The following is a 115343-nucleotide window of genomic DNA, read 5'->3' as shown; positions in this document are numbered from 1 at the left end:
CCTCGGCGACGGCCTCCCAGACGGTCAGCCCGTAGAACGTGTCGACGTTGATCTCGAAGGCGAGCTCACCGGAGAACGAGATCCGGCAGATACGGGCGGGAATGCCGCTCGCCAGCGTCGTCTCACGGAAGCCCATGAACTCGAAGGCGTCGTTGGAGACGTCGAGGTTCGGGGCGACCTTCGCGATGACGTCGCGCGACCGGGGGCCGGCCACGGCGACGGTCGACCACTGTTCGGTCACCGAGGTGAAGACGACGTCGAGGTCCGGCCATTCGGTCTGATGCCATTCCTCGAGCCATTCGAGGACGGTCGCCGCTCCGCCGGTGGTCGTCGTCATGTAGTAGCGGTCCTCGGCCACGCGCAGGGTCACCCCGTCGTCGAAGATCATGCCGTCGGGCTTGCACATCAGCCCGTAGCGCCCCTTGCCCACCTTGAGCTTCTTGAAGCCGTTCGTGTAGATCCGGCCGAGGAACTCTCCGGCATCGGCCCCGCGGATCTCGATCTTGCCGAGCGTCGAGGCATCCTGGAAGCCGACGGATTCGCGCACGGCCTTGCCCTCGCGCAGCACCGCCGCCTCCATGTCCTCACCCGGCTTCGGGTAGTACCAGGGCCGCTTCCACTGACCGACGTCTTCGAACTCGGCGCCGTGGGCGACGTGCCAGGGGTGGATCGAGGTGACGCGGGCGGGATCGAAGAGTTCGCCCTTGCGCCGTCCGGCCAGTGCCGCGAAGGGCACCGGGGCGAAGGGGGCGCGGAAGGTCGTGTGCCCGACCTGACCGAGGTCGTCGGCCTCCCCCAGCACCGAGGCGATCGCGCCGATCGCGTTGACTGCGGAGGTCTTGCCCTGATCGTTCGCCGTCGAGATCGAGGTGTAGCGCTTGATGTGCTCGACCGAACGCATGCCCGCACCCATCGCCCGCTGCACATCGGCGACGGTCTGGTCACGCTGGAAGTCGATGAAATGCGTGGTCAGGTTCGGATCGTCCTGCGCCGAGGTGACCAGCCACAGCGGACGGGCCGGGGCATAGGCCATCGCCGAGGCTCCGGGCACGGCGAGCGCGGCCGGGAAGCCGGTGCGGTTCGCCGCTTGGTTCCCCGCCTCGGCGCCCTGCCGCAGTGCCGCCTCGAGGGAATAGTCCCCGGTCACTGCTCCGACCGTGAACTGGTCACGGACGGGCGTCGTCGGCACGAAGGCCGCGATGTCGACGTTCCAGTGGATTGCGCCCTTGCGCTGACCGTGCAGGTGGATGACCGGCGAATGTCCGCCGGAGACCGCGAGCAGGTCGACGGCGATGCTCTCACCGTTCTCGGCTGCGACGGCGTCGGCGTCGAGCTCGGCGACGGTGAGGGAGCTGATGCGTCCGGAGGGCCCATCACCGGCGGTGCCGGTGACGGCGGAACCGAGGATGAGCCGGGTGCCCGTCGCGGCGGTGACGGATTCTGCGATCGCCGAGGCGGTCGGACGGGAATCGATGACCGCGGGGACGGTGATGCCTGCCGCGTGGAGGTCGGTGACGAGGTCATAGGCGGAGTCGTTCGTCGTCGCCACGGCCACGTTCTGCCCTGCGGCGACCCCGTAGCGGCCAAGGTAGGTGCGCACGGCCGAGGCCAGCATGATGCCGGGGCGGTCGTTGTCGGCGAAGACGATCGGACGGTCGTGAGAGCCGGTGGCGAGCACGACCTGACCGGCGCGAATGTGCCAGACCTTCTGCCGCACTCCGTGGCCGCCGGCGGCGGCAACCGCGTCGGTGCGGTCTTCGAGGGCGACGAAGTAGTTCGAGTCGTAGCTGCCGAAGACCGTGGTGTTCGGGACATAGGTGAGTTCTTCGTGCTCGGCGAATCCGGCGACGGTGGACTCGACCCACTCCAGGGCGTCGACGTCGTCGATGGTCTCGGCCGTGGCCGGTCCCGCCGCCAGCAGCGAGCCGCCGGGCAGCGACTGGTCGTCGAGGAGCAGGGTACGGGCACCGGACTTGCCGGCCTCACGTGCGGCGGCGAGTCCGGCGGGGCCAGCGCCGACGATGAGGACGTCGGTGTGCACATGCTTGTGCTCGTAGGTCAGTTCGTCCTGGCCGGGGTCGAGGATGCCGAGCCCGGCGAGGTAGTCGGCCTCGAGCCCTTCGGCGATGGCGACGCGGGTGGCGGGCAGCATCGACTCGGAGACGTCTCCGGAGAACCGGGAGTGCACGCGCACGAGCGCATTGGACTCCTCGACGCCGGCGCCGAGGATGCCGCGGGCGCGTCCGAGGTAGGTCGAATTGCCGCAGTCGATGCGGCCGGAGGCGATCAGCGCGCTGGCGATCGTGTCACCGGCGAAGCCCGAGTAGGCCTGTCCGTCGACGGTGAAGTCGATCGGGCGGGTGGTGTCGATGCCGGTGGCAGAGGGCAGACGAGACGCGGAGTGCAGACGGGTGGTGTTCGTCATCGAACCTCTCCTTGTGTGTCGGGACGGGGCGAGCCGATCGGGTAGATCGCGGTGAAGTCGTAGGTGGCCGTGTCGCGGACGGCATTGAACCACTTCCGGCAGCCGGCGCTGTGGCTCCACATCTCGGCGAAGGCACCGCGGCTGTTCTCACGGTAGAAGAGGTACTCGGCCCATTCCCTGTCGGTCAGGGCGTACGGGTCGTCGGGGTAGGCAACGTGGGCCTGTCCGCCGTAGTGGAATTCGGTTTCGTCGCGTGGCCCGCAGTTCGGGCAGTGGATGAGCAGCATGTCGGTGTCTCTTTCCTTCCGCTCAGTGGGCCACGGCTGCGGCGCCGTGTTCGTCGATGAGGTGACCGGTTTCGAAGCGGTCGAGGGCGAATGGGGCGTTGAGCGGGTGGGGTTCGTCGTTCGCGATGGTGTGGGCGTAGGTGAAGCCCGCCGCCGGTGTTCCCTTGAAGCCGCCGGTGCCCCAGCCGCAGTTGGCGTAGAGTCCGTCGACCTCGGTCTTCGACACGATCGGTGAGGCGTCGAGGGTGACGTCGACGTTGCCGCCCCAGGTGCGCAGCACATGGGCGCGGGCGAAGATCGGGAAGAGCTCGACCGCGGCGGCCAGCTGTTCCTCGATGACGTGGAAGCCGCCTCGTTGGCCGTATCCGTTGTAGGAGTCGACGCCGGCGCCCATGACGAGTTCGCCCTTGTGCGCCTGGGAGACGTAGACGTGGACGTGGTTGGACATGACCACGGTCGGGTGCACGGGTTCGAAGAGTTCGGAGACCAGCGCCTGCAGCGGGTGGGTCTGGATCGGCAGGCGGATCCCGGCCATGTCGGCGAGCACCGAGGAGTCCCCGGCCACGGCCAACGCGACCTTCTCGGTGGCGATCGGTCCGCGGTTCGTCTGCACGCCGACGACCTGATCGCCGATGCGTTCGATGCCGGTGACCTCGCAGTTCTGGATGATGTCGACACCCATTTCGTCGGCCTTGCGGGCGAAGGCCCAGGCGACGTGATCGTGCTTGGCGATGCCGGCACGCGGCTGATAGGTGCCGCCCATCACGGGGTAGCGGAGGTCGTCGCCGATGTTGATGATCGGGCAGACTTCCTTGACTTGGCTTGCATCGAGCCATTCGGCGTCGACGCCGTTGAGCGTGTTCGCATTCACCCGTCGCTGGGATTCGCGGACATCCTGGAGGGTGTGGGCGAGGTTGAGCACACCGCGCTGGGAGAAGAGGAAGTCGTAGTCGAGCTCTTCGGGCAGCTGCTCCCAGAGCTTGAGGGACGTCTCGTAGATCGCGGCGGATTCGTCCCATAGGTAGTTCGAGCGGATGATCGTCGTGTTGCGGGCCATGTTGCCCCCGGCGAGCCAGCCGCGTTCGAGAATGGCGATGTTCGTCATTCCGTGGTTCTTCGCCAGGTAGTAGGCGGTGGCCAGGCCGTGTCCGCCGCCGCCGACGATGACGGCTTCATAGGACTTCTTCGGCTCCGGGTTGCGCCACAGGAAGTCGGGGTGTTCGGCAAGCTGGTCAGCCATCAGCGTGCTCCGATCTCGGTGAGGGTGGGGTACAGGGGGTGGTCGTTCGCCAGTCGGGTGACGCGTTCGCTCAGTTCGGCGATGATCTCCGGGCTTGCGCCGTTGTCGTCGGTGCCGGCCTTGAGCGCTTGCGCGATGATGTCGGCCGCCTCGGCGAATGCTTCGCTGCCGAAGCCGCGACTGGCCAGTGCCGGGGTGCCGATCCGCAGTCCGGAGGTGACCATCGGCGGTCGCGGGTCGTCGGGAACGGCATTGCGGTTGACGGTGATGCCGATCTGGGCGAGCAGGTCTTCGGCCTGGGCTCCGTCGAGGGTCGAGTTGCGCAGATCGACGAGGACGAGATGGACATCGGTGCCGCCGGTGAGGACGGAGATCCCGCGCTCGGCGACATCGCTTTCGGTCAGGCGTCGGGCGAGTTCAGAAGCCCCGGCCAGGGTCCGCTTCTGCTTGTCGACGAAGGTGTCGGTGGCGGCCAGGCCGAAGGCCACGGCCTTGCCGGCGATCACGTGTTCGAGGGGTCCGCCCTGCTGACCGGGGAAGACGGCGGAGTTGATCTTCTTTGCGATGTCCGCGTCATCGGTGAGGATGATGCCGCCTCGGGGGCCGCCGAGTGTCTTGTGCGTCGTCGAGGACACGACGTGGGCGTGCGGGACCGGTGAGGGGTGGAGGCCCGCGGCGACGATTCCGGCGAAGTGGGCCATGTCGACCATGAGGTAGGCACCGACGGAGTCGGCGATGCGGCGGAACTCGGCGAAGTCGAGCTGCCGGGTGTAGGCCGACCAACCGGCGACGATGAGCTTCGGCTGGTGTTCCTGAGCGAGGCGTTCGACTTCGGCCATGTCGACGCGTCCGGTGTCGTCGAGGCCGTAGGGGACGATCGAGTAGAGGCGGCCGGAGAAGTTGATCTTCATTCCGTGGGTGAGGTGGCCGCCGTGGGCGAGGTTGAGGCCGAGGACGGTGTCGCCGGGACGGATGAGGGCGTGCATGACCGAGGCGTTGGCCTGAGCACCGGAGTGCGGCTGGACGTTGGCGTATGCGGCGCCGAAGAGGGCCTTGACGCGGTCGATGGCGATGCGTTCGATCTCATCGACGTGTTCGCAGCCACCGTAGTAGCGGCGGCCCGGGTAGCCCTCGGCGTACTTGTTCGTGAGCACCGATCCTTGAGCCTCCATGACTGCCGCGGCGGTGTGGTTCTCCGAGGCGATCATCTCCAGTCCCTCGCGCTGCCGGGCCAGTTCGGCATCGATGAATCCGGCGATTGAGGGATCGAGTTCGGCGATCGGAGTGCTCAGTTCGACGGGTTCACGGCTGGGGAAGGTCTCAGCGGAAGCGCCCGCCGAGGCATCGAGAGTGGCGGTGTCATCGACGGCAGGGGCCGCGAGCTGCTCTGTCATGGATCTCCTTCGATCGGTGCCGATCAGCCGACCTCGTCTGATCAGCAACTAATATATCAGATGCGTTCCTGTAGTGTAGGCAGAGAGATCCAGCCGACGCAATACGTTGCCCGCAAAGAGTTCGAGGAGTCTTCTCATGAGCACATCCGCCGATGCGACGTCACCGACGACGTCCTTGGCGAATCACGCCTATGAGATCCTGCGGCACCGGCTCATCATGCTCGACATCGCCCCCGGCGATCCGATCAACGAGGCGGCCCTGAGTTCCGAGCTCGACGTCGGGCGAACCCCCATCCGAGAGGCCCTCAAACGCCTCGAGCGCGATCACCTCGTCGTGTCGTATCCGCGGCGCGGAACCTTCGCCACGAATGTCGACCTCACCGATCTGTCGACGATCTCGGAGATGCGCGAGGCTCTCGAGCCGATCGCCGCCAGGCGCGCGGCGCGCAACCTCACCCCGGAACGGCGCATGGACTTCACGGCCGCCATCGCCGACCTCAGGGCGCTCGAGGCGACCGACGAGCAGCGCACTCTCATGGAGCGCGACCTCGACGTCCATCGCCTCATCTACAGCTCCGTGGACAACCCGCACCTGTCGGAGACCCTCATCCGCCTCGACGATCTGGCCACCCGCATCTGGTGTCTGGTCATCCCGGGGATCCCGGATCTCGTCACCCACATCCGCGAGCACATCGATCTGCTCGAGGCGATCCTCGACGGCGATGAGGAGGCCGTCGCCGCCCGCGCCGCCGAGCACGTCCGCGAGTTCGACAAGACCGTCCGCTCCACCTTGCGCTGAGCGCCGGCAGTCACATCTCAGTGACCGCCGAGCCGCTGCGACACCCGTTTGGCAGCTTGGACGCAATGTTCGCCGAGTTCGGCGACTCGGTCGGCATCGGTGCGGAATTTCGGTGCGGCGATGAGGATCGCTGCGGTGACCTCTCCGCGATGATCGCGCACCGGCGCGGCGATGCCGACCTCGTGCGGTGAGGTCTCTGCATCGTTGAGGGCATAGGCGAAACCGTCGGCGTGTCCTGTTCCGGCCGCGGCGTTGAGGAACACCTTCACCGAGGCGCTGCCCTCCGTTCGGTACCTCGACCCCAGACTGGAGGTGTGCTTGACCGGCTGGGGACTCGGTATCTGCTCGACCGTGATCGCCTCCGCCCCGTCCCAGACCATCAGCGCACTCGTCTCCGTGGTCGTGCGCGTGAGCGTCTGCAGGATCGGGTAGGCGGCACGTCGGACGTCGAGGTCGGCCAGCAGCGGCCCGGCGATCGCAATGATCCCGAGGCCGAGGCGATACCGTTTGGACGGCACCTGCTCGACGATACCCTCCTGCTCGAGTGAGGCGAGGATGCGTGACACCGAACTCTTGTGCAACCCCACACGCGGTGCGATTTCAGTGACTCCGAGTTCCTGTCGATCGGGTGAGAAGCATCGGAGGATGGCCACGGTGTTCTCGATGACCGAGGCGCCGCGTCGTGACTGGTCGGAAGAGTGTGGGGACATGTGGTGATTATATTCGCAGGCGATCGCGCCGGCCGGTGCTACGAGACGATGTGCGCTCGCAGAACCGGCCGACGCCCAGGTTCTCGGTCGATTCGAACGGACTGCCGATCAGGCCGGAATGATGTTGTGTTCGGGGCCGAAGGGGAACTTCGTGATGTCCTCGGATTCGTCCTCCCCGACGACGACGATGTCGTGTTCGCGGTATCCGCCGGCGCCCGGCTGCCCCTCGGGAATGGTGATCATCGGTTCCATGGAGATGACCATGCCCGGCTCGATGACGGTGTCGATGTCCTCGCGCAGTTCGAGCCCGGCCTCGCGCCCGTAGTAGTGGCTGAGCACGCCGAAGGAATGCCCGTAGCCGAAAGTGCGGTTGGCGAAGAGCCCGTGCTCGAGATAGATCTCGTTGAGCTCGGCCGCGATGTCCTTGCACACGGCGCCCGGCTTGATGAGTTCGATGCCGCGCTTATGCACCTCGACGTTGACATTCCACAGCTCGAGCGAACGCTCATCGGGCTGACCGTAGAAGAGTGTGCGCTCCAGTGCCGTGTAGTAGCCGGTCGGCATCGGGAAGCAGTTGAGGCTGAGGATGTCACCCTTGCGGACCTTGCGCGTGGTCGCCCAGTTGTGGGCGCCGTCGGTGTTGATCCCCGACTGGAACCACACCCACGTGTCTCGAACCTCCTGGTCGGGGAAGGTCTTCGCGATCTCGTGAACCATCGCCTCGGTGCCGATGAGAGCGACCTCGTACTCGCTGATCCCTTCGGTGATCGCCTCTCTGATCGCCTCGCCGCCGAGGTCGCCGATTCTAGCGCTGTGCTTGATCACCTCGATCTCCTCGGCCGACTTGATCATCCGCTGGCGCATGGCCTCGTGGGAGACGTCGACGAGCGTTGCGTCCGGGAATGCACCCTGGAACCGATTGCGGTTCTCCAGCGGCAGATTGTCGTCCTCGACGCCGAGGCGGCGGGGATTGCCGATCCCACGTTGACGCAATCCCTCTTGGATCGCGAAGTAGTAGTTGTCCCGACGCCAATCGGTGTAGACGATGTTTTCGCCGTAGCTGGTCCGCCAGGGCATGCCGGCGTCGATGTTCGCGGTGATGGTGACCGTGTCGTCGGGCGTGACGACCATGGCATAGGACCTGCCGAAGTAGGTGAAGAGGAAGTCAGAGTAGTACTTGATGTTGTGGTACGAGGTGAGGATCACGGCGTCGAGCTCCTTCTCGGCCATGATCGAACGCAGTCCGGTCAGCCTGCGCTCCATCTCCGCGTCGGAGAACGTCAGTGGTGTCTTCGACCCGTTGTGCAGGACCTTGATTCGCTCCAGGTCGGCGACGGATGCGTTGTCGGCGAAGGTGGTCATCGTTTTCTCCTATTCGTTCGGCACGGCCGCGCGTCGGGCACAGCCGCGTGTGATTGACAGCTGCGCGTCCGGCGAGCTGCGAGAGTGGCGGCTGCGCTCGTCAGACTTCGCGCAGGGGTTTGTGGAAGGTCTCCTTGGCGCAGATGACAGCGCCCAAGCAGACGGCCGCGGCGGCCATGAGGTACCAGCCGGGAGCCAGGTTCGAGTTGGTCACCCCGATGAGCAGAGTGGCCATGAACGGCGCCGTACCGCCGAACAGCGCGTTGGAGACGTTGAAGCTCACGGCAAATCCGGTGTAGCGGATCCGGGTCGGGAACATCTCTGCGAGGAAGCTCGGCAGGGTACCGTCGTTGAGCGTGAGCATGGCCCCGAGGGCGATCTCAATGAGGACGACGACAGCGAAGCTTCCGGTATCGAGGAGCATGAAGGCAGGCACCGTGAGGACGATGAAGCAGATGGAGGCGATGGTGAGCATCCGTTTGCGCCCGAATCGGTCGGAGGCCAGACCGGTGAGCAGGATGAAGCCGATGTAGGTCACAAGAGCAATGGTCGTGGCGACGAATGATTCCGTCGCCCCGTAGCCGAGTTCCGTGGTGAGATACGTGGGCATGTAGGTGAGGACGACGTAGAAGCCGACAGCATTGAGCAGGACCGCGCACATCGCGATGAGCAGCGGACGCCAGTGATCACGGAACATCGCGAACACCGGGGCCTTGATGACCTCGTCCTGCTGCGCGAGCTCACGGAAGGCCGGGGTGTCCTCGAGCCGGGTGCAGATGTAACGGCCGATGAGTCCCATGGGCGCGGCGAGGAAGAACGGGAGCCTCCAACCCCAGGTCTCCAGCTGAACGTCGGTGAGGGCAGCGGACAGCACTGCGGCCAGCACGGAGCCCAGCAACAGGCCGGTCGCCGTGCTGGCGGGAAACCACTGCCGCGTACAGTCCGCGTCGCCGCGGTGGTGCGTATTCGACGAGGAACGCCGAGGCACCCGCATATTCGCCTGCCGCGGAGAATCCTTGGACGAGGCGGACGATGAGCAGCAGCACCGGTGCGAGGAAGCCGGCGACGGCGAAGCTCGGCAGCAGACCGATCGCAAAGGTCGAGACCGACATGATGAGGATCGACACGGACAGTGCTGAGCGGCGTCCGATCTTGTCCCCGATATGTCCCCAGATGAAGCCGCCGATGGGACGGACGACGAAGGACACGGCGAAGACCGCGAAGGTCGACAGGAGAGCGAGATTGCCTTCGGACCTGGGAAAGAAGACGAGCGAGATCGTGGTGGCGAAATAGCCGTATACCCCGTAGTCGAACCATTCGACGAAGCTGGGGGACGACACGTCGCAGCGTCCGCTTCTGTTCGAGTGTGGGGTGCTCGGACGATGACGGCCTCGTCTTCGCTGCGTCATTGTCCTCTGGAGCCAGGTCCGACTTCATTGTCTTCTCCGATGTGGTGGGCGGCTGAGATTCCCAGAGTTGCATTTATTGCAACTAGGTTGCATTCAACACTAAGGTCATCGCATTCCCCGGTCAAGAGATTTCTGTCGGGAATGCGAAAGGACAGCGATCAGGCCCTGCCGGATTCAATATCCGACAGGGCCTGATCGCCGTCCATCTCGGCCTGACCGGCCGAGTGATGAGTGTCTGTCCTACCTGCTCGAAACGCGTCCGAAGAGATTCGCGATCGGAGCCAGCAGCAACGGCCTGGCCGCGAACCACCCGGCCACGACCACGACCATCGCGACGAGGAACCAGATGAGCCCGGCCCAACCGAGCACATTCGTACCCGCGAACATGTACCCGAGATTCTGCCGCAGTCCGGTCGTGAACACGAGGAACACGTGGACGAGGATGAAGAACACGAAGAACAGCATCGTCGGGAAATGGATCGCACGAGCCAACGGCGCCGGGTAGAACTTGTTCAGCCTCGCAGCATCCTTCGGCCACCACTCGCTCATCCGCACACCCGTGATCGCCGCCAACGGAGCCGCGATGAACACGACGATGAAGTACATCAGCTGCTGGAGAGCGTTGTAGTTGACCCACGCCTCTTCCATCGGCCATTCCATCGTCGCGTACTGCAGCATCGCCGAGACCGCGTTCGGGAACACTTCCCAACTGGTCGGCACGATCCGCGCCCAATGCCCGGACACGAACAGCAGCACGACGAAGACCACACCATTGGCCAGCCACAGCAGATCGAGGCTCGTGTGCATCCAGAGGTTGATGCTGACCTTCTTCCCACCCTTCTTCGGGGTGTAGAACGCCGGCGGCTTCTGCTGGTGACGCACCTGCAGACCCGACCGGATGATGAGCACCATGAAGAAGAGGTTGAGGAAGTGCGTCCACCGCACCCAGCCCGGGAACCCGGGATCGACGAATTCCGGGATGTGATACTCGCCCGGGTAGCGCTCGAGGAACTCCGGCACACCCGGCAGGGTCGTGACACCGCGGGCGGCGAGGATGAGGATCCCGGCCGCGACGATGAGTCCGCCGAGTCCCAGTCCGACGAGCTTCGACCACTGTCCCAGCGACTTCGAACCGATCATGACCGGTTCCTTCGTCGCTGCAGGCTTCGCCGAGGCAGTACTGCCCGAACCCGACGATGTGGCCTTCGCAGCCGGTGCCGTCTTCGCGGCCGGCTTGTCCGCGGTGCGTGCCGCAGCCGTGTCGTCGGCCTTCGCGGCGGGCTTGGCCATCGGCTTTCGCTGGGCAGGCTTGTCCGTGGTCTTCGCCGCGGGCTTGCCCATCGGCTTGCGCTGAGCGGGCTTCTTCTCGGCTCCGTCGGTGGACTTGTCCGACGCCGAGGCGGCTCCCGCTGCCACAGCACCTGCACCGGCAGCGGCTCCCGCACCTGCGGCTGCCGCACCGGCACCGACACCACCGATTCCGGTGCGTCGACCCTGGGGCTTCTTCTCACCGGATCCGTCGGCTGCCGCCGGCGTCGCATCCTGCTTCGCCTCAGTCGTCGACTGTGCATCCTCGGCAGATTTGCCGGCCTCGGCAGATGCGGCATCGGTCGACGTGGTCTCAGCGGCCTTCTCTTCAGCCGGAGCCGAAGCGGCAGCCGAGCCTGCGGCAGGTTTAGCAGCGTGTGCGGGGGCGAGCCCTTCCGGTGGCCAGGGGTCTCCCCCGGCGGTGCGGGGAAGTCCACGGCGCAGGGGAACATCGGAGAGTTCTCCGGAGCCCGAGCCGCCAGCAGCAGCTGCGGCCACACCGGCACCGGCAGCACCGGCGCCAGCTGCGGCGGCAGCGGGAGCAGCGGACGACGATTCAGACGTGGAATCGACTGACGTATCAGCCAAGGCGGTTTCGGCAGAGTCGGCCTGAGCAGCGGATTCCTGCGCGGTGCTCTCGGCGGGCGCGGATACAGCCGCTGCCGGAGCAGCGTCGGCAGCCGAACCCCCAGCAGCCTTGACTCCGGCGGGCGCGAAGCCTTCCGGCGGCCAGGGGTCTCCGCCGGCGACGCGCGGCAGACCACGGCGCAACGGAACCTCGGCGGCGGGAGCAGATTCAGAGGCGGCAACGGCAGCGCCAGCCGCAGCTCCGGCACCGGCCGTTGCAGCGGCGGCAGCCGGGGCAGCCGACGACTGTTCGTCCGACTCGACGGACGCCGCGTCCTCGGTCGAATCCTCGACAGCGACATCCTCTTCGACTGCAGGCTCCTCGGAAGCAGGCACTTCGGCCGACGCAGCGGGAGCGGCCGAAGCACCGGTGGCCTTCACCCCGGCAGGAGCGAGACCTTCCGGCGGCCACGGCTCTCCACCTTCGACGCGCGGCAGACCGCGGCGCAGCGGAACCTCGGCCGCAGGAACGGCTTCAGCAGGAGCGGCATCGGCTGCATCATCGTCATCGCCCGCCGTCGCAGCAACGGCCGCACCGCCGGCAATTCCGGCAGCGCCGGTGCCCGCCGCAACAGCAACACCGGTCGACAAATCCTCGGCGTCGGTCACTTGCGCGTCGGCCGCCTCGGCGGGGGAACCTTCATCCAGTTCCTCCGTCTCGGCAGTCTCCGGCAGCCACGACGCGCCCTCTTCCAAGGGTTCGCCGATGGTGCCGTCCGGGGGCCAGGGGTCTCCGCCTTCGACCCGGGGCAGACCCGAGCGCAGCGAACTGGAATAGGTGGCCATATCAGGACTTGTTCTCGCTCAGTGATTCGATGGCCTGGGGAACGACCTTGAACAGGTCGCCGACAACACCGAAATCGGCGATGTCGAAGATCGGAGCTTCGGCGTCCTTGTTGACCGCGACGATGGTCTTCGAGGTCTGCATACCCGCCTTGTGCTGAATCGCACCGGAGATGCCGAGAGCCACATAGAGCTGCGGGGACACCGACACACCGGTCTGGCCGACCTGGTGGGACTGGGCGATGTAACCGGCATCGACGGCCGCACGGGAGGCACCGACGGCAGCACCGAGGGTATCGGCGAACTCGCCGACGAGCTCGAAGGACTCCTCCGAACCGACGCCGCGACCACCGGAGACGACCTTCTGCGCACCGCGCAGCTCGGGACGCGAGGAGGTTTCGACAACAGCTTCGAACGAATCGATCGCAGCCGAGCGCTTACCGGAATCGGCAACCTCGAGGGCCTGCGTGTTCGCGGACTGTGCCTCGGCGCGGGCTTCGATCGAACCCAGACGCACGGTGACGATGGGCGCACCGAAGGTCGGGGCCGAGGAGGCGGTGTAGCCGCCGCCGTACACGGAGTGGTTGGCCACGATGCCCTCGGAGTCGCGTTCGAGTCCGATGGCGTCGACGGACACGGCTGACCCGCTGCGCACGGCATAGCGGCCGGCGATGTCACGACCGTCGAGGGTATTGGGCACGAGTACGGCGTCGGGCGCGGTGAGCTCCGCAGCCGCGGCCACGGCATCGACGGCTGCGGTGCCGAGGTTGCCCTCGACGGCTGCGGCGGTCAGGGTCGCCACGGCACCGAGTTCGGCGGCCTTCTCGGCAGCGGCGTCGGCGCTGCCGGCGGCGAGCACGAGGGCGACGGGCGAGCCGATCTCAGCGGCACCGCCGAGCAGTTCGGCGGCCGGCTTCTCCAGCTGGCCTTCGGCATCGGCGGTGAGGACGACGAGAACGGAATCCTGCGGGAATTCTGACATGACGATTCTCCTTAGGCCAGACGGTTCTTGGTGAGGTATTCGGCGAGTTCGACTCCGCCATTGCCTTCGTCGACGACCTTCTCGCCGGCTTCGCGCGGCGGCTTCTCGGCGACGGTGACCATGATCGAACGCGCGGTCGACTGATCTTCGGCGTCGATGTCGAGATCGGCCAGGCTGATGACCTCGAAGGGCTTCTTCTTCGCTGCCATGATGCCCTTGAAGTTCGGGAATCGGGCCTCGGGAAGCGCCTCGGTGATGGAGATGACGGCGGGCAGTTCGGCCGAGACCTGCTGCTTGCCGCCTTCGATGGCGCGGCTGCCGGAGACCTTGCCGCCTTCCAGTTCGACGGTCGTCAGGCCGGTCACGTGCGGGTAGTCGAGATGCTCGGCGAGCATCGCCGGCATCATGCCGCCGTTGCCGTCGGTGGAGACGTTGCCGGTGACGACGAGGTCGTACTCACCGCGGCGCAGAGCAGCGGCGAGCACCTCGGCGGTCAGCCCGAGATCGGCACCGCCCAGCGACTCGTCGGCCACGTGCACGGCATTGTCGGCGCCCATGGCCAGACCCTTGCGGATCGTGGCGGTCGCGGTATCGGGCGCCATCGAGATGACGGTCACCTCGGTGTCGCCGTCGGAGTCCTTCTGCGTCAGCGCGACCTCGAGGGCACGCTCACCGATCTCGTCGAGGACGGCTTCCGAGGCGCCGCGATCGGCAAGCCCGGTTTCCAAGTTCAACTTGCGGTCGCCGTAGGTATCCGGGACCTCTTTGACCAACACCGCGATCTTCAAGGATGACTCCTTAGGTTCGTGAAGCAGTTCCAGCTGCGTGAGACTTTCGTCTCATAATCTACAGGTGGCTGATTTCCGTCCGTTGACCGGGTCCAGGTAAGAACCGGCCATGTCCATCACCCATGGTACGTGGTAGGCACCACAGATATCTCCGTTACTGTACGAACGATCGACAGAATTTGTCCAGCGCGTCGGACTCCGCAACCATGCGGACTTTCCTCGCCGAGGCGGTCCCCCTGTCGTCGACGACGGGACCTCGACGCAGGGTCATCCCCTCGCCGAGGCGGGGCCCTAGAATGGGAAGGAGACCGACCATTCCTCCCGGTGCCCATCGCCGCCTCTGCGCGCGAGTGCATCAGGGCAGGTTGAACGCAGAGGTCGCAGGCAAGACGCAGACATCAACGGTGAAGGAGCGCCCGTGGCATTCGACCTCGACGACATCGACCGCAGCATCATCGCCGCCCTCGTCGAGGACTCGCGCCTGAGCGTGCGCCAGCTGGCCGAACGCGTCCACATCTCCCGCTCTGCCGCGCACAAGCGCTTCACCACCCTCATCGAATCGGGGGCGATCAGGAAATTCACCGCCGAGGTGGACCGCGAGGCCCTCGGCATGACAGTCACCGCAGTTGTCGTCGTCAAGATCGGCGACCGCCCCTGGCCGCAGGTCCGCGAGGACTTGGCCGCTCTGCCCTTCGTCGAGAAGGTCCAAGCCGTCAGCGGTGACATCGACGCCCTGGTCACCGTGAACGCCCCGGACAACACGGCCCTGTCACAGGTGATCCTGCGCCGGATCCACGAAGTCCCGGGCGTCGCATCCTCCCGCTCACTCCTCATCCTCGACGAGGCGGAGGGACATCGCCCCGGCGCGGGGTGAGGGCCGCGATTTTCCCGCCCGACAGGGCACCTACTTCTGACAGCGCGAAGCCCCCGGCGCCGGAATTTGCGCCGAGGGCTTCATGACGTGAAACAGAGAGAATCGCGCACGCCGCATCCACCACTTCAAGCCAGCGTGTCAACCGCCTTAGGAAAGACCAGCGTTGCGTAATTCTCATAGGCTAGCCTAACCCGGGGATCGGGTGTGCACAACAGTCTGGTGCCGATTTCTCCGCCGTTGCACGGAATCGGCGCAGGCGCCGTCACAGTGGAATCGGGACGCCTGCCTCGTTCTAATCCCTCGGCCCCGCGAGCAGCATGAGCCCGGCGCCGGCGACGATGCGTCGGTACACCGGCTCCACGGAGATCGCGCCATCGGTCTTCGTGAGGAGTCCGAGCTCGGCGAGCTCCTGCAGCTCGTCAGCCAGCAATGCGGAGAGCCGCTCCGCACGCTCCTCGTCGATGTCGAGTTCGGGGCGTTCGGGCGCGGCGTCGGGAGTGATGATCTCGATGAGACGCTGGGCGATCGTGATCGCCGGGGCTGCGAAGTCTTCTCCGGGGACGAGGTTGACCACATCGAGGAGCCGTTCGTAGATGAACGCACCGATGACCGGCAGCGCTGTATCCGCGCTGACCTCGCCTGAGCGCCACTGGTCGGCAGCGCCGGCGGGGCGGACCTTCGTCCCGGTGATTTCGATGATCTCCGCACTCTGCATCACGGCCCACATCGCTTCGAGGACGGGCACCTCATCGGCGCTGCGCGCATAGTTCACGCCGTCTTCGTACCGGGCGTTCGAGGCCACACCGACGGCGTCGATGCCGAACTTTCCGGCCGCCTCGGCGATATCTGCGCGCTTCACCCGCCCTGTTCCGGTCACCTGTCGGAAGTCGCCGATCCATTCGAGCATGCTGGCCACACCTGTGACGAGGTTGTTGTTCGGCAAGGGCTGCGCGAGCTGCTCCTCGTTCAGGGCATTGGCTTCGACGGCGGCCATCAGGGCCGAGGGCAGCGGGTCTGTGCGCATGCTCGCGGCCTCGGCGCGGGCGCGGGCGGAGTTCCAGCGTTCGGGGGATTCGTCGGTGTCCATGCGGAAGCGGAGATAGTTGTCGAGAGCTTCGAGGCTGTCGAGGAAGATCACTGTCGAAGGCGATTCGCCATCGGTCTTCTCGGCTTCCTCCTGTCCGTCGACGGCGAAGCTTTCGAGGACGTCGAGGAGGTCGTCGATTCCCTCCGGCTCATCGATATCTGCGCGGGAGGACACGGCGATGCAGAACAGGAGGTGGGCGATGTCGAAGACCTCTGAGTCCTCGTCGACATCATCGTAGGTCTCGGCCAGCCAGTCGCGGAAGCGCTGGTAGAGCGGCATCTCGTAAACGGTCTTCTCGACCTCGTCCATTCGTTCATCGGCGCCCCGCCGGTCACCGTTGGGATTCGCCTGCGCAGTCGCCTCGGCACTCGATCCGCCGAGCCACTCCGGCAGCTCCTGTGCTGCGGCAGGGCCGTCCTGGGCTTCCTGGACATCGTGGTTCACGTGGCCGGTGGAGCCGTAGGTGCCGGCAACCGGTTCCGGATAGCCGTCGAGCGGCATGAGCTCGTCGACGACCTGTTCGGCTGAGACCTTGTCCCGCTTGGTCAGTCGTACGACCGCAGCGGCCACGGCGAGCATGGACCCTTCGAGGACCGGACGTCCGCTGTTGCTGGTGATGAGGCGGTCGAGACTGTCGACGACGCGTCCCTTATGCGCCAGGGCCAGGATGTCGCGGGCTGCGTTTCGGGACTTCTTCACCGGCCACTTCGGCGCCATCACTCCGCCGAGCTTCGGTCCGTGCACTTCGTCGGTGAACCATTCGTCGACCAGACCCATCGCCGCCCCGGTCACCTGTGCGACGCTCGGCTTGAAATCCTCGGGGTCGGAGGGCAGGGAGGCCACAACAGCCTCGGCGCGCATGATATCGCCGTCGGCGAAGGCAAGGGAGAAGGACCGCAGCGCCCCCAGAGCCAGTCCGCGGTGAGCACCGACCGGGTTGAACAGACGGCGGTTGTACTCCCCCTGCGCCTTCTCCATAGCTGCGTGGAATTCGGCTTCGGTGAAGTCCGCATTCGGATCGTCGATGTCGACGCCTTCGGCCTTGAGGAACGGCGCCAGTTCCCGCATCATCCGATCGCCCATGCCGGGGTCGTGGCTGATTTTGCCGCCCGCTGCCATACCGTGGAATTCGGGACCGTCGAAGAAAGTAGACACGCATTGCTCCTGCCGAGGATGAACTGAAGCAATAACGGTAACAAGTCAGACCTCGTCCGCCCCAGAACCGACCCGGCATGGCTCCGCGGCTTTATCGAGATCACACTTCGGGCCCAACCGACCCGGGATCCACTCAGCCAAACGTCCACTCGGCCGGCCGGAACCGGCCCCTTCGTCCCGAGTTCGCGACACGTTTGGCCGCCCGTCCTCACCTGCACCTAAGCCATGGAATCGTGACTCGCCTCACGCCACCATGGGGCCATGACCATTGACGTTCCCACCACAGGCCGCTCACTGCCCCAGCTGCAGCCGATCAGCTTCATCGGCGCAGATGGCCGGCTCACCGACACTCCGACCGAAGGGCTGCGGATCCCCAGCGATGCCACCCTCACCGGTCTCTACCGGCAGATGGTCCTCGTCCGCCGGTTCGAAGCGCAGGTCACGCACCTGACCCGACAGGGTCGACTCGCGACCTATCCCTCCGCGGCAGGTCAGGAAGCCGCCGAGGTGGGGGCCACCACCGCGCTGGCCCCGAACGATTGGCTGTTCCCCACCTACCGCGACTCGGCAGCGCTGCTGACCCGCGGAGTGCCCGTCGCCGAGATCCTCGCCGCCTTCCGCGGGGACTGGCACTGCGGTTTCGATCCGCACGAATATCACGCCTCACCTGCGGCGACACCGCTGGCGACGCAGACTCTGCACGCCACGGGATTCGCGATGGCCGCGAAGCTCAAGGGCGAGGACGCCGCGACCCTGACCTTCCTCGGCGACGGCGCCAGCAGTGAAGGCGATACCCACGAGGCCTTCAACTTCGCTTCCGTGTGGCAGACCCCGACGGTGTTCGTCCTGCAGAACAACCAGTACGCGATCTCCACTCCCCTGCGGGAGCAGACGAACGCGACGATGCTCGCCGACCGGGCCGCCGGCTACGGAATGCCCGGCCTGCGCGTCGACGGCAATGACATCGCCGCCGTGTTCGCCGCCGTCTCCGCGGCGCTGGCGCGCGGTCGGAACGGAGACGGTCCGACCCTCATCGAGTGCCTCACCTACCGGATGGAATCGCACACGAACTCCGACGATCCGACGAAGTATCGCGACTCCGAAGAGGTCGAACACTGGAAGCAGTTCGATCCCATCGACCGTCTCGAGAAGTATCTGCGACAGACCGGCGCCCTCGACGATGCCACGATCGAACAGATCGCCGAGGAGGCAGAGACCCTGGCTGCGTCCGTCCGCGATGCCATGAACCAAGAGGCCGAGATCGACCCGCGCGAGCTCTTCGCGCACGTCTACGCGACCCCGCGCACTGCCCTGGCCGAGCAGCAGCAGGTCCTCGAAGCCGAACTCGCAGCGGCGGGTCACGCATGAGCGTCGAAACGGGCACCGATCCGACCGTGGTGAACGGCGAAACGACCACAGCCGCCTCGGCGACAGCACCCACCCCGTCGTCGGTGACGATGACGAAGGCGCTCAATCAGGCGCTGCGCGATTCCCTGGCCGACGACGACACAGTGCTCGTCTTCGGCGAGGATGTCGGCCGCCTCGGCGGGGTTTTCCGGGTCACGGAAGGTCTGCGGGCCGAATTCGGGTCGAACCGAGTATGGGATTCGCCGCTCGCGGAGTCGGGCATCATCGGCACCGCGATCGGCATGGCGATGAACGGGATGCGGCCCGTGGTCGAGATGCAGTTCGACGCCTACGCCTACCCCGCGTTCGAACAGATCGTCTCCCATGTGGCGAAGATGCGGAACCGGACGAAAGGCCGGGTCAGCCTGCCGATCACGATCCGGATTCCCTACGCCGGCGACATCGGCGGCGTCGAGCATCACTCGGATTCCTCGGAAGTCTACTGGACGTCGACGCCGGGGCTGACCGTCGTCACGCCGTCGAATCCGGCCGATGCGTATTCGCTGCTGCGCGACTCGATCGCCTCCGCCGACCCGGTCGTGTTCATGGAGCCGAAGTCGCGGTATTGGATGAAGGAGACGCTGAGTCTGCCGGTGTCCACGGCGCCGATGAATCGGGCCGAGGTCATCCGCGAGGGCTCCGACGTCACCCTGCTCGCCTACGGTCCGACCGTGCGCACGGCACTCGATTCCGCCGAGGCCGGAGCCGAACACGGACTGTCCATCGAGGTCATCGACCTGCGTACGCTCTCACCGTTCGACGATGAGACGGTGTCCGCCTCGGTGCGCAAGACCTCGCGCGCGGCGATCATCCACGAGGCCGCGCAGTTCGGCGGATACGGCGCCGAGGTGGCCGCCCGCCTCACCGAACGCAACTTTACTTACCTGTCTGCCCCGATCCTGCGGGTCGCCGGGTTCGATGTGCCCTATCCGTCGCCGAAGCTCGAGGAGTTCTACTTGCCGACCGTCGAACGCGTACTCGATGCGCTCGAGTCCTGGGATTGGGAGCTGTGATGAGTGCTGACGTGAATACGGGTACGCGCGAGTTCATCCTTCCCGACCTCGGCGAAGGCCTCACCGAGGCGGAGCTGATCTCGTGGAAGGTCGAGATCGGAGACGAGGTCCACGTCGATCAGATGGTCGTCGAGGTCGAGTCCGCGAAGTCCGTCGTCGAGCTCCCCTGCCCGTACGCCGGGCAGGTCGTCAGCCTTCACGCAAACGCCGGGGACACCGTCAGCGCAGGCCAGGCCCTGCTCACCGTCGCCGAGGCGGGGGTCGAGGCAGGCGCGGGTCCTGGGGCAGGCACGGGTGCTGAGTCGGCGGACAGCGAATCGGGCGGCGCGAACCTCATCGGCTACGGCACTTCGGAACCGAAGACCCGTTCGGCGAAGAAGCGCTCGTTCGGCGGCAAGCACGCGGCCACACCGGTTGCGACATCTACCGCCGCACCGACTGCGGCGCCCGCTGTTCCGACCGTCATCCCGGATGCCCCGTCGCAGCCGCCGGCCGAAACCCCGGCTTCCCCCAGCAGCTCATCGACGACTGCGAACGACCGTGTCTCCCCCGTGTCCTCGCCACTGGTGCGCAAGCTCGCAAAGGATCACGGCATCAGTGCCAAGAGCCTGCCCGGCACGGGCCCCGGCGGGGTCGTGACCAGGGCTGATGTCATGGCCGCGATCGAGTCCGGGGCAGGTGCCGCTGCCCACGTCCCCGCGGGGACGTCACCGGCGAAGGCATCTTCGCCTGCTGCGAGCTCCGACCAGAGCGACCGCGATACCCGCACCCCGATCACGGGACTGCGCAAGGTCGTGTCCGAACGCCTGACGAAGTCGCGGCAGGAGATCCCCGAGGCCACAATCTGGCTCGACGTCGACGCCACCGAGCTGCTGGCGACGAAGAAGGCGCTCGAGGCCCGCACGGGTGAGAAGTATTCGCTGCTCTCGCTCGTCGCCCGCTTCGTCGTGGCCGGTCTGAAGAAGTACCCGATCATCAACTCGTCGATCGATACGGCTGCCGGTGAGATCGTCACCCACGGTGACATCAACCTCGGCCTGGCCGCGCAGACTCCGCGCGGGCTCATGGTCCCCGTCGTCCACGGGGCCGGCGAGCTGAGCCTGCGGCAGCTGCGCGACTCCGTGTCCGGAACCGTCGGGAAGGCCGCCTCGGGGAAGTTCGATCCGTCCGAGCTGACCGGCGGCACGTTCACCCTGAACAACTACGGGGTGTTCGGTGTCGACGGTTCGGCCCCGATCATCAACCTCCCCGAGGTGGCGATGCTCGGTCTCGGCCGGATCAAGGACCGCCCGTGGGTCGTCGACGGCGAGCTGACGGTGCGCAAGGTGATGTACCTGTCGTTCGTCTTCGACCACCGGGCGTGCGACGGTCAGGAGCCGAGCGAGTTCCTCACCTTCGTCGCCGACTGCATCGAGAACCCGATCTCACTGCTGCCCGAGCTCTGAGGCCATCCGGCGAGGGTCGCCTCGGTGTCGTTCAAGCGTCAGCGCACTTTTCGTGGGGTACACCTTTCGACAAGTGCGCTTCGCCTTGAACGAGCGGCGGACCGAACTCCCTACCCGTCGAGCAGCGCGGCCGCGTACATCGGACGGGCCGCATCCGCGCTCGGCGGGTGGAAGAGCCCGGCCGCAGCGTCGCGGAAGAGGCGGGAGAGTTCGTGCTTGTTGCCGAACCCGCTGCCGCTCGTGCACATCAGGGCCGTCTCCGCACAGTTTCGGGCCGCCTCGGCGGACTTGATCCTCGCCCCCACCAGACGCAGCGGCCAGCCGGCACCGTGGTCGATGAGGTCATCGAAGTCCCGGGCGTAGGCGTCGATCATCGCCGTCACGGGCATGAAGTCGAGGTGCGCATCGGCCAGGCGCGTCCGGGCCTCGGGCACCTCGGCGAAGGTGGTCCCGGCCTTCGCGGACTTCCGCTTGTGCAGTCCGGCGGCGCCCAGCTCGAGCGCCCGCGCCGCGACTCCGGCGTAGACGGCGGCGATGAGCAGCTGGAAGTTGCTCGTGATCGCGAAGGTGAGCAGGTCGGGGTGCTTGCCGGCAGGGATGACGCGTGAGACCCGTTCGGGCTTCATCGGCACGTGGTCGAGGATCGTCGCCCGCGACTGCGAGGCCCGCATTCCCAGCACATCCCACTCGTCGGAGACCGTGATGCCGGGCGCATCGCGTTCGATGAAGCCGTAGACGAGCCGCCCCTCGGCGGGCTCGTCCGCATCGGGACCGGCGATCCCGTCGTCGTCGGAGGCCACGGCACCGTGGACGATGAGCCTGGTCCACACGGGTGACAGCGAGGTGAAGATCTTCACTCCGCTCAGTTCGTATCCGCCGTCGGCCGTAGGCACCGCCTCGGTGTTCGATCCCTGCAGAACCCAGTCGTTCGACGGTTCCGAGATGCCGAAGGCGAAGATCTCACCGGCCATGACCTCGTCGAACACCCAGTTCAACGAGTCGTCACCGCGGTCGGCCAGCGCCTTGACCACTCCGGTGGTCATGAGGTGCATGTTGATTGCCAGAGCCGTTCCGGGCGCCGCCGCTGCCAGCCTCTGCTGGAGTCGGCTGACCTCGAACAGGCTCAGTCCCGGCCCGCCGTGGGACTCGGGTACAAAGAGGGTGAGGTAGCCGAGGTCCCCCAGTTCGGCGAGATCCTCGTCGAAGAATCGGTTCTCGCGGTCATAGACGTCGGCTCGTTCGCGGAATCGTTCGAGCACATCAGCAGGCAGGTATCGCGCGGCGAGCTCGCTCACACGTGTCTCACGGTCGGTCATCGTCTCTCCTTCGTCGAGGGGTCGGTCGCTTCTGCTGAGGGTGTCGCGGTCTGCGCGGTGCGGCGCAGGATGATCGCGCCGTTGTGCCCGCCGAAGCCGAACGACGTTGACAGCACAGTGTCGACGGCCGCCTCGGCGAGGTTCGGTTCACAGCCCACCTCACGGGCGTGACCTGAGACGATGTCCCAGTCGGGGAACTCGTTGTCGTCGAGGTTGAGCGTCGGCGGCAGCGTCTCGTCACGCATCGTCAGGGTCGCGATGATCGCCTCGACGACCCCCGATGCGCCGAGGAGGTGCCCCGTCGTCGATTTCGTGGCCGAGATCGGGATCGTCCGTCCGACCTCCCCCAGGACGGAGTCGAAGGCTGCGAGTTCGGCTCGGTCGCCGGCCGGTGTGCCCGTGGCGTGGGCGTTGATGTGGTCGATATCGCCGGGTTCCAGCCCTGCGTCGCTCAAGGCCTGGACGACCGCCGAGGCGGCTCCCCGTCCCTGCGGATGCGGATTCGTCGGGTGGTGGGCATCGCTGGCGGCGCCGAATCCGGCAAGCTCGGCCAGGAGCCTCGCCCCACGTGAGGCCGCCGAATCGGCGGATTCGAGGAGGATCGCGGCCGCGCCCTGACTCATGACGAAGCCGTTGCGGCCCTGGTCGAAGGGTCGGCTGGCGGCGGTCGGATCGCCTTCGAATCCGGCGGCGAGCGCGCGCATGTTCGTGTTCGAGGCGAGATTGACCGGGCCGAGGCAGTCTTCCATGCCGACGACGAGCACGGCATCGGCATAGCCGTGGCGGATGCGGCGCATCGCCTCGCCGAGGCCGATCACCCCGGAGGCGCAGGTCGCCGAGACTGAATGCCCGGGCCCGCGCAGATCGAAGCGTTGGCTGATCAGCGCGGCCGCGGAATCCGGTGCTCCGTGGATGGACAGGGTCAGCGGCACCGACCTGGGGCCGTCGGCGTCGAGGCGGCGCGTGGCCTCCTGCATGGCGTCGACGGGTCCGGAGCCGGTGGCGGCGATGACGGCCACACGGTCGCGGTCCCACGGCAGCTCCTCGGCCGGGGCGGGGACTCCCGCGTGGTCGAGCGCCTGGTCGGCGGCGGCGATGGCCCAGTGCTGGACGGGGCTGAGTCGGCGGGCGAGCGCCCGGGGCAGAACCGCCTCGGCGTCGAAGTCCTTGATCTGCCCGCCGATTCGCACGGCGAGGTCGTCGAACTGCTCACCTGCGAGGACGTCGATGGCGCTGGTGCCGCTGCGGACAGATCGCCAGAGGGTTTCGGGGTCCTGACCGCTTGGGGTGATGGCTCCGAGTCCAGTGATGACGACGCCCTGGGAAGCGTTCACAGTCGCTGTGCCTTTCCGCTCATGACCAGGTCAACGGTTTCGTGGCGTCGAATCTTCCCGCCGACGGTCCGCGGCAGCCGGTCGAGCAGGTAGAACCGCCGCGGCACGAACTGCGGGGCCAGCTTCGCCCGGGCGTGGTCGAGCAGTGTGGCTTTGTCGGGTGTGCCCGAATCGGGGGTCCCGCCCTCGGAGCCGTGGCCCGCGGAGTCCGGTTCGATGACGAGGGCGACGATGCTGCCGAGACCGTCGTCGGGCAACGCGACCGCGCAGACCTCGCCGTCGAATCCTTCGAAGGCGCGTTCGACCTCGGGCAGGGACACCTTGTGTCCCCCGGTGATCGCGATGTCACCGGCCCGTCCGGCGAGTTGGAGGAGTCCGTTGTCGATCCGCCCCTGGTCACCGACCGTGGCCCAACCGTCGGGACGTCGCAGCTGAGCGTCGGTGGTGCCGGTGACATAGCCGTCCGAGCAGGCGGCGGCACTGATCCAGACCGTGCCGATCTCTCCGTCCGGCAGCCGGGCACCGGATCCGTCACGGACCTCGACGCCGATGGTGTCGTAGATCGAGATCCAGGTGCCGTCGCCATCGCGGCTGTCGCCGATGAACCCGATCTCGGCGGCACCGTAGTAGCTGATCAGACGGGTGTCGGGGAGGACCTCGGCGAGTGCCGAACGGATGGATGCCGGCAGATTCGCTCCCCCGGTGACGACGAGGTCGAGACCGTGGAAGCGGGCCGGCGTTCGGCGGGCCGCCTCGGCGATGGCACGCACCACGGCGGGCACGGCGACGATTCGGGTGATGGCTTCGCCGGTGATGCGCGACCCCATGGTGAAGGGGTCGAAGTCGTCGGCGACGTGGACGCTGCCGCCGGTGGCGAGGCTTTCGACGACGGCGTAGAGGGTAAGGCTGTAGGACACGGGGCCAGGCGCCAGGGTGGCCACTCCGGCGAAGGGTTCGAGGTGGGCCGAGGACACAGCCACGTTGTCGCGGTACTGCTGGCGGGTCTTGATGAAGGCCTTCGGATTGCTCGTCGTGCCCGACGAGAAGAGCATGAGGAACGGCTCGGACGCTTCGCGGACGGTCGGCGGGGTCGTGTCGGCGGGATCGACGGCGGCCTCGCAGGAATGGAGGTCGGTCGCGGTGATGACGGTTCCGGTCCAGCCTGCGGCGGCGAGCGCCTCGGCGAGTGGGGTCGAGTCGGAGATGACGAGACCGATTCCCGTGGTCGAGATGACTCCGACCTGATGGTCGAGCGGCCAGCGGGGATCGATCGTGGCCGAGACCGCGCGGAAGCCGGCGAGGCCGGCGATGATGCGGGAAGTCTCGAACGCCGAGGTGAGACTCACCGCCGTGATCGGGATGCCGTGGGTTTCGGGAGCAGGATTCGGCGGGTCGGTCTGGGCTCCGTGGAGGGCGTCGACGGCGGCGAACAATGTAGCCGAGTCAGTGACGAGTTCGGCATACGTGAGGGAGCGCTGGGCGCGTGCGCGCTCGGCAGAGTCGGCGCTCTCATCTGGGGCAGGGCTGCCAGTGTGGCCGCCGACGATGGCCAACTGGTCCGGATCGGCGGCCGCAACCTCGAGGATCCTCGACGTGATAGGCAATTCCGTCCTCCTCGAATTCGTTCCTCACGGGCCCGATCCCGGGCCGGCATGTGCCCGATCCTCGACTGACATCACCAGGCCCCGGGCACCGATCCTCAGTATAGGAGCGACGCGGACGGCTGTGGTCTGCGGAGGGGGTCCGGGCCGTTTCCAGCCGGCCCGCTTCTGCCAGGCCAGTTCTCATACTTTGCGGTATTCAAATACATTCATGTATCTTGAACTTATGAACTCAGCACCGCAGCGCATGACTCGCAGGGAAAGTCAGGAAGCGACTCGCCAGCGACTCATCGAATCGGCGATCTCGCTCTTCGCCGACCACGGGGTCGCCGAAACCTCACTCGTCGCGGTGGCCGAGAACGCCGGGTTCAGTCGCGGCGCCGTCCACGGAAACTTCTCCGACAAGGAGGACCTGGCCGCAGCCGTCGTGCAGTCCATCGTCGGCGAACTCGGCCCCGAGCTCGGCCACGCACTGAATTCGACCAACAGCTCGAACGAACGGCTTGCGGAGTACATCTCGACGCATATCGCCTACTGCCGACGCCATCCCAGGCGAGCTGCCGCCATCATCGCCTCTGTCGGTCACCTCGCCAGGCGCGCACCGGGAGCAGCCGGCTATGGCGAGCGCGCCACCGAATCGGTCGCCGACCTCGTCGCGCTCTTCGAGGACGGACAGCGCCGAGGCGAGATGCGCAGCTTCGATCCCACGACGATGGCCCTGACCCTGCGCTCGGTCCTCGACACCGCGGTGCCCACCTACGGCGACATCGCTGCCGAAGAGATCGTCGCCATCTTCGATCACGCCACCCGTATCCAGGAGACCGCTCCATGACATGGAACTTTCGCATCACCGCCCGCGGCCGCTTTGCCGACCTCAACGACGAGCAGCGCCGCCGCCTCCGTGCGGCCCAGTCCGAGCACGACATGTTCGCCGCCCGCTTCACCCCCGAGGGGACCTTTCTCTACACGCCGGAGCTCGTGTTCTTCCAGCATCGGTTCCTCATCGACGTCGACGAGTCCGATCCCGATGACGCCGAGGTGCTGGCCACGCTCAGAGGCGAAGAGCTCGCCGCCACCGACCTCGACCGCCGCGGTTTCGCAGGCGCGGTCACCGAGGTCTCGGCAGTGTGCGTCGAGGACATCAAGACACGGTCGGGACGGCGGTCATGAACTCGGCACCCAACCTCGAGGCAGCGCTGACCGTCGCCTGGGCGAAGAGTGCGCTCGACACGGCAGTCGGCGCTGCCCTGGCACGCGTCGGCCTGTCGCTCGACGACCTGCGTCGACTGCGCATCATCGGGACACATCCGCAGGGGCTGACCAGGGAGGACCTCGCCGAGGCGATGGGCGAGACCCGATCGCAGACCATCCGCTCCAGCAGCCCACTCGTCAAGCTCGGTTGGCTCTCGCGCGCAGAGTCCGGTGAGTTCTCCCTCACCGACAGCGGACGTCGCCTGATCGATCAGGCCGAGGGCATCGCCGAGAAGGCGGCCGCCCGCTGGTTCACCAACTTCGGGCTCAGTCCGACAGCGGTGATCGCGAGCGTAAGTCCGAATCGTTCGGCTTCATCGAAGCAAGGGGCAGGACAGCGAGAAACGGGCTGAGCGTCGAGACACGCATGCGCACACGCGTGTCTCGACGCTCAGCCCGTTTCTCGGCGAGGGCCGCAGCCCAATCAGCCTCAGTCAGCCACGTAGTACATGCGCTTGTTGACGAATTCGTCCATGCCGTAGGGGCCGAGCTCGCGGCCGAAGCCCGAGCGCTTGGTGCCGCCGAACGGGATCTCCGCGCCTTCACCGGCAGGGGTGTTGACATTCGACATGCCGACGTCGAGGCGCTGAGCGAGCTTCGCGGCACGCTCGGAATCCTTGGCGAACACGGCGCCGCCGAGGCCGAAGCGCGAGTCATTGGCCAGAGCCAGTGCCTCGTCATCGCTGGTGACCTTGTACACGGTGGCCACGGGTCCGAAGAGCTCCTCGCGGTAGGCGTCCATCTCCGAGGTGACTCCGGTGAGCACGGCCGGCGAGACATAGGCCGAACCGTCGCTGGCGAGCTCGCCGCCGACGAGGGTCGCACCCTGCTCGACGGCGCGGTCGAGCTGCTTGCGCAGGTTCTCGGCGGCCGAGCGCGAGGACAGAGGCGAGTACTTGCCGTCGCCCGCCTCGGCGGGGGTGCCCTTCTCCCAGGACTGGGCACGCTCGGTCAGACCGGACACGAAGTCGTCGTAGATGTCGTCCATGACGATCATCCGCTTGTTCGCGTTGCAGACCTGGCCGGTGTTGTACAGGCGGGTGCCCCACGCGGTATCGACGGCCTCGTTCATGTCATCGGTGTCGAGGACGATGTAGGGGTCGGATCCGCCGAGCTCGAGCACGGCCTTCTTGAGGTACTTGCCCGCGGTCGCGGCCACGGCGGACCCGGCGCGCTCGGAACCGGTCAGGGACACACCTTCGACGCGGTCGTCGGCGATGATCGTCTCGATCTGCTCATGGGTGGCGTAGATGTTGGAGTACACGCCTTCGGGGATGCCGGCTTCCTTCATGATCTCGGCGATCTTCGCCGAGGAGCGGGGGCAGATCTCCGCGTGCTTGAGGATGATCGTGTTGCCGAGCACGAGGTTCGGTGCGGCGAAGCGGGCGACCTGGTAGTAGGGGAAGTTCCAGGGCATGATACCCAGCAGCGGGCCGACGGGGCGACGCTGGATGAAGGCCTTTCCGCCCGACATCGATTCGATCGGCTCATCGGCGGCGAACTTCGGTCCGTTGTTCGCATAGTAGTTGAAGATCTCTTCGCAGAACTCGGCCTCTTCCTCACCTTCGGCGGTGGGCTTGCCCATCTCCTCGGCGATGATCTCCGCGAGCTCGGCCTTGCGCTCTCCGAAGAGAGCGGCAACCTTGTTGACGATCGCGGCGCGTTCCTCGATCGTCTTCTCGCGCCAGCTCAGGTAGCCCTTGTGTGCGGATTCGAGGACCTGTTGGACCTCTTCGTCGGTGGCATTGTCGAACTTCTCGACGACCTCGCCCGTGGCCGGGTTCTCGACACGGTAACCGCCTGCAGCACTGCCTACGTTGCTCATTCCAGACTCCTTCGACTTCGGGCGCCTGTTGGCGCCGTTTAAGCAATCGCATACCTGTTCGCCGTCGGAATCGACGGATTGCGTATGCCTGTCTCACACGCTATCAACACGTGACCCGCGCAACAAGTGCCGGAACCTGGGGGAATCCTCAGTCCCGTATCGTCCCCGACCTCCACGCCGAGGCGATGCGGATTCCGAATCAACCACGACGAAATCCGAACCGTCCTCGACGTTGATCGAACAGCCGCCTCGGCACGCTCACGGATCAGCCGCCTCGGTGTGGGGATCGGCTCCGGTACGAGGTGCCGGACCCGGTCGACCACCCGCAGCAGACCTCACCAGGCGCCGGAGACCTCACCGCCCCACGAGGTCGAGCGCCGCAGAGACGATCGAGTCCGTGTCGATTCCGTGGATCGCATGTGCCTGACTCACCGAGGAGGCCTGACCGAATTCCGTGACGCCGAGGTTGCGGGTGCGATCCCCGCGCACTCCGGACAGGAAGGCCAGCGTGTGCGGGTGTCCGTCGAGGACGGTCACCAGGGGCGCGGGATGCGCGGCCGGGAACAGTTCGTCGGCGATGGCCGAACGGCGGCTCTGCCCCACCCGTCCCCGCTCCTGCACGGAGCGGAAGACCTTCGACGCCGAGCTGAGGCAGACGATTCCTGCCCGCACGCCCAGAGTTTCCAGTCGGGCCGCAGCCGCGATGACCTCGGTCATGATCGCGCCGGCGCCGACGAGCGTGACCTCGTCTTCGGCCGCCGGACGGGCCGAGAGCCGGTAGCCTCCGGCGATGACCTGTTCGCGGCGCCGTTCGCGCAGCAGCGGATCCTCGGGCACTGCGGCGAGCTCCTGGGCCACGGGCCTGGTGGTCAGGCGGAAGTACGCCGAATCCCCGTGCGGGTCGACGAGTTCGCGCAGCGCCTCGAGCAGGGTCCACTCGAGGTCCTGGGCGAAGGCCGGCTCCCAGCTCGTCAAGCCCGGGATCTCCAGAGTCACCGAGGGCGTGTTGAACGACTGGTGCGCCCCGCCCTCGGGCGCGAGCGTGACTCCCGACGGCGTGCCGACCATGATCGAGCGCCCACCGGCGTAGAGGCTGAACGTCCACGGTTCGAGGGCGCGGTTGATGAACGGATCGTAGATCGTCGCGATCGGCAGCAGCGGCTGTCCCCACCGGCTCCCGGTCGTCCCGAGCTCACCGGCCAGGGAGACGAGGTTGACCTCGGCGATGCCCATCTCGATGTGCTGACCGCGCGAGCCCTCCTGCCATTTGAGGACTCGTTCCCGGTCATCGGAGAACCAGTCCTCCCGCCCGGCCGGGGACCAGATCCCGGTCTTGTTGATCCACCCGCCGAGGTTGGTCGACGTGGCCACGTCCGGTGAGACGGTGACGACGCGGCGGGCCACCTCGGGGGCGACGTGCTTGAGGTCGGAGAGGAACCGACCCAGCGTGGCCTGGGTGGAGATCGTCGGCCGCGGGGAGAATCCCAGCTCAGCGGGCACCTCGGCGACGGTGTGGGTCTCATGGTCCTCGCGGCGCAGGCGCTCGGCGGTCTGGGCGCAGAGCCTCCCGGCCGGGGTGTCGGGGTCGAAGCGGACCCACGGATCGTCGAGGTCCATCGCCGAGTCGGCCGCGAGGTCGCGCATCTGCGCCTCGGTGAGCTGGGCGGCGTGGTTGCCCGGGTGGCCCTCGGTGGCGAGCCCCTTGCCCTTGATCGTGTACGCGAAGACGACGGTGGGTCGGTCGTCGTCGATGGCCTCGAAGGCCTCGACGAGCTGCCCGAGGTCGTGTCCGCCGAGGTCGCGGATGAGGGAGGCGATCTCATCGGGTGAGAACGGGTCGATGACCGCGCGCAGCGCCGTGGCCGCGGACTCGTCGAGGCCCGCGAGCAGCCGGTCGTGGATCTCGGACGGATGGGCGCGCAGCAGCCGCTGGTATTCGGGATTGGGCATCTGCACGAGCCGATTCTTGAGCGCCTCACCGCCGGGGGCCGCGAACACGGCTTCGAGTCGGCGCCCCCACGGGCAGGTGAGGACCTGCCAGCCGGCGGCGGCGAACATGCCGTGGAGGCGCTTGATCTGCACGTCGGGGATGACCCGGTCGAGGGACTGCCGGTTGAGGTCGACGATCCACACGATCTCGCCGAGGGTGCGCACCTCGGGGTCGATGATGGCCTCCCATACCGCACCTTCGTCCATCTCGGCATCCCCGAGCAGCGAATAGAAGCGCCCGGCCCGTGGGGTGTCGGGGAACCGGTCGGAGACGTAGCGGTGGGACAGTGCGGCCCAGATCGGGGCGGTCGCGCCGATGCCCACCGACCCCGTGGAGAAGTCGACGGTGTCGGGGTCCTTCGTCCGGGAGGGGTAGGGCTGGAGTCCTCCGCGGCTGCGCAGGGTGTCGAGGAATTCCTCGCCGAGGTCTCCGAGCAGATAGTTGATCGCGTGAAGGACGGGAGAGGCATGTGGTTTGACCGAGACGCGGTCGATGGCGCGCAGTCGGGTGAACCACAGCGCCGTCATGATCCCGGTCATCGAGGCCGACGAGGACTGATGGCCGCCGACCTTGACCCCGTCCGGGTTGACTCGGCCGCGGTTGGCGCGGTCGATGATCGAGGTCGCCAGCCTCAGCACGCGCTGGGCGATCTCGTCGAGGATCTCATCGTCTCCCGAGGTCGAGGCCCGCAGCGGACGGTCGTTCGTCCCGGGCGGGCTGACCTGCAGGGAGGTCTCGAATTGGTGGCGGTCCGTGTCCTGTGCGCTCGGTTCCTGTGCAGTGCTCATCATCAGAAGATCGAGGAGTAGGCGTTGAGTGCGAGCTGTCCGCCGAGGTGGGCGTAGAGAACGGTGGAATCCTGGCCGATCGTGCCGTCTCCGACGAGGTCGAGGAGCCCTGCCATCGACTTGCCCTCGTAGACGGGGTCGAGGATGACGCCTTCGAGCTGGGCGGTGGTGCGGATCGCGTTCACGGTCGTCTCGTCGGGGATGCCGTAGGCCGGGCCCTCCCAGCCGGTGCGGATATCGACGTCGTCGTCGGTGATCTCACGCCCGAGGCCGATGAGTTCGGCAGTGGTGTTCGCGATCCGCTGCACCTGGTCGCGGGTCTTCTCGATCGTGGCCGAGGCATCGATGCCGATGACCTTGCGGGGGCGGCCGCCTGCGGCTTCGAGGGCGGCGAAGCCGGCGATCATGCCGGCATGCGTCGACCCGGTCACGGTGCACACGACGATCGTGTCGAAGAAGACGCCGAGCTCCTTCTCCTGTGCGGCGACCTCATACGCCCAGTTCGCGAACCCGAGTCCGCCGAACTTGTGTTCCGAGGCTCCGGCGGGGATCGGGTAGGGCCTGCCGCCGGACTCTTCGACTTCGTGCAGTGCGTTCTCCCAACTCGAGCGGATGCCGATGTCGAATCCGGCCGAGTCGAGGCGGACGTCGGCTCCCATGATGCGCGAGAGCTCGATATTGCCGACCTTGTCGTTGACCGGGTCCTCCCAGTCGACCCAGCGTTCCTGCACGAGGCGCGCCTTCAGTCCCAGGTGAGCGGCGACAGCGGCGACCTGGCGGGTGTGGTTGGACTGGTAGCCGCCGATGGACACGAGGGTATCCGCACCCGAGGCGAAAACGTCGGGGACGATGTACTCGAGCTTGCGGGTCTTGTTGCCGCCGAAGGCGAGTCCTGAGTTGACGTCCTCTCGTTTGGCCCAGACACGGGCCCCGCCGAGGTGGTCGCTCAGTCGCGGGAGCTCGTGCACGGGGCTCGGCCCGAAGGTGAGTGGGTAGCGTTCGAAGTCGGTGATGGCCATGATGTCCTCTGTTCTCTGAAGCGTTCGCTTCGGGGCGATCGCTCCCTCGCGCGATGTGTCCTGGATCGCATCCAGTGAGATGCAATATATTGCATTCTGCTGATGGTTACAATGGGTCAGAGTTCGAGTCCCATCCCGCGGGACGAGACCACCCACTCAGAGACAAGGTGACCGAGCGTGCCGATCCCCACGGATTCCCCCGCCCCGCAGCGCAGCCTGCTGCGCGATGACGTCTATCGGTCGATCCGCGACGCCATCGTCCGCGGCCAGCTCGCCCCGGGGGAACAGCTGCGCGATCAGGAGCTCGGCGCCTGGCTGCAGGTGTCCAGAACGCCCGTGCGCGAGGCGCTTCAACGGTTGGCGCAGGCCGGACTCGTCGTGGCGGAGCCGGGCCGGATGACGCGCGTGGCACCGGAGGATCCGGTACTCATCCTCGCGGCCCGGCAGATCGCCGCCGAACTCCACGGTCTGGCGATCGACCTCGCCTTTCCCGCCCTCGACGAGGCGGCGCTGGGTGAGATGGAGCAGGCGAACGGCCGATTGAGTGCGGCCCTCGCGGTCGGCGATGCCAAGGCGGCGATCGCCGCCGATGACGACTTCCACGAGGTGGCCCTCACTCGATCCGGCAATCCCCTCATTCCCGATCACCTCGAGGTCGTCACCGCCACTCTGCGCCGCGCGGAGTTCCTGCACTTCGAATCGGTGAAGGGATCGGCCTCACCGGAGCAGCACACCGAGATCATCGCCGCCGTCCGTGCCGGTGAGCATGCGCATGCCGTCGCACTGACGAAGGCGAACTGGTCGACCATCGAAGGGGATGCGCCGAAGACGGCCTGAGTCGGACACCCGCGACAGCGCCAACGGCGATCAGGTTCGGGCGGCCCGAGCCTTCGTCCTGCCGAGCATCGACTACGGTCTCTCCCCGCATCACCGCTTCCTGCCCGGCACGATCAACATCGGCCCGCAGCTGTTCATCGATCTCGTCTCCTCGATCGTGCGCCAGCTCGCCGATGCCGGATTCGACAGGCTCCTCGTCATCACCGGGCACGGCGGCAACCTCGCCGCGCTCGGCGTGATCCAGCAGTCCCTGCTCGCCACCCATCCGGACTTCGTCTTCGCCTATGCTCCGGTCTCCGCCTTGGCCACCGAGGCGACTGCCCAGCTGCCACGCACCGAGGTCGGCGGCCACTGCGGAGTGTCCGACCTCACAGATGCTCGCCATCGACGAATCCCTCGTCGACTCGGGCCACCTCAACCCCGTCGCCACCCGGCGCGACGATCTCGACCCGCGCGCCCGACTCTCACGAACGAAGTCACCGTCAACTGCGGTGACATTCGACCGCTACGCCGACAACGGCGTCCTCGGCGATCCACGCACCGCCACGGCCGCGGCCGGGGAGGACATCCTCGGCGAGGTCATCGATCGACTCGTCGCCTACTGTCAGGAGCTGCAGAGACTGTGACACCCGCTTCTCACTGACCGGCCGCCCGGCCGTCACCCCACCACAGATCACCCGATTCCAGCGCCGGAATCACCGTGCCCTGGTGGACCCTGCCCGAAAATCCTGCCTGAACTCTCAGGAGCTCATGATGAAACCGACCCAGACCGCCGATACCCCGCAGACCGACCAGCAGGAGAAGCTGCCGCTGGTCATCCGCGCCCTCAACGTCATCGAAGTCGTCGGCAACAAGTTGCCGAACCCCTTCTGGCTGTTCTGGATCCTCGCGGCGATCCTCGCCGTACTCCGCTTCGTCCTCTCCCTCGCCGGCGCGGGAGTCGAGGATCCCTATCGGACCTTCCCACCACTCATCACGATCATGGTCGTCATCATGGGTGTAGCCCTGGCCGAGCGCGCCGGCCTGCTCTCGACGGCGATGAAGGTCTCGATCGCCCGCGTCCCGGCCGGACTCATCGTCTTCACGGTCGCATTCATGGGCACGATCTCGGCAACTGGTACTTCAACATCGCCAGCTCCATCCTCCTGGCCGTCGTCATCACCATCGTCACCGAGGGCGTGCTCATGAAGCGCGACAACCTCGACGCCGACGAGGATGCCGAACACGAAGACCTCGTCATCACCGACACGGAGCGGAAGGCTCTGCGCTGGTCGATGTTCGCCGTCATCGCTGCGATCATCGCCATCGTCGTCCTCGTCGTCCCCGAGGGAGCGCCCCTGCGCGGCGAGGGACCCTTCGGCGAGTCCCCGTTCCTCACCGGAATCGCGTTCCTCATCGCTCTGCTCTTCGGCATCGGCGGCATCGTCTACGGCTTCCGCGAAGGCACGATCGAGACCTGGTCGGACGTGCCGAAGCTCATGGGGCAGGGCCTGGCGTCGATCGCCGGGGTCCTCGTCCTCTTCTTCGCCATCGCCCAGTTCCTCGAGTACTTCGCATGGACGAACATCGGCATGCTCGTCTCGGTGTCCGTGTCCGAACTCTTCACCGGCCTCGGCCTGCCGACCTGGGTGGTGTTCATCCTCGTCCTGCTCGTGCTCTCCGTCGTCAACGTGCTCATCACCTCCGGCTCGGCGATGTGGGCGATCATGGCTCCGGTCACCGTGCCGCTGCTCATGCTGCTCGAGGTGCCGCCGGAGACCTCGGAGGCGATCTTCCGCATCACCGACTCGCGGTCGCCGGCCATCACCCCGATGAGTCCGTACTTCATCCTCGCGCTCGGCTTCATGCAGAAATATCAGAAGAACGCCGGCATCGGTACGCTCGCATCGCACACCCTGCCGTTGGCCGTGTGCATGACGATCAGCTGGAGCCTGCTGTTCTTCCTGTGGTGGGGTCTGGGCATTCCGCTCGGTCCCGATGCCCCGGTGCGCTGACCGCGTCCGCTCCGGTATCCCCCGCCGAGGTGTGAAAGCTGAGTTTTGAAAGTTTTGTTCACGCCCCGCCCCGCGGCGGTTCCCTTCATCCGGGTGCGCGTTTCAGCGCCATCGAGTGCGGGCTCGACCATCGCCTCAGACAATCAGAGCACATCGCCTGATCTGGGAAGATGCCAGTTCATCCGATCTGACAGGTCGGCTTTGCCCACTGGTGTGCGGTCACCCGAACCCTGCCCCGTGAGGATGCCGTCGGAAAAAGCTGTTGACGCTCAAACTTCACCCGCGATACTGTCCGGTAACACCCCGTAGTAACTTACATCACACGCTGATGCCGACCGTGCTGTCGGTGGTCAAGGAGGATCAATGAAGTTCCGCAATCCCAGCCTCATCCGCAGGCTCGTCTCATCTCACGCCGGTCGCATCGCCATGGTCGCGATTCCCACAGGCGTCGTCTCAGCGATGCTCATGGGCGGGGTGGCCCAGGGTGCAGTCCCGGTCTCATTCGCCGTCTCGGGTACACAGTTCAAGATCTCGTCGTCGCAGCTCGAGGGCACCGGCTTCTCCCAGTACAGCGGAGTCGCCAAGGACGCCGAGGGCGGCAAGCACGCCGTCGTCACCGCGAACATCAAGGATGCGACCCTGGAGAACCTCTGCCAGTCGGCCGTCCAGGAGACTCCTCTGGGCAAGGTCGGCGTCCTCATCAAGGCGGGCGGAAAGGGCACCCCCGCCTCGGCGAAGGATCTGCAGATCGGCATGACCGGCCTCAAGGGAGACGCGGAGTTCGAGAACATCCGCATCGGCGTCGATGCCTCCGACGTCAACACGAAGGCCAAGGGAAGCAAGGGCGACTTCGCCCAGGACTCCGACACCATCTCCATCAAGGACCTCAAGCAGGACTCCTGGTCGACCACGGCCTCGGTCTTCACGCTCAAGGACATGTCGCTGAAGCTCACCGACGGATCTGAGCAGTGCGACTGATGAGGAACTCAGCAGCCAACGGGCAGCCGACCGATGAACGGGAGGCCGCCGAACAGGAGGCAACCGTGCAGAAGACGAGCCTGCTTGCGCTGTCCCGTCGGAGCCGACGCGCCGAAGAGCACAGCGGCTCCTCCGATTCCGGCGTCGAGACGGCAGAATTCGCCGTCCCGACGCCGGAGGCGGGGGAGGCCGACCGAAGCGAGGAAGTGCAGATGACCGACGATGCCGCGAAGCGTCAGGGATTCAAGCACTGGCGTCGGCAGCGCCCCTTCATCGGAGGTGTGATGGCCGTCCTCGGCGGAATCGAACTGTTCTTCTCCGGCCAGCTGGACCTCGGCAACATGCAGATCCAATTCGGCATCGAGGGACTGCAGGCGACCGTCGTTCCGATCACCATCGTCGTGCTCGCTCTGCTATCGATCTTCCGACCCGCGCACCATGTGTTCTACGGGATCATCGCCCTCGTCCTCGCAGTCTATTCACTCATCGGAGTGAACCTCGGCGGGTTCATCATCGGCATGCTGCTGTCCACCATCGGGGCGATTCTCGTGGTCGCATGGATGGGACCGCGCGGGCCGAAGGAGTCCGAAGGAGTCCGAAGGAGTCCGAAGGAGTCCGAAGCCGCTGAGGGGGAGACTGCATGAGGGTATCCAGCCGCCGCACGGCCTCACTCCTGGCGGCAGCTGTCCTGATCCTCCCGACGACGCTCGGGGCGGGATCGGTTGCAGCCGCCCACTCGTCGCCGCTGTGCTCGCTCGTGGGCACCTGTGATGACGATGATTCCGCCAAGTCAGAGGACCAGGACCCCGCACCTGCGGGAAGCCTGTCGCCCGGAATGCCGGTGAAACCGAGCGATCCACCGACGGCGGACCCGTCGCTGCCCGCGCCGGGCCCCACGGATGAGCCGAGCGATGAACCGAGCGAGGAGCCGACGGAGGAACCCTCCGACGATCCCACGGACCCTGGTGGTCTGGGACTCGATGAGCCCAGCGACGACCCGACCGAGGATGAAGACTCGGAAGAGGGCAACGGCGAGTTCCCGTCCGATGCACAGATGGACACGAAGGCGCCGATCTTCACGAAGACTCCGGCTGCCATGGGCTCCGAGGGCCTGTCGTTCAAGGGGCTCAAGGGAATCTCGTTCGTCTCGGTGCCCACCGCTGACGGTGGGTCCATCGTCGTGCTGAAGATCCAAGCCGATGAGATCAAGATCACCGGCTTCTCACTCACGGTGAGGCCTCCCAAGGAGCACGAAGGGCTGGTGACGAAGGCCGACACGATGACGCTCAGTGGCGATGTCACTGTCTACATCGGGTCGATCACCGCCACGACGAAGGACGGAAAGTCGCTGACCATCGGGCCGGAGACCCCTCCGCCCATGGACGACGTCGAACCCGGACTGCTGCGCGTGACGATGGGGCTCGTCGGATCCACCGCCGATTCGATCGCCTACACGAACACCGATCAGAAGCTCAAGAAGGCCGAAGACTGACCTGCCCTCACCGAGGCGGTCCTCCTTCACCGTGGAGAGGGACCACCCGATGGGGTCGGGCTCAGCCCAGACGGAAAGGCCCGAAGGCCGCGGACTCAGTCCGCGGCCTTCTTGCGTTCCTGCTTCTTCCGACGCAGGGTGTCACGGACGTCGCGCAGCTTGTCGCGTTTGCGCCTGCGTCCCGCCTCGGCGGCCCTGATCTGCTCCGGTGTGGGTTCGTGATCGCCCATTCCGACTTGGAGTTCGACAGGGGTGATCTCCTTCATCACACCGGCGTCGATCTTCTTACGCAGCCGCAGGATCTCGAGGCGGAGGATGCGGGCAAGGAAGTAGATGCCGAGCAGGTTCGGGAAGGCCATGAGGAAGAAGATCGCGTCGGAGAAGGCGATGACCGAGTCCAGCGACATCGAGGCGCCGACGATGACGGCGAGGATCCAGAAGATCTGGTAGGCCTTGTCAGCGGCCTTCGAGTTCTTCGTCAGGTAACCCAGCGCCTGCTGCCCATAGTAGCCGTAGGCGAGGATCGTCGAGAAGGCGAAGAGCACGACGGCGATCGTGAGCAGATAGGGGAACCAGCTCGACACCTCACCGAAGGCCTGCGCGGTCAAGCCGATTCCGTCCTCGGTGCTTTCGGTGTAGAGACCGGTGGTGATGATGGCCAGCGAGGTCAGAGTGCAGATGATGACGGAGTCGATGAGCGGCTCCCACATCGCCACGAATCCTTCGGTGGCCGGCTTCGTCGTCTTCGAGGCGGCGTGGGCCATGCCTGCCGAGCCGATTCCGGCGGCGTTGGAGAACAGCGCACGCTGGATACCGACGATCGCCACACCCACGGCGCCACCGGCGACTCCGCTGGAGCTGAAGGCTCCGGTGAACATGAGTGCGAAGGCGTGTGGGATCTGCCCGGCGTTGAGGATGAGGATGACGATGATCGAGACGAAATAGAGGATCGCCATGAGCGGAGTCAGCCTCGACGTCCACTGTCCGATCTTCTTGATCCCGCCGAGGATGACCAGGGCGGTGAGCGCAGCGATGATCGCACCGATGAGCCAGAGTTTGTCAGCGAAGAAGCTGTCGTCGCTGCCGGTGGCCTGAACGATGATCGCGGCCGCCTGGTTCGCCTGGAACAGGTTGCCGGCGCCGATGACGCCGAGCACGGCAGTGAGAGCATAGAACCCGGCGAGGAACTTCCCGAGCTTGGGCCGACCGACCTCGGCCAGCCCGGCCCGCAGGTAGTACATGGGACCGCCGGAGACGGTGCCGTCCTCGTTGATCTGCCGGTATTTCACGCCGAGGGTCGCCTCGGCCATCTTCACGGTCATGGCGAAGAAGCCGAAGATGATGATCCACAGGGCGGCACCGGGGCCGCCGATGGTGATCGCCACGGCCACGCCTGCGATATTGCCCAACCCGACGGTGCCCGAGAGCTCGGTGGCGAGCGCTTGGAAGCTCGAGACCTGGCCCGGGTCGGTCTTGCGCGTGAAGCGACCGCGGATGATGCCGACGGAGTAGCGGAGTCCGGTGATCGGTTGGAAGCGGAGGTAGACGGTGAGGAAGACGGCCGCGGCCATGAGCCAGACGACGATGAGCGGGATGCCGATCGAGCCGATCTGGAGCTCGAAGAAGACGATGCTGCTGAAGGCCTGTGCCGCGGGACCGAGGAAGGATTCGATGGCCTCGTCGACGCCGGCGGCGGCAATGTCGACCCCGGTGGCGGCAATGTCGACCCCGGTGGCGGCCTGGGCGAGATGTTCGGTTAGTGAAGTCATATCTGCGGGCGCGAAGTTGCGTTTCGTCCGGAGGATTGGTCCGGGACCGGCACCCGTGATCAACGTAACAATCGCCGGACTGATTTTCAGCTTTCGCTCAGATAAAGCGCCTTGTTCACATGCTTCTCACATGCTGAAGGGCGCATCTGGCCTGGACGTCTCGGCCGCACGTCGGCCTTCGAGAAATGCGAGGAACGACCGAGCCAGCCGCTTCCCGTTGTCGACGAGAGCGGAATCGTGAGCCTCGACCTCGGCGATGATCGAGTCGTCGGTCTTGCCGGCCGGCAGGGCCAGGTCGTTGCCGTTCAGCCACCGGGAGATCTGCGTGGCATCGGTTTCCGGATGGAACTGGGTGCCCCACGCGAATTCGCCGAGACGGAAGGCCTGGACCGGGGCGTCGGAGCCGGTGATGAGGAGTTCGGCTCCGGTCGGCAGCGCCATCTCCTCCTGGTGGAAGAGCACGGACGGCAGCGACTCCCTTTCGGTCGACGCGGCACCCGCCGATCCGACACCGGCCAGTGCGCCGAAGACAGGGTCGGTCTCCCCCGCCGAGGTGGCACCCAGTTCGTAGATCCCGATCTGCGGGTGCGCCCGCCGGGTGATCGGAGCATCGCCTGCCACGGCAAGCATCTCCCCGCCGAGGCAGATGTTGAGGCTCGGGAACTCCCCGCCGATCGAGCGGCGAAGCAGGTCCCTGACCTGCGGGAACCAGGGGTTCTCGGCGTCCTCGGTGGGTCCCGCGGACCCGCCGAGGACGATGAGGGCGTCGAAAGCACCGAGCGCCGGGATCACCTCGCCGAGGTAGGGCCGGGCCACCACCACCTCGGCGCCGGCTTCTTCCAGCCACTGCCCGAACCGCTCGGGCCCGGTGCCGCGTTCGTGCTCGATGGCGAGGATGCGCACTCGGCCCTGGGAATCACTGCTCATGGCACCATTGTCACCCAACCGATCAGTCGGCCACGACCTTCGTCCGCAGGGCGAGGAAGAACAGGACAAGGCTGACGGACAGGGCGATGTGGCCGAGGCCGGCGATTCCGGCGATCATGGCATTCGAGTCTTCACCGAGGACGGTGAGCGAGCCGTGCCAGACCATCATTCCGGCCGTGAGGATCACGCCGACGTTGTAGAGCCAGAAGAACCACGAGAACAGCTTCGAGCCGGAGAGCCCGAACACCTTGTCGAGGGCGAGGATGATGAGGAGGACGATGAAGCCGAGTGCGAGCAGGTGCGTGTGGACGAGGCCGAGCTGCGTGAACTCACCGGAGGGGAAGTCGTTGGCCTTGGTGAACTCGCGGTAGAACAGTCCCGAGAGGACGCCGATGATCATGTACGTGAACGCTGCGTTGAATATCTTCTTCATGCTTCCACTTCATCAGCGCGCGGGCGCGGTTTCCTGACCCACAGGATTGAACTGCATCCCCAACTTTCGATTGATATTCCATCACACAGGGCCCTGAAGCCCCGAAAATCGGCTCCGGAGCCGACAATCCCGCTAGCCTGGTGGCATGGCCCTGGAGAACCTGCTTGCGAAGATCGACCGCCTCGCCGGCGGCAGGAAGGCCGGCATCATCGTGCCCGCAGACGGTCTCGAGCAACCGAAGACGAAACGCGCCTTCGCGTGGATCACATGGCTGCTCGTGTTCGAACTCGTGCTCGGCTTCGGTGCCGTGGTCTACGCAGTGCTCATCGCCAGGGCCGGCGAACCGGTGCCGTTCGCCGTGTGGATGCGCACCCTCGTCGTCCTCGGCATGACCGTGACTCTCTTCTACTTCTTCTGGCGCGCAACGAAGGGCTTCTACTGGGGGTACCAGCGCCTGCGCCTGTTCACGCAGATCTTCCCCGTCATCACCCTCGTCATGGCCGCGGTCCCCGGCCTCTACCCGGTCTGGATGATCACCGAGCAGATCGTGTTCAGCCTGGTCATGATCGGCGTCGGCGACTTCCTCACCGGCGACCACTTGCGCGAGGTGTTCCGCAAACCCGAGGACTGAGCTGCCGGCTGCCTTCCCGAGCCGCCCGGTTCGGATCGACACCGGCGCCGAGGTGGACGGCCAGCGGATCGCGCAGCCACAGTCGGTCTGTCGGAGGGTTCTCGCCGGACGGTGTGCCGGTTCCGCTGTCGGTCATCGTGTCGCCTCTCACTCTTGAACCGTGCGCGTCGAGCGCGCACTATCGGGTCGAGCGCGCACTATCGGTCAGTGGCGACAGAACTGGGGCCGACGCCACCAGCTCAGGTTTTCCGGCGTCTGCTGCTCCGCCGGTCGGTATCCCATCGGGATTCTTCGACTGTACCCACTGGTCGGCGAGACGGTAGGATGATCCAACACCGTCCAACTGAGCGAACGTTCAGTAGATCGTCGGGGGATGAGCACACGACTGCCGTGAACTCTGGCATGTGCCGTGGGTCACTAAAATGGCTTGCGGGCCGAATGGTACTCCTTTAGAGTTTTACGGTAGGCAAATTTCCTTTCGCATAACGGAATTATGCAACCGGTCCCTCGGTCGAATCGATACCCGCTCGCACGCTACACCGGCCACTGAGGTCGGTCAGTCACAGTGAGTTCTTCGCTGCGAGGACGCACTCAATGGAGAGATAGATGTCGGTATCCCATCAATCACCCAGCGGCGACCGCAAGACCGCGACCGCGAGCAAGTCGGCCCGTCCGGAGGACGAACGGCTTCCTGTCGGCAGCTTTTTCGCCTACGGGTTGCAGCACGTGCTCACCATGTACGGCGGAATCATCGCGGTCCCCCTCATCATCGGCAATGCGGCCGGCCTCGACGGCAACGGCATCAGCCTCCTCATCGCCTCCTGTCTGTTCATGGGCGGTCTGGCGACGATCCTGCAGTCGGTCGGAGTGCCGTTCTTCGGCTCGCAGCTGCCGCTGGTTCAGGGTGTCTCGTTCGCCGGCGTCGCGACGATGACGTCCATTCTGGCCGGCGGCGGAGGCCTGCCCGCGGTGTTCGGGTCAGTCCTGGTCGCCTCGGTGATCGGACTGATCGTGGCCCCGGCATTTGCGCTCATCGTGAAGTTCTTCCCGCCGGTCGTCACCGGCACCGTCATCACCACGATCGGTCTGTCACTCATGCCGGTCGCCGCGGGTTGGGCCATGGGCGGGGACGCCGAGGCCGCTGACTACGGCAGCATGCGCAATATCCTCATCGCCGTGGCCACGCTGGCCATCGTTCTCATTCTCAGCCGAATTCCCGTCGCCGCGATCTCGCAGCTGTCGATTCTGCTGGCCATCGTGCTCGGCACCATCGGATGCCTGATCTTCGGCTGGGCGGACTTCTCCCATGTGCTCGATCGAGGCGTCTTCGCGTTCCCTGAGCCGTTCGCCTTCGGCATGCCGACTTTCTCTGCCGCAGCGATCATTTCGATGTTCATCGTCATCATCGTCACCTTCGCCGAGACGACTGCGGACATCATCGCCGTCGGAGAGATCGTCGACACTAAGGTCGATTCCAAGCGCATCGCTTCGGGTCTGCGTGCTGACATGCTGTCATCGGCAGTGTCGCCGGTCTTCAACTCCTTCACTCAGTCGGCATTCGCACAGAACGTCGGACTGGTCGCCATCACGGGCGTGAAGTCACGCTTCGTCGTCACAGCCGGTGGTGCGATCCTCGTGGTCCTCGGTCTGCTGCCGGTGATGGGCGGGGTGGTGGCCGCGGTGCCGACTCCGGTACTCGGCGGAGCGGGAATCGTCCTGTTCGGCACGGTCGCCGCGTCGGGCATTCGCACGCTGTCAAAGGTCGAGTACGAGGGCAACCTCAATATGATCATCGTGGCGGTCTCGCTGGCCTTCGGCATCATCCCGGTCGTCGAGCCCGATTTCTACAACGCCTTCCCGAATTGGGTCGGCATCATCCTCCACTCGGGAATCTCGTCGGCCACCCTCATGGCAGTGCTGCTCAATCTCGTCTTCAACCACATCGGCGTGAAGACGAAAGATCGTTCGGACCGGTCGGTCTTCGTGGCCGGCACCGGGCGCGTCATCCGCAAGGAAGAGCTGCAGCGACTCCTCGACAACGAACCCGTTCTCGCCGAGGGCGACACCGTCAAGGACGGCAAGATCATCGACTGCAACGGAGAAGAGGTTCCCGTCGTCACCGAACAGCAGCACAAGAAGGTCATCGACGCCGCACAGAAAGGTAAGGTCCGCAGCCAGGACGACGTACGCCGCCTCATCGCCGAGGACGGCAACTGAGGTCGGACACGAGGACGAGAGCTGGAACCGCAAAGACCGTTCGGACCCCGGTCGCCGTCTGCGAAGGCGCGCGGCCGGGGCCTCTTGCGTAACTGGCTGCCGTCATAGCCCGGCTGCCGTCAGAACGGTGGCGGATCCTTGGAGTCCCAGTAGTTGTTCCACTCCACTCCTCGGCCGGGCTTCGATTTCTGCGACCGGCGAGGCGCTTCGTCGGTTTCGGTACTCGAGACTCCCCCTGCTCCAGGCGTCGGGACACACCCGTCCCCTGGTCCGGAGTCCCCTGGCTCGGAGTGGCGGGATGGCCCCGAGTCCTCGACCCGTGCCGCCGGACTCGGATGGCCGTTGTCACGAAGCTGTTCCGTGGTGCCGGGGTTCCGGTCGTCAAGCAGATTCGGCAGGTGGTCATAGTTCTCCACCTGACGGGCATGCTCGGCGTTGATCGGGTTGTCCGGCGGATACATTCGTCCGACGACACCACGAGTGAAGGAATACTCCACCGCCCCGTCCTCGGTCATTCGGACCGAGAACCGGCGGTCGGTCTTCGCCTGGTGGTCGGGTTTGCACAGCGGGTGGAGGTTCTCGAACGTCGTCTGACCGCCCCGGGCCGGATCGGCATGGTCGAAGGGGATGATGTGGTCGACTTCCGACGTCTCTGCCCTGCGAGTGCAGCCCGGAGCAGAACAGGACTGCCATTTGCCGACCAAGGGCGCGCGCACGTCCGCAGGGATGTGGTAGCTGCGTGAGCGAGCATCGATCGGCGTCCCGGTAGCGGGATCGGTGAGGATCCGGTGCCAAGTGGGGCTCTCACCTGCGAGTGCCCGTGCCGCGTCGGGCGGCACCGGTGTGCCGTCCGAGAATGTTCCGGGCAGCTCCGACTTTCCCACCGCGGTGAGATACGGAACCGTCACCATCATCTTGGCCTGCTCTCGGACCCACTGTCCGTGGGTGGGCATGACGAGTTTGATGGTGGTCTTCACGTCGGCGCCGGTGCCCGCCGCCTCTTCGGCTTCTCGCTGCGCTGCCTGCGCGGTGCGGTCGACCGCGGCTGCAGTGATCGGAGCTGCGGGGTCCGCGTCGTCGGCGGTCTCGAGCGCGACTTCCTTGGTGGTGGTCTCACCGGTTGTGGTGTCGTGGGCCGTCACGGCGATGGTCATCTGCGGGGTTGCCCGAGTGGCGATATCGAACATGAGGGCGGCAATGCTGTCCTGATCGGCGACTTCGAGGCCGGCGATGTTCTCATCGGTGAGTGCCGAGATGTTGCCGTTGCGGATCGCTCGGGCGAAAGCTTCGATGCGCAGGTAGAAGGCATTGAGTTCCACGGCAGGTCCGGACAGAGTCACCGAGGCGGTGCCGTCGGGGTAGGTCATGATGTCGACTCGGCGGCGCTTCTCGGCCAGTTCGGTCCTGTCGTCGACCGGCACGATCGCCGCGATCTTGAGATTGAGCGACTTCCTGAAGGTCTCCAGGGTGATATCGGCACGGCGGTCACCCAGGTAGGCATCAAGGCGCGGCAGATACTCGAAGGCAACGTCCTTGATGGCACGGGTCGCTGCAAGCACGTGCTCGATCGTGAACTCACCGGCCAGGCAGCGCTGTAGGAACTTCGGCAGTCCGAATGCCAGTGTGACGGCGTTCGTGATCTCGTTGTAGGCACCGTCGCTCGACGAGCCGAGGACCGTGGTCAGCTCGGCGATCTCCTCGCGCGTGGCGAGGTCGTGGACCCAACTGTTGAAAGATTTGTGCAACCCGAACTTGGGGAAGTTCGGAAGCGAACTCGCCGACGGAGGCTGCGACTGCTCTCCGGTGCTCGCCTCGGTTGTGGAAGCATCATCGGTGCTTCCATCGACGCCCAGTTCAGCGGCTCCGTCCGATTCATCGGCCGCGGCGGCAGCGGCCGCGTCGGCAGCGACGTCGGCACCACCGTCGGAAGCATCGTCCGCTTCGGCGCCATCGTCGGCGGCAGCACCTGCGGAGGCGGCGGCGTCATCAGACTCGTCGAGAGGGCGGCCCTCGAGGACGAAACCGGTGGACGTCCAGGGGTCCACGAAGTCATCCCTTTCGGGCAGCAGCCCATCACGTGCCGTGATGAAGCGGCCGACTGTCTCGGTGAATGTCGCGTGGTAGTAGATCTCGTCGCCGAAGGCATAGCGGAGCTTCTCGAGTGCATCGGACAGGAACAGCCCGGCAACGGCTTGGAGCTCAGCGAGACGAACGCCCGTACTCAAGTGAGTCAGGCTGACGACCACAGCCATCGGCGAATCAGGGTCGACGTCGAGACGACGGGGTGAGTCGGGGCCGACCAGAGGCACCTGAGGCGACGAAGCAGGGTCCGCCGAAGTCGCGGGCGAACCGGAGACTGATTCATTCGAGGCATGCTCGAGGCCGCTGTTGCCCGGATCCTGAGGATCCTTCATCGGTCTCGCCGCCTTTCACGTCGATGTGAATGCCTTGTAACGATTCTACCGTCAAAGAGAAGAAATGAAAGTCACAGTTCGATTACACATCGATTGTTTCTAATTTTCAATGATGTTTGCTGTTCTTTGATGACACACTCTTGTCTCCGACAAAGAGCCACCCGCACAAGTCGGGCACCTATTCAGCCAGCAGACCGGGCAGCTGCTCCATCTCGCTGAAGGTCTCGGCAGCACCCGCAGCCAACAGCGTGTCCGCACTCTGATGCACCGAAGAATCCGGGCAGAACCCGAGCACATGGGATCCGGCCGCAGCGCCGGCGATCACCCCGGTGGGGGAATCTTCGATCACGGCCGCCTCGGCTGGGTCGATGCCCCGGGAAGCAGCCGCCGCGAGATAGACGTCGGGGGCGGGCTTCGACTTCGGCTGCTCCATGCCGGAGAAGATCCGACCCTCGAAGGCATCGAAGAGGCCGATCTTGCGCAGCTGCAGCTCGATCTTCGGACGATCCGCTCCCGACGCGCAGGCGATCCGGCCCGGGTAGATCTCGGCAACGCGCTCAACGGCATCAACGACTCCCGGAATCGCCTGGAGAGAGGCCTCGAGCTGGGCATTGCGCTGCCGCCGGAACTCGGTCATCCACTCCTCGTCGATGCGGAATCCGGTGTGCTCTTCGATGACGTCAGCCTCGTCGCGGAGCATCTTGCCGACGAAGCGCGCAATGCATTCGTCGGCGCTCAGCTGCCAGCCGAGCTCCTGCAGCATCTGATGGAGGACACCGTTCGTGGTGCTTTCGGAGTCGACGAGGACTCCATCACAGTCGAAGAGGATCGCAGAGTATTTCGGAAGTGGGGCCATACTCCGATTCTGCCGGCCGGCACTGACGCACAATCACACCGCGCCGACCGACACCGCTGTATACAGCACCCGCGCGGTGGCGAGCGCGCAGACGATGATGATCAGCGCAAACAGCGTCAGCCAGGCACCGGAGGGCAGAGCCGAGCCCTGCGCGAGGATATAGGCATCGGACTGCTGCACATGGCGCCGGCGCGTGTGGACGCGGATGACCTTGACGAGGTCCTTGAGCGAACCGATCGTCAGCGCCGTGCCGAGTGCGGCGACGAAGACCGAGATCCATTCCAGAGGCAGGAACACGACGACGAGCTGCGCCGCGATCGCCGTGATCACGGCGATGACCGCGCCCGCGAAGTTCCGGATGAAGATGAGCGCGACCAACAGGATCAGCGCGCCCACCGACAGGGCCAAGGGGGCCCAACCGAAGACCGCCGAGGTGGCCAGGACGAGTCCGAGCACGCCCGGTGCCGGATATCCCCAGAACCCCGCCCATGTGGCGGAGAAGCCGACCCGGCCGAAGGAGTTCATCTGTCCCGAATGGTCGAAGTTCAGCGAGATCCCCTTGACCACGCGTCCCGTCATGAGGGCGGCGAAAGCATGACCGAGCTCGTGGACGAAGGTCACGAACAGTCCGAAGAACCTCCAGATCCCTGGAGTCAGCGTCACGACCAGCGGGATCCCGATGACGAACACGAGTCCGAGGACGTCGAGTTCGAGTCCATCCTGCCGTCCGAAGCCCGAGGTGATGGCGTCCCACCACGTCGCCGTTGCCTGCTTGAAGTCCATAGCGGCCCAGTGTACGAATCGCTCCTGAGCGGGACCCTCAGGACCTCCTCAGCGATTCGGGAGGTCACGATGCCCATGGTTCGGAAAGTCGGTGCGCCCATGGTTCGGGAGGTCGGTGCGCCCAGACTGACAGTTACTCGACGTCGACCCAGGAGCGTTGCCGCACCGACCGGAGCACGGCCTCCGTCACAAGCACGGCTCGCACCCCCTCTCGCAGGGTCGGCAGACCTTCGGGTCGCTCGCCGGCGAAGTAGGCATAGGAGTCGGCGACGAATGCGTTGAACGCATCCTGGTAGCCCTGCGGGTGCCCGGCCGGAACCATGCACAGTCGCGCGGCATCGGCAGACAGTGAGTCGGGATCGCGGACGAGGAGGCGGCTGTCGGCGCGCCGACCGAACCACAGCTGTTCGGGCCGCTCCTGCTCGAAGCGCATGCTCGCCTCGGTGCCGGCGATCTCCACGGTCAGTCCGTTCTTGCGTCCGGGAGCCAGCTGGGACACCAACAGGGAACCGATGGCACCGCCGGAGAACTCGATCGTCACGGCCACGGTGTCCTCCGTGGTCACCGCGGTGCCGCCTCGGCGAGGGTGAACGGTTCTCGTCGTCGCCACCAGGGACGATATCCGGTCGTCGACGATGAACTCGATGAGGTCGACGAGGTGGGAACCGATATCGGCGAATGCCCGCGAGGGGCCGCCGCGCCCTGATTCGACGCGCCAGTTCTCGTCGCCGGCTCCGAGCAGCCAATCCTGCAGATATGCGGCGTCGACGGTCAGCAGCGTCCCGGCCTGGCCCTCGCGGAACCGGGCGCGGGCTTCCCGCACCATCGGGTGGTAGCGGTAGACGAACGGAACGGTCCCCAGCAGACCAGCTTCCTCGGCGCGGGCCAGTACGGCACGCGCAGCAACCGAATCAGTGGCCAAGGGCTTCTCGCAGATGATGTTCGATCCCGCGTCCAGCGCCTGCAGGGACTGCGCGGCGTGGACGTCGTTGGGGGTGCAGATGTGGACCGCATCGAAGGTGCGACCGAGAAGTTCGTCGGCCGTCGCCGAGGTCTCGAATCCCAGTTCGGCCGCCGCTTGTGCCGATCTGTCCGGCCGTGACGATGCGACCGAGTCGAGCACGGCTCCGGTCGAGCGTGCGGCACGACTGTGGACGCGGCCCATGAACCCGCCGCCGAGCATTGCGATGCGCAGATCCCGTCCCCGCGCTGAGTCACCTGAGAGCATGCCTCATTATGCAATCACCCTGACCGCCGAGTCGACCGTCCCGCATTCCCGCAGCTGACGCCCCGCAATCCCGCAGCTGACACCCCCGCGACGCCGGGAGCCAATCCACGAACGCTCCGGCCTGGGCCTTTACACTGTGAGAAGCGCCCGCGCAATCCCCCGCTCGCCGCGTGGTCCGCATCTTGCGAAGGAGTGTCATTGTCACAGCACCGCCGATTCGCCCAGGTCGATGTCTTCTCTGCCGTGCCCTTCCAGGGCAACCCCGTCGCGGTCATCGTCGATGCCGATGGCCTCGATGAGTCGCAGATGGCTCGCATCGCGAACTGGACGAACCTGTCCGAGACCACCTTCGTCCTCCCGCCCGACGACCCCACCGCCGACTACCGCCTGCGCATCTTCACCCCGCACCGGGAGTTGCCCTTCGCCGGCCACCCCACCCTCGGTTCGGCCGCGGCCTGGCTCGACGCCGGAGGCGCCCCGAAACACGAGGACCGCATCGTCCAGGAATGCGGTGCCGGGCTCGTCGACATCCGCAGAACCCCTCGCCGAGGCGGCCCGACCGACCCGAGCGCCGATTCCCTGACCACGGCGACCGCCGAACCCTCCGAAACTCTCGCCTTCGCCGCCCCCGACCGCCTGCGCTCGGGTCCGCTCGACGACGCGTACGTCGATCAGATCGCGGTCGCCCTCGGCGTCGACCGCTCCGAGATCCTCGGCCACCAGTGGGCCGACAACGGCCCGGGCTGGGCGGCCGTGCGGCTGGCCGGCGCCGAGCAGGTGCTCGCGCTGACCCCCGACTTCTCGGCGATCCCCGATGCGAAGCTCGGCGTCCTCGGCGCCCACCCGGAAGGGTCGGAGCACGAGTACGAGATCCGCGCCTTCGTGCCCGGAGTCGGCGTCGCCGAGGATCCGGTGACCGGCAGCCTCAACGCCTCCGTCGCCCAATGGCTCATCGGTGAGAACCTGGCCCCGAACAGCTACACCGCAACCCAGGGAACCGCCCTCGGTCGTTCCGGAGTCGTCTCCATCACGGCCGAGGACGACGAGATCTGGGTCGGCGGAGCCACGTCCGTCTGCATCCGCGGGACGGTGCACACATGAATCGACATCTCACCGAAGTGAACAAACCGAAGAAACGACTGCGCATCTTCCACGGCCGCATGTACTTCGCCCTCCAGGCCCTCGCCGGAGCGGCGTGGTGGCTGGGCACCGCGATGATCCCCGGGGTGGCGACAGCGACGCTCGGCGGCATCAATCCGCTGCTGATCGCGATCGTCGACATCCCGCTCTTCGTCATCGCCTCCGCCCTGGCCGCGCTCAACGTCCGCTGGGCGGTGTGGATCGCCACCGGCTGGACCGTGCTCGTGGCGCTGGCCATGGTCATCTATGCCACCGCCACCACCGAGGCGGGGCTTGGTGCCGTACTCATGATCCTCGCCGCGATCGGCAGCCTCCTCGCCGGGGTGCTCATGATCGTCGGCCGCATTCCGTCCGAGAAGCTCCTCATCGGGCCTTTTGCGTTCCACAGCTCTCACACGCGGGTGCGTTCCCGCCTGCTCGTGCACACCACGGTTCAGATCGTCGTCTTCTGGGGCGTCTTCCTCATCATCATCCCGGTCATCATCAATGCCTTCGAAGACCGGTGGAACCTCGCCTACAAGTTCCCGATCCTCCTGGTCGTCGTCAGCTTCGCCCTGCTCGCCGTCTCCAGCGTCATCGGCGTGTGGTCGGCGCGGGCGATCGCGAACTTCGGCTCCGGCACTCCGCTGCCCTCGCAGATGGCCCATCACCTCGTCGCTCGCGGACCCTACGCCTTCGTCCGCAACCCGATGGCCATCGCCGGCATCGTCCAGGGTGTGGCGATGGGTCTGCTCATCGGCTCGTGGCTCGTCGTCGTGTACGCGCTCATCGGCTCACTGCTGTGGAACTGGTTCATCCGCCCGCACGAGGAGACCGACCTGCTGGAGCGCTTCGGCGACGAATACCGCGACTACGCGAAGCGAGTGCGCTGCTGGTGGCCGACCTTCTCGACCGCCGATTCCGATCCCGACCTTGTCGACGAGGACTGATCGGCCCACGCTCAGGCGTGAACGACCATTCACCGGGGAGGCCCCATGGTCACGTTCACCACTGAACTCCTGGCACTCGGCAACAATGTCGGCATCGAGGTTCCCGAGGACATCGTGCTCGGCTTCGGCGTGGGCAAGCGGGTCCCGGTCATCGTCACGATCGCAGGCTATTCCTATCTGTCGACGACCGCGGTGATGAGCGGAAAGTACCTGCTCCCGCTGGCCAAGGAACACCGGGAGAAGATCGGGGTCGCCGGCGGTGAGACCCACGAGGTGACGCTGACTCACGCTATCTCGAACCGGGAGACCCCGGTTCCCGATTCCCTCGCCGAGGCTCTCGCCGCCGCCGATGTCCGCGCGGCTTTCGATGCACTCGCTCCGTCGAAGCGCAAGGAGCATGTGCGACAGGTGACCTCGGCGAAGGCCGAGGAGACCCGTGACCGTCGAATCGCGAAGATCGTCGATTCGCTGCGCTGATCACCCCGCGTCGTGGAACGTCACGGCGTAGCCGTCGGGATCGGCGATCGCGAAGGTCAGCCCGAAGGGGCTGGGAGCGGGTGCCCGGAGGATCTCCACCCCCGCCTCGGCGAGGGAATCATGCAGTTCCTGCGCATCATCGCACCTCAGCCACAGTGCCACCCCGTTTCCCGGACGGTCACCGGAGTCGAGGTCGACGCCGGGCAGCGGCTCGCGCACGGCGAAGGGGATCGGTGACGTCGTGAACACGACCGCTCCGGGCGGAGCGGCCGGAGCGCGGGTGAGTCCGAGCCTGGTTTCGTAGAACTGCGCGGACGCTTCCACGTCGCGGACCTGCAAGGCGATGAAGTCCGGACCGCTCACTGACGCATTCATGGTGTTCTCCTTCTCTTTCGGCATCCCGCCGCATGGCAGGACCCGCTCTCGTCTTATGTCAGTAACCTGACATCAGAAATGTATGTCAGAATACTTACATGAGTCAAGGGTCGAAGGATCACACTGCGGGAACCGGCGACGGGCCGGTGGAACTCGAGTCGCTGCTGGGCTATCAGCTCAAGCGTCTGCAGACGGCGCTGCGATCGACGATGGACGAGACGCTGCGGCCGCTGCAGCTGACCACCCCTCAGTACAACTGCCTCGAACAGCTGCGCAGGCGGCCCGGCGCGTCGAATTCCGAGCTCGCGCGCGGCGCCTTCGTCACCCGGCAGACGATGAACACGCTGCTGCGCGGACTGCAGGACCGGGGACTGATCACGAGGCCGGCCACGGCCGAATCCGGGCGCGTCCTGCCCACACGTCTCACCTCGGCCGGCGTTGAGCTGCTCGCTCGGGCCGTCTCCCGCGTCGAAGTGGTCACGGCCCGCATGGTCTCACCGCTCGACGATGAGACTCGGACGATGGTCACCGAATCGCTCGGCCGGTGCATCGCGGCCCTCGAAGGGCCTGAGAACCACTGAGGGCTGGACTGTCGTGATCGGACCTACACCAGCGCGAGCTCGTTTTCGGAGTCTCTCCTCGTCGACCGTTTCGGCCATGCGGCCAGGCAGCACAGGCCGAGGAGCGCCCCGATGCCGGCGCCGAGAGTGTTCGTGACGAGGTCGCTGAGCGTGGCGAAGCGGGTCTGTGTGAGCACAGCGCCTTGGAAGATCTCGATGGCGGCGCTGAAACCCGCGCCGACGAGGAATCCGAGCCACCACCGTCGGCGTCCGAAGTGCAGGGCGGCGAGGAAGCCGAAGGGAATGAACATCGCCACATTGCCGAGCTTCTCGACCCGCTCATAGGTCAGCCACGCTGTCTCCCGATGAGCCGCGAAGAGGTCGAGCGCGTGCCCGATGAGAGTATCCGGGCCGGTGCCCATCTGCTGCGGGGTCAGCGTGATGGCGGCGATGAAGAGGGTGTAGAGGACGAGAAGGGCCAGCGGCGCACCGACTGTGCGCTGATCACGATCGGTCATCACCGCCAAATCTACGGCCGAATCCTGGGCACATCCTCAGATGCGGACCTGGCCCGCTCTCACCAAACCCCAGGATCCCTCACCGCACCTCATGGTCGACGGGAACGACGTCCATCCTCGGCGGCCAGATGCTCATGACGAGGAGTCCGGCCACCGCTCCGATGCCGGCGCCGAGGCTGTTCGTGACGAGATCGTTGATAGTGGCGAAGCGCGTGGGTGAGAGCAGGGTCGCCTGCGTGCCCTCGATGAGGCACGTGAAGGCGATGCCCGCGACCCAGCCGACCCACCAGCGGTGAGGTCCGCACTGGAGGGCCACAAGCAGGCCGAAGGGAATGAACATGCCGACGTTCGCGAGCTTCTCCAGGATGACGTAGTCGATCCACGCGGTCGCTCGGTGGGAGGCGAGGAACTCGAGCAGTCCGGCGATGAACGACCCGGGGCCCGTGTCCAGCTGATTCGGTGTGAGCGTGACGAGGCCGATGAAGACCGTGTAGAGGATGAGCAGCGCCAGCGGCACCGTCCGCAGCTGTCGCCTCGCACCCGTCATCGTTCCCCTGTCCCTCGGCCCGGTCTCATTCTGCCCGTCTGCGGCATGAGGGTCGAGGGATTCCCGCATCGATTGCGGGAATCACCCCGACCATTGCGGTCTCACGCCCGGCCCCTCACAGCCGACGCATGTCAGCGGAGGCGGATCAGGCGATGGCCTCGACGTCATCGAAGCTGGCGGTGTCGATGACGACGCGGAAGCGCACGTCTCCGGCCACGACCCGGTCGTAGGCGGCGTCCGCCTCGGTGACGGGGATCGTCTCGATCTGCGCGGCGATGCCGTGTTCGGCGCAGAAGTCGAGCATCTCCTGGGTCTCGGCGATGCCGCCGATGTTCGATCCGGCGATCGCCTTCGCCCCGCCGATGACGGCGCCGAACGAGAACTCCTGCTTCTCGGGCGGGAGGCCGACGACGGCCATGACCCCGCGCGGCTTGAGCAGACGCAGGTAGCGGTTGACCGGGATGTCGGCGCTGATCGTGTTGAGGATGAGGTCGAACTCGCCGGCGTGGTCGGAGAAGAAGTTCTCCTCGGTGGTGGCGAGCATCCGCGTCGCCCCGAGCTCCAGGGCCGACGCTTCCTTCTTCAGAGTGCGCGAGAGGACGGTGACTTGCGAGCCCATGGCCGCGGCGATCTGCACGCCCATATGGCCGAGCCCGCCGAGCCCGAGCACGGCGACCTGCTTGGGAGCGCCGTTCTTCTGCTCACCGGCACCCCAGCGGTTGAGCGGCGCGTAGGTGGTGATTCCCGCGCACAGCAGCGGGGCCGCGACGTCGAAATCGAGGGCGTCGGGGATCCGGCAGACGAAGCGTTCGTTGACGACGACCTTCTGCGAATACCCGCCCTGGGTGATCGTGCCGTCGACGTCTTCGACGTTGTAGGTGCCGACGCTGCCGTTCAGGCAGTTCTGTTCCTGACCGGCCCGGCATTCCTCGCACTCGCCGCACGAGTTCACCATGCAGCCCACGCCCACGCGGTCGCCGACCTTCCAATCAGTGACATCGGAGCCGACGGCCTCGACGACGCCGGCGATCTCGTGGCCGACGGTGAGCGGGAAGTGCGCCTCGCCCCATTCGTTGCGGATGGTGTGGATGTCGCTGTGGCAGATACCTGCGGCCTTGATGTCGATGACGACGTCATCGGGTCGGGGATCCCGGCGGTCGATCGTGGCCACGCGGAACGGCTGGTCCGGTCCCGTCTTCTGCAGTGCCTTGACGCTGATGCTCATGTGATCTCCTTGGACTTGCGTATCCGTAGCTGGGCCACATCGTCCAGCGCTTGCGGCTGGCAGTCTATTCCATGCATATCGACTTATTCTTTGAGCGCCCGCTCACCGATGCTCAGGTCGAGAGGGAAATCGACGGGGGCATCCCCGAACAGCAGTCGACCCGCCGAGGCGGCCGCCGCCCTGATCGCCTCCCCCGCCTGGTCGGCCTGCTCGGCCGGGGCATGGACGATGACCTCATCGTGGAGGAAGAACACGAGGTGGGCTCGGCGGGAGAAGACCGGCCCCGAGGCGGCCGCCGGGTGAGAGCCCACCCCACCGTCTGGTGCCGCATCGATCTCCGGCAGCCGCGCCAGGCGCAGCCGCAGATCGGCCAGCCAGGCCAGCGCCCATTCGGCCGCTGTGCCCTGAACGACGAAGTTGCGGGTGAATCGTCCCTGGTCACCGGCGGCCCGCCGGGCCCGCTGCTCGTCGGCACCGGTGGCATCGAAGCGGTTCGCCGCCCTCTGCAGTCTCTGCCATCCCTCGCCGGGCGGTGGGGAGGTCCGTCCCAACCAGGTGGACACGACTCCTCCCGCTCGTCCCGCCTCGGCGGCGGAATCGACGAGGTTCATCGCGGCGGGGAAATTCTGCCGCAGACGCGGCACCAAGGCCCCGGCCTCCCCGGTCGTCGATCCGTACATCGCCCCGAGCACGGCGATCTTCGCCTCCTGCCGGGTCGCGACGATCCCGGCGTCGACGAGCCCTGAGTAGAGGTCGCGGCCACGACCGGCCTCCGCCATCGCCCGGTCTCCGGACATGGCGGCGAGCGCACGGGGTTCGAGCTGGGCGACATCGGCGGAGACGAGCCGCCACCCGTCGTCGGCACGCAGGGCCGGACGCAGGTGCCGGGGGATCTGCAGGGCCCCTCCCCCGCTGGCCGCCCAGCGCCCGGTGACGACTCCGCCGGGCACATACACCGGCCTGTACCGCCCCTCGTCGACCCATTCATCGAGCCAATGCCAGCCGTTGGCACTCAGCAGCCGCGCCATCTTCTTGTACTCGAGCAGCGGCGCGATCGCCGGATGGTCGCTCGTCTGCAGCTCCCACTTCGAGGTCGAGGCAACGTTGATGCCGGCATTGCGCAGGGACGCGAGCAGCCGGTTCGGCGAATCGAGGTTGACCCGCGGATCGTCAAGGGCCGCGCGGACTTCCTCGGCCTTGGCCAGCATCTTCTGGGGCTTCCCGTCGCGGAGCGGCCGGGGACCGAGCAGCTCGGTCAGGATCCGATCATGTTCGGCCTCGTCCCACGGCACACCCGCCGCGCGCATCTCCGCGGCGACGAGCCCTCCGGCCGATTCCGCGGCCAACAGCAGCCGCAGCCGCCCCGGATCGCTCGCGGAGTCCACGGCCGCCGTCTGCCGGGCGTATTCGGCCAGCGCCGCCTCGAGGTCGTGCGGAACCTGCGGGATGAATCCGCGTCCGGCATCGACGTCGAAGAGCGCGGCCGCCTGTTCGGGCGCGGCGGCGTCGGCGGGCGCGGCATCCCAGTCGACGGCGGCACGCACAGCCTCCGGTGCAGTGACGAGTTCGGAGCGGGCGAGGATCGCATGGGTCAAGCGCAGATCGTGGCAGCGCTCAAAGCTCACCCAGGCGTCCAACAGCGACGGATACCACTTCGGGGTGTCGCTGACGACCCATCGGATCGGGGGTGCAGGAGCGCGATCCACGGTCCCACCGGCTCCGTTCTGCCCTTCCCCGGCCGCGTCCTCTCGGTCACGGACGAACTCGGGCAGGGCCGCCTCGGCGAGGTCGATCCGGCCGATCTCCGCTCCTGTCGCATCGAGATCGACGAGCCCGATCCGAGGCCCCTCGAATCCGTCGCCGGGCAGTGTCCCGAGCACGCAGGCCGCGGGGAGCCGATCGGGGGTGAGGGTCATGGGTTCAGCCTACGCCGCGACGACCTGCGGCTCGGTCCGCCGCGACGCTGTGCGGCACCGGGCGAGCGCGCCCTGTCCGCGCCCCGAGCCGATCGCCGCGGGCGACCGTGATCCTGGTAACGTCGAGAGCGGAATCCGGGTGCCGAACTCCGCTCGAAAGGCCGATACGCAACATGGACGTTGTCTCCGCTCTCACCTCCGCCCTGCCGGCCACGGCCGTCATCACCGATCCCGATTCGATGGACGCCTACCGCTGGGACCGCGCGAACGACCCCGACGCCGGAGTGCCGGTCGCGGTCGTCCGAGCCACCTCCACCGCGGAGGTGCAGACGGTCGTGCGCATCGCCGCCGAGGCGAAGGTACCGATCGTGCCCCGCGGCGCCGGATCCGGGCTGTCGGGCGGCAGCTCCGCGATCGCCGGCGGGATCGTGCTGTCCCTGGATACGATGCGCGAGATCAGCATCGATCCCGTCACCCGCATGGCCACGGTCCAGCCCGGTGCCTTCAACGCCGAGGTCAAGGCCGCCGCGGCCGAACACGGCCTGTGGTACCCGCCGGACCCCTCGTCCTTCGAGTTCTGCTCAATCGGCGGCAACATCGCCACGAACGCCGGCGGCCTGTGCTGCGTGAAATACGGCGTGACCACCGATTACGTCCTCGGGATGACCGTCGTCCTCGCCGACGGTCGGGCCGTCAAGCTCGGCGGGCCGCGGCTCAAGGACGTCGCCGGTCTGCCGTTGACGAAGCTCTTCGTCGGCTCCGAGGGGACCTTGGGCGTGATCACCGAAGTGACCCTGCGCCTCATTCCCGCCCAGCTGCCCCCGACGACCGTCGTCGCGATGTTCCCCGAACTCGCCGACGCCACGAACGCCGTGCTCGACATCGCGAAGGCCATGCGCCCCTCGATGCTCGAGTTCATGGACAAACCCTCGATCAACGCCGTCGAGGACGAGCTGAAGATGGGCCTCGGCCGGGAGGCCGAGGGCATGCTCGTCATCCAGTCCGACGAACCCGGGGAGCATTCGAGTGTGCAGGCGAAGATCATCGAGGAGATCTGCACCGACAACTCGGCCTCCGAGTGCTATCTCACTGCCGACCCTGATGAGGGCGAAGCCTTCGTCACGGCCCGCCGGATCGCAATTCCGGCCGTGGAGAAGAAGGGGGCACTGCTGCTCGAGGACGTCGGCGTGCCGCTGCCGAAGCTCGGCGATCTGGTGCTCGGGATTGAGAAGATCTCAGCCGACCGCCAGGTGACGATCGCCGTCATCGCCCACGCCGGCGACGGCAACACGCATCCGCTGCTCGTCCTCGATCCCAAGGATGAAGACCAGCAGAAGCGCGCGCAGATCGCCTACGGCGAGGTCATGGATCTGGCCACCGGGCTGGGCGGGACGATCACCGGTGAGCACGGCGTCGGCCGGCTCAAGGCACCGTGGCTCGCGCCCTACCTCGGCGAGGACGTCATGGAACTCAACCACCGGATCAAGCAGGCCCTCGATCCGGACAACATCTTCAACCCGGGATCGGTCTACACCGGGCTCGTGTGAGAATCCGGGCTGAGGTCGCGGCGCCTCCGCTCGGTTAGTTCGGGACCGCGTCGGCGAAAGGGATTCCGTGGAAGAATCCCAGGCATGCTGTCGAATCGACGTCGATTCGATCGTCTTGTCTGTGAGCGGTCGAAATCCGGCCGCCGCACACAGAACGGAGCAGAACAATGCGCTATGCACTCGTCTTCCACGCGCCGGAACTCACCCCCGACGGCCCTCAACCCAGCGAAGAAGGCATCCAGGAGATGATGCGGCTCATGGACGACTACGCGGCAGCGCTCAACTCCGCGGGAGTCTTCGTCGCCTGGGAGATGCTCGCACCCCACTCCGAGACGAAGACCGTGACCCGGCGGACCGGAGAGGTCGTCATCGAGGATGGGCCCTTCGCCGCGGCGAAGGAGGCCCTGGCCGGGGTCGTCGTCATCGACGTTCCCGACGTCGAGGCGGCCCTGGCCTGGGCCGAGAAGTTCCCCGGCACGAGCTACGGCACCATCGAGGTCCGACCCGCGGCGACCTCGTTCGTCGACGGCACCTGGACCCGACCGGGTGACGGGCCGACCCGATCGGGCGACTGCCCGTCCCGCCCGGACGGCTCCTCCTGATCGCCCGCCGATGACCGAATCTGCAGAGCCTGCCGAGCGCGCGATGATCCTGACCCAGGATGGTTGGGGCACGATCATCGCGCTCATCGCGGCTGCCGACGGTGACATCTCCGGCGCCGAGGATGCGCTGTCGGCCGCGCTCGAACGTGCCGTGAGCGCCTGGCGGGAACAAGGTCCACCGGCCAATCCCGAAGGCTGGCTCTACCGGGTGGCGCTCAACGCCCGCCGGGACGTGTGGAAATCGGCGGCGGCACGAACCGCGACCGCCCTCGACGAGGAGATGATCGACCGCATCGACGGCAGCAGCGGCTCCGGCGCCGATCCAGCCGACCACGATCCCGACGCCCTGCCCGACCGCCGGCTCGAACTCCTCGCCGCCTGCGCGCATCCGGACATCGACCCTCCCGCCCGGCCGGTGCTCATGCTCTCGGCGGTGATGGGGATGACGGCAAGGCAGATCGCGGCCGCCATGGCTCTGCCCGCCGCCACCGTCTCTGCCCGTCTGACGAGGGCGAAGAAACGCATTGCCGGTCTCGGTGTCGACTTCGGCAGTCCCGACCGTCTCGACCTCGAGTCCCGGCTGCCCGATGTGCACGAGACGATCTACGGGGCCTTCGCCATCGAATGGGCTCAGGCGGCCGCGCAGCCACGCGAGGGCATGATCGGCGAAGCCCTGTACCTGTCGCGCCTCGTGGCGCAGCTGTGCCCCGGCGACGGCGAATCCCACGGACTGGCCGCCCTCATCCACCTCTCGGCCGCCCGGTTCCCCGCTCGTCGCAGCGGCGACGGCCGATTCGTCCCCCTGTCCGACCAAGACCCGAACCGCTGGGACGGACCCCTCACCGAGGCGGGCGAGCGCCACCTCGTCGAGGTCCATCGCTGCGGTCACGTCGGTCGCTTCGGGCTCGAGGCGGCCATCCAACTCCTCCATATGGCCGGAATCCGCACCGGATCCACGGATTGGCCGATGCTGCTGCGCCTCCACGACGATCTCGCGCAGATCGCACCGAGCCTCGGCGGCTCGGTCTCCCGAGCCGCCGTCCTCGCCGAGGTCAATGGTCCCGCGGCGGGGCTGGCAACGCTCGACGCACTCGATGACGTCTCATCACGCCTCGAAGCCTTCCAACCTGCCTGGGTGCTGCGAGCTCATCTGCTCACTCGCCTCGGCCGCACAGACGAGGCGGCCACCGCCCGTCAGCGCGCCCTCGACCTGACCACCGACCCGGCCGAACGCGCCTACCTCGCCGGACTCACCTGAGACGGACGTCACCTCGCCTTCGGGATGGGCGGGGGTACGGCATATGATGGTGAAATCAATCCACAGACTCCGAAACCATCCTGCATGCACAATTCCTCTCAGACCGAACCCGCCCAGGGCACGTCCCAGGGCTTCGCCCACGCAAAGGCGATCCTGTTCGGCGAACACGCGGTTGTCTACGGCTCTCCGGCCGTCGCAGTGCCATTGCACGGGCTCGGAGTCCAGACCGACATCCGCCAGTCCCCGCATCAGGAGACCCGGATCGAGAGCCAGCTGTTCTCCGGCAATGCGCAGACCGCTCCGGAGCCGATGGGCCCCGTCGTCGCCGGTCTCAACGCCGCCTTGACAGCCGTGGGGAACCCCGACGCCGAGGTGGAGCTGCTCATCCGTTCGGCGATCCCCCACAGCCGCGGCCTGGGTTCGAGTGCAGCCGTGGCCACCTCCGTGGCCCGCGCCGTCGCGAACCTGCATGCGACGGTCTTCGACGAGAACACCCTCCACGAGATCGTGCAGGCGGCCGAAACCGTCGCCCATGGCCGACCCAGCGGAATCGACGCCTGGGCCGTGGCCAAACCTGCCCCCATCCGCTTCCAGACCGGGTGCGCCCAGACCATCGACGTCGGTCAGCGCCTCGTCTTCGTCCTCGCGGACTCCGGTCATCACGGGTCCACCGCCGAGGCGGTCGGAGGGGTCCGTGCCCGCCGTGACGCCGATCCCGTGCGCATCGGGGGGATGATCGACCGTCTTGCCGAAATCACCGACGCCGCCGTCGACACCATCCGCTCCGGTGATCGTGAGACGATCGGCACGCTGATGAACGAAGCCCATGGACTGCTCGGCAGCCTCGGCGTATCGACCCCGACCCTCGATTCCCTCGTCGCTGCCGCCACCGCGGCCGGAGCCCGGGGAGCCAAACTCACCGGCGGCGGACTCGGCGGCTGCGTGCTGGCCCTGGCCGATGACGATGATTCGGCCGAAGAGCTCGCCGAGGCTCTGCGCAAGGCGGGAGCACCCCGCACCTGGACGACGGAGGTCAGACCGACATGAGAACGACGACGGCGCGGGCCTACCCGAACATCGCCCTGGTCAAGTACTGGGGCAAGGCCGATGAGGAACTCATCCTGCCCGCCGCGGGCAGCCTGTCGCTGACGCTGAACCACTTCGAGACCACGACCACCGTGGTGCCCGCTCCAGACGCCGAGACCGATGTCCTCGAACTCGACGGCGCACTCGCCGATCCCGGTCAGACCGACCGCATCTCGACCTTCCTCGACCATGTCCGCGCTCTGGCCGGACGCGATGACCGGGTCCTCGTCCGGTCCCGCAACTCCGTGCCCACGGGGGCCGGTCTGGCCTCCTCGGCGTCGGGCTTCGCCGCTCTGGCCACGGCCGCCGCAGCGGCCTTCGACCTCGACCTCGCACCGCGCGATCTCAGCCGGCTGGCCCGCCGCGGATCGGGGTCGGCCTGCCGCTCGATTCCCGACGGCATCGCCGTCTGGCACGCCGGCGACGACGCAGCCTCCTTCGCCGAGACCGTGCCCGCCCCGGATATGCGGATGATCATCGTCACCGTCAACCGGGCCAGGAAGGCCGTGTCCTCCCGCGAGGCGATGCGCCTGACCGCCGCCACCTCACCCTTCTACTCCGGCTGGGTGACCTCGACCGAGGACTATCTCGAGCAGATGGTCGCCGCGTGCGCGGCCGGGGACTTCACCCGCATCGGTGAGATCACCGAATCCCACGCCCTGCGCATGCACGGACTTATCCAATCCACCGTGCCGCCGATCCGGTTCCTCAATCCGACCAGCCACGCGATCTTCGACGCCGTGGCCGAAGCCCGCGAGTCGGGGATCGAAGCCTATTCGACCGCCGATGCCGGCCCGAACGTCGCCGTCATCGTCCGCCCCGCAGACGCAGAAGCACTGGCCGAGAAGCTCTCCGGCTTCGGCGACGTCCGCGTCGTCGGACCGGGCCCGGGAGCCCACCTGCTCACCGCCGATGACGCAGTCCCGCCCGCAGACGCAGTGAACCCGGCTGCGGGTGAGGGCAGCCGGGCATGATCGAGACCCGGGCGCCCGGCAAGCTGTTCATCGCCGGCGAATACGCCGTCGTCGAACCCGGACAGCCTGCCGTGCTCATCGCCGTCGACCGGTGCATCACCGTCCGGCTGACCGAGAGCGAGGGTGCCGGCCGCATCCACTCGAGCGAATACGGTCAGGCCCCCGTCGTGTGGCGGCGCGAAGACGATGGTGGGCACATCATCGTCGATGAGCGCCCCTTCGACTATGTGCTCTCGGCGATCTCCACCGTCGAAGAGCTGCGCTCCGGCCGGGGCGCCAGCCCCCGCTACTTCGATCTCGAGATCTCCAGCGAGCTCAATGACTCCGACGGCCGGAAGTTCGGTCTCGGTTCCTCGGCGGCGGTGACGGTGGCGACGATCGCCGCTCTCGATGAGTTCTATCGCCTCGGGCTGACCCTGACCGAACGCTTCAAACTCGCCGTCCTGGCGACCATCGCGATCTCCACGAAGGCCTCCGGCGGCGATCTGGCCGCCAGCACCTTCGGCGGCTGGATCCGCTACTCCTCCCCCGACCGTGCAGCTCTGCACGCTCACCGCGAGGCCCACGGAGTCGTCTCCGCCATGAGCTGCCCGGAGTGGGCGGGCTGTTCGGCCAGGCGGGTCACTCCACCGAGCTCGCTCGACCTCCTCGTCGGCTGGACCGGATCACCGGCGTCGACCGAACATCTCGTCACACGCGTGCACACTCCGGCACCGGAGAGGCACCGCCCGCTGAAGTCCTTCGCCGCCGAGTCCCAGATCCTCGTCGACGATCTCGTGGCGGCCTTCGATGCCGACGACGCCGAGGCCAGCCTGACCACGATCCGCTCCGTGCGCGCCCTGCTGCGACGGCTGAGCGATTCCACGGGCAGCCTCATCGAGACCGAAGCCCTGCACGATCTGTGCGAGATCGCCGAAACCCACGGTGCCGCCGCAAAGCCCTCCGGCGCCGGCGGCGGCGACTGCGGAATCGCCCTCGCCCACTCGCACACCGAAGCACAGACCATTCTCAGCGGCTGGGAAGCCGCCGGAATCCGACCCCTGGACCTCGGTGCCCACCGAGAGGAAGGCGAGATCGATGAGTTCTGAGACCCCGGCATCAGCAGAGACCCCGGAGACCAAGGCCTCACGGGCCTCCCGCAAGGACGACCACGTACGCCTCGCCTCGGCGCAGCAGACCGAAGGCCCGCGACGCACCGACTTCGACGACCTCGAATTCGTCCACCATGCCCTGTCGGGAACGAACCCCGAGAGCGTCGACCTCACGGTGAACCTAGGCGATTGGACGTGGCCGACGCCCTTCTACGTCAACGGCATGACCGGCGGCACGGAGACCACGGCGAAGATCAACCGCGACCTGGCCATCGCCGCCGCCGAGACCGGCCTGCCCATGGCCTGCGGATCGATGAGCGTGGCCCTCGACGATGCCGAGGCAGCGAAGGGCTTCACCGTCATCCGCGAGGAGAACCCGGACGGCTTCGTCATGGGCAACCTCGGTGCCGGTCGCAGTGCCGATGATGCCCGCCGCGCCGTCGAACTGTTGGGTGCCGATGCCCTCCAACTGCACATCAACCCCGTGCAGGAGACCGCGATGCCCGAAGGCACCCGCGACTTCTCCACCTGGCTGTCCGGCCTCGAGGACATCGTCGCCGCCTGCCCCGTGCCCGTCGTCGTCAAAGAGGTCGGATTCGGCCTCAGCCGCCGCACCCTGAGACTGCTCGCCGATATCGGGGTCCAGTACGCCGATGTCTCCGGCGCCGGGGGCACGGACTTCCTGCGCATCGAGAACGATCGCGCACCGGCTTCGGACTTCTCCATGCTCACCGGCTTCGGCCAGTCGGCCCTGGCCTGCCTGCTCGACGCCCCGGCCGAGTGGACGACCGAGACGACGATGGACGACGGCGTCTCGAACCGCGTGCTCCTGGCCTCCGGCGGCGTGCGCAACCCCTATGATGTCGTGAAAGCACTGGCCTGCGGTGCTCGCGCCGTCGGCGTCGCCGGCACGTTCCTGCAGACCGTGCTCGACCACGGTCCGGACGGGCTCGTCGATCTCGTACGCACCTGGCAGACTCAGACCTCGGCTCTGTTCGCCCTGCTCGGGGCGCAGCGGTCCACGGACCTCACGGCCACGGACCTGCTCACGCGGGGCCGCCTCGGCGAGTTCGCCCGCCTGCGCGGAATCGACGTCACCGCGCTCTCGCACCGATCCGACGTCCTTTCGAGGAGGAATCAGCTGTGAATCAGCAGACCACGATCACCGGGATCCCCACCACGTGGGTCGGTCCCCTGCGGGTCAGCGGCGAAGCGCTGGCTCCCGAAGGCACCCACACCGAGGTGGCCGTGCCCCTGGCAACGTACGAGACCCCGCTGTGGCCCTCCGTCGGTCGCGGGGCGTCGATCTCCCGGGAGATCGAGGGTGGGATCCGCACCGTCATCGTCGATGAGCGGATGACCCGGTCCGTGCTGTTCGTGGCCGAATCCGCGATCGGCGCCGAGGCTGCCGCCCAGGCCATCCGTCACCGCACCCGCGAACTCGAATCCGTCGTCGAAGCCGGGTCCGGCCACTGCCGGCTCATCGAGATCCATCCGGAGATCGTCGGGAACCTGCTCTTCGTCCGCTTCGCCTTCCGCACGAACGACGCCTCGGGCCACAATATGGTCACCCAGGCCTCGGATTCGCTCATGGACACCATCCTGTCCTGGCAGCTGGGCCTCGACTACGGGTCGGTGTCCGGCAACTTCTGCTCGGACAAGAAGGCCACCGCGGTCAACGGAATCCTCGGTCGCGGACGCAATGTCGTCGCCGAGATCGTCCTGCCCCACGAAGTCGTCGAACGTCGCCTGCGCACGAGCGCGGAGAAGATCGTCGAACTCGTCGTGCGCAAGAACCTCGTCGGGTCGACGATCGCCGGAGCCCTGCGCTCGGCGAACGCCCACTATGCGAACATGCTGCTCGCCTTCTACCTGGCCACCGGTCAGGATGCGGCGAACATCGTCGAAGGATCGCAGGGCATCACCTATGCGGAGAACCGCCCCGAAGGCCTGTACTTCTCGACGACGCTGCCGCACCTCATCGTCGGCACCGTCGGCAACGGCAAGGATCTGCCGCATGTCGATGAGGCGCTCGAGCGTCTCGGCTGCCGTGAGGATCGTGAGCCGGGAGCGAATTCGCGTCGCCTGGCCGCGCTCATGGCCGCGACCGTGCTGTGCGGTGAGCTCTCACTGCTCGCCGCGCAGACGAACCCGGGTGAGCTGATGGACACTCACCGTCAGATGGAACGCAAGGCTGAGGAAGAGCGGGATTCCGCCGCTCAGCGAGAGGACGGCGAGGCCGCATGACATCACACACGGCTGCGGGCACTGCACCGATCGGCATCGATGACATCGAACTGGCCACCAGCCATCATGTCGTCAGTCTCGATGACTTCGCCGCGGCGAACGGAACCGATCCGAACAAGTTCCACCTCGGCCTCGGCCAGGACGAGTTCAGCTTCCCGGCTCCCGATGAGGATGTCGTGACCATGGCGGCCGCGGCCGCCGCGCCGATCATCCGGCGCAGCGGTTCCGAGGGCATCCGCACCCTGCTGTTCGCCACCGAATCGGGTATCGACCAGTCGAAGGCCGCCGGTATGGCCGTGCACTCGCTGCTCGACCTGCCGTCGCAGATGCGCGTCGTCGAGGTCAAGGAAGCGTGCTATTCGGCGACGGCGGCCTTGCAGGCCGCCGTCGGCATCGTCACCCGGTCTCCCGGACAGCGGGTACTCGTCATCGCCTCGGATGTCGCGCGCTACGAGATCGACACCCCCGGTGAGCCCACTCAGGGCGCCGGTGCCGTGGCGATGCTCGTCTCCGCGGATCCGAAGCTGCTCGAGATCGAACCGGTCTCGGGTCTCAACTCGGCCGAGGTCGATGACTTCTGGCGCCCGAACGATTCGACGACCGCGATCGTCGACGGAGCACTGTCCGTGACCGCGTACCTCGACTCGCTCACCGGAGCGTGGACCGATCTGGCCGCGCAGGGCGGACCGGCGATGGCCGAGATCGACCGCGTGCTCTACCACCAGCCGTTCACGAAGATGGCGAAGAAGGCGCAGGTCCACCTCGCCGAACTCACCGGTGAGGATCTCGAGACGGAGATCGTCGCGGTTACCGGCGCGGGCGCTGATGCAGCCGGCGCGGGCGCTGCCACCGCCGCGGGCGCAGATGCTGTCGGCGCCTCGGATGCGGGCCCCACCGGCCCGCGCGATACCGGGCTGGCCACGAGCACCCTGTACAACCGTCGCCTCGGCAACTCCTATACCGCTTCGCTCTATGCGGGACTGTGCTCACTGCTCGACCACGATGAGGATCTCGCGGGCAAGCGCATCGGATTCTTCAGCTACGGATCGGGCAGCGTCGGCGAGTTCTTCACCACCCGCGTCGTCCCCGGCTACGAGCAGCATTCACGCCGCCAGGCCGTCACGGACGCGCTCGACGCCCGAGTGCCGCTGTCCATCGACGCCTATCGCGCGCTCCATGCGACCGAACTCTCCAGCGCCGACGACGTCACGACCCCGAAAGTGACCGCGGGACCGTTCCGCTTCGCCGGGATCAAGGGCGGTGCCCGCCTCTACGAGCGCGCCTAGGCGGCCCACCCGACGCCCCACGCATTGCGTAAGGCCCAGTTTGAGTTGAACAGCCCATGTTTGAAACAGGGCTGTTCAACTCAAACTGGGCCTTTCGCGAGTTTTCAATCGACCGCAGACACGACGAAGCCCCTCACCCTGACCCTGTCGGGACCCGGTGAGGGGCTTGTCATTCGCTGTGCGCGAGGGGGGACTTGAACCCCCACGACCTTGCGGCCACTGGCACCTGAAGCCAGCGCGTCTACCAATTCCGCCACTCGCGCGAACAAGGTAAAACTCTAGCATCGGAGACGGCGAAACTGAAAACCGAGGAAGCCGAAACCGCCCAAACGTGTCCACCTTCACATTCTCGCCGGTCGCCGCGTCGGCGACTCACCCCGCGGCGAAGGCCCCACTCGCTCCGCGGCTGCTGCGGTGACTCGCCCTGCGCAGCGACCGGCGCGCACGGTCTGCACTCCCTCGATCTTCCCTGGACGCGCGCAGGGAATCACGGCACAGCTTCGCCCTGCGAACACGCGTGACGTGAGTTGAGAGCCTCACCGCGTTAGGATTGGGTGTTGATGTGCCCAGAGTGCACGTGATCAGGACCACCTGGTCAGAGCACTCGGAGCCGCTTGGCGAAGAGTTCGTCCGGCAACGGCAACACCTGATGAGGAGGTGCCATGGGGTTACTCGATCGCTTCGAGAAGGGGCTGGAGAACGTCGTCAACGGCGCCTTCGCGAAGGCCTTCCGATCCCAGGTCGAACCCGTCGAGCTCGCCGGAGCCCTGCGCCGTGAGGCCGACAACAAGGCCGCCGTGGTCTCCCGCGGTCGCACCCTGACCGCCAACCACTACGTCATCGAGCTCTCGCAGACCGACCACGACCGGCTCTCCGGCCTCGAGTCCGAGCTGCGCTCCGATCTGCGCCAGGTCGTCGGCGATCACGCCGTCGAACAGGCCTACAGCTTCGTCGGCCCCGTCTCCGTCGAATTCGCTCTCGCCGACGACCTCGACACGGGAATGTACCGCGTCGTGTCCTCGACCCAGCGTCCCGACGGCTCTCCTGCCGCCCAGCCGGCCAACCGCGGCGGCTACGACCCGATCTCGCGGGCGAATCCGATCGTCGGCGAGTCCCCGAACTCCGGCTCTCGGCCCGTGACCCCGCGCCGCTCCCCGGAACCCGCCCGTTCGACCCCGGCCGCGGCACCCCGGCAGAACTCCGCCGCCCGTCCCGCACCGGCACCCGCTCGCAGCATCGAAGCCAGCGTGACCATCGACGGTCGCACGCAGATGCTGCGCCAGGGCACGAACACCTTCGGCCGCTCCTCGTCGAGCTCCGATTTCGTCATCGACGATCCCGGCGTCTCGCGCCGTCACTTCGAGATCGTCGTCGAGGGTGACCGCGCCGTGGCCAACGACCTCGGTTCGACTAACGGCACACTGCTGCACGGACGCAAACTGACATCGGCGACCCTGTCCGACGGCGATGTCCTCCTCGCCGGAGAGGCCGAGGTCCACTACAACGAGCGGGACGCCCAGTGAGCGAATTCACCGTCACCGTCTTCCGGTTGGCATTCTTCATCATCCTCTGGCTCTTCGTCCTCGGAGTCGCCGGAGTCCTCCGTCGCGACATCTTCGGCCCCCGGAAAGCCCGCGCCGGACGGAAATCTCGCCGAGGCGGCTCCAAGTCCGCCCCACCGCCACCGTCCCGTCCGGCTCCCGCACCTCGCCCGGCTGCCGCTCCGGCCGCCCACGCCCATCCGGGCACCATCCGCATCACCGACGGTCCCTTGGCCGGGCAGACGCTCATGCTCTCGGGGGCGCCTGTGACCTTCGGGCGGGCTCCCGACAACACGATCATCATCAATGACGACTTCGCCTCCAGCCATCACGCTCGGATCTCTGCGAAGAACGGGGCCTGGATGCTCGAAGACCTCGGATCGACGAACGGCACCATCGTCGACGGCTCACGCATGACCGGACCCATCCAGCTGGCTATCGGCACCCGGATCACCATCGGACATACGACCCTGGAGACCCAATCGTGACGACCGGCGGTACCATCACTCTCCGTTCGGCAGCCCGGTCTCACACCGGGCTGGTGCGTAAGAACAACCAGGACTCCGGCTATGCGGGACCCAATCTCCTGCTCATCGCCGACGGAATGGGCGGTCACGCTGGCGGAGATGTCGCCTCGGCGATCACCGTGTCCCGCCTGGCCGAACTCGACCGCGAACCCGGAGGCGAGGACGCCCTCGAACTCCTCCGCACCTCGATCCTCGAAGCCAATGACCGCATCTGCCGTGGTGTCGGTGAACAGCCCGAACTCGCCGGAATGGGCACCACCGTCACCGCGGTTCTGCGCGCGACCGGCAACCGCTTCGCTCTCGCCCATATCGGCGACTCGCGCGGCTATGTGCTGCGCGACGACAAGCTCCAGCCGATCACCCACGACCACACGTTCGTGCAGATGCTCGTCGACGAGGGCCGGATCACCCCCGAGGAGGCCGAGACCCATCCCCAGCGCTCGGTGGTGATGAAGGTCCTCGGCGATGTCGGGGCCTCTCCCGACCTCGATCTGTCCCTGCGCGAGGCCCAGGTCGGCGACCGCTGGATGCTGTGCTCGGACGGTCTGACCGGATTCGCCGATATCGACGACATCACCCGCGTACTCAAAGAGGTGGCCGACCCCGACGAGGCCTGCCGTCAGCTCATCGACCTGGCATTGGCAGGAGGCGGCGCCGACAATGTCACCGTCGTCGTCGGCGATGTCCTCGAGGGTGAGGTCGAGACCACCGCAGGCGTGTCCGTGGGCTCCGTCCACCTCAACCCCCGCTACGCCGCGATCGGTGCGAACCCCGACGCCGAGGCGGCCGTGGACACCGAAGCCCATGCGACCTTCGCCGACGACGACGTGTCCGCCGACACCGCACCGATCCAGACCGTGGACGGCGAGGACCTCGAAGCTCGCGACGGCACTACTCAGCAGCTGCGAACGAACACCGCTGCAGACGAGGAGGCCGACCTCGACGATGAGGTCGAGAAAAGGTCCTACCTCGGATGGATCATCACCGCCATCGTGATCGTCGCGCTGGCCGTCGGCGGATTCTTCGCGTACAACTACGTCAGCCACCAGTATTATGTCGCCGATGACGACGGCAAGGTCTCCCTCTACCGCGGCCTCGACACGACGCTCGGGCCCATCGAGCTCAGCCGCCTCGTCGACACCACGGACATCGAGGTCGACAGCCTCAACAGCTACTCCCAGGACCGTCTGCGCGGATCGATTCCCGCCGGTTCACGTGATGAGGCCGATCGCATCATCGACAATCTGCGCAAGGAATCCGATCGCTCCTCCGGCATATCCGGCGATGTCGAGGACTCCACGAGTCCGAGCGACCCGGCCCCCTCACCTCCGGATTCGAAGTCCGCGGACCCCAGTGACGCCATCACCCGGGAGTCGCAGTGATGAACCAGGCTCCCTCGCAGACCGCGCGCCCCAGAACCTACCGGCTGGCCGAGCTCGGTCTCCTGATCCTGGCAATCGCCGTCGCCACCAGTGCCTACGCTCTCGTCGGCCTCGGTGTCGAAGACACCATCCCGGCCAATGTCTACGGCTATGCCGCATGGCTGGCCGCACTCGGCGTCATCCTCCACCTCATCGTGTGGATCAAGGCGAAATACGCCGATCCCGTGCTCGTGCCGATCGCGGTGCTGCTCAACGGACTCGGCCTGGCCATGATCTACCGCGTCGACCTCGGCCGTGACGAATACCTCGGTTCGGCGATGACCCAGCTGGTGTGGATGACACTCGGCGTGGGCCTGGCCATCGCCGTGATCTTCGTCGTCCGCGACCACCGCTGGCTGCGCCGCTACACCTATGTCTCGGGCTTCGCCGCCCTGGTCTTCCTCGTGCTTCCGCTCATCCCGGGCATCGGCAAGACCATCAACGGCGCCCGCATCTGGATCGGCGTCGGACCCCTGTCCTTCCAGCCCGGTGAGATCGCGAAGATCCTGCTGGCCATCTTCTTCGCCGGCTACCTCGTCACCTACAAGGACCAGCTCGTCGCCGCCGGACCGAAGATCCTCGGCATCCGCTTCCCCCGTCTGCGCGACTTCGGACCTATCGTCGTCGCCTGGGTCGCCAGCGTCGGCGTCCTCGTCTTCGAACGCGACCTCGGCACCTCGCTGCTCTTCTTCGGCCTCTTCGTCGCCATGCTCTACGTGGCCACCTCGAAGGTCTCGTGGATCATCCTCGGCCTCGGATTCTTCTCCATCGGTGCGGTTGCTGCGACGTTCCTCTTCTCCCATGTGGACCAGCGTGTGTCCGGGTGGCTCAATGCGCTGACCCCCGAGGAGTACAACAAGACTCCCGGTGGTTCCTACCAGCTCGTGCAGGGTCTGTTCGGCATGTCCAACGGCGGACTCATCGGCACCGGCTTCGGCGAAGGCCGACCGAATATGGTCCCCTACGCCGAATCCGATTTCATCTACGCCAGCTTCGGTGAGGAGATCGGCCTGGCCGGACTCTTCGTCATTCTGCTGTGCTACCTCTTCATCTTCCAGCGCGGAATCCGCACCGCTCAGCAGCTGCGCGACGGCTTCGGCACTCTGCTGGCCACGGGTCTGTCGTTCACGATCGCCCTGCAGGTCTTCGTCGTCGTCGGCGGCGTCACACGTCTCATCCCGCTGACGGGTCTGACCACGCCGTTCCTCGCTCAGGGCGGTTCCTCGCTCATTGCGAACTGGATGATCATCGGCCTGCTGCTGCGGATCTCGGACAATGCCAGGCGCCCCGTCGAGGAATTCCACACCGGAGTCCTCAGAATCACCGAGGATCCGCAGCCCGTTCGGGCAGGCGCCCCTGCCGAGGACACGGCCGCCTCGGCGCGCACCGTCGACGAGGATGCCCCCACGACGAACCTGCCGCCGGCGGACTCCCGCGTGTTCGACGACGAAGCCCCGACCACGAATCTGCCGTCCGCGGGCGAACGGGCCCGCGGCCAGGCACCGAACGACACCGATGCCGCCGGCCAACGACCCACCGGAGGTGAACGATGAAGAAGCCATTGACGCATATCGCCGTCGTCGGATTCGTCATGTTCGCGCTCCTGTTCGGGTCGACGAGCTGGGTGCAGTACGTGACTGCGGATTCGCTGAACAACAATCCGCTGAACAACCGCCGGATCCTCGACCAGCTGGCCCGTGACCGCGGTCCGATCCTCGTCGACGGCACCCCGATCGCGTATTCGGAACCGGTCGACGACAAGTACAAGTACCAGCGCAAATACGGCTCGGACAACCTCGATCCGCGCGCCTACGCCTCCCTGACCGGCTACTACTCCATCGTGTCCGGGGCCTCCGGCATGGAGCGCGCCGCCGGTGACTACCTCTCCGGCGATTCCGACGCCCTCTTCTACGACAAGGTCGGCAGCTTCTTCACCGGTGAGCAGCCTCGCGGCGCCGCCGTCGAGCTGACGATCGACCCGAAGGTCCAGCAGGCGGCGTGGGACGGACTGGGCAACCAGAACGGCGCCGCCGTGGCTCTCGACCCGAAGACCGGGAAGATCCTGGCCATGGCCTCGACCCCGGGCTGGGACCCCAATGCCCTGGCCAGCCACGACGCGACCGAAGCCAGCCAGGCCTATAAGAACCTCGAAGCCGCCGACGGCAAACCCGCCTACAACCGCGCGATCGGCGGCAACCTCTACCCGCCCGGCTCGACATTCAAGGTCCTCGTCGCAGCGGCCGCCCTGGAATCCGGGGACTACGAGCCCGATTCGCAGCTCAACGGACCCGCCACGCTCGATCTGCCGCAGACGACGGCGACGATCGGCAACTCGCATCCCGGTGCCTGCCGCAACGGGGGCAAGCCGACCCTGGCCGATTCGCTCGCCGAATCCTGCAACACCTCATTCGCCTCCCTGGGCATGGACCTCGGAGAAGACGCGATCGCGAAGCAGGCCGAGAAGTTCGGATTCGGCGAGGATCTCGAGATCCCTCTCAATGTCACCCCGTCCTCCTTCCCGTCCGACCTCAATCCGCCGCAGCTGGCTCAGTCCTCGCTCGGTCAGTACGAGGTCAGGTCGACTCCGCTGCAGATGGCGATGATGACAGCGGGAATCGCCAACGGCGGAAAGATGATGAAGCCCCAGCTCGTCGACAGGGTGCTCAATGCGAACACCCTCGAGCCGATCTCCGAGACCCGACCGAGCCAGATGTCCCGCCCCGTGTCCGGAGATACGGCCGACAAGCTCACCGACATGATGACCGGTGTGGTCGAGAACGGCACCGCCTCGGTGGCGAAGATGGGCGACACGAAGGTCGCAGCGAAGACCGGCACCGCCCAGCACGCCACGGGCGCGGCACCCCATGCCTGGTTCATCTCCTTCGCCCCCGCCGACGACCCTCAGGTCGCGGTCGCGGTCGTGGTCGAGAACGGCGGAAACGCGGGCAACGAAGCTTATGGTGCGACGGTCGCAGGACCGATCGCGAAGAACATGATGGAAGCGGTGGTCGAGAAATGAGACCCGTCGAAGGCACCCTGTTGGGCAACCGTTACAAGCTCACCTCCCGCATCGCCGTCGGCGGCATGGGAGAGGTCTGGAAGGGTGTGGACTCCGTGCTCGGCCGCGAGGTCGCGGCGAAGATCCTCAAGGACGAGTACCTCTCCGAATCGACCTTCCTCGCCCGGTTCCGAGCCGAGGCCCAGAACATGGGTCGGGTCTCCGATCCGGGAATCGCCGGCGTCTACGACTACGGCGAGGAGCAGGGTTCGCCCTATCTCGTCATGGAATACGTGCCGGGCGAGGCCCTGTCGGCCATCATCGAACGCAGCGCGCCCCTGTCAGAGGCCGATACGCTCTCCATCGTCACCCAGGCCGCTGCCGCCCTCGGCGCCGCCCACAAGGTGGGCGTCATCCACCGTGACATCAAGCCCGGCAACATCCTCATGACTCCGGACTTCCGGGTCAAGATCACGGACTTCGGCATCGCCCGGGTCACCGATCAGGCCCCGTTGACGAAGACCGGGCAGGTCATGGGCACCGCCCAGTATCTCGCTCCCGAACAGGCCACCGGCAAGGGGTCGGGGCCCGGTTCCGACCTCTATGCACTGGGCATCATCGCCTATGAGGCCCTGGCCGGTCAGCGTCCTTTCACCGGAGACTCGCAGGTGGCCATCGCCATCGCCCAGGTCAACCAACAGCACCCGCCGCTGCCGGACACGGTCTCCGAACCGCTGCGCCGCTTCGTCGACTGCCTGCTGGAGAAGAAACCCGAACGTCGTCCCTCCGATGCCTTCAAGGTCGCCAAGGCCGCCGAGGCGCTCTCGGCCGGGGACATCGCCGGAGCCGAGGAGCTCGTCCCGCAGATGCGGCACGGGGCCGCCGCGTCCGAAGCCCTGACCCAGGTCTTCAACAACCCGGAGCCTACGGCCACGACGAAGACCCTGCCCGTCACCTCGGCGAACGATGCGACCCAGGTGTACCCGAACGGGGCCGCCGCCGGATTCGCCGGGGCCGGGGCCGTCGGAGCCGGAGCTGCCGGTGCCGGAGCCGCCGCGGCGAATACGGGACAGATCGATCCCAACGATCCGCAGAATCAGGATCCGGAGAAGGACACGCCCTCGAACAAGGGCCGCGTCCTCATCTGGATCCTCGCGATCATCGCCCTCATCGCCGTTGGCTCCCTGCTGTGGTTCTTCCTCGGCGGCGGAAATGCCGAACCCGAACCGGAACCGTCCACCTCGGCGCCGACCTCGGAGGCGGCGAAGACGATCGAGATCGATAAGAACGATTACATCGGACTCAGCGAATCCTCGGCGACGCAGAACCTCGAGAACAAGGGACTCGAGGTCGAGACCACGGACATCAACTCGGAGCGCACCGCCGGAACGGTCGCCGATGTGGGCGAGGGCGACAACGGATACACCTTCGAAGAAGGCGACACCGTGACCCTCTACATCTCCGCCGGTCCCGCCGAGGCTCCGGAAGAGCCGGCCTCGGATTCCGCTTCCGATCCGGGTCTGGGCAATGGCTCCGAGACGAACTCGGACTCCGGTTCCTCATCCGATTCGCAGGATCAGGGTTCGAACTCCGGTGACAACGGCTCGACCTCCGATCAGGAGTCCTCGAGCTCGTCGAGTTCGTCGTCGGACTCCGAGACCTCGACCGACTCGGGCTCCGAAGGGTCCTCGGAGACGTCGGGCGAGTCGGACTCATCGACTTCCGGGGATTCGGCCGACACCTCGGGAGGTTCGACCTCGTCCGGCACCGGGTCCGGAAGCGATTCGACGTCGTCGGGCAACGCGAACAGTGGTGAGGCCAGCGGCAACTCGGGCGGGAACAATGGCAATGAGTAGACATTGAACGATACCGAGCAGCGAGTACGAGAAACGAAGAGTTTGAGATACTGAAACTCGACCCGGTTCGGATGAGAACGAACCCACCGAACGGGTGAGACTAGCGGAGGACATACATGAGTGAACCCAAGGTTCTGTCGGGGCGTTACGAAGTTCGTGCGCTCCTCGGCCGTGGGGGCATGGCAGAAGTGCATGAGGGCGTCGACAACCGGCTGGGACGTCGCGTGGCCATCAAACTTCTGCGTTCCGATCTCGCCCGCGATCCGTCGTTCCATACCCGGCTCAAGCGCGAGGCCCAGTCGGCAGCCGGTCTCAACCATCCCGGAATCGTCTCCGTCTACGACTCCGGTGAAGAGGAATTCGTCGAATCCGGCGGCTCATCCGTGTCCGTGCCGTTCATCGTCATGGAATACGTCGAGGGTCAGACCCTGCGCGAAGTCCTCAACGAGCACGGCACACTCACCGTCGACGAGGCCCTCAACGTCATCGCCGGAGTCCTCGCCCCGCTCGAGTACTCCCACCGCAACGGCATCGTCCACCGCGACATCAAACCCGCGAACGTCATGCTCACCCCCGAGGGCGACATCAAGGTCATGGACTTCGGCATCGCCCGAGCGCTCAAGGACAATTCGGGGCTGACACAGACCCAGTCGGTCGTCGGCACCGCCCAGTACCTCTCCCCCGAGCAGGCCCGCGGCGAAGTCGTCGACGCCCGCTCCGACCTGTACTCGACCGCCTGCCTGCTCTACGAGCTGCTGGCCGGCCGTCCCCCGTTCGTCGGCGACTCCCAGCTGGCCGTGGCCTACCAGCATGTCGGGGAGACCCCGCAGCCGCCGAGCTTCTTCAATTCGGACATCCCACCGGCCGTCGACCGGCTCCTCCTCCACGCGCTGCTCAAGGACCGTGACGCCCGGTATCAGGATGCCTACACCTTCCGTGAGGACGTGCTCGCCGCCCGCGACGGCCGCCCCATGAGCTTCGAGGACGACGTCGAGGCCACTCAGGCGTATCCGATAATGGCCCCGCCCATGACCGCCCCGATGGCTCATGCCGACGACGCCGATGCCGCTCCCGAGACCGGACCGGTATCGGCGATCATGACCAATCAGGAGGAGCGGCCGCCGCAGAAGCGCTCCCGCGCCTGGGTCTGGATCGGCAGCATCTTCGTGCTCCTCGCCCTGGCCGCCGTGGCCCTGTGGGTGTACGAGATCAACAAGCCCGAACCGATCGTTCAGGTCGAAGTCACGGATGTGGCCGATATGGATGCCGATGAGGCCGAGGCGGCCCTCATGCAACAGGGCCTGCGAGTGAACACGGACGAGAAGTACAGCTCGGAAGTCGACAAGGGCAAGGCCATCGAAACCGATCCTCCGGGCGGTCAGAGGGTCGACAAGGACAGCGTGGTCAAGCTGATCATCTCCTCCGGCCCCGAGTCCGTGACGATCCCCGACGTCTCCGGAAAGACCGAGGAGGCGGCGCGGAAGATCATCAATGACGCGGGGCTGCAGGCCGGCACCCATATCTCCCAGAATTCCCCGGATGTGGAGAAGGGCGTGGTCATCGAGACCAAGCCCGGTGACGGTCAGGAGGTCGATGTCGATTCGAATGTCGATCTCGTCGTGTCCTCAGGTCTCGTCGAGGTCCCCGATGTCACCGGCCAGACCGCCGAGAAGGCCTGCAAGACCCTCGAAGGCGATGAGTACCAGCTCACGTGCAAGACCGAAGAGGTCGAGACCGACGAACACGATGAGAAGAAGGTCTTCGAACAGTCCGCGACCGGCGGCAGCGAGGTCAAGCAGGGCTCGGAGATCACCGTGAAGGTGGCCAAGAAACCGCCGGAACCGTCGCCTTCGATTCCCTCGATCCCCGGAGGAATCCCGACCTCACCCGGCGGCGACAGCGGAGACGACGGCGGCGGAGATGACGAAGACAAGGACAAGGATAAGGACAAGGACAAGGATTCGATGGGCGGAGGGCTCTTCGACAACTGGTCCGAAGTCATCGGCAACTGAAGCTCTCGGTCCTCGCAGCGCACAGCGGCCGGGTCAGTCATCGACTGGCCCGGCCGCTGTCTCTCACTCCAGGGTGAGGAACAGGTCGGTGCGCATATCGGCGGGATCCGCCTCGGGGCTTGGTTCGGTGACATAGAGCTCGATGAACGGCAGTCCCGGACGATGCCCGGCCGCCACCGCGTCCTTGAGCAGCTGTGCCCAGGATTCCCCGAGCCCGTCATATCCGCCGAGGTGGCTGCGCACGGCCATGGAGCCGCCGGGCAGCTGAGCGGGGATGACGATATGACCGCCGGCGATCGGCTCCGCGCTCTTCAGTCCCGCCGAGGTGGAGATCCCCACCTGCAGATCCACCGTTTCGCTCGGCTGCCGGGTGTAGAGGGCGAAGGCCGGTCCTGCGGGTTCGATTCCCGCCTCGGAGAGCACGGGGAAGAGCCCGTTGAACGTGGAATCGAAGAGTTCCGGCAGGTCCGACATGGGCACTTCGCGGGCCTCGACGACCGCCGCCGGAGTGGCCGGGACCTCGAGGACGGTGAGTTCGGTGAACGGTTCCTCGCGCAGATAGGTCGGTTCTGACATCGTCGCTGTCTCCTGTTCGTCGCTCGTGCACGACCACTGTGTGCGTGCACGGCCCCCGACGCACATGCGGATCATCTGCGCACAGGGATCGCTGTGCTCACGATCATAACGATCGGCCACCTCGGCGAGAACCCTGAGAACAGGGATCGGCGGGAATTCTCAGGCGATCGCGGTCGCCAACGGGGACATGCCCGCCGCCGCCTGGGCGGCACCGTCGAGACCGCACACCTCGAGCCAGTTGCCGAGCATGAGGTACCCGCATTCGGTGAGCACGGACTCGGGGTGGAACTGGACGCCGAACAGGGGCTTCTCCCGGTGTTCGATGGCCATGACGATGCCGTCATCGGTGCGGGCGGTGACGGCGAACTTCTCAAGATCGAGGGTCTCGTCGACGATCGCCAGCGAATGGTAACGGGTGACGGTCAGCGGACTCGGGCAGCCGCAGAAGATTCCTTCGCCGTCGTGGGTGACGACCGAGGTCTTGCCGTGCATGAGCACGGGAGAGTGGGTCACCTCGGCGCCGAACACCTCGCCGAGGGCCTGATGGCCCAGGCAGACGCCGAACACGGGCATGCCTGACGTCTCCGCCCAGGACAGCAGGGGCGGGCAGACTCCGGACTCGGCGGGCGCGCCGGGACCCGGGGACAGGAGGACGCCGTCATAGGCGGCCACGGTGGCGGCCACCTCGGCGGCGGGGATGTCGTCGTTGCGGACGACGTCGACGTCGGCGCCGAGCTCACGCAGATAGGACACGAGCGTGTAGACGAAGCTGTCGTAGTTGTCGATGACGAGGATTGAGGTCATTGTTGTCCGGTCTCGGTCACTGTGGCGTTGTTGAAGGGCATGTACGGGGCGATCACGGGGAAGACGTACTGCATGAGCAGCAGCACGACCGCCGCGATGAGGATGAGGGCGAGGATGAGCTTGACGACCCAGTTGCCCGGGAGGATCCGCCAGATGAATGCGTACATATCAGGCACCGCCGTCCTTGCTGACCTTGTCGTAGGCCTTCGAGTCCTTGATGCTGTCGGGCGCTCCGTTGCCGGCCGGCGTCCAGTCCGTGAGTTCGGCGTAGGCGACGTAGCGTTCCCGGGCGGAGAACATCGGGTTGCACGCCGTCATCGTCAGGATCCGGTCCTTGCCCTTGAAGTCGGGTGCGTCCGGCACGGGTGAGAGCACTTCGACGGCGTCGGGGAGGATGATGTCGAAGTTGCGGAAAGTGTAGGTGTAGAAGCCGTCCTTCGTCTGGACGATGATCTCGTCGCCCGGACGCAGGTTCGCGATCTGGTTGAACGGCTTGCCGTAGGTCACGCGGTGACCGGCGACGGAGAAGTTGCCGACCTCGCCGGGCATCGCCGAGTTCGGGTAGCGGCCCACGCCCATCCGGTTGAGCACGGGTTCGAGGTCGACGCCTTCGGCGACGGTGCGGTAGTAGTCGTCGCCGAAGCGCGGGATGTAGAAGATGCCGAAGGCCTCGTTCTTGTCCACGGGGTCGGCGACCACGGGTTCGTCCGGATCGTCGGGCAGTTCGTTCGGGTCCTGATTCGCCCAGTCCTGGGTGAGTTCGTCGGCAAGCACTTCGTTGTCGCGGTTGGCCTGGATGTCCGTCCACCACAGCTGCCAGACGACGAAGAGGATGAGGACGAGTCCGGCCGTGATGCACAGTTCGCCGAAGGTGCGCACGGTCCCGCGGATCGGGCCGAGCGGTTCCTTCGCCGTGGGCTGACGCCGACGCCGCTGTCGGGTTGCGGGACGATGCTGGGGCTGATCCTCGCCGAGGCGGCCCTGCGGGGATTGTCCGCCGTGACCCTGCGGGACCGCGGGCGGGACGTCGGAGTATACGGCGGTCGGTTCGCCCTGGACTGCGGCGGCCTCGGCTTCCCTGCGCCGCAGCTCGCGTCGGCTGGGCAGCGGCTGGTCACCGGCGGCAACGGAGCCGCCCGCGGACCGAGCGGCAGAGTGACCGACCGGCTGATCGGCAGAGTGGGAGGTGGACATCCGTCTCTGAGCAGGACGGATAGTGGGTCGCGAGGGCGGATTCACGCCCGGCTCGTTACCCGAGGAGGAACTATTCACCACTTCTGCTCCGTGACTGTCACTGCATTGTCTGGGGGCCGTCGAAGAAGACAGGCGGGGACACCCTTATGCACTTTATCCTATGAGAATCAACGTTCGGAGCGCGCTCGGGGCGCTTTCAGGGTAGTCGGAGTTTTTCACTGTGACCCCCGCCCCGAGTAGACTGGTCTGCGATCGTCCCCAACCATTCATTCGGCGACCCCACGACGGTCGACCGACAAAGGAGTACTTGTGGCCAAGTCCAAAGGACGCCCCCAGCGCACTTCTCGCACTTCGTCGGCGGCCAAGGCGAAGCAGGCCGAGTCCGCTGAAGCGGTCGAGGCCGCCGAGGTCGAGGAGCTCGAGACCGATTCGCTCGACACCGATGTCACCGATGCTGCGGACGAAGAATCGGCTGCGACCGAATCCGCTGCGGACGATCTGACGGACGATTCCGCGGACGAGGACGCTGAGAGCGACGAGGACACTGAGGGCAAGGCCTCCGACAAGGATTCCGCGAAGGACTCCGAGACCGCGGCTGCCGGGAAGAAGGACGCGGCGGCCAAGGGTGCGAAGTCGTCGAAGACCTCGGACTCGAAGACCTCGGACTCGAAGGCCTCCGGTTCCACATCATCGGCCTCCAAGGCAACCGGTTCGAAGGGTGCGGCTGCCAAGCGCACCTCCCGTTCGGGCAATCCGGCCAAGCGGTCCCAGGGACGCAAGACCGCGAGCTACACCTCGACCTCGGGCCAGCAGACGATCAAGCCGAACCCGAGCTGGTTCCTGCCGGTGCTCATCGGCCTGCTGCTCGTCGGCCTGATCTGGCTCGTCACCTTCTACATCACCCAGGGCGCTTTCCCCGTCGAAGCCTGGGGCAACTGGAACATCCTCATCGGCTTCGCCTTCTTCGTGGCGGGTCTGATCATGTCCACACGCTGGCGTTAGGCGCTCCCGGCCGCAAGCGCGTCGATTGTCTGGTCGATCCGCGGTGATTTCGAGCTCGGAATCGCCGCGGATCGACCAGACAATCTGCATTCAGCGGGTCCCCCACGCGTTCCGGCATTCGCAGTTCCCGTCAGCAATCCACAAGCGCCGAGTTATACCCAAGCCGGGTGCGTCGCTTGTGGAAAACTTATTTTAGGCCTCTGACCAGGCTAAACACACGCGTGTAAGTTATCCACCTTGTGGATAGAGCTTGTGGACAATGAATTTTCCACTGCGGAGTGCACACAGATCGGCTTTTGTCTGGTAAAAGCCTGACAACGCCGAGGAGGCTCTCCGCACCTGCCGATCGTCTCGAACTCAGAGGCCGAACCCGGGAGCGGAGCCCGGACCGCGCTCACAGCCCGAGGCCGGCCATCTTCCACGCCCCGCCGACCGCCATGAGCACCACCAGGCCGACCGAGCTCGCCGTGAACACGAACGTCCGGGACCGCTGTGGACCCAGCAGCCCAGCACAGCCGAGCACGAAGCCGGTGATCAGACCGCCGAGGTGGGACTCCCAGGACACCCCCGGAACGAGGAGTCCATAGCCGAAGTTGAGCGCGACGAATACAAGAACCCCGGTGATGTTCCGGTCGAGGCGGCGTGTCGGGGCCAAGAGGACGCCGACGATCGCGAACACCGCACCCGAAGCGCCGATGTGGTTCGTCACCCAGTCAACGTCGAAGGGGTCTGCCAGCAGGAGCACCATGGCCGAACCACCGGCGGTGCCGATGACGTATACGGCCAGGAACTTCCAGTGCCCCAGGGCTCTCTCGACGAAGGATCCGAAGAAGAACAGCCCGATCATGTTCGCCAGCAGGTGGAACGGTGAGGGCTCCTCGTGGACGAGGGCGACCGAGAGCACCCGCCACGGCTGGTCGAGCGTGAGCGCGGGAACGAAGCTCAGCCGCCGCAGCAGGTCGAGGCCGGGTATGAGCTCCGCGAGAAAAGCCACGATGGTGACGATGAGGAGCGTGCGGGTGATCAGCGGCGGGGATGCAGAGAGGGCCCGGCCGGTTTCCCGTGCCGAGCCCTCCTCAGGTGTGTCCATCACACCATGGTACTCAGTGTCCTCTGCGGACGGTGACTCACTTCGCGGTGATGTCGACCTTCTCGATGACGACCGGTTCGACCGGCTTGTCCATCGCAGCGGTGCGCACACCCTCGATCTCGTCGACGACCTTCTGGCTGGCTTCATCGGCAACCTCGCCGAAGATGGTGTGCTTGCCGTTGAGCCACGGGGTCTCGGCGGTGGTGATGAAGAACTGGGAGCCGTTGGTGCCGCGTCCCATCTGCTTGCCGGCATTGGCCATGGCCAGCAGGTACTTGCGGTCGAACTGCAGTTCGGGGTGGATCTCGTCGTCGAAGGTGTAGCCGGGTCCGCCGGTGCCGGTGCCCAGCGGGCAGCCGCCCTGGATCATGAAGTTCGAGATGATGCGGTGGAAGCCGAGTCCGTCGAAGAAGGGACGCTTGGTCGGCTCGCCGGTCGAGGGATCGGTGAACTCACGCTCGCCCTGGGCCAGTTCGACGAAGTTGGCCACGGTCTTCGGAGCATGGTTGCCGAAGAGGTTGATGGTGATGTCACCGTGGTTGGTGTGTAGGACTGCGGTATGCGTAGAAGCTGTAGTCATGACTTCATTCTTCCACGCCGAGGCGGCGAATGCAGTTTCGCACCATGCCCGTTGCCCAACCTGTCAGGCGATCCGCAGACAATTCGATGACATCCGCTGTCCCCAGGTTTGCCCCGAGGCCGTAGACTGGTCGGTGATCACCTTGACCACCGACATCTAAGGATTGGGAACAGTTTATGTCGAAGAAGCCCACTCGAGATCAGCTCACTTCGAAGCTCGATTCCGCGAAGCAGACGTCCCTCCGAGTCCTGGCAGATGCCAGCGAGACCGCAGCCCCGAAGCTGCGTGAGGCCGCCGACAAGGCCCGCCCCCAGGTCGAGGCACTGGCAGGCAAGGCCGAAGAGTTCGCCGAGAAGGCACGTCCGCAGGTCGAAGCTCTGGCCGACAAGGCCAATGATCAGGTCCACAACTGGGCCGACAAGCTCGAGTCCTACCGTCCCGAAGCGACCGAACGCGCAGGCAGGTTCGCGTCGAATGCCGCGACTTCGCTGTCCGCGGTCGAGACCCCGAAGCTCATCGATGACCTCGCTGTCCGCCTCACCGGTGATAAGAAGGCCATGAAGAAGGCTCGCAAGGCCCTCGCCAACGCCGGCAAGCGCATCGAGAAGGACACCACTCGCAAGTCCGGCGGCGGAAAGGCCGCACTCGTGTGGACTCTCGTCATCGGTTCGGCCGCCGGAATCGGCTACTACGTGTGGAAGAAGGCCCAGCCGGTCGAAGATCCCTGGTCGACCCCGCTGCCGAACAACCGTCCCGCCGATGCCCGTCCGGTCGGTTCGACCCCGGCTTCGCGTCAGGCCGCCGCCACCGAGGTCTCGCAGACCGCTGTGCCGTCGACCAAGGCCGAGGCCGCGGACGAGGTTCCCGCTCCGAAGCCGGCTTCGAAGTCCGCTGAAGGCTCGGACGCCAAGCACTGAGTCACGACCGTCACCGAGGCGGCCCACCAATACGGTGGGCCGCCTCGTCGTTTCTACGGGTATTGAGCCCTTATTGCTACCTGACGGCGGCTCAGCAACCTCGCGCGAGGTTGCTGAGCCGCCGTCAGGTAGCAATTGCTTATTCGGGGTCGAGGACCTCGCGCCCGTTGCGAGGGAGTCCGCCGGCTCGGCGGGCGGCCACGAGCCCTGTGATCGTGAACGCGAGGGTGGCGGCGAGGATGAGCAGCAGCGTGGCCGTCCATCCGGCGGTGGCGGTGTTGAGCCAACCGGCGAACGGCGGGGCCAGGGTCGCGGCGAGGTAGCCGCCGAACTGCACGCGCGCCGAAGCGGACGCGGTCTGGGCGTCGCTGCCGGCGGTGCGGGCGATGATCGAGAAGATCGCCGTGAACCCGCCGCCCTGGGCGATGCCGCCGGTGGTCGCCCACAGCCAGTAGGCGCCGGGTGCCGCCAGCAGTCCCACGGGCAGGGACAGCCAGAGGACCGCGACGATCGCCACGGGCACCCACGGCTTCGACTTCACGGCCAGCAGCGGCACTCCGAAGGCACCGAGGATCGCCGCGATCTGGAACAGGGACGCCGTGCCTCCGGCGGCGGTCGGGGCGAGCCCGATCGTGTCGCTGAGGTAGCTCGGCAGCCACGTCGTCGTCGTGTAGTAGGCGGTCGACTGGCCGGAGAACGTGATGATGAGCAGGGTGATGATCAACCGGAAAGAGGCCGGAGCCTCGGCCCACGACTGCTTCGCGGCGGGGGCCGCCTCGGTGATGGACTCGTCGTCAGCGGAATCGACGGCCTCCGCGGCAGCGCGGGCAGCCTCACCCTCGCGGCGCACGCGCACGCGGATGAGCACCATCCAGAAACCGAGGCCTGCGAAAGCGAGACCGCCCCATGCGGCCAGCGCCCAGCGCCAGCCGAAGGCCGCGGCCAGCGGGCCGGTGCCGATGAGAGTGGCCATCGACCCGACGTTCATCATCGCCGAGTACAGGCCGGTGACCAAGGACACCTGTTCCCACGGGACCTCGCGGCGGATGATCACGGGCACGACGATATTGCCCAGAGTGATCGCCACACCGATGATGCCGGTGCCCGCGAGCACCAGCCAGGACGGGCCGACCGAACGCAGAACGGTACCCAGCAGGACACCCGACAGGCACGCGAGAACCGTGGCTTCGGCCCCGAGGCGGGTGATGAACTTCCCCGCCAGCGGCGTGGCCAGAGCGAACAGCAGGACCGGCAGGCCGGTGAGCAGACCGAGTCCGGCCGCGCTGAACCCCGTGCCCTCCTGGATGTCGGGCAGGATCGCGGTCGGCGCGATGATCGGGGTGCGCAGATTGAGGGCGAGGATGACGATGCCCAGAACGATCCAGGGCAGCATCCTCTTTGCGGTCGGCCGCTGAGGCGAACTCACATCCGCTCGGGCACGCGGATGCCGAGCACCCCGAGACCGGCCTGGAGGACCTCGAGCACGATCGCCGAGAGCCGCAGGCGGGAGTCGCGCAGCTCAGGGGTCTCGGCGATGAGCACCGGGCACTGCTCGTAGAACGAGGTGAATGCCTGGGCGAGATCGAACAGGTAGGTGCACAGTCGGTGGGGCGTCGACCCGGCGGCCACCTCGGTGACCACATCGGCGAAGCCGAGGATCGACAGCGCGAGCTCGCGTTCGGCAGCCTCGCCGAGGCTGATCGCGGCGTTCGCGACCTGGGAGGCGTCGACGCCTTCGGCTTCGGATTTGCGGCCGATGGAGCGGATGCGGGCGCCGGCGTACTGGAGGTACGGGGCGGTGTTGCCGATGGGGGCGAGCATCCGATCGAGATCGAAGGTGTAGGAGGTGTCGTGCGCGACGGACAGATCGGCGTACTTCACCGCACCGATGCCGACGATGCGGGCGACCTCGTCGGCTTCCGCAGGCTCGAAGTCCACACTCGACTCCGCCAGTGTCGCCTTCGCCCGGGTCACGGCCTCTTCGAGGAGCTCGGCCAGGCGCAACGGGGCGCCGGAGCGGGTGCGCAGGATCTTGCCGTCGGAACCGAGCACATTGCCGATCTTCACGTGTTCGGGACTGAAGGTCTCCGGCAGCCAGCCGGCTGCGCGGGCGACGGTGAAGACCATGTCGAAGTGCATGGCCTGCGGGGTGCCGACGACGTAGAGGGCACGGTTCACACCGAGGTTGACCGCCCGGTTGCGCACGGCGGCGAGGTCCGTCGTGGCGTAGCCGTAGCCGCCGTCGGATTTGCGGATGATGAGCGGCAGGGGTTCGCCCTCACGGCCGGTGAAGCCTTCGGGGAACACGCACAGCGCACCATCGGAGATCGTCGCCAGGCCTTTGGCTTCGAGCTCGTCGCAGACCTCGGCCAGCACGTCGTTGTAAGTGGACTCGCCGGCGAGGTCGTCGTCGGTGAGGGTGACGTCGAGGAGCGAGTAGATGCGGTTGAAGTATTCGCGGGAGTAGCCGACGAGCGTCGTCCACAGACCCAGGGTCTCTTCGTCGCCGCCCTGGAGCTTGACGACGCGGGCCCGCGAACGCGTGGCGAAGGCCTCGTCGGAGTCGAACTTCGCCCGGGCAGCCTGGTAGAAGGCGTTCGGGTTCTCGGACACCTCGGAGGCCTCGGCCGAGTCGACGCCGACGTCGAGGAGGTGCTCGATGAGCATGCCGAACGGTGTGCCCCAGTCGCCGATGTGGTTCTGGCGGATGACCGTGTTGCCGAGGAATTCGTGGGTGCGGGCCAGGGCGTCACCGACGACGGTGGTGCGCAGGTGGCCGACGTGCATCTCCTTGGCCACATTCGGGGCCGAATAGTCGATGGCGATGGTCTGCGGATCGGTGTTCTCCGGGGCGGCGGCGACTCCGCCTGCGGTCAGGGTGGAGGCGAGGAATTCGGGGGTGAACGTGAGGTTGATGAACCCGGGTCCCGAGATCTCCGGGGTCTCGCAGACGCCCTCGAGGTCGAGATTCTCGACGATCTGCGCGGCGATATCGCGCGGCTTCGACTTCAGTTCCTTGGCCAGCGGCAGGGCCACATTGGCCTGGAAGTCTGCAAACTGGCTGCTGCGGATGACGGGATCGCGCCTGGCGAAGTCCTCACCGAAGGCCTGGATGAGGGCGGCGGCGAAACGGTCCGTGAGCACAGAAGTCAGAGATGGCATATGGCCATTCTATTGCCGGGTGCAAGTTGCCTGGACATCGGTTCCGGCCCTCGGTCGCCGCACAGTCGAGCTTGTAATGTGGGTCACGTGACTTATCTTCGCTATCCCCATATCCAGTCCGATCTCATCACCTTCACCGCCGACGACGATGTCTGGCTCGTGCCCTCCGCCGGCGGCCGCGCCTGGCGCCTGACCTCCGATCATGCGCCGGTCCGATCACCGAGGATCTCGCCCGACGGAGCGCATGTCGCGTTCGTGTCCTTCCGCACCGGCCAGCCGGAGCTCATGGTCGCCGAGGTGGCCACCGGGTCCCTGCGCCGGCTGACCTGGATGGGTTCGACGGCGTTGACGATGCTCGGCTGGGCCGATGTGACCCATGTCCTCGTCGGTGCGAATGCCGGGGAGTTCGAGGTCCGCAACCATGTCGTGAAGTCAGTGAGCCTGAACGGTGACGTCGATCGGCTGTCGTTCGGTCGCGCTTCGGGTCTGGCCCGGCACCATACGGGAGTGACGGCGCTGTCGACCCCGTTCTCCCGTCCGCCGGCACACTGGAAGCGCTACCGCGGAGGCACCGCGCCGAGGCTGTGGCTCGATCGGGTCGGAGGCTCGAATGCCGACGGCATCGGCGATGGGTCCGGGGCCCGGTGGCAGCGCCTGCTGCGCGAGGACGAGGCCTCGCTGACGGATCCGCTGTGGGTCGGCGATTCGCTCGTCTTCGCCTCGGACCGGGCCGCGACCTTCCCTCACCATGCCGATGAGCAGGCGAACCTGTGGATCATCGACGGTCTGGCCACCTCGGCGAATGTGGGTGGGGCCGCCTCGACGAACCCGGACGCCGCGATCGAACCGCGCCAGCTCACTCACCAGACCGAGGCCGACGGCTATGTCCGTGACGCCACGACCGACGGCACCCGCATCGTCTGGCACTCCCGTGGGCAGATCAAGATCCTCGATAGCCTCGATGCGGCCGTCCGCACCCTCGCAGTGACTCTGCCGGGCACTCAGGTGCAGCCGCTGAGCCTCGATCCGAAGACCGGGCTCAACAGCATCAGCCCTGACCAGGCAGGCAATGCCTCGGTCGTGGAATGGCGCGGCAAGACCTTCTGGCTCGCCCACCGCGAAGGTCCGGCCCGGGCACTGTGCGCGGATTCGTCGATCCGCACCCGCGAACCCCTCGTCCTCGGGGACACGGGTTACGCCGCATACATCACGGATGTCGAAGGGGAGGACGCGATCGAGGTCGCGTCCGTGACCGGGGACAGGCCGCCTCGGCGGATCGGGGCCGGGGCCCTGGGACGGGTCCTGCACCTGCAGGCGGATCCGGCGGGGAAGATGCTCGCCACGATCTCCCACGACGGGTCGATTCGGACCGTCGAGGTGGGCAACGGGCGGACGCGGCTGGTCGGGCATTCGGGACATGGCGAGGCGCGGGATCCGCGGTTCTCACCCGATGGGAAGTACCTTATTTGGTCGCAGCCGACGCAGGGTGAGGAGCTGCTCGCGCAGCTGATGATCGCCGAGGTGAAGTCGGATCGTCAGGCCCAGCCGCTGACGACGGGCAAGTTCAACGACTTCTCACCGACGTTCACCCGTGATGGAAAGTTCGTCGCGTTCCTCTCCGATCGCACCTTCGATCCCTCGTACAACCAGCATTCCTTCGATCTGTCGTTCAACGGCGTCACCCGACCGTGGCTGCTGCCCTTGGCCGCCGATGAGCCCGCACCGTTCGGACCGAGCGCCGGCGGGTGGGCGATCAGCGAGGTCACCGAGGAGGCCAAGTCCGATCGCGGTCGCGGGGACAAACCGGCCGCCACCGTCGAGGTCGAACTCGAGGGCGCGGAGGAGCGCATCGTGCCGTTCCCCGTCGCCTCGGGGGTCTTCCGGGATCTCGAATCCGCCGAGGGAGGTCTCGTCTGGCTGCGCACCGGCGACGTCGAGGCCGGTGAGCTCGGCACACAGAGGGCCGGAGATACCGGTGACAAACCCGCCGAGGTGGTCCAGTACTTCGACTTCGCCAAGCGGAAGATCACCACCGTCGTCGACAAGGCCGACGAGTATGCGATCTCAGGAGACGGCAAGCTGCTCGTCGTGCGCAGCGACGATGCGATCAGCGTGGTGCCTGCGAACCGGAAGGTCGAGGCCGACGATGATGAGTTCGTCTCCGTCGACGTCTCGCGTCTGCGGTTCGAGCTCGACCGTCGGGCCGAGTGGCTGCAGATGTTCGAGGAGAACTCGCGGATCATGCGCGACCACTATTGGCGCGAGGACATGAACGGCGTCGATTGGGAGTCGGTGACCCTGCGCTGGCGTGCCGTGGCCGCGAAGGCGCTGACTCACGACGATCTCGTGGACGTGCTGTGGGAGACCGTGGGTGAGCTCAACACCTCGCACGCCTATGTCAGCCCGCCGTCGGGACTGGGCGATGCGTCGAAGAAGCTCGGATTCCTCGGTGCGGATCTTGAGCGGCGCGTTGAGGGGTGGACGATCTCTCGCATCCTTCCCGGTGAGAGCAGTGAACCGGAGGCAAGGTCACCGCTGCGCCAGGCCGGTGTGGGAGCGCAGCCCGGCGATGTCATCGTGGCTGTCAATGGTCAGCCCGTCGACGAGGCGGCCGGTCCGGCCGCTCATCTGCAGGGGGCCGCGGACACGATCGTCGAGCTCACTCTGCGCCGCGGACGCAAGGACCGCACAGTTGCGGTCATCCCACTGGCCGGTGAGGAGAAGCTGCGTTATCAGGACTGGGTGCGTTCGCGCCGGGAGTATGTGGCCGAGAAGTCCGGCGGCCGCATCGGCTACGTCCATGTCCCGGACATGACCTCCTACGGTTGGGCGCAGCTTCACCGGGATCTGCGACAGGCCATGGGCTGCGAGGGTGTCATCGCCGATGTGCGTTTCAACCGCGGCGGGCACACGAGCGCGCTCGTGGCCGAACGCTTCGCCGACCAAGTGGTTGCCTGGGGTGCGGCTCGCAGCTATGACCAGATGGACCGGGACCCCGAGGATGCTCCGCGCGGCCCCGTCGTCTTCGTGGCCAATGAGTTCTCCGGATCCGACGGCGACATCATCAACGCGCGGGTGCAGGCCAGGGGCATCGGCCCGGTCGTCGGTGTGCGCACGTGGGGCGGAGTCGTCGGCATCGACGGTCGCTACGACCTCGTCGACGGCACCGGTGTGACCCAGCCGCGCTACTCCTTCTGGATCGAGGGCAAGGGCTGGGACGTGGAGAACTACGGCGTCGAACCCGATATCGAGGTCGAGCACGATCCCGGTCAGCTCTTCGCCGCCGACGATCCGCAGCTCGATCGCGCCATCGCCGAGGTGTTCGCCGGCCTGGAGGACCGTCCCGCCGCTCAGGCACCGGAGTTCCCACCCCCGCGCGTGCAGCCGCTGAAGAAGGACGGATCCGGCGTCCCCGAGGCTCCTGCCGAGGACTGATCCGGCGCCCCCACCTGCCGGGCGCCCGCCGGGTGGCCACGAGCGCACGCGAAGCGACGTGAGGGTCCGCCCGGGCCAGCCACTTCGTGCGCAGTCATCGGGTTTTGATCCAGTCATCGAGAGAAAACTCGATGACTGGATCAAAACCCGATGACGAACCGAACGAAACTCGATGCGTGCCGGACTCTACCGTTCGGCCGGGATAAGGGCCCATATGGCGAAGGCGAGCAGCACGAAGCCCGAGATGACGCCGCTGATGACGGGGATGAACGCCGGAGCCGCCGCGAAGAAGGCGATGAACCCGCCGATTCCGCAGAGGGTGACGACGGTGGCGAGCACATGGAAGCGGTCGAGCCCGAACACGCGGCCGAGCGCGTAGAAATGAGTGCCGACGACCACGGCCACCCATGCCACTCCGAGTTCGGGGTGGCCGAGGCTCGAGAGCACCCGGGCCCCGGCGAAGAGTGCGATCGCCTCGATGAGGACGATGATCCAATACGCTCGGCCGAACGGCGGCTCGCGGCGGCGCCCGGGTTCACGATCCTCCGCTGACATCGTCTGCCTGCGTTCGGCCCGGAGACGCACGAGGGACCGCACCGCGACGACCGCAATGGTTCCGAAGGCGATGATTCCCGTGGCCATGACCAGCGTCCGGCCCAGCGAGGAGAACGATGAGCTGTTGATGATGAGGAACAGCAGTCCGAATGCCCCTCCGATCAGGGCGCCGATCTCGGCTCCTTCGGCGGTGCGGGGTCGGGTGGCGGGGGATTCGGGCATCGTCGTCCTGTCATGGTGAGCGCGTCGACCCTGTTGACCGACACAAGTGTGGCGCTCGTGCACGCTCCATTCTTACACCGCTTCGACCCCCTGGACGGGGAATTGCCGCGATTGATTGCCATCAGCCTCTGCATCCGGGTCCCAGTGCATCCGCTCACGCCGCCGGCCAGACGGTCCGTCGATCCGAGAGCCAGACGGACCGAGGCCACGCAACGGCGCACTCAGATGCCGTAGAACTCGGCGAGGTCGTCGGTGGTGACATTGGCACCGCTCGCCGCGGGAATGATGTCGGCGGCAAGGACACGTGTCGCGGCATCGCCGCTCGGATGCCCTTCGACCCGGACGAACGCCGTGTCCGTTCCGGGCTGGTCCACATAGGTTCGGATGATCGTCTCCAGGACCGCATGCAGGGAGTCAGCCACCTCGTAGGAGCTGCTGCCGGCGAGCGTGAGCACCCCGCCGATCGTGGTCCCGGCGGAGAAGCTGTCCTGGAACTGCACCTCGCCGTCCAGATGCTCCGGCATGGCTGTGACCGCGGAACGGAGGGCATCGGCGACCGCGGCCGGGTCGGTCTGGGCCTGCCGAAAGCATCCGGAGAGGGCGATGCCCGCGACTCCGATTGAGGCGGCAAAGAATCCGCGGCGTCCAAATCGTCCCATGCGGTCATTGTGGCATGGGCGAGCGCCCGGCCGCGGTCACACGACCGTCTCCGGGTCACTTACGCACCTTTTGCCATTGGGCAAGACCTGCCCGCCCCACCTCAGACGCTCATCAGCCGCTCATCAGAGGCTCAAAGGCACACTGGATTCGTCGGTCAGCGCGAGGAATCCGAAGGTCTCCTGCAGATAGAGTTCGACGGTCTCGCTGTCGTGGCTGTAGTAACCGATCGACAGGTCCTGGCCGAGGTGGAGCTCGTAGTCACCCCCGCGCGTGGAGACGAGCAGCGCCCCTTCGAGCGCGGGCGCCCAGATGATCTCTCCGGCGCCGAGCTGCCGGGAGAGGTGCTCGCGGATCGGGTAGCCGTGGTCGGTGGACTCGGAGACCTTGGTGTACTCCGCGGAGGAGAGCAACAGGCTGTAGGGCCCGTCGACTCCCACCGTGCGCAGCACACTCAGCGCCTGGGCGACGGCGTCCGCGAAGTCCTCGACGGCGTCGGGGATGGCCACTGCGGCATTCGAGCTGCCGGGAACGATTCCGCCGATCCCGGCCGCATCGAGCCCGTGGAGAATGGCCCGATCTTCAGCCATCGCGATCGTCGTGGCCGCATCCTTGACGGGCTGCCAGTCCGAGTCACCGGACCCGCGGGCCACGTCATCGATGGCCTGCCGAGTCACGGTGAATGGGGTCCGCAGCTCGATGTATTCCTGCACGATGCGCTGCTTAACCTGCAGTCCGCTCGTCTCCGACTGGACGTCTCGGATGTGGCCAGTGGTCACCGCGGAGGTCTCGAAGCCCGTGGGCCCTGCGACATCGACGATCCGGCGGCCGGCGATATTGCGTTTGAATGTCCGTCGAGCCTCCTCCTCGATCTCCGCCCAGGCCGGGCCGGGGATGGGGGCAAGCTCGCGATAGAGGTTATTCACTGGTCTCTCCTTCTCAGGCTGCCGATGCCGAGGCTGTCGTCGGCCGGTGCGGGGTCGTCGGCTGATGCGGGATTGGGTGGGTCTGTTTCCTCGATCCTCGCCGAGGCGGAGGCCGGGTCGTCGTTCTGCGCATCGGATGGCTCGGCGGCGGCGAGCTCTCCGTCGGGATCGTCGAGGAAATCCTGGGAGGGGACGAAGAAGAGGCCGCCGGTCTGCGCGGTCGAGAAGTCGAGGATCCGATCGTAGGTGCCGCGGGGGTTGCCGATGAACATGTTCTCGAGCATCTGTTCGGTCACGCTGACGTCGGCGGCGTAGCCGATGAAGTAGGTCCCGAACTCGCCGGACTCGACCGATCCGAAGACCATATTGTCACGCACAATCTTGTGCTCGGTCCCGTCTTCGTCCTCGATCGTGTTGAGGATGAGATGGGAGTTCGGCGCCTTGTCCTCGTCGGGGAACTCCATATCGGAGAGTTTGTGCCGACCGAAGGCCGCCTCCTGGTCCTCGACGCTCAGCGCCTCCCATGCGGCCATGTCGTGGGTATACTTCTGCACGATCACATAGGTGCTGCTCGCCGGGTCATCTCCACCGGTCGGCGTGAACACCGAGTCCACGGCCTCCTGATCCTCGGGGTTCTCGGTGCCGTCGACGAAGCCCATGATGTCGCGTTCGTCGAAGTAGCGGAAACCATGCACCTCGTCGACGACGGACACGGCGTCACCGAGTTCGCCGACGAGCTGGCGGGCGAGTTCGAAGCAGAGGTCCATCCGCCGGGCCCGGATGTGGAAGAGCAGATCACCGGGGGTCGACGGCGCGGTGTGGACGTCTCCGCGCTGTTCGATGAAGGGGTGCAGCCCGGCCGGGCGCGGGGCGTCGAACATCCGGTCCCAGAGCTCGGCGCCGATGCCGGTCACGCAGCTGAGGTGATCCTCGCGAGCGCGAAAGCCCACGGACCTGACCACCCCCGCAATGTCGCCGAGGAAGTCCTTGGCCTCCGCCTCGGCGCCGGATCTCACGGTGAGGACGAGGAACACGGCGGCCGGAGCCGGCGGACCCAGCACATGCTGCGGCGTCTTTCCGTTCGGAAAGGCCTCGGTCATGACCGTCACTGCATCATCTCCTCGCGAAGTGAGTTCGCCGTCGACGTGCCCTGCATCATCACAACGGCGCTTGGCTCACCAGTATACGCTTCGAGCGCGAACATGGAATGACCGTCGAACTTGCTTCTTCTCACCGGTGCTGACCTGCGCTTCTGTCCGCTCCTTGCATCGCCGGAGACGCGTCATAGACTGAAGACGACCACAGAACGGAGGTCACTGATGGCCGCACAGAAGAACGCCCGGGTCCGCCGCATCTACGATGACCCGGAGAACTCCGACGGCACCCGCGTCCTCGTCGACCGGGTCTGGCCGCGCGGAGTCAGCAAGGACAAAGCCGAGCTCGACGACTGGGCGAAGGCCGTCGCCCCATCGACCGAACTGCGCAAGTGGTACTCCCACGACCCGGAGAAGTTCGAGGAATTCTCACGTCGATACCGAGAGGAGCTCAAAGCCGAGGAACCCGCCGAGGCGCTCGAGAGCCTGCGGGGATACGCGAAGAAGGGCAGGCTGACCCTGCTCACGGCCGCGAAGCGCGATGACATCAGCCAGGCCACGGTGCTCGCGACGATCATCAACGGTGGATGACACCGCGCCGAGGTGGGAGCCACCTCGGCGCCGGTGGGAATCCAAGCTTCAGGGAAGGACACGACCATGGACGAGATCACCCCGGATACGCGTGACTGGGCCGAGGTCATCGACGGCGGGTGCGCCGAATGCGGCTTCACCGGAGTCGAGGACGTCAGCACCGCCCCGGATGATATCCTCTCCGCCGCCCAGTCATGGGAGGCGGTGCTCAGTCGCGCCGATGCCGGCCAGCGCGCGGATCCGCATCGGTGGTCGGCGCTCGAATACGGGGCACATATGCGCGACGTCCTCGACCTCTTCCGCGAGCGCACCCAGCTGATGATCGCCGAGGAGGGGCCCACCCTGCCGAACTTCGACGGGGATTCGGTCGCCCTCGAATCCGACTACGCCCATGCCGACCCCGCTGAGGTGTTCGCCGGCCTCCGCTCGGCCGCCCAGGGATATTCGGCGCAGCTCGCCGACGTCGCCAACGACGAATGGAATCGCACGGGATACCGGGCCGATGGTCGCGAGTTCACGATCACCTCGCTGACCAGGTACGGTCTCCACGAGGTCAAGCACCACCTCCAGGATGTGGGTGCCTGAGCCTCGGGGCTGCGCTCAGGAGAAGATGCCCCACACCACGGCCCCCACGACAGCCGCGACGAAGAGCAGCGACCACGGACTGCCGAAATTGACCGTCCATCCGGTTCAATCCGTCCACGGACGGGCTCACCCGATGGTCACCCCTGTTCTTCCGGCTCCCACAGCTCGATCCGATTCCCTTCGGGATCGGTCACCCAGCCGAAGCGTCCGATTCCGTCCATCTGCTGGGTCTGGTCATCCACCTCGGCGCCGGCAACGCGGAGCTGCGCGATCATCGCGTCGAGGTCGGCGACACGGAAATTCAGCATCGTCTGCTGCCGATCCTGGCCTTCCGGCCGCGTCCCGAAGTAGTCGGTGTCGGCTTCGAAGAGCCCGATCACGGTCGGTCCCGCCGGCTGCTGCCACAGTCCGTGATCGCCGAAGTCGACCCCGAGTACGTCTCGGTACCACGTCGTCATCGCCTCGGGGTCGGAGGCCCGCAGGAAGTATCCGCCGATTCCAGTCACTCTCTCCATGCCCGAATCCTATTCCCGATTCCCAATCCCAGGGATGGACTCAAGTGTCGCGGAATGTCGGGAGACTGTAGTTTGTTACAGGGCACAGATCGTCAACCCGTGAAAGGACGTTCCATGAGCAAGTTCGCTGTCACCAATGCCAACACCGGCGAAGTCGAGGAGGAGTTCGCCTCCGTACCCGTCGATGAGATTCCCGCCTACATCGATCGTGCCCATGAGGCGCACCTGGCATGGAAGGAGACGCCGCTGCATGAGCGCGCGGCAATCCTGCGGAAATTCGCCGATCTCGTCGATGAGAACGCCGATGAGATGACCGACATCATCGGACGCGAGATGGGCAAGATCAAGAAGCAGGGACTCGGCGAGGTCGACAAGGTCGCCCGCACCGCCCGCTGGATGGCCGACAACGCCGCCACTCATCTGTCCACCACTCACCTGGCCGCTGCCGGCGCCGCCAGCAGCTATGTCGAGCACCAGCCGCTGGGCGTGCTGCTGGGCATCATGCCGTGGAACTTCCCATACAACCAGATCGCCCGCTTCGTGCTGCCCAACCTCATGGTCGGCAACTCGATCATGATGAAGCAGGCGTCGATCTGCCCGAAGTCCTCGCAGTACTTCGAAGACCTCCTCACCGAGGCGGGTCTGCCGAAGGGCGTGTACCAGAACATCTACCTCGACTCCTCCCACGCCGAGGAGGTCCTCAAGGACTTCCGCGTCAAGGGCTTCTCGCTCACCGGGTCGGAGGGTGCTGGTGCCTCGGTGGCTGCGATCGCCGCGAAGTACTACAAGCGCGCCGTCCTCGAACTCGGCGGCAACGATCCAGCGGTCGTCCTCGACTCGAAGGACGTGGCGTCGGTGGCACAGAAGCTCGTCGGCCTGCGCCTGGCGAACGCCGGTCAGGTCTGCACCTCGCCCAAGCGCATGATCGTCGTCGATGATCTCTACGACGAATTCCTCGCCGAGGCGGTCAAGGCCGCCGAGGCGACGAAGGTCTCGGACTTCGACGACCCCGAGGTCGGCATGGGCCCGGTCTCCTCCGAGGGTGCTCTCAACGAGATCGTCGAGATGATCGACAAGGCCGTGTCCGACGGCGCCACGCTGCACACCGGCGGCAAGAAGCTCGACCGTCCGGGCTGGTTCATGTCCCCGGCCGTGATCTCCGACATCGACCCGAAATCGGACCTCGGCTGCAACGAGCTCTTCGGACCCGCCGTCATGGTCTACCGGGCCAAGGACGAAGAGGATGCTCTGCGTCTGGCCAATGACACCGAATACGGCCTGATGAGCTCGGTGTGGACCGATGACCTGGAGAAGGGTCAGGAGTTCGGCAAGAAGATCAACGCCGGCATGACGCTGATCAACTCCCACATGGAGTCGGGACCGGAGTACCCGTTCGGCGGCATCAACCGTTCGGGCTACGGCCGCGAGAACGCCCAGTGGGCCTTCCAGGCGTTCACCAACGAACACCTCATCCGCGTGCACGCCTGATCTGTTCGCTGCCGGGCCTGAGCCCCGCGCAATAGTCGACGCCCGGTCTGCTGCAAGTCATTCGCAGCCGACCGGGCGTTGTCGTATCTGTCGCAGTTGTCGTATCTGTCGTAAGCGGACGAGGCGGGGAGACTCTCGCCCCGATGTCCGCACTGATGCCGATCTGCAGGCGTCTGACAGGCGGTCGTCCAGCCCTCAGCTGGGTCGGGGTCCTACGTGGATCGCGTCGGCGGCGTCGAGGGCGAGCTCGATGCTCTCGTCGCCGATGCTGACCGCGATCGCCGAGGCGGCCGAGCTGATCGATCTCACCTGCAGCTTCGTACCGATGACGATTCCGCGTTCGGTGAGGTACCGCAGCAGCTCGGGCGAACGGTCGGAGACGCGCACGACTTCGACCTCGACGCCCGAGACGGTCTCCCTCAGCCGCCTGCTCGGGAATTCAGCCGTATGCCCGTCGACATCGGGGATCGGGTCACCGTGCGGGTCTCGCTCCGGATTCCCCAGCGCCGCGTTCATCCGCTCGAGCACCAGGTCGGAAACCGCATGTTCGAGCCGGTCCGCCTCATCGTGGACCTGGTCCCAAGTCAGGCCCAGAGCCTCGACGAGGTAGGACTCGACGATGCGGTGGCGCCTGACGATCTCGACGGCGATCTGCCGGCCCACATCCGTGAGCACGATCTGTCCGTAGGGTTCGTAGTCGATGTAGCCGTCGCGGGCGAGCTTCTTGAGATTCGCCGAAACGGTCGAGGCGGTGACTCCCAGCTGCTCGGCCATCTCGGTGGTGGCGGGGCGACCGCCCGGGCATTCGTAGGCTTTCCAGATGAGGGTGACGTAGTCCTCGACCATGCGAGTGACAGCGGGGCGCGGCATGATCGTCATTCTACGCGCGGCGGGCACCGGGCGAATTCGGGTCGGAGGACGCCGTGGCGATCGATTCGCGGTTGGGTTCGGCCGCCTCGGTGATGTCCGACCCACCGAAATCGGCCTGAGGCCTGCGGAACGGGGCCGCGAGGGTGGGGAGGATGTCAGCCCGGTGGAGGATGAGGAAGACGATCGCCAGCACCGCCTGGATCGCGGAGAGGATGCAGCGTCCAGACGTGTCCGTGACGAAGAACTGCACCCCGAACAGAGCCGCCAGCCCGAGCGCCGGTGCCCAGTGGAAGCGCAGGGCCAGGATGATGGCAACGCCGAGGATGGTCTGCGTGGCCGTGAGTGTGAATTCCTCGATCTGGCGGCCGTCCAGGGGCAGCCCGAGGCCGCCGCCACCGGCGAAGTGGGCGATCGGCAGGGAGCCGACAAGCAGGCTCCATTGGTTGACCTTCGAGGCGATGAGCGTGCCGATGGCCGCTCCGCCCATGCCGCGCAGGGCGAACATCGCGGCGATGATGAACTCGGGCGCCTCGGAGGCCAACGGGGCGAACCACTGGACGAGGAAGTAGCTGTCGTGGCCGAGGCTCTCACCCGAGGCCACGAGCGCCTCGGCGAACGGTTCGGCTGAGGTGAGGATGATCGCAGCGGAGACGACGAGCATCAAGATCACGGTGATCCGACGGACCTTCTGTGGCATGGCGACGATGAGGGCTGCGGCGCCGACGAACTCCTCTTCTTCGTCTCCGGCGGACTGTCCGGCCCTCCAGAGGTAGGCGGCGAAGATGAGGATGAGTGCCGAGCCGAACCAGATGGGGATACTGTCGAGCAGCGGTATGGCAAAGGCGATCACGCCGAGGATGACGAGGAAGCCGATGTCCATCCGGCTGCCCGAGTCGAGGCACAGGGAGTGCTGGACGGGGGACTTCGTTCGCTTGGCCATGCGACGGGCGACGAGGAGGGCGATGATGACGACGAGCGGCCAGCCGAAGCCGAGCAGCAGTCGGTTGGATCCGGTCATGTTCGCCGCCGCGAAGTGCAGATAGTCGGGATCGGATCCTGATCGGAAGGCGTAGTAGAGGTCCACAGCGTACTCGGGGAGGACAGCGATGAGGGCCAGCAGGGCGATCGCGAGCGCGCCCGAGATGTCCTTCTGCGCCGCCTCGGCTGCCCAGGCCAGCAGGAAGGCGGCAGCGACGATTGCGGCGCCGTAGGAGAGGAGCTCGAGGACCGGGGCGAGTTCGACGCCGGTGACGCGAAGCACCACTGCGGGTGCGGCGATGAGCAGGCAGATCGCGATGCGGCGAAGAATCGCTGTGGGCATGTCTCAAGACTTCCCACCGCAGATTGGGTGTGTCTACGGACAACTGAGACTTAGACGTCTCCAACAATTCTGGCGGGTCCCGGGATCGGCATGTTTCTGCGGATCTCGCAGCCTGCCGGGATCAGGGCGTGTGCCTCAGATCACCCGTGTTCGGACAGTGCTGCGGTGAGGTATTTCGCCGAAGGACCCGCACCTGCCGCGGCAACGTCAGCGGGTGCGCCTGCAGCGACGAGCCGTCCGCCGGCGTCACCGGCACCTGGGCCGAGTTCGATGACGTGATCGGCGACGGCCACGACGCGCATATCGAGTTCGACCATGACGACGGTGTTGCCGGCATCGACGAGTGACTGCAGGTGGGCGACGAGGCGGTCGGCATCGGCGCAGTGCAGTCCTGACGTGGGTTCATCGAGCACGTAGAGGGTGTCGCCGCGCCCGGAGCGCTGCAGTTCGCTCGCGAGCTTGACCCGCTGTGCTTCGCCGCCGGAGAGTTCGGTGGCGGGCTGGCCGAGACGCAGATAGCCGAGGCCGACGTCGATGAGCGCAGTCAGCGAACGGATGATGTCGAACTCGCCGGTGAAGAAGTCGTGGGCGTCTTCGACGCTCATCCCTAAGATCTCGACGATGTTGCGTCCGCGCCACAGGATCTCGAGCGTGCTCGACTGGAAGCGGGTGCCGTGGCAGTCCGGGCACTCGGTATAGACCGACGGAAGGAAGAGCAGCTCGACCATGACGGAGCCTTCTCCTTCGCAGGTCGGGCACCGTCCGCCGGAGACGTTGAAGGAGAACCGTCCGGGTTTGTATCCGCGTTCCCGGGCCTCGGGGGTTTCGGCGAAGCGGCGGCGGACATGGTCGAACAGACCGGTGTAGGTCGCCACATTGGACCGGGGCGTCCGGCCGATGGGGTTCTGGTCGATGCTCACGACCCGACGGAATCCCGTGAGGTCTCCGGTGACGGTTCCGCGCAGCTCTTCGGTATCGTCGACGAGCAGCAGATCATCGCCCTCGGGAGCGGGGTCGTCAGTGGAGGTGGACGTTCCCAACCGGTCGCCGACGATTGCCGGCAGCGCCTGGCTGACGAGGCTGGACTTGCCCGACCCCGATACTCCGGTCACAGCGGTCAGCGCGCCGAGAGGCAGGTCGAGGCTGACATCGTGGAGGTTGTTGCGGCGGATGTTCTCCAGCCGCATCCACCCGTGGGGCTGACGTGGTTCGTGGGGTTCGAGTCCGCGGTTGCCGAATACATAGCCGCGGGTCACCGATTCGTCGACCTCGGCAAGACCGGCAGCGGGGCCGCTGTAGAGGACGTGCCCGCCGCGTTCGCCGGCTCCGGGTCCGATGTCGACGAGCCAGTCGGCATGGCGCATGATGTCGACCGAATGTTCGACGACGAAGAGACTGTTGCCCCGCGCCTTCAGTCCGTCGAGGATGCCCATGAGTGCATCGACGTCCTGCGGGTGGAGACCGGCCGAGGGTTCGTCGAGCACATAGACAACGCCGAAGAGATCCGAGGTCAGCTGGGTGGCCAACCGCAGCCTCTGCAGCTCACCTCCGGACAGCGTCGGTGTGGTCCGATCAAGTGAGAGGTACCCGAGCCCGAGGTCGACGATCGGCCGGAGCCGATCGATGAGACCCTCGCCGAGGCGGACGAATGCGGCGAGCTTGTCCGCCGAGGGGTGATCGTCGACGGAGGAGTGATCCTCGGCGGCCGACTGGCGCCCGGGTGACGACGGCGCGTGATCGCCCGCGTCCATGGATGTTCTCGACTCCACGACGGCATCGCTGAGGATCTGCATAAGTTCATGCAGCGGCAGGGCTGAGAATTCGGCGATATCGAGACCGGCGATCGTCACCGACAGTGCTTCCGGTCTGAGCTTCTTTCCCCGGCAGATCGGGCAGGGCGCAACGGTGAGGAACTCGGAGACCCGCCGCTTCATCGCGGCACTCTTCGTGTTCGCAAACGTATCGAGCACGTACTTCCGAGCTCCGACGAAGGTCCCTGAATAGGTCGGTTCAGCACCAGCAGCGATCGCTTCGCGCGCCTCGTCCAGCGTCAGCCGGGAGTGGACGGGAAGGTGCGGAGTCTCTTCCGTGTAGAGGAGCCAGTCGCGGTCGGCCTTCGGCAGGTCCTGCCACGGGACGTCGACATCGAAGCCGAGGGCCACGGCGGTATCGCGCAGCTGGTGACCGTGCCAGGCGGTCGGCCAAGCAGCGATGGCGCGCTCCCGGATCGTCAGCGTCGGATCCGGGACCATCTGGTCCTCGGGCACCTCGTAAACGCGGCCGATTCCGTGGCATTCCGGGCAGGCACCTTCGACGGTGTTCGTCGAAAAATCCTCGGCCAACAGCATCGACTGCCCCTCCGGGTACTGTCCCGCCCGTGAGTAGAGCATGCGCACGAGGCTGGACACCGTGGTGACGCTGCCGACGCTCGAACGTGCGCTGCGCCCGCCGCGCTGCTGCTGCAGGGCGACGGCCGGCGGCATTCCGGTGATCGAATCGACGTCGGGGACCCCTGCCTGGTCGATGAGCCTGCGGGCATACGGTGCCACGGATTCGAGGTAGCGGCGTTGGGACTCGGCAAAGAGGGTCCCGAAGGCCAGGGAGGACTTGCCCGATCCGGACACTCCGGTGAAGACGACGAGCGCATCCCGAGGCACGGTGAGATCGACGTTGCGCAGGTTGTGTTCCCTGGCACCGCGGACCCTCACGTCCGACTGGATCTCGGTCGAGGATGTCGGATCTGAGGGCACAGAGGAGGTCACGAGGCCACCGTACCAAGGTCGGGACCCCCGTTCACCTAGGCGCCCGACGACAGAACCCCTCGTTCCGGGAATTTCGGAACGAGGGGTTCGATGTGCCTCAGTCGGCCGCTGTCATGGGCCGACCGTCATTCGGCGGGGCTGGCCTCGGTTGGTTCGACCACCTCGGCGAGATAGTCTTCCTGATCCTCTGGCTTGCGGATGAAGAACGCGAGGACGACGGGGACGATCGCGATGACCGTCGCCAGCAGGAACGCGGCGTGGCCGCCGGGGGCTCCCGCCTCGGGGACGGACTTGCCGTCGGCCTGGCCGGCGTGCAATGCAGCGGAGTAGATCGAGATGAGCAGCGCGGTACCGGCGGCTCCCGCAACCTGCTGCAGGGTGTTGAGCGCGGCCGAACCGTGCGAGTACAGGTGACGGTCCAACGACCCCAGTGACGCGGAGAAGAGCGGAGTGAACGAACCCGCCAGGCCCAGGGACATGACGATCTGGATGATGATGAGCAGCCAGATCGGCGTGCCCACCCCGGCCGTCGAGTACGCGAACATCGAGGACGCGATCATGATCGTGCCGGGAACGAGCAGCGTCTTGGGTCCGCGAGCGTCATAGATCCGACCCATCACAGGGCCGAGCAGGCCCATGAGCACCGACCCCGGCAGGAGCACGAGACCCGACTGGGTGGCGCCGAGGCCGACGACGCTCTGCAGGTACAGGGGCAGCAGAGAGAAGGTGCCGAACATCGACAGTGCGACGATGGCCATGATGATGACCGAGAAGACGTAGTTGCGCGACTCGAACACGCGCAGGTCGAGCAGGGCGCGATCGCCCTTCTGCAGGACGAGCTGACGCCACACGAAGAGAGCGAGGAAGACGACTCCGCCGCCGATCGTCGCCCATGCCAGGGTGCTCGTCGATCCGCCGCCTGCCTCACCGCCGTGGCCGCCGCCGAACCGGCTGAGGCCGTAGACTATGCCGCCGAAGGCGAACACGGACAGGATGATGGAGACGATGTCGATGGGGGCGTGAGTCGACTCGCCGAGGTTGGTCATCCACTTCGCGCCGAGTGCCAGTGCGATGAGCGCGATGGGCAGGATGATTCCGAAGAGCCAGCGCCAGCCGAGCGAATCGAGGACGATGCCGGACATCGTCGGTCCGATGGCCGGGGCCAGAGAGATGACGAGACCGACTCGACCCATCATCCGACCCCGTGAGTGTGCCGGGACGACGTTCATCATCGTCGTCATCAGCAGCGGCATCATGATGCCGGTTCCCGCGGCTTGGACGATGCGTCCGATGAGAAGCAGGACGAACCCCTGCGAGACGAGGCAGATGAGCGTGCCCGCAGAGAACAGGATCATCGCGGCCAAGAAGATCTGGCGGGTGGCGAAACGCTGCAGGAGGAAACCGGTCGTCGGAATGACGACGGCCATGGTGAGCATGAACGCGCTGGTCAGCCACTGGCCGAGCTCCGGAGGGATGCCGAGGGCCTTGTTGAGCTCGGGGATGGCGATGGCCATCGTCGTCTCATTGAGAATCGCTACGAAGGCAGCCACGAGCAGCAGCCAGATGACTCGCATGCCGGCCGGGTCGATGGTGTCGCTATGCTGTGTCTGCGCCTGTGCGGGTGAGCTGTCGCTGGACAAGACGGTGCTCCGTTCGGATGTGTCTGAATGGCCCGGGGTGTGGGCGGAGGTCGCACGCAGATGCCGAATCGACGCGCAGACGAAGGGGTCAACAGCATCTCAGACTAACGTATTCCCGTTTCGCGCCGACAGTGGGGAGAACCCTATTCTGTCGACCGTCCGGTCCTCATCTCCTCCGAATGTCTGGTTGCTGCCGATTCGCCGCCGATCTGCTCGGCGACAGCGTCGAGACTGCGGGTGAGTTCGCTGATCCTGTCCTCGAGTCGGCGAACGTGGGCGACCGTCGCCGCTTGGTTCTCGTCGACGTTCGTCGAGACCTTCTCAACGATCCATGAGGCGAGCGTTCCCGTGACGACACCGAGCAGCGCGATGCCTCCGAGCATGAGGCACACCGCCAGCGTCCTTCCCACTCCGGTGACAGGTGTCATATCGCCGTAGCCGACAGTCGTGATGGTCACGAACGACCACCAGATGGCGTCTCCCATCGTGTTGATCGCAGAGTCCGTGTGCCGTTCGGCATCGAGCACGGCCAGCGAGGCGGCATAGACGAGCAGCGCCGACGCCGAGGCGGTGTAGATGAGGATCCGGCCCCGAACCGCAGTCCCGATCGTCCGATTGAGAACGTGCAGAACGGTGATCGCTCTGAGCACGCGCAGGGGACGCAGCAGCGGGAGGACGATGACGACGAGTTCGAAGAGATGATGGACGAACCACTCCCACCGTCGCTGCGCGAGGATGAGATTGACGGCGTAGTCGACGATGAAGACGAGCCAGGAGGCGAACACTATCCCGTAGGCGATGTCTCCGGCTCGCCCGGTCGGCTCTCCGATGACCTGCCAGCTGTACGCGGCGAGAAAGATCACCGCCGTGGTGATGAGCGGCCATTCCATGATGTCCTGCCAACGTTGCGATGTCACGCGTCGACTCTAGCAGTGCCTTCCGGACATCGACGATGACACGTTCCATGACCGATGAGCCGGCGCTCTCTGACGACCTTCGGTACCGCTCATCGCCGGCGCAGACGACGAAGGCTCCGAACCGCAATCGGTTCGGAGCCTTCGTTCTACGAGTGCTGTCTCAAAACTACTCGAGTGGAGGTAAGGGGACTCGAACCCCTAACCCTCTGCTTGCAAAGCAGATGCGCTACCAATTGCGCCATACCCCCGAAATGGGTTCACACCCTCACACCGAGTCGGTGTGTTCGGACCATTCGGCCTGGGCACCCTGGTTGCGGTGCCGCCACCCGAAGAACACTCCCAGTCCCACTACAGTGAGACCGCTGAGAATCCATCTTCTCATGATCCTCCTCGAAAGGAAATCCTGTTGTGACAGGACGTGGGCCTACCTGGACTTGAACCAGGGACCTCTTCGTTATCAGCGAAGCGCTCTAACCGCCTGAGCTATAGGCCCTTATCGGGTGAACCCGAAGTAAAACAATACCCATCGACCGCAGCCAAACACAAATCGGCGAACCGTGACCCCTCTCACACCCTCCCTTATTGCTACCTGACGGCGGCCCAGCAACCTTGCGCGAGGTTGCTGGGCCGCCGTCAGGTAGCAATAAGGGGAGGGGTCAGTCGTCGGTGAGGGTGAGGCTGAATCCGCCGGCGATGAGGGAGCCGATGTTGTAGATGAAAGCCGCCAGGGTCGACAGCGCCGTCATCAGCACGATGTTGATGACCGCGATGATGAAGCCGGCAGCAACGACTCGGCCGAAGCCGAAGATGCCGATGATCCGCTCGGCCGACTCCGCGCCGGCAAGCTCACTCATGGTCGACTCGAGGCCGCTCATCACACCGGTCGCCTGCAGCACGACCCACAGCACGATGAACGCGACGATGGTGGCGATGCCGATCGCCACGGACATGAGGAACGACATCTTCATGACCGACCACGGGTCGACCGCGGAGACGGTGAGGCGAACCGTGCGGGGGGCCTTCTTCTTGCTGCCCTTCCCGCTGTCGACCATGTTCTTCACGCCCATCTTCACGCTGCCGGAGCTGGCGCGGACGGTGTTCGCGGCATTTCCCATCACCGAGGTGGCGCTGCGGTTGCCGCCGTTCGATCCCTGGGAGCCCGATCCCTGCGATCCGGAGGCCGGTGCTCCGACCCCCTGGGAACCGGTCTGAGCACCCGATCCTTGAGAGCCGGTGTGTGCCGATGGCGTCGATCCGGCCGAGGGAGCGCGGTTGGGCTTCGGCGAAGCCTTCGGTGCGGGAGGTGCGACGACGGTGGCGTTCTGGCTGTCGGGCCCCGAGGAACCGCGACCGGAATCGGATCCCTGTTTCGAGCCGGTTCCCGACCCGGAGTTCGAGCCCGACCCGGAGTTCGAACTCGCTCCGGCCGACTTCTCGTCCGACTTCGACGAGTCGGCCGTCAGACGGGTCGAGCCGCTCGACGTGCGTATGATCTTGCCTGAGCCTGGCTGTTTGCTATCGCTCACTCTTCCACATCCTCGTTGCCGGTCTGAGGCTCTGCGACCTCACCTTCCGGGACTTCGGCATCGTCTTCGCTTTCGATCTCGTCGTCGACCTCGGCTTCGGGCCCACGGGTCACTGCGATAATACGATCTTTCTTGTCCGGTTTCGCGAACACCACACCCATGGTGTTGCGTCCCTTCGCCGGAACTTCATCGATGCTCGATCGAACGATCTTACCGCGCTCCATGACCACGAGGACCTCCTCACCGTCTTCGACGATGAGTCCGCCTACCAAGTCTCCGCGCTGTTCGGTGATCTTCGCAACCCGGATTCCCAGGCCGCCGCGGCCCTGCAGACGGTATTCGTCGACGGGGGTGCGCTTGGCGTATCCGGCCTCGGTGACGACGAAGACATAGGTGTCGGGCTGGACGACGTCCATCGTCAGCAGCTCGTCGTCGTCCTTGAACTTCATACCGGTCACGCCCCCGGTGACCCGGCCCAGGGGACGGATCGACTCGTCGTCGGCGGCGAAGCGGATCGACATGCCCTTGCGCGAGATCAGCAGCAGGTGGTCATCGGCGCCGACGATGCGGGCCGAGACCAGTTCATCGGGCTGACCCTTGTATTCGCGCAGGTTGATGGCGATGACACCGCCGGTGCGGTTCGAGTCGTACTCACTCAGACGGGTCTTCTTCACCACACCGGAACGGGTGGCGAGGATGAGGAAGTCGGCCACCTCGTAGTCACGGATCGACAGCACCTGTGCGATCGACTCGCCCGGCTGGAGGGCGAGCAGGTTCGCCACATGCTGGCCCTTGGCATCGCGTGAGCCCTCGGGCAGCTCATAGGCCTTCGCCCGGTACACGCGTCCGGTGTTCGTGAAGAACAGCAGCCAGTTGTGGGTGGAGGTGACGAAGAACTGTTCGACGACGTCGTCGCCGCGCAGCGCGGCACCCTTGATGCCCTTGCCGCCTCGGTGCTGGGCACGGTAGAGGTGCGTCTGGGTCCGCTTCGCGTAGCCGCCGCGAGTGATCGTGACGACGACCTCCTCCTCGGGGATGAGGTCCTCCATGGAGACGTCTCCGTCGAAGCCGGCGAGGATCTTCGTGCGGCGGTCATCACCGTAGCGTTCGACGATCTCGTCGAGTTCCTCGGACACGATCTCACGTTGGCGAGACGGGGTTTCGAGGATGTGCTTGTATTCGGCGATCTGCGCCTCGATCTTCTCGGCCTCTTCCTGGATCTTCAGACGTTCCAGGGCGGCCAGACGGCGCAGCTGCAGATCGAGGATCGCATTCGCCTGGATCTCGTCGACCTCGAGCAGCTCCATCAGACCGGTCCGTGCCTCGTCCGAGGACGGGGAGCGGCGGATCAGGGCGATGACCTCGTCGAGGGCGTCGAGGGCCTTGAGGTAGCCGCGCAGGATATGGGCGCGTTCCTCGGCCTTGCGCAGACGGAACTGAGTGCGGCGGACGATGACTTCGATCTGGTGCTTGACCCACAGGCGCAGGAACGAGTCGATGCTCAGCGTGCGCGGCACGCTGTCGACGAGGGCCAGCATGTTCGCGGAGAAGTTCTCCTGCAGCGAGGTGTGCTTGTACAGGTTGTTGAGCACGACCTTGGCCACGGCATCGCGCTTGAGCACGATGACCAGGCGCTGACCGGTGCGTCCCGAGGACTCATCGCGCAGATCCGCGATGCCGGCGACCTTGCCGTCCTTGACATAGGAGGCGATCTTCGCGGCCAGAGTGTCCGGGTTGACCATGTACGGCAGCTGGGTGACGACGAGGCAGGTGCGGCCCTGGATCTCTTCGACCTCGACGACGGCGCGCTGGGTGATCGATCCGCGGCCGGTGCGGTAGGTGTCCTCGATGCCCTTGCGGCCGAGGACCGTCGCGCCCATCGGGAAGTCCGGTCCCTTGATGAGGCCGAGAAGGGCCTCGAGCGCCTCTTCCTTGCTCGCCTCCGGGTGGGACAGCAGCCACTGCGCGCCGGCGGCGACCTCGCGGAGGTTGTGCGGAGGTATGTTCGTGGCCATGCCCACGGCAATTCCCGCCGAGCCGTTGACCAGGAGGTTCGGGAACCTGGAGGGCAGAACCATGGGTTCTTGGTTGCGCCCGTCATAGTTGTCCTGGAAGTCGACGGTGCCTTCTTCGATGTCCCGGACCATCTCCATGGCCAGGGGCGCCATCTTGCACTCGGTATAACGGGGGGCGGCCGCACCGTCGTCGCCCGGGGACCCGAAGTTGCCCTGACCGGAAACGAGAGGGTAGCGCATCGTCCACGGCTGCACGAGGCGGACCATGGCGTCGTAGATCGCCGTGTCGCCGTGCGGGTGGTACTGGCCCATGACGTCGCCGACGACGCGGGAGCACTTTGAGAAGTTCCGGTCGGGACGGTAGCCGCCGTCGAACATCGCGTAGAGGACGCGACGGTGGACGGGTTTGAGTCCGTCGCGGACGTCCGGCAGGGCACGTCCGACGATCACGCTCATCGCGTAGTCGAGGTAGGACCTCTGCATTTCGAGGTTGAGATCAACCTGTTCGATCCGGTTGATGTCTGTTCCGATATCGTTCTCGTCGGCCAATGTGGGCTCTTCCCTTGTGTTCGAACCGTGTCCGGTTGGATCTCAACCGTGTGCGGCGGCGATTGGTGCGTGCAAAGAATGGGTGCGGTGCATCCGGTCTCCCACCCTCACCGAGGCGGCTGCCCGGTGAGGGTGGATGCTCAGATGTCGAGGAAGCGGACGTCCTTCGCGTTCTCCTGGATGAAGCGACGACGCGAATCCACGTCATCGCCCATGAGGACGGTGAAGATCTCGTCGGCGACGATCGCATCGTCGAGGGACACCTGCTTGAGCAGTCGGTGGTCGGGATCCATCGTCGTCTCCCACAGCTCCTCGTAGTTCATCTCGCCCAGACCCTTGTAGCGCTGGATCGCGAGGTCCTTGGGCAGTCGCTTGCCTGCGGCCCGCCCGGTCTCGAGCAGTCCGTCGCGTTCCTTGTCCGTGTACGCGAACTGGTGTGGAGCGTTCGACCATTTGAGGCGGTAGAGCGGCGGGGTGGCGAGGTAGACGTAGCCGTGCTCGATGAGCGGCTTCATGTAGCGGAAGATCAGCGTCAGCAGCAGGGTCGTGATGTGCTGACCGTCGACGTCGGCATCGGCCATGAGGATGATCTTGTGGTAGCGCAGCTTCTCGAGATCGAATTCCTCGCCGATGCCGGTGCCGAAGGCGGTGATCATCGCCTGGACTTCGTTGTTGCCCAGTGCCCGGTCGAGTCGTGCCTTCTCGACGTTGAGGATCTTCCCGCGCAGCGGCAGGATCGCCTGAGTGTTCGGGTTGCGGCCCTGAGTCGCCGAGCCGCCGGCCGAGTCGCCCTCGACGATGAAGACCTCAGAGATCGTCGGGTCCTTCGACTGGCAGTCCTTGAGCTTGCCGGGCATGCCCGAGGACTCGAGCAGCCCCTTGCGCCGGGTGGCTTCGCGGGCCTTGCGGGCGGCCATCCGCGCTTGGGAGGCCTGCAGGGCCTTGCGCACGACGTCCTTGGCCTGGGCCGGGTTCGACTCGAACCAGTGACCGAGTTCGTCGCGGACCACGCGCTGGACGAAGCCCTTGACCTCGGAGTTGCCGAGTTTCGTCTTCGTCTGACCTTCGAACTGCGGATCGCCGAGCTTGACGGAGATGACGGCGGTGAGACCCTCGCGGATGTCGTCGCCGGTGAGGTTGGGATCCTTGTCGCGCAGCAGCTTCTGTTCCTTCGCATACGCGTTGACCAGCGAGGTCAGTGCGGTGCGGAAGCCCTCTTCGTGAGTGCCGCCCTCGTGGGTGTTGATGACGTTGGCGTAGGTGTGGACGGATTCGTTGTACGACGTCGTCCACTGCATCGCGATCTCGAGGGCAAGAGTCTGTTCGCCCTCTTCGGCTTCGAAGACGATGACGTCGGGGTGGACGAGATCGGCCTTCTTCGTCGAGTTGAGGTACTCGACGTAGTCGAGCAGACCGTGCTCGTATTCGTAGGTGGCGGTGCGCGGCTTCCACTCGGTCGCCTCGTCCTCGTCGATCTGGACCTCGTCGTCATCGACCTCGTTGTGGCGCTCATCGGTGAGGCTGATCTTCAGGCCCTTGTTGAGGAAGGCCATCTGCTGGAAGCGCGCACGCAGGTATTCGTAGGAGAAGTCCGTGGTCTCGAAGATCGACCCGTCGGGCCAGAAGGTCACGGTCGTGCCCGTCTCGTCGGTGGCTTCGCCGCGCTGCAGTTCGCCTGTGGGCACACCGCGGACGAAGTCCATCGTCCACGTGTACCCGTCACGTCTGACCTCGACAGCGAGTCGTTCGGACAGTGCGTTGACGACGGTCGAACCCACACCGTGGAGACCGCCGGCCACGGCGTATCCGCCGCCGCCGAACTTGCCGCCGGCGTGGAGGATCGTGAGGATCACCTCGACGGTCGGCTTGCCCTCGGTGGGGTGCATGGCCACGGGCATTCCACGTCCGTCATCGGAGACGCGGACGCCGCCGTCGGCGAGGATGGTGACCTCGATATGATCGCAATAGCCGGCCATCGCCTCATCGACGGAGTTGTCGACGATCTCCTGGACGAGGTGGTGGAGACCGCGTTCCGAGGTCGAACCGATGTACATGCCGGGTCGTTTCCGGACTGCCTCGAGACCCTCGAGTACAGTGATGTCGCCGGCATCATAATGAGGCTGATCCTCGGTCGTCATATGACTCCTTGTTCGGATGGTCGCTATCAGCTCCCCATTCTACCGCGCCCGACGCTGAAATGCCCGTAAGCGGCCTGTGAAGGCGTATTTCCCGAATTTTCGTGCCGCAGATGTACCCCCGGACAGGTCGGGGAGCGCCTATGGCCGTTTAAGGCCTTCTGTGTTCTTCTCAGAAATGCAGAGGGTTCTCCTCAGAAATGCAGAGCCGCTTCCCGGAATCTCGCCGAGGCGGCTGTCCGCTTCATCCGAATGTGTCCCTGGGTCCGCGGCCGGCCACCGATCGTCGGCCGCGTTTGAAGCTGCGGCCCTGTGGCCCCTTGATCTCGATCTCGGTGATCGTCGCCGAGCCCAGTCCCTCTTCCAGTCTGCGCAGGATCGTGGGTCTGAGCACCCGCAGCTGGGTCGCCCAGGTCGTCGAGTCCGCGGCGATGACGAGCAGCGGAGGAGAGAAGTCGATGGGAGTCGCGTGCTGGGCCACTTGGGGTCCGACGAGGTCGGGCCACCGGCCGAGCACCTTGCCGATGTCGAGAGACGACGACCAGCCGCGGGCGGTGATGAGCGAGCCGAGCACGGATGACACCGTCTTCGGGTCACGGCCGTCTCTGCCCGATCCGGAGTAGACGACTTCGCCGCGCAGGCGGGAGCGTCGACGGCTGCGGACGAACTTCGCTTCGGTGACTTCCATCCGCCGTACTCGGTCGAGGGCTTCGAGGGAGGCGACGGGAGTGGAGTAGTCCCGGGCGATGCCGCTCATGATGCGCTGCTCTGCAGGAGTCGGGACTGGTCGATCCGGATTCCCTCGAGTCCATCGGGCAGATCGGAGTCGACGGCTGCGGTGATGAATACCTGTTCGGCCGAGGCCACTCGTGAGGCCAGACGCTGTCGCCGACCGGTGTCCAGTTCGGCGAAGACGTCGTCGAGGACGAGGATCGGCTGTTCGGCGGCGCTTCCGGCATCCGCGGAGAGCAGATCCCAGCCGGCCAGCTGCATGGCCAGCGCCAGAGACCAGGTCTCACCATGAGAGGCGTACCCCTTCGCCGGATGGTCTCCGATCATCAGCGACAGATCGTCGCGACCGGGTCCGTGCAGGGTCAGTCCGCGCTCGATCTCCGTCGTCCGGCGGCGGTCGAGGGCCGCAAGAAGCAGTTCCCTGCAGTCGGCGGCGGATTCGGCCTGCGAGTAGTCGATGCGCGAGTCATAGGCGATATGGGCACCTTGCCGCTCGAGTCGGGCGTCGGCGGCGATATAGGCGAAGTTCGTCTGCAGCGGCTCGACGATGTCGGCGAGGATCCGCTGCCTGCCGAAGACGAGCTCGGCCGCGGAGTCCGCATAGGCCATGTTCCAGATGTCGAGAGTCGCCTCGAGGCCGGGATCGCGATCCTCACGGAGTCGTTTGAGCAGAGCATTGCGCTGTTTGAGTGCTCGTTCGAAGTCCGTGATGATCGAGGCGAAGCGCGGATTGCGCGCGACGACGAGGGTGTCGATCCACGACCGGCGTTCGGCCGGTTCCCCGCGCACCAGGCTGAGGTCCTCGGGAGCGAAGACGACGCAGGAGACGAGGCCGAGGATGTCTTTGAGCTTGACCGCATTGCGGTTGACCCTGGCCCGGTTGGCGCCTTTGGCCTGGATGGTCACCTCGACGGTGGCGTGCCGCTGATCCCGGTTGACCAGTGCGGACACGGTCGCAGCCGGTCTGTCCTCGTGGACGAGCGGAGCGTCGAAGGCGACCCGGTGCGAGCGCTGATGAGCGAGGTACCCGATCGCCTCGACGATATTGGTCTTCCCGGTCCCGTTGTCGGCCACGAATGTGGTGACTCCGGGTGAGAACTCGAGGTCGAGCTCGGGATACGACCGATAGTCACGCAGGGAGAGTCGGGATATCCACATTCAGATGCGCGTGGGCATGAGCAGATAGCGATAGGACTCGTCGGCGGGGCCGTCGAGTTCCTTCTGCCCGGAGATGATGACCGGTTTCATCGGCTGGGTGAATGAGAAGTTCACATACGGGCTCTCGACGGCGGCGAGGCCCTCGGCGATGTAGTGCGGGTTGAATCCGACGGTGATCTCGTCGCCCTGCAGGGTGGCTTCGAGGGCTTCGGAGGCCTGAGCGTCGTCGCCGGTGCCGGCGTGCAGCGTGAGCATGCCGTCGGTGACCTCGAAGCGCAGCGGGGTGTTGCGTTCGGCCACGAGCGAGACGCGGCGGACGGCTTCACGCAGCACGGCTGTCTCGACGATGGCGTGGATCGGAACCGAATCCGGGAACAGCGACCGGACCTTCGGGTATTCGCCCTCGATGAGCAGCGACGTGGTGACTCGACCGGCCGAGGTGAAGGAGATGAGGTCCTTGCCGGCATCGGTGCTCAGACCGATCGTGACATCGCCGCCGAGGGACTTCGAGACATCGGAGAGTGTGCGCCCACGCAGCAGTGCCACGGCCGAGACATCGGGTCGTCCCGGGGTCCAGGTGAATTCGCGAACGGCCAGACGGTAGCGGTCGGTGGCGAGCATAGTGACCTTCTCACCCTCGATCTCGACGCGCACGCTGGTGAGGATCGGCAGGGTGTCGTCCTTCGAGGTCGCGATGGTGACCTGTGAGACGGCGTTCTGGAACTCTCCGGCCGAAACGGTGCCGGAGTCGTCGGGGATCTGCGGCAGTGCCGGGTACTCAGCCACGGGCATCGTCATCAGCGAGAAGCGGGACGAGCCGCAGGTGACGTCGACCTTCGCATCGATCTGCTCGAGCGTGACCTCCTGGTTGGGCAGCGCCTTGGAGATGTCGGCGAGCAGACGACCGGAGACCAGCACAGTTCCCGCGGAGGCGACATCGGCGACGATCTCCACGCGGGAGGAGACTTCGTAGTCGAAGACGGCCAGGCGCACTGTGCCGCCTGTTTCGGCAGTGATGAGGATGCCGGTGAGCACCGGAGCGGAAGGGCGGTTGGGCAGAGTCTTGGTCGCCCAGGCAACAGCGTCAGCGAGAACGTCGCGATTGACTTTGAACTTCAAGGGGGATGCTTCCGCGTTCACTTTACTCCTTCGGGGTGGCCACCCGACCTGCACTGGGCATCTGGCACAAGATTCCGGGTTGCGAGTCACAGGCTCGATACTGCTCGGAAAACTTTACACAGCCTATCCGATTTGTGCCCACCTCAGGAGTGCCGGCCGAAAAGGGCTGCCAGGGGGTGCCAGCCGGATGAATCTCGCATTCGAGAATCGCTCGAGATCCTGTGTTCGAATATTCGGCGACTCTGCAACCGACGTGAGCTCGAGGTCCCGAGCTCGAAGCTCATCCACCGCAGCAGTCGGTGGCGGTCGCCCTCTTGAGAGTTGAATTCACTTGGTAGAAGTATCAGCACCTGTGGAGACTGTGGACAAGTGCCGCTTACCCCAGAGTAATCAAGGGTTCTGACCGACTATGGACTTGTGGATGCCATGTGCACCGCGACCGAGGCGCCGGTGGGCGCTTGGGTAAACACAAGCATGTAGTTCACATCTTTCCACCCGTGCAGCAGTTCTGTCCACCGGTCTGTCCCCAGCTGTGAGCAATTGTCCCCAGGGTTATCCACAGATGTGTATGACGTCTTCTATAGGCGGTGCTGTTGTTTAATGCGGTTTGTGAGTTCGGTGACCTGCGTGTAGACGGCCCGTCGTTCGGCCATCTGAGTTCGAATCTTCTTGTTCGCGTGCATCACGGTCGTGTGATCGCGTCCACCGAAGGCCTGTCCGATCTTCGGCAGGGACAGGTCGGTGAGCTCACGGCACAGATACATGGCGATCTGTCTGGCCGTGGTCAGCGTCCGGGACCGGGAGGTCCCGCACAGGTCGTCGAGGGTGAGGCTGAAGTAGGCAGCGGTCTGGCCCATGATGTCCGCGGCCGAGACAGCGGGGGTGTCATCCGGGGTGATGAAGTCCTTGAGGACGGTCTCGGCCAAGGATACGTCGATCTGCTGATCGTTGAGGTTGGCGAAGGCCGTCACCCGGATGAGGGCGCCTTCGAGTTCGCGGATATTCGAGGACACCCGGGAGGCGATGTATTCGAGGACGTCATCGGGGACGTCGAGGTGTTCGGCCGCGGCCTTGCGGCGCAGAATGGCGAACCGGGTCTCCATATCCGGCGGCTGCACGTCCGTAAGCAGACCCCATTCGAATCGGGAACGCAGCCGCTCCTCGAAGCCCTTGAGCATCTTCGGCGGCTGATCGGAGGTGATGACGACCTGTTTGGCCTCATTGTGCAGAGCATTGAAGGTATGGAAGAACTCTTCGACGGTCGCATCCTTGCCCTGCAGGAACTGGATGTCGTCGATCATGAGGATGTCGACCTCACGGTAACGGCGCTGGAAGGCAGGCCGCAGGGCGTTCGACGTCTTCGACGAGCCGATCGTGTTGATGAAGTCGTTGACGAACTCTTCGCTGGAGACGTATTTCACCCGGATCTCGGGGAACAGCTGAGTCGCGTAGTAGCCGATCGCATGGAGCAGGTGAGTCTTGCCCAGTCCCGAGTCCCCATAGATGAACAGGGGGTTGTACGCCTTGGCCGGAGCCTCGGCCACGGCGAATGCCGCGGCGTGGGCGAACCTGTTGGACGCGCCGATGACGAAGGTGTCGAAGGTGTACTTCGGGTTGAGCTGGGCGACGCCGGGAGCATCGACGGGCGGACCCATCGGGGCGGCGGTCGCCTCGGCGATCTTCATCTCACGGTCGGTCATGCCCGACTCGGCCGGGTCCTGAGGCAGCTGCTGGGCGGGCATCTGCCTCGCCGGAGGTGCCGACGTCTCCGCCTGCGGCATCTGAGTACTCGGGGTCTGCGCGGCGGGTCGGCCCTGACCTGGTTGGCCCTGGTTCGGCTGGGGGATTTGAGGAGTCGACTGATCGGCGGGGGTCGGTCGCACCGGTTCGGCCGCCTCGGCGGGGGCGGGTTCCGGTGTGCCCGTCGTCGAGGTGGAGGTGACCGGATCGACGGGAACCTGGGTTCCCGGGGTCGGCTCCCCGATGAGGTCTTCGAAGCGGATCGGCACGTCGAGTTCCGGATCGACGACGAAGCCGAAGGTCACGTCGAACCCGAGAACCTTGGAGAACTCCCTGGTCAGGGGGCCGAGCAGCCGGGTTTCAATGGTGCGGCGGGTGTGCTCTTCGCGCACGGCGAGAAGGATGAGGGCATTGTCGACGAGGGCCTTCGGCACGGCGAGGGAGAGGAATCCCTTCTGGTGCGACGAGAGGTCCGGGTCCTGTTCCAGGTTTGAGACCACCGTGCGCCAACGGCTGATGAGCTCATTTTTGGAATTCGACACCGTCACATTTCCT

The 115343-nt window shown here is 66.1% G+C and carries 95 protein-coding genes, 3 tRNA genes and 2 pseudogenes (1 of these 100 running past the window's edge); 43 read left to right on the top strand and 57 right to left on the bottom strand.

What is annotated here, in order from left to right; genetic code table 11:
* The 4 genes in view from CXR29_RS00500 to glyA are tightly spaced (at most 22 nt apart) and all read right to left on the bottom strand, a layout consistent with a single transcriptional unit that may run on beyond the window.
* Window positions 1-2425 carry the 5' portion of a 2Fe-2S iron-sulfur cluster-binding protein gene (locus tag CXR29_RS00500; RefSeq protein ID WP_127363564.1) on the bottom strand. It extends 500 nt beyond the left edge of the window, so the window shows 2425 of its 2925 coding nt (coding positions 1-2425); it begins with the start codon at window positions 2423-2425; its stop codon lies off the left edge, out of view.
* Window positions 2422-2712, bottom strand: coding sequence for a sarcosine oxidase subunit delta (locus CXR29_RS00495; protein WP_101555032.1), 291 nt, complete (start codon window positions 2710-2712; stop codon window positions 2422-2424). The genes CXR29_RS00500 and CXR29_RS00495 overlap by 4 nt, the downstream gene beginning before the upstream one ends.
* Window positions 2713-2734: 22 nt before the next feature.
* Window positions 2735-3952, bottom strand: a complete 1218-nt coding sequence (locus CXR29_RS00490; protein WP_127363563.1) for a sarcosine oxidase subunit beta family protein — start codon at window positions 3950-3952, stop codon at window positions 2735-2737.
* Window positions 3952-5346, bottom strand: a complete 1395-nt coding sequence (gene glyA, locus CXR29_RS00485; protein ID WP_127363562.1) for a serine hydroxymethyltransferase — start codon at window positions 5344-5346, stop codon at window positions 3952-3954. Before glyA ends, CXR29_RS00490 begins: the two co-directional genes overlap by 1 nt.
* Window positions 5347-5482: 136 nt before the next feature.
* On the opposite strand from glyA, the gene CXR29_RS00480 reads away from it, so the two are divergent.
* Window positions 5483-6145, top strand: a complete 663-nt coding sequence (locus CXR29_RS00480; RefSeq protein ID WP_101555035.1) for a GntR family transcriptional regulator — start codon at window positions 5483-5485, stop codon at window positions 6143-6145.
* Window positions 6146-6162: 17 nt separating this feature from the next.
* On the opposite strand, the gene CXR29_RS00475 is transcribed toward CXR29_RS00480, so the two are convergent.
* The 6 genes and pseudogenes from CXR29_RS00475 to CXR29_RS00450 all read right to left on the bottom strand — a co-directional run bounded on the left by CXR29_RS00475 (window position 6163) and on the right by CXR29_RS00450 (window position 14114).
* Window positions 6163-6855, bottom strand: coding sequence for an IclR family transcriptional regulator (locus tag CXR29_RS00475; protein ID WP_025777255.1), 693 nt, complete (start codon window positions 6853-6855; stop codon window positions 6163-6165).
* Between the two features lie 108 nt (window positions 6856-6963).
* Window positions 6964-8217, bottom strand: coding sequence for an aminopeptidase P family protein (locus CXR29_RS00470; protein WP_127363561.1), 1254 nt, complete (start codon window positions 8215-8217; stop codon window positions 6964-6966).
* A 100-nt stretch (window positions 8218-8317) separates the two neighbouring features.
* Window positions 8318-9626 (bottom strand): annotated as a pseudogene (locus CXR29_RS00465) (MFS transporter).
* A 240-nt stretch (window positions 9627-9866) separates the two neighbouring features.
* Window positions 9867-12347, bottom strand: a complete 2481-nt coding sequence (locus CXR29_RS00460) for a cytochrome b/b6 domain-containing protein (RefSeq protein WP_127363560.1) — start codon at window positions 12345-12347, stop codon at window positions 9867-9869.
* A 1-nt stretch (window position 12348) separates the two neighbouring features.
* Window positions 12349-13326 (bottom strand): electron transfer flavoprotein subunit alpha/FixB family protein, encoded by a 978-nt coding sequence (locus CXR29_RS00455; protein WP_127363559.1) that lies wholly within the window; start codon window positions 13324-13326, stop codon window positions 12349-12351.
* 11 nt (window positions 13327-13337) lie between these two features.
* Window positions 13338-14114 (bottom strand): electron transfer flavoprotein subunit beta/FixA family protein, encoded by a 777-nt coding sequence (locus CXR29_RS00450; protein WP_025777250.1) that lies wholly within the window; start codon window positions 14112-14114, stop codon window positions 13338-13340.
* Window positions 14115-14532: 418 nt separating this feature from the next.
* Between CXR29_RS00450 and CXR29_RS00445 the strand changes: the two genes are divergently transcribed.
* A complete protein-coding gene (locus CXR29_RS00445) occupies window positions 14533-14988 on the top strand; it encodes an Lrp/AsnC family transcriptional regulator (protein WP_127363558.1) in 456 nt (151 codons plus the stop codon).
* A gap of 292 nt (window positions 14989-15280) precedes the next feature.
* On the opposite strand, the gene CXR29_RS00440 is transcribed toward CXR29_RS00445, so the two are convergent.
* Complete coding sequence (locus CXR29_RS00440) at window positions 15281-17230, bottom strand: hypothetical protein (protein WP_127363557.1); 1950 nt, start codon at window positions 17228-17230, stop codon at window positions 15281-15283.
* A 261-nt stretch (window positions 17231-17491) separates the two neighbouring features.
* Between CXR29_RS00440 and pdhA the strand changes: the two genes are divergently transcribed.
* Genes pdhA through CXR29_RS00425 form a run of 3 tightly spaced genes read left to right on the top strand, consistent with a single transcriptional unit; the run spans window position 17492 to window position 21095 of the window.
* Window positions 17492-18598, top strand: coding sequence for a pyruvate dehydrogenase (acetyl-transferring) E1 component subunit alpha (gene pdhA / locus CXR29_RS00435; protein ID WP_025777247.1), 1107 nt, complete (start codon window positions 17492-17494; stop codon window positions 18596-18598).
* The gene (locus CXR29_RS00430) at window positions 18595-19650 is read left to right on the top strand and encodes an alpha-ketoacid dehydrogenase subunit beta (protein WP_127363556.1); all 1056 of its coding nucleotides are present in this window, start codon (window positions 18595-18597) and stop codon (window positions 19648-19650) included. Before pdhA ends, CXR29_RS00430 begins: the two co-directional genes overlap by 4 nt.
* Window positions 19650-21095 (top strand): dihydrolipoamide acetyltransferase family protein, encoded by a 1446-nt coding sequence (locus tag CXR29_RS00425; RefSeq protein ID WP_127363555.1) that lies wholly within the window; start codon window positions 19650-19652, stop codon window positions 21093-21095. The genes CXR29_RS00430 and CXR29_RS00425 overlap by 1 nt, the downstream gene beginning before the upstream one ends.
* A gap of 110 nt (window positions 21096-21205) precedes the next feature.
* On the opposite strand, the gene CXR29_RS00420 is transcribed toward CXR29_RS00425, so the two are convergent.
* The 3 genes from CXR29_RS00420 to CXR29_RS00410 are packed head-to-tail and all read right to left on the bottom strand — an operon-like array spanning window position 21206 to window position 25349.
* On the bottom strand, window positions 21206-22411 hold the full coding sequence (locus CXR29_RS00420) for an acyl-CoA dehydrogenase family protein (RefSeq protein WP_127363554.1): 1206 nt from the start codon (window positions 22409-22411) through the stop codon (window positions 21206-21208).
* A complete protein-coding gene (locus CXR29_RS00415; protein ID WP_127363553.1) occupies window positions 22408-23745 on the bottom strand; it encodes a beta-ketoacyl-[acyl-carrier-protein] synthase family protein in 1338 nt (445 codons plus the stop codon). The genes CXR29_RS00420 and CXR29_RS00415 overlap by 4 nt, the downstream gene beginning before the upstream one ends.
* Window positions 23742-25349, bottom strand: a complete 1608-nt coding sequence (locus CXR29_RS00410; RefSeq protein ID WP_127363552.1) for a class I adenylate-forming enzyme family protein — start codon at window positions 25347-25349, stop codon at window positions 23742-23744. Before CXR29_RS00410 ends, CXR29_RS00415 begins: the two co-directional genes overlap by 4 nt.
* Window positions 25350-25557: 208 nt before the next feature.
* Between CXR29_RS00410 and CXR29_RS00405 the strand changes: the two genes are divergently transcribed.
* From CXR29_RS00405 to CXR29_RS00395, 3 genes are read left to right on the top strand one after another with little or no spacing between them, the layout of a single operon-like run.
* Window positions 25558-26178: a TetR/AcrR family transcriptional regulator gene (locus CXR29_RS00405; protein WP_164742734.1), complete on the top strand. Its 621-nt coding sequence runs from the start codon at window positions 25558-25560 to the stop codon at window positions 26176-26178.
* Window positions 26175-26516 carry a DUF6204 family protein gene (locus tag CXR29_RS00400; protein ID WP_127363550.1) on the top strand — a complete coding sequence of 114 codons (342 nt, stop codon included), beginning with the start codon at window positions 26175-26177 and terminating at the stop codon, window positions 26514-26516. Before CXR29_RS00405 ends, CXR29_RS00400 begins: the two co-directional genes overlap by 4 nt.
* Complete coding sequence (locus CXR29_RS00395; RefSeq protein ID WP_127363549.1) at window positions 26513-26950, top strand: helix-turn-helix domain-containing protein; 438 nt, start codon at window positions 26513-26515, stop codon at window positions 26948-26950. Before CXR29_RS00400 ends, CXR29_RS00395 begins: the two co-directional genes overlap by 4 nt.
* Before the next feature lie 77 nt (window positions 26951-27027).
* Here the strand turns inward: CXR29_RS00395 and CXR29_RS00390 are convergent, their stop codons facing one another.
* From CXR29_RS00390 to CXR29_RS00380, 3 genes are all read right to left on the bottom strand, one after another.
* Entirely contained in the window at window positions 27028-28422 is a 1395-nt protein-coding gene (locus CXR29_RS00390; protein WP_127363548.1) for an NAD-dependent succinate-semialdehyde dehydrogenase, read from the bottom strand.
* Window positions 28423-28776: 354 nt separating this feature from the next.
* A complete protein-coding gene (locus CXR29_RS00385) occupies window positions 28777-31200 on the bottom strand; it encodes a transketolase-like TK C-terminal-containing protein (RefSeq protein WP_164742733.1) in 2424 nt (807 codons plus the stop codon).
* Between the two features lie 2 nt (window positions 31201-31202).
* A complete protein-coding gene (locus CXR29_RS00380; protein WP_127363546.1) occupies window positions 31203-32219 on the bottom strand; it encodes a 1-aminocyclopropane-1-carboxylate deaminase in 1017 nt (338 codons plus the stop codon).
* 177 nt (window positions 32220-32396) lie between these two features.
* On the opposite strand from CXR29_RS00380, the gene CXR29_RS00375 reads away from it, so the two are divergent.
* From CXR29_RS00375 to CXR29_RS00345, 7 genes and pseudogenes are all read left to right on the top strand, one after another.
* Window positions 32397-33056, top strand: a complete 660-nt coding sequence (locus CXR29_RS00375) for a GntR family transcriptional regulator (protein ID WP_127363545.1) — start codon at window positions 32397-32399, stop codon at window positions 33054-33056.
* A pseudogene (locus CXR29_RS17965) lies at window positions 33037-33682 on the top strand (creatininase family protein). The gene CXR29_RS00375 and the pseudogene CXR29_RS17965 overlap by 20 nt, the downstream one beginning before the upstream one ends.
* Before the next feature lie 124 nt (window positions 33683-33806).
* Window positions 33807-34244 (top strand): AbgT family transporter, encoded by a 438-nt coding sequence (locus CXR29_RS17530; protein WP_241241523.1) that lies wholly within the window; start codon window positions 33807-33809, stop codon window positions 34242-34244.
* Window positions 34235-35050: an AbgT family transporter gene (locus CXR29_RS00360; protein WP_241241522.1), complete on the top strand. Its 816-nt coding sequence runs from the start codon at window positions 34235-34237 to the stop codon at window positions 35048-35050. Before CXR29_RS17530 ends, CXR29_RS00360 begins: the two co-directional genes overlap by 10 nt.
* A gap of 363 nt (window positions 35051-35413) precedes the next feature.
* Entirely contained in the window at window positions 35414-36028 is a 615-nt protein-coding gene (locus tag CXR29_RS00355; protein WP_101555055.1) for a DUF6230 family protein, read from the top strand.
* A complete protein-coding gene (locus CXR29_RS17415; protein ID WP_206516238.1) occupies window positions 36028-36672 on the top strand; it encodes a DUF6114 domain-containing protein in 645 nt (214 codons plus the stop codon). The genes CXR29_RS00355 and CXR29_RS17415 overlap by 1 nt, the downstream gene beginning before the upstream one ends.
* Window positions 36669-37520, top strand: coding sequence for a hypothetical protein (locus tag CXR29_RS00345; protein WP_101555056.1), 852 nt, complete (start codon window positions 36669-36671; stop codon window positions 37518-37520). The genes CXR29_RS17415 and CXR29_RS00345 overlap by 4 nt, the downstream gene beginning before the upstream one ends.
* 95 nt (window positions 37521-37615) lie before the next feature.
* Here CXR29_RS00345 and CXR29_RS00340 read toward each other — a convergent pair whose 3' ends face one another.
* From CXR29_RS00340 to CXR29_RS00330, 3 genes are all read right to left on the bottom strand, one after another.
* Entirely contained in the window at window positions 37616-39289 is a 1674-nt protein-coding gene (locus tag CXR29_RS00340) for an alanine/glycine:cation symporter family protein (RefSeq protein WP_127363543.1), read from the bottom strand.
* Between the two features lie 126 nt (window positions 39290-39415).
* Window positions 39416-40216 (bottom strand): type 1 glutamine amidotransferase, encoded by an 801-nt coding sequence (locus CXR29_RS00335; RefSeq protein WP_127363542.1) that lies wholly within the window; start codon window positions 40214-40216, stop codon window positions 39416-39418.
* 22 nt (window positions 40217-40238) lie between these two features.
* Window positions 40239-40649, bottom strand: a complete 411-nt coding sequence (locus CXR29_RS00330; RefSeq protein ID WP_127363541.1) for a DUF2871 domain-containing protein — start codon at window positions 40647-40649, stop codon at window positions 40239-40241.
* Window positions 40650-40794: 145 nt separating this feature from the next.
* Between CXR29_RS00330 and CXR29_RS00325 the strand changes: the two genes are divergently transcribed.
* Both CXR29_RS00325 and CXR29_RS00320 read left to right on the top strand, forming a co-directional pair.
* The gene (locus CXR29_RS00325) at window positions 40795-41280 is read left to right on the top strand and encodes a hypothetical protein (RefSeq protein ID WP_127363540.1); all 486 of its coding nucleotides are present in this window, start codon (window positions 40795-40797) and stop codon (window positions 41278-41280) included.
* Between the two features lie 606 nt (window positions 41281-41886).
* A complete protein-coding gene (locus CXR29_RS00320; protein WP_127363539.1) occupies window positions 41887-43497 on the top strand; it encodes a nucleobase:cation symporter-2 family protein in 1611 nt (536 codons plus the stop codon).
* A gap of 119 nt (window positions 43498-43616) precedes the next feature.
* Here CXR29_RS00320 and CXR29_RS17410 read toward each other — a convergent pair whose 3' ends face one another.
* The 4 genes from CXR29_RS17410 to CXR29_RS00300 all read right to left on the bottom strand — a co-directional run bounded on the left by CXR29_RS17410 (window position 43617) and on the right by CXR29_RS00300 (window position 48778).
* Window positions 43617-45911 (bottom strand): HNH endonuclease signature motif containing protein, encoded by a 2295-nt coding sequence (locus CXR29_RS17410; protein ID WP_206516237.1) that lies wholly within the window; start codon window positions 45909-45911, stop codon window positions 43617-43619.
* Window positions 45912-46089: 178 nt separating this feature from the next.
* Window positions 46090-46767 (bottom strand): HAD family hydrolase, encoded by a 678-nt coding sequence (locus CXR29_RS00310; RefSeq protein WP_101593860.1) that lies wholly within the window; start codon window positions 46765-46767, stop codon window positions 46090-46092.
* Between the two features lie 33 nt (window positions 46768-46800).
* The gene (locus tag CXR29_RS00305; protein WP_101593861.1) at window positions 46801-47550 is read right to left on the bottom strand and encodes a M50 family metallopeptidase; all 750 of its coding nucleotides are present in this window, start codon (window positions 47548-47550) and stop codon (window positions 46801-46803) included.
* 133 nt (window positions 47551-47683) lie between these two features.
* Complete coding sequence (locus CXR29_RS00300; RefSeq protein WP_241241521.1) at window positions 47684-48778, bottom strand: Gfo/Idh/MocA family protein; 1095 nt, start codon at window positions 48776-48778, stop codon at window positions 47684-47686.
* A gap of 198 nt (window positions 48779-48976) precedes the next feature.
* Here CXR29_RS00300 and CXR29_RS00295 point away from each other — a divergent pair, with 198 nt between their 5' ends.
* The 3 genes from CXR29_RS00295 to CXR29_RS00285 are packed head-to-tail and all read left to right on the top strand — an operon-like array spanning window position 48977 to window position 51324.
* Entirely contained in the window at window positions 48977-49879 is a 903-nt protein-coding gene (locus tag CXR29_RS00295; RefSeq protein ID WP_127363538.1) for a PhzF family phenazine biosynthesis protein, read from the top strand.
* Window positions 49876-50847, top strand: coding sequence for an isoprenylcysteine carboxylmethyltransferase family protein (locus CXR29_RS00290; protein ID WP_127363537.1), 972 nt, complete (start codon window positions 49876-49878; stop codon window positions 50845-50847). The genes CXR29_RS00295 and CXR29_RS00290 overlap by 4 nt, the downstream gene beginning before the upstream one ends.
* A 45-nt stretch (window positions 50848-50892) precedes the next feature.
* Complete coding sequence (locus CXR29_RS00285) at window positions 50893-51324, top strand: YdeI/OmpD-associated family protein (RefSeq protein ID WP_127363536.1); 432 nt, start codon at window positions 50893-50895, stop codon at window positions 51322-51324.
* Here CXR29_RS00285 and CXR29_RS00280 read toward each other — a convergent pair whose 3' ends face one another.
* The gene (locus CXR29_RS00280; RefSeq protein ID WP_101594088.1) at window positions 51325-51699 is read right to left on the bottom strand and encodes a VOC family protein; all 375 of its coding nucleotides are present in this window, start codon (window positions 51697-51699) and stop codon (window positions 51325-51327) included.
* A gap of 98 nt (window positions 51700-51797) precedes the next feature.
* On the opposite strand from CXR29_RS00280, the gene CXR29_RS00275 reads away from it, so the two are divergent.
* A complete protein-coding gene (locus CXR29_RS00275; RefSeq protein ID WP_127363535.1) occupies window positions 51798-52280 on the top strand; it encodes a MarR family winged helix-turn-helix transcriptional regulator in 483 nt (160 codons plus the stop codon).
* A 23-nt stretch (window positions 52281-52303) separates the two neighbouring features.
* Here the strand turns inward: CXR29_RS00275 and CXR29_RS00270 are convergent, their stop codons facing one another.
* The 4 genes from CXR29_RS00270 to CXR29_RS00255 all read right to left on the bottom strand — a co-directional run bounded on the left by CXR29_RS00270 (window position 52304) and on the right by CXR29_RS00255 (window position 56465).
* A complete protein-coding gene (locus tag CXR29_RS00270; RefSeq protein ID WP_127363534.1) occupies window positions 52304-52777 on the bottom strand; it encodes a VanZ family protein in 474 nt (157 codons plus the stop codon).
* A gap of 79 nt (window positions 52778-52856) precedes the next feature.
* Entirely contained in the window at window positions 52857-53324 is a 468-nt protein-coding gene (locus CXR29_RS00265; RefSeq protein ID WP_241241520.1) for a VanZ family protein, read from the bottom strand.
* A 145-nt stretch (window positions 53325-53469) separates the two neighbouring features.
* A complete protein-coding gene (locus CXR29_RS00260; RefSeq protein WP_127363533.1) occupies window positions 53470-54549 on the bottom strand; it encodes an NAD(P)-dependent alcohol dehydrogenase in 1080 nt (359 codons plus the stop codon).
* A gap of 83 nt (window positions 54550-54632) precedes the next feature.
* Complete coding sequence (locus CXR29_RS00255) at window positions 54633-56465, bottom strand: bifunctional 3'-5' exonuclease/DNA polymerase (RefSeq protein WP_127363532.1); 1833 nt, start codon at window positions 56463-56465, stop codon at window positions 54633-54635.
* Between the two features lie 173 nt (window positions 56466-56638).
* On the opposite strand from CXR29_RS00255, the gene CXR29_RS00250 reads away from it, so the two are divergent.
* The 9 genes from CXR29_RS00250 (at window position 56639) to CXR29_RS17525 (ending at window position 66556) form a co-directional block, all read left to right on the top strand.
* Window positions 56639-58012 carry an FAD-binding oxidoreductase gene (locus CXR29_RS00250; protein ID WP_127363531.1) on the top strand — a complete coding sequence of 458 codons (1374 nt, stop codon included), beginning with the start codon at window positions 56639-56641 and terminating at the stop codon, window positions 58010-58012.
* A gap of 167 nt (window positions 58013-58179) precedes the next feature.
* Complete coding sequence (locus CXR29_RS00245) at window positions 58180-58614, top strand: YciI family protein (RefSeq protein WP_127363530.1); 435 nt, start codon at window positions 58180-58182, stop codon at window positions 58612-58614.
* Window positions 58615-58624: 10 nt separating this feature from the next.
* Complete coding sequence (locus CXR29_RS00240; RefSeq protein ID WP_127363529.1) at window positions 58625-59872, top strand: RNA polymerase sigma factor; 1248 nt, start codon at window positions 58625-58627, stop codon at window positions 59870-59872.
* 84 nt (window positions 59873-59956) lie between these two features.
* Window positions 59957-60919, top strand: coding sequence for a mevalonate kinase (gene mvk, locus CXR29_RS00235; RefSeq protein WP_164742731.1), 963 nt, complete (start codon window positions 59957-59959; stop codon window positions 60917-60919).
* On the top strand, window positions 60916-61932 hold the full coding sequence (gene mvaD / locus CXR29_RS00230; protein ID WP_127363528.1) for a diphosphomevalonate decarboxylase: 1017 nt from the start codon (window positions 60916-60918) through the stop codon (window positions 61930-61932). Before mvk ends, mvaD begins: the two co-directional genes overlap by 4 nt.
* A complete protein-coding gene (locus CXR29_RS00225) occupies window positions 61929-63020 on the top strand; it encodes a phosphomevalonate kinase (protein WP_127363527.1) in 1092 nt (363 codons plus the stop codon). Before mvaD ends, CXR29_RS00225 begins: the two co-directional genes overlap by 4 nt.
* Window positions 63010-64170, top strand: coding sequence for a type 2 isopentenyl-diphosphate Delta-isomerase (gene fni / locus CXR29_RS00220; protein WP_101555079.1), 1161 nt, complete (start codon window positions 63010-63012; stop codon window positions 64168-64170). The genes CXR29_RS00225 and fni overlap by 11 nt, the downstream gene beginning before the upstream one ends.
* A complete protein-coding gene (locus CXR29_RS00215; protein ID WP_101555080.1) occupies window positions 64167-65270 on the top strand; it encodes a hydroxymethylglutaryl-CoA reductase in 1104 nt (367 codons plus the stop codon). The genes fni and CXR29_RS00215 overlap by 4 nt, the downstream gene beginning before the upstream one ends.
* On the top strand, window positions 65267-66556 hold the full coding sequence (locus CXR29_RS17525) for a hydroxymethylglutaryl-CoA synthase family protein (protein WP_127363526.1): 1290 nt from the start codon (window positions 65267-65269) through the stop codon (window positions 66554-66556). The genes CXR29_RS00215 and CXR29_RS17525 overlap by 4 nt, the downstream gene beginning before the upstream one ends.
* Before the next feature lie 179 nt (window positions 66557-66735).
* Here CXR29_RS17525 and CXR29_RS00205 read toward each other — a convergent pair.
* Window positions 66736-66819 (bottom strand) — tRNA-Leu (locus CXR29_RS00205).
* A 399-nt stretch (window positions 66820-67218) separates the two neighbouring features.
* Between CXR29_RS00205 and CXR29_RS00200 the strand changes: the two genes are divergently transcribed.
* The 7 genes from CXR29_RS00200 to pknB all read left to right on the top strand — a co-directional run bounded on the left by CXR29_RS00200 (window position 67219) and on the right by pknB (window position 76911).
* A complete protein-coding gene (locus CXR29_RS00200) occupies window positions 67219-68079 on the top strand; it encodes a DUF3662 and FHA domain-containing protein (RefSeq protein WP_101593884.1) in 861 nt (286 codons plus the stop codon).
* Entirely contained in the window at window positions 68076-68585 is a 510-nt protein-coding gene (locus tag CXR29_RS00195; RefSeq protein WP_101555083.1) for an FHA domain-containing protein FhaB/FipA, read from the top strand. Before CXR29_RS00200 ends, CXR29_RS00195 begins: the two co-directional genes overlap by 4 nt.
* A 53-nt stretch (window positions 68586-68638) precedes the next feature.
* Complete coding sequence (locus CXR29_RS00190) at window positions 68639-70006, top strand: PP2C family protein-serine/threonine phosphatase (RefSeq protein WP_241241519.1); 1368 nt, start codon at window positions 68639-68641, stop codon at window positions 70004-70006.
* The gene (locus tag CXR29_RS00185) at window positions 70006-71598 is read left to right on the top strand and encodes an FtsW/RodA/SpoVE family cell cycle protein (RefSeq protein ID WP_127363525.1); all 1593 of its coding nucleotides are present in this window, start codon (window positions 70006-70008) and stop codon (window positions 71596-71598) included. Before CXR29_RS00190 ends, CXR29_RS00185 begins: the two co-directional genes overlap by 1 nt.
* On the top strand, window positions 71595-73064 hold the full coding sequence (locus CXR29_RS00180; RefSeq protein ID WP_101555086.1) for a peptidoglycan D,D-transpeptidase FtsI family protein: 1470 nt from the start codon (window positions 71595-71597) through the stop codon (window positions 73062-73064). The genes CXR29_RS00185 and CXR29_RS00180 overlap by 4 nt, the downstream gene beginning before the upstream one ends.
* Window positions 73061-74899: a protein kinase domain-containing protein gene (locus tag CXR29_RS00175; protein WP_101593889.1), complete on the top strand. Its 1839-nt coding sequence runs from the start codon at window positions 73061-73063 to the stop codon at window positions 74897-74899. Before CXR29_RS00180 ends, CXR29_RS00175 begins: the two co-directional genes overlap by 4 nt.
* 116 nt (window positions 74900-75015) lie before the next feature.
* The gene (gene pknB, locus CXR29_RS00170; RefSeq protein ID WP_127363524.1) at window positions 75016-76911 is read left to right on the top strand and encodes a Stk1 family PASTA domain-containing Ser/Thr kinase; all 1896 of its coding nucleotides are present in this window, start codon (window positions 75016-75018) and stop codon (window positions 76909-76911) included.
* 63 nt (window positions 76912-76974) lie between these two features.
* Here the strand turns inward: pknB and CXR29_RS00165 are convergent, their stop codons facing one another.
* The 4 genes from CXR29_RS00165 to CXR29_RS00150 form a co-directional block, all read right to left on the bottom strand.
* Window positions 76975-77487, bottom strand: a complete 513-nt coding sequence (locus CXR29_RS00165) for a GyrI-like domain-containing protein (protein ID WP_127363523.1) — start codon at window positions 77485-77487, stop codon at window positions 76975-76977.
* Between the two features lie 159 nt (window positions 77488-77646).
* Entirely contained in the window at window positions 77647-78291 is a 645-nt protein-coding gene (locus CXR29_RS00160; protein ID WP_101593894.1) for an anthranilate synthase component II, read from the bottom strand.
* Window positions 78288-78467: a hypothetical protein gene (locus tag CXR29_RS00155; protein ID WP_127363522.1), complete on the bottom strand. Its 180-nt coding sequence runs from the start codon at window positions 78465-78467 to the stop codon at window positions 78288-78290. Before CXR29_RS00155 ends, CXR29_RS00160 begins: the two co-directional genes overlap by 4 nt.
* The gene (locus CXR29_RS00150; protein WP_127363521.1) at window positions 78460-79485 is read right to left on the bottom strand and encodes a class E sortase; all 1026 of its coding nucleotides are present in this window, start codon (window positions 79483-79485) and stop codon (window positions 78460-78462) included. The genes CXR29_RS00155 and CXR29_RS00150 overlap by 8 nt, the downstream gene beginning before the upstream one ends.
* Before the next feature lie 309 nt (window positions 79486-79794).
* On the opposite strand from CXR29_RS00150, the gene CXR29_RS00145 reads away from it, so the two are divergent.
* Entirely contained in the window at window positions 79795-80487 is a 693-nt protein-coding gene (locus CXR29_RS00145; protein ID WP_101555091.1) for a cell division protein CrgA, read from the top strand.
* Window positions 80488-80881: 394 nt separating this feature from the next.
* Here the strand turns inward: CXR29_RS00145 and CXR29_RS00140 are convergent, their stop codons facing one another.
* Both CXR29_RS00140 and CXR29_RS00135 read right to left on the bottom strand, forming a co-directional pair.
* Entirely contained in the window at window positions 80882-81577 is a 696-nt protein-coding gene (locus CXR29_RS00140) for a rhomboid family intramembrane serine protease (RefSeq protein WP_101593897.1), read from the bottom strand.
* Window positions 81578-81614: 37 nt separating this feature from the next.
* On the bottom strand, window positions 81615-82157 hold the full coding sequence (locus CXR29_RS00135; protein ID WP_127363520.1) for a peptidylprolyl isomerase: 543 nt from the start codon (window positions 82155-82157) through the stop codon (window positions 81615-81617).
* A gap of 176 nt (window positions 82158-82333) precedes the next feature.
* Between CXR29_RS00135 and CXR29_RS00130 the strand changes: the two genes are divergently transcribed.
* Complete coding sequence (locus CXR29_RS00130; RefSeq protein WP_241241518.1) at window positions 82334-83074, top strand: hypothetical protein; 741 nt, start codon at window positions 82334-82336, stop codon at window positions 83072-83074.
* Window positions 83075-83213: 139 nt separating this feature from the next.
* Here CXR29_RS00130 and CXR29_RS00125 read toward each other — a convergent pair whose 3' ends face one another.
* Together CXR29_RS00125 and argS are read right to left on the bottom strand one after the other, a co-directional pair.
* Window positions 83214-84467, bottom strand: coding sequence for an MFS transporter (locus tag CXR29_RS00125; RefSeq protein WP_127363519.1), 1254 nt, complete (start codon window positions 84465-84467; stop codon window positions 83214-83216).
* A 29-nt stretch (window positions 84468-84496) separates the two neighbouring features.
* A complete protein-coding gene (argS, locus tag CXR29_RS00120; RefSeq protein ID WP_127363518.1) occupies window positions 84497-86236 on the bottom strand; it encodes an arginine--tRNA ligase in 1740 nt (579 codons plus the stop codon).
* Between the two features lie 87 nt (window positions 86237-86323).
* Here argS and CXR29_RS00115 point away from each other — a divergent pair, with 87 nt between their 5' ends.
* Window positions 86324-89671, top strand: a complete 3348-nt coding sequence (locus tag CXR29_RS00115; RefSeq protein WP_241241517.1) for a S41 family peptidase — start codon at window positions 86324-86326, stop codon at window positions 89669-89671.
* Window positions 89672-89857: 186 nt separating this feature from the next.
* On the opposite strand, the gene CXR29_RS00110 is transcribed toward CXR29_RS00115, so the two are convergent.
* The 4 genes from CXR29_RS00110 to CXR29_RS00095 form a co-directional block, all read right to left on the bottom strand.
* Window positions 89858-90448 (bottom strand): hypothetical protein, encoded by a 591-nt coding sequence (locus CXR29_RS00110; protein WP_101593904.1) that lies wholly within the window; start codon window positions 90446-90448, stop codon window positions 89858-89860.
* 221 nt (window positions 90449-90669) lie between these two features.
* Window positions 90670-91107, bottom strand: coding sequence for a hypothetical protein (locus tag CXR29_RS00105; RefSeq protein ID WP_241241516.1), 438 nt, complete (start codon window positions 91105-91107; stop codon window positions 90670-90672).
* Between the two features lie 123 nt (window positions 91108-91230).
* Window positions 91231-92031, bottom strand: a complete 801-nt coding sequence (locus CXR29_RS00100; RefSeq protein ID WP_101555098.1) for a family 1 encapsulin nanocompartment shell protein — start codon at window positions 92029-92031, stop codon at window positions 91231-91233.
* On the bottom strand, window positions 92028-93131 hold the full coding sequence (locus tag CXR29_RS00095) for a Dyp-type peroxidase (RefSeq protein WP_127363516.1): 1104 nt from the start codon (window positions 93129-93131) through the stop codon (window positions 92028-92030). Before CXR29_RS00095 ends, CXR29_RS00100 begins: the two co-directional genes overlap by 4 nt.
* A 219-nt stretch (window positions 93132-93350) precedes the next feature.
* On the opposite strand from CXR29_RS00095, the gene CXR29_RS00090 reads away from it, so the two are divergent.
* Window positions 93351-93716: a DUF488 domain-containing protein gene (locus CXR29_RS00090; protein WP_101555099.1), complete on the top strand. Its 366-nt coding sequence runs from the start codon at window positions 93351-93353 to the stop codon at window positions 93714-93716.
* Window positions 93717-93782: 66 nt separating this feature from the next.
* The gene (locus CXR29_RS00085; RefSeq protein WP_127363515.1) at window positions 93783-94301 is read left to right on the top strand and encodes a DinB family protein; all 519 of its coding nucleotides are present in this window, start codon (window positions 93783-93785) and stop codon (window positions 94299-94301) included.
* 137 nt (window positions 94302-94438) lie between these two features.
* On the opposite strand, the gene CXR29_RS00080 is transcribed toward CXR29_RS00085, so the two are convergent.
* A complete protein-coding gene (locus tag CXR29_RS00080; protein WP_101555101.1) occupies window positions 94439-94816 on the bottom strand; it encodes a VOC family protein in 378 nt (125 codons plus the stop codon).
* A gap of 114 nt (window positions 94817-94930) precedes the next feature.
* Between CXR29_RS00080 and CXR29_RS00075 the strand changes: the two genes are divergently transcribed.
* Complete coding sequence (locus CXR29_RS00075; protein WP_101555102.1) at window positions 94931-96304, top strand: aldehyde dehydrogenase family protein; 1374 nt, start codon at window positions 94931-94933, stop codon at window positions 96302-96304.
* Between the two features lie 195 nt (window positions 96305-96499).
* Here the strand turns inward: CXR29_RS00075 and CXR29_RS00070 are convergent, their stop codons facing one another.
* From CXR29_RS00070 to dnaA, 14 genes are all read right to left on the bottom strand, one after another.
* The gene (locus tag CXR29_RS00070) at window positions 96500-97174 is read right to left on the bottom strand and encodes a metal-dependent transcriptional regulator (protein ID WP_127363514.1); all 675 of its coding nucleotides are present in this window, start codon (window positions 97172-97174) and stop codon (window positions 96500-96502) included.
* Window positions 97175-97184: 10 nt separating this feature from the next.
* Window positions 97185-98495, bottom strand: coding sequence for a sodium:proton exchanger (locus tag CXR29_RS00065; RefSeq protein WP_127363513.1), 1311 nt, complete (start codon window positions 98493-98495; stop codon window positions 97185-97187).
* Window positions 98496-98635: 140 nt separating this feature from the next.
* Complete coding sequence (locus CXR29_RS00060; protein ID WP_241241692.1) at window positions 98636-100978, bottom strand: excinuclease ABC subunit UvrA; 2343 nt, start codon at window positions 100976-100978, stop codon at window positions 98636-98638.
* A 404-nt stretch (window positions 100979-101382) separates the two neighbouring features.
* Window positions 101383-102831 carry an MDR family MFS transporter gene (locus CXR29_RS00055; protein ID WP_127365206.1) on the bottom strand — a complete coding sequence of 483 codons (1449 nt, stop codon included), beginning with the start codon at window positions 102829-102831 and terminating at the stop codon, window positions 101383-101385.
* A 209-nt stretch (window positions 102832-103040) separates the two neighbouring features.
* Window positions 103041-103814 (bottom strand): potassium channel family protein, encoded by a 774-nt coding sequence (locus CXR29_RS00050; RefSeq protein WP_025779650.1) that lies wholly within the window; start codon window positions 103812-103814, stop codon window positions 103041-103043.
* Between the two features lie 175 nt (window positions 103815-103989).
* A tRNA-Ala gene (locus CXR29_RS00045) sits at window positions 103990-104062 on the bottom strand.
* 171 nt (window positions 104063-104233) lie between these two features.
* Window positions 104234-104307 (bottom strand) — tRNA-Ile (locus tag CXR29_RS00040).
* A gap of 163 nt (window positions 104308-104470) precedes the next feature.
* Window positions 104471-105340, bottom strand: coding sequence for a DUF3566 domain-containing protein (locus CXR29_RS17520; protein WP_241241515.1), 870 nt, complete (start codon window positions 105338-105340; stop codon window positions 104471-104473).
* The gene (gene gyrA, locus CXR29_RS00030; protein ID WP_101593911.1) at window positions 105337-107904 is read right to left on the bottom strand and encodes a DNA gyrase subunit A; all 2568 of its coding nucleotides are present in this window, start codon (window positions 107902-107904) and stop codon (window positions 105337-105339) included. The genes CXR29_RS17520 and gyrA overlap by 4 nt, the downstream gene beginning before the upstream one ends.
* A 140-nt stretch (window positions 107905-108044) precedes the next feature.
* Complete coding sequence (gene gyrB, locus CXR29_RS00025; RefSeq protein ID WP_127363511.1) at window positions 108045-110042, bottom strand: DNA topoisomerase (ATP-hydrolyzing) subunit B; 1998 nt, start codon at window positions 110040-110042, stop codon at window positions 108045-108047.
* Between the two features lie 241 nt (window positions 110043-110283).
* Window positions 110284-110796, bottom strand: coding sequence for a DciA family protein (locus CXR29_RS00020; protein WP_101554840.1), 513 nt, complete (start codon window positions 110794-110796; stop codon window positions 110284-110286).
* Window positions 110793-111929: a DNA replication/repair protein RecF gene (gene recF / locus CXR29_RS00015; protein WP_101554841.1), complete on the bottom strand. Its 1137-nt coding sequence runs from the start codon at window positions 111927-111929 to the stop codon at window positions 110793-110795. Before recF ends, CXR29_RS00020 begins: the two co-directional genes overlap by 4 nt.
* Window positions 111930-113069, bottom strand: a complete 1140-nt coding sequence (gene dnaN / locus CXR29_RS00010) for a DNA polymerase III subunit beta (RefSeq protein ID WP_180956961.1) — start codon at window positions 113067-113069, stop codon at window positions 111930-111932. It abuts the gene before it with no gap.
* A gap of 557 nt (window positions 113070-113626) precedes the next feature.
* Window positions 113627-115330: a chromosomal replication initiator protein DnaA gene (gene dnaA, locus CXR29_RS00005; protein ID WP_101554930.1), complete on the bottom strand. Its 1704-nt coding sequence runs from the start codon at window positions 115328-115330 to the stop codon at window positions 113627-113629.
* Between the last annotated feature and the right edge of the window lie 13 nt (window positions 115331-115343).

It is taken from the genome of Brevibacterium linens (assembly GCF_003999335.1).
In the GTDB taxonomy this organism is placed as follows: domain Bacteria; phylum Actinomycetota; class Actinomycetes; order Actinomycetales; family Brevibacteriaceae; genus Brevibacterium; species Brevibacterium linens.
This window is presented reverse-complemented; position numbering and strand designations above follow the sequence as displayed.

What these genes read in the sequence shown, in the direction of transcription:
- CXR29_RS00495 (WP_101555032.1), bottom strand. Translation starts at nt 2,712, where the DNA reads ATGCTGCTCATCCACTGCCCGAACTGCGGGCCACGCGACGAAACCGAA.
- CXR29_RS00490 (WP_127363563.1), bottom strand. Translation starts at nt 3,952, where the DNA reads ATGGCTGACCAGCTTGCCGAACACCCCGACTTCCTGTGGCGCAACCCG.
- glyA (WP_127363562.1), bottom strand. Translation starts at nt 5,346, where the DNA reads ATGACAGAGCAGCTCGCGGCCCCTGCCGTCGATGACACCGCCACTCTC.
- CXR29_RS00480 (WP_101555035.1), top strand. Translation starts at nt 5,483, where the DNA reads ATGAGCACATCCGCCGATGCGACGTCACCGACGACGTCCTTGGCGAAT.
- CXR29_RS00475 (WP_025777255.1), bottom strand. Translation starts at nt 6,855, where the DNA reads ATGTCCCCACACTCTTCCGACCAGTCACGACGCGGCGCCTCGGTCATC.
- CXR29_RS00470 (WP_127363561.1), bottom strand. Translation starts at nt 8,217, where the DNA reads ATGACCACCTTCGCCGACAACGCATCCGTCGCCGACCTGGAGCGAATC.
- CXR29_RS00460 (WP_127363560.1), bottom strand. Translation starts at nt 12,347, where the DNA reads ATGGCCACCTATTCCAGTTCGCTGCGCTCGGGTCTGCCCCGGGTCGAA.
- CXR29_RS00455 (WP_127363559.1), bottom strand. Translation starts at nt 13,326, where the DNA reads ATGTCAGAATTCCCGCAGGATTCCGTTCTCGTCGTCCTCACCGCCGAT.
- pdhA (WP_025777247.1), top strand. Translation starts at nt 17,492, where the DNA reads ATGACCATTGACGTTCCCACCACAGGCCGCTCACTGCCCCAGCTGCAG.
- CXR29_RS00430 (WP_127363556.1), top strand. Translation starts at nt 18,595, where the DNA reads ATGAGCGTCGAAACGGGCACCGATCCGACCGTGGTGAACGGCGAAACG.
- CXR29_RS00425 (WP_127363555.1), top strand. Translation starts at nt 19,650, where the DNA reads ATGAGTGCTGACGTGAATACGGGTACGCGCGAGTTCATCCTTCCCGAC.
- CXR29_RS00420 (WP_127363554.1), bottom strand. Translation starts at nt 22,411, where the DNA reads ATGACCGACCGTGAGACACGTGTGAGCGAGCTCGCCGCGCGATACCTG.
- CXR29_RS00405 (WP_164742734.1), top strand. Translation starts at nt 25,558, where the DNA reads ATGTATCTTGAACTTATGAACTCAGCACCGCAGCGCATGACTCGCAGG.
- CXR29_RS00400 (WP_127363550.1), top strand. Translation starts at nt 26,175, where the DNA reads ATGACATGGAACTTTCGCATCACCGCCCGCGGCCGCTTTGCCGACCTC.
- CXR29_RS00395 (WP_127363549.1), top strand. Translation starts at nt 26,513, where the DNA reads ATGAACTCGGCACCCAACCTCGAGGCAGCGCTGACCGTCGCCTGGGCG.
- CXR29_RS00390 (WP_127363548.1), bottom strand. Translation starts at nt 28,422, where the DNA reads ATGAGCAACGTAGGCAGTGCTGCAGGCGGTTACCGTGTCGAGAACCCG.
- CXR29_RS00385 (WP_164742733.1), bottom strand. Translation starts at nt 31,200, where the DNA reads ATGAGCACTGCACAGGAACCGAGCGCACAGGACACGGACCGCCACCAA.
- CXR29_RS00380 (WP_127363546.1), bottom strand. Translation starts at nt 32,219, where the DNA reads ATGGCCATCACCGACTTCGAACGCTACCCACTCACCTTCGGGCCGAGC.
- CXR29_RS17530 (WP_241241523.1), top strand. Translation starts at nt 33,807, where the DNA reads ATGATGAAACCGACCCAGACCGCCGATACCCCGCAGACCGACCAGCAG.
- CXR29_RS00355 (WP_101555055.1), top strand. Translation starts at nt 35,414, where the DNA reads ATGAAGTTCCGCAATCCCAGCCTCATCCGCAGGCTCGTCTCATCTCAC.
- CXR29_RS17415 (WP_206516238.1), top strand. Translation starts at nt 36,028, where the DNA reads ATGAGGAACTCAGCAGCCAACGGGCAGCCGACCGATGAACGGGAGGCC.
- CXR29_RS00345 (WP_101555056.1), top strand. Translation starts at nt 36,669, where the DNA reads ATGAGGGTATCCAGCCGCCGCACGGCCTCACTCCTGGCGGCAGCTGTC.
- CXR29_RS00340 (WP_127363543.1), bottom strand. Translation starts at nt 39,289, where the DNA reads ATGACTTCACTAACCGAACATCTCGCCCAGGCCGCCACCGGGGTCGAC.
- CXR29_RS00335 (WP_127363542.1), bottom strand. Translation starts at nt 40,216, where the DNA reads ATGAGCAGTGATTCCCAGGGCCGAGTGCGCATCCTCGCCATCGAGCAC.
- CXR29_RS00330 (WP_127363541.1), bottom strand. Translation starts at nt 40,649, where the DNA reads ATGAAGAAGATATTCAACGCAGCGTTCACGTACATGATCATCGGCGTC.
- CXR29_RS00325 (WP_127363540.1), top strand. Translation starts at nt 40,795, where the DNA reads ATGGCCCTGGAGAACCTGCTTGCGAAGATCGACCGCCTCGCCGGCGGC.
- CXR29_RS00320 (WP_127363539.1), top strand. Translation starts at nt 41,887, where the DNA reads ATGTCGGTATCCCATCAATCACCCAGCGGCGACCGCAAGACCGCGACC.
- CXR29_RS17410 (WP_206516237.1), bottom strand. Translation starts at nt 45,911, where the DNA reads ATGAAGGATCCTCAGGATCCGGGCAACAGCGGCCTCGAGCATGCCTCG.
- CXR29_RS00310 (WP_101593860.1), bottom strand. Translation starts at nt 46,767, where the DNA reads ATGGCCCCACTTCCGAAATACTCTGCGATCCTCTTCGACTGTGATGGA.
- CXR29_RS00305 (WP_101593861.1), bottom strand. Translation starts at nt 47,550, where the DNA reads ATGGACTTCAAGCAGGCAACGGCGACGTGGTGGGACGCCATCACCTCG.
- CXR29_RS00300 (WP_241241521.1), bottom strand. Translation starts at nt 48,778, where the DNA reads ATGCTCTCAGGTGACTCAGCGCGGGGACGGGATCTGCGCATCGCAATG.
- CXR29_RS00290 (WP_127363537.1), top strand. Translation starts at nt 49,876, where the DNA reads ATGAATCGACATCTCACCGAAGTGAACAAACCGAAGAAACGACTGCGC.
- CXR29_RS00285 (WP_127363536.1), top strand. Translation starts at nt 50,893, where the DNA reads ATGGTCACGTTCACCACTGAACTCCTGGCACTCGGCAACAATGTCGGC.
- CXR29_RS00280 (WP_101594088.1), bottom strand. Translation starts at nt 51,699, where the DNA reads ATGAATGCGTCAGTGAGCGGTCCGGACTTCATCGCCTTGCAGGTCCGC.
- CXR29_RS00275 (WP_127363535.1), top strand. Translation starts at nt 51,798, where the DNA reads ATGAGTCAAGGGTCGAAGGATCACACTGCGGGAACCGGCGACGGGCCG.
- CXR29_RS00270 (WP_127363534.1), bottom strand. Translation starts at nt 52,777, where the DNA reads ATGACCGATCGTGATCAGCGCACAGTCGGTGCGCCGCTGGCCCTTCTC.
- CXR29_RS00265 (WP_241241520.1), bottom strand. Translation starts at nt 53,324, where the DNA reads ATGACGGGTGCGAGGCGACAGCTGCGGACGGTGCCGCTGGCGCTGCTC.
- CXR29_RS00260 (WP_127363533.1), bottom strand. Translation starts at nt 54,549, where the DNA reads ATGAGCATCAGCGTCAAGGCACTGCAGAAGACGGGACCGGACCAGCCG.
- CXR29_RS00255 (WP_127363532.1), bottom strand. Translation starts at nt 56,465, where the DNA reads ATGACCCTCACCCCCGATCGGCTCCCCGCGGCCTGCGTGCTCGGGACA.
- CXR29_RS00250 (WP_127363531.1), top strand. Translation starts at nt 56,639, where the DNA reads ATGGACGTTGTCTCCGCTCTCACCTCCGCCCTGCCGGCCACGGCCGTC.
- CXR29_RS00245 (WP_127363530.1), top strand. Translation starts at nt 58,180, where the DNA reads ATGCGCTATGCACTCGTCTTCCACGCGCCGGAACTCACCCCCGACGGC.
- CXR29_RS00240 (WP_127363529.1), top strand. Translation starts at nt 58,625, where the DNA reads ATGACCGAATCTGCAGAGCCTGCCGAGCGCGCGATGATCCTGACCCAG.
- mvk (WP_164742731.1), top strand. Translation starts at nt 59,957, where the DNA reads ATGCACAATTCCTCTCAGACCGAACCCGCCCAGGGCACGTCCCAGGGC.
- mvaD (WP_127363528.1), top strand. Translation starts at nt 60,916, where the DNA reads ATGAGAACGACGACGGCGCGGGCCTACCCGAACATCGCCCTGGTCAAG.
- CXR29_RS00225 (WP_127363527.1), top strand. Translation starts at nt 61,929, where the DNA reads ATGATCGAGACCCGGGCGCCCGGCAAGCTGTTCATCGCCGGCGAATAC.
- fni (WP_101555079.1), top strand. Translation starts at nt 63,010, where the DNA reads ATGAGTTCTGAGACCCCGGCATCAGCAGAGACCCCGGAGACCAAGGCC.
- CXR29_RS17525 (WP_127363526.1), top strand. Translation starts at nt 65,267, where the DNA reads ATGACATCACACACGGCTGCGGGCACTGCACCGATCGGCATCGATGAC.
- CXR29_RS00200 (WP_101593884.1), top strand. Translation starts at nt 67,219, where the DNA reads ATGGGGTTACTCGATCGCTTCGAGAAGGGGCTGGAGAACGTCGTCAAC.
- CXR29_RS00185 (WP_127363525.1), top strand. Translation starts at nt 70,006, where the DNA reads ATGAACCAGGCTCCCTCGCAGACCGCGCGCCCCAGAACCTACCGGCTG.
- CXR29_RS00180 (WP_101555086.1), top strand. Translation starts at nt 71,595, where the DNA reads ATGAAGAAGCCATTGACGCATATCGCCGTCGTCGGATTCGTCATGTTC.
- CXR29_RS00175 (WP_101593889.1), top strand. Translation starts at nt 73,061, where the DNA reads ATGAGACCCGTCGAAGGCACCCTGTTGGGCAACCGTTACAAGCTCACC.
- pknB (WP_127363524.1), top strand. Translation starts at nt 75,016, where the DNA reads ATGAGTGAACCCAAGGTTCTGTCGGGGCGTTACGAAGTTCGTGCGCTC.
- CXR29_RS00165 (WP_127363523.1), bottom strand. Translation starts at nt 77,487, where the DNA reads ATGTCAGAACCGACCTATCTGCGCGAGGAACCGTTCACCGAACTCACC.
- CXR29_RS00160 (WP_101593894.1), bottom strand. Translation starts at nt 78,291, where the DNA reads ATGACCTCAATCCTCGTCATCGACAACTACGACAGCTTCGTCTACACG.
- CXR29_RS00150 (WP_127363521.1), bottom strand. Translation starts at nt 79,485, where the DNA reads ATGTCCACCTCCCACTCTGCCGATCAGCCGGTCGGTCACTCTGCCGCT.
- CXR29_RS00140 (WP_101593897.1), bottom strand. Translation starts at nt 81,577, where the DNA reads ATGGACACACCTGAGGAGGGCTCGGCACGGGAAACCGGCCGGGCCCTC.
- CXR29_RS00135 (WP_127363520.1), bottom strand. Translation starts at nt 82,157, where the DNA reads ATGACTACAGCTTCTACGCATACCGCAGTCCTACACACCAACCACGGT.
- CXR29_RS00130 (WP_241241518.1), top strand. Translation starts at nt 82,334, where the DNA reads ATGTCGAAGAAGCCCACTCGAGATCAGCTCACTTCGAAGCTCGATTCC.
- CXR29_RS00125 (WP_127363519.1), bottom strand. Translation starts at nt 84,467, where the DNA reads ATGCTGCCCTGGATCGTTCTGGGCATCGTCATCCTCGCCCTCAATCTG.
- argS (WP_127363518.1), bottom strand. Translation starts at nt 86,236, where the DNA reads ATGCCATCTCTGACTTCTGTGCTCACGGACCGTTTCGCCGCCGCCCTC.
- CXR29_RS00110 (WP_101593904.1), bottom strand. Translation starts at nt 90,448, where the DNA reads ATGCCCGAATCCCCCGCCACCCGACCCCGCACCGCCGAAGGAGCCGAG.
- CXR29_RS00105 (WP_241241516.1), bottom strand. Translation starts at nt 91,107, where the DNA reads ATGGGACGATTTGGACGCCGCGGATTCTTTGCCGCCTCAATCGGAGTC.
- CXR29_RS00095 (WP_127363516.1), bottom strand. Translation starts at nt 93,131, where the DNA reads ATGACCGAGGCCTTTCCGAACGGAAAGACGCCGCAGCATGTGCTGGGT.
- CXR29_RS00090 (WP_101555099.1), top strand. Translation starts at nt 93,351, where the DNA reads ATGGCCGCACAGAAGAACGCCCGGGTCCGCCGCATCTACGATGACCCG.
- CXR29_RS00085 (WP_127363515.1), top strand. Translation starts at nt 93,783, where the DNA reads ATGGACGAGATCACCCCGGATACGCGTGACTGGGCCGAGGTCATCGAC.
- CXR29_RS00080 (WP_101555101.1), bottom strand. Translation starts at nt 94,816, where the DNA reads ATGGAGAGAGTGACTGGAATCGGCGGATACTTCCTGCGGGCCTCCGAC.
- CXR29_RS00075 (WP_101555102.1), top strand. Translation starts at nt 94,931, where the DNA reads ATGAGCAAGTTCGCTGTCACCAATGCCAACACCGGCGAAGTCGAGGAG.
- CXR29_RS00070 (WP_127363514.1), bottom strand. Translation starts at nt 97,174, where the DNA reads ATGCCGCGCCCCGCTGTCACTCGCATGGTCGAGGACTACGTCACCCTC.
- CXR29_RS00065 (WP_127363513.1), bottom strand. Translation starts at nt 98,495, where the DNA reads ATGCCCACAGCGATTCTTCGCCGCATCGCGATCTGCCTGCTCATCGCC.
- CXR29_RS00060 (WP_241241692.1), bottom strand. Translation starts at nt 100,978, where the DNA reads ATGCCGCCGGCCGTCGCCCTGCAGCAGCAGCGCGGCGGGCGCAGCGCA.
- CXR29_RS00055 (WP_127365206.1), bottom strand. Translation starts at nt 102,831, where the DNA reads ATGCGAGTCATCTGGCTGCTGCTCGTGGCTGCCTTCGTAGCGATTCTC.
- gyrB (WP_127363511.1), bottom strand. Translation starts at nt 110,042, where the DNA reads ATGACGACCGAGGATCAGCCTCATTATGATGCCGGCGACATCACTGTA.
- CXR29_RS00020 (WP_101554840.1), bottom strand. Translation starts at nt 110,796, where the DNA reads ATGAGCGGCATCGCCCGGGACTACTCCACTCCCGTCGCCTCCCTCGAA.
- recF (WP_101554841.1), bottom strand. Translation starts at nt 111,929, where the DNA reads ATGTGGATATCCCGACTCTCCCTGCGTGACTATCGGTCGTATCCCGAG.